Source organism: Pedococcus badiiscoriae, assembly GCF_013408925.1.
GTDB lineage: Bacteria > Actinomycetota > Actinomycetes > Actinomycetales > Dermatophilaceae > Pedococcus > Pedococcus badiiscoriae.
This window is the reverse complement of sequence record NZ_JACCAB010000001.1, coordinates 340660-456002: the sequence shown is the minus strand read 5'-3', so window position 1 is coordinate 456002 and position 115343 is coordinate 340660. Positions and strand designations below refer to the sequence as shown.

Annotated in this window: 113 protein-coding genes (2 of these 113 only partly in view); 94 read left to right on the top strand and 19 right to left on the bottom strand. The window is 71.3% G+C overall.

The window, feature by feature from the left end; genetic code table 11:
- Positions 1-106, bottom strand: partial view of a Fe-S cluster assembly protein HesB gene (locus tag BJ986_RS02160; RefSeq protein ID WP_179420508.1) — the start only. 188 nt of this gene lie to the left of the window's left edge; 106 of the gene's 294 nt are visible here — the first part of the coding sequence; it begins with the start codon at positions 104-106; its stop codon lies beyond the left edge, outside the window.
- A 161-nt stretch (positions 107-267) separates the two neighbouring features.
- On the opposite strand from BJ986_RS02160, the gene BJ986_RS02155 reads away from it, so the two are divergent.
- From BJ986_RS02155 to trmD, 33 genes are all read left to right on the top strand, one after another.
- Positions 268-855 (top strand): hemerythrin domain-containing protein, encoded by a 588-nt coding sequence (locus tag BJ986_RS02155; RefSeq protein WP_179420507.1) that lies wholly within the window; start codon positions 268-270, stop codon positions 853-855.
- 43 nt (positions 856-898) lie between these two features.
- On the top strand, positions 899-1390 hold the full coding sequence (coaD, locus tag BJ986_RS02150; RefSeq protein WP_179423394.1) for a pantetheine-phosphate adenylyltransferase: 492 nt from the start codon (positions 899-901) through the stop codon (positions 1388-1390).
- Positions 1391-1442: 52 nt separating this feature from the next.
- Positions 1443-3506, top strand: coding sequence for an SGNH hydrolase domain-containing protein (locus BJ986_RS02145; protein ID WP_179420506.1), 2064 nt, complete (start codon positions 1443-1445; stop codon positions 3504-3506).
- 159 nt (positions 3507-3665) lie between these two features.
- On the top strand, positions 3666-4283 hold the full coding sequence (locus BJ986_RS02140) for a YceD family protein (protein ID WP_179420505.1): 618 nt from the start codon (positions 3666-3668) through the stop codon (positions 4281-4283).
- Position 4284: 1 nt separating this feature from the next.
- Positions 4285-4479, top strand: a complete 195-nt coding sequence (gene rpmF, locus BJ986_RS02135; RefSeq protein ID WP_056922518.1) for a 50S ribosomal protein L32 — start codon at positions 4285-4287, stop codon at positions 4477-4479.
- 17 nt (positions 4480-4496) lie between these two features.
- On the top strand, positions 4497-5348 hold the full coding sequence (gene rnc / locus BJ986_RS02130; RefSeq protein WP_337794666.1) for a ribonuclease III: 852 nt from the start codon (positions 4497-4499) through the stop codon (positions 5346-5348).
- A 69-nt stretch (positions 5349-5417) separates the two neighbouring features.
- Positions 5418-6311 carry a bifunctional DNA-formamidopyrimidine glycosylase/DNA-(apurinic or apyrimidinic site) lyase gene (gene mutM, locus BJ986_RS02125; protein ID WP_179420504.1) on the top strand — a complete coding sequence of 298 codons (894 nt, stop codon included), beginning with the start codon at positions 5418-5420 and terminating at the stop codon, positions 6309-6311.
- Positions 6312-6357: 46 nt separating this feature from the next.
- Positions 6358-6654, top strand: a complete 297-nt coding sequence (locus BJ986_RS02120) for an acylphosphatase (RefSeq protein WP_179420503.1) — start codon at positions 6358-6360, stop codon at positions 6652-6654.
- Between the two features lie 156 nt (positions 6655-6810).
- A complete protein-coding gene (locus BJ986_RS02115; protein ID WP_179420502.1) occupies positions 6811-7002 on the top strand; it encodes a hypothetical protein in 192 nt (63 codons plus the stop codon).
- Between the two features lie 83 nt (positions 7003-7085).
- Positions 7086-7349, top strand: coding sequence for a chorismate mutase (locus BJ986_RS02110; protein WP_337795446.1), 264 nt, complete (start codon positions 7086-7088; stop codon positions 7347-7349).
- 347 nt (positions 7350-7696) lie between these two features.
- The gene (gene smc / locus BJ986_RS02105) at positions 7697-11269 is read left to right on the top strand and encodes a chromosome segregation protein SMC (RefSeq protein ID WP_179420500.1); all 3573 of its coding nucleotides are present in this window, start codon (positions 7697-7699) and stop codon (positions 11267-11269) included.
- A gap of 138 nt (positions 11270-11407) precedes the next feature.
- Complete coding sequence (locus BJ986_RS02100) at positions 11408-11701, top strand: hypothetical protein (protein WP_179420499.1); 294 nt, start codon at positions 11408-11410, stop codon at positions 11699-11701.
- Between the two features lie 197 nt (positions 11702-11898).
- A complete protein-coding gene (gene ftsY / locus BJ986_RS02095) occupies positions 11899-13119 on the top strand; it encodes a signal recognition particle-docking protein FtsY (RefSeq protein WP_179420498.1) in 1221 nt (406 codons plus the stop codon).
- A 12-nt stretch (positions 13120-13131) separates the two neighbouring features.
- Positions 13132-13935: a phosphotransferase gene (locus BJ986_RS02090; RefSeq protein WP_179420497.1), complete on the top strand. Its 804-nt coding sequence runs from the start codon at positions 13132-13134 to the stop codon at positions 13933-13935.
- 36 nt (positions 13936-13971) lie between these two features.
- The gene (locus tag BJ986_RS02085; protein WP_179420496.1) at positions 13972-14433 is read left to right on the top strand and encodes a hypothetical protein; all 462 of its coding nucleotides are present in this window, start codon (positions 13972-13974) and stop codon (positions 14431-14433) included.
- Complete coding sequence (locus BJ986_RS02080; RefSeq protein WP_179420495.1) at positions 14430-15413, top strand: MFS transporter permease; 984 nt, start codon at positions 14430-14432, stop codon at positions 15411-15413. The genes BJ986_RS02085 and BJ986_RS02080 overlap by 4 nt, the downstream gene beginning before the upstream one ends.
- Positions 15414-15445: 32 nt before the next feature.
- Positions 15446-16090 carry a maleylpyruvate isomerase N-terminal domain-containing protein gene (locus tag BJ986_RS02075; protein WP_337794665.1) on the top strand — a complete coding sequence of 215 codons (645 nt, stop codon included), beginning with the start codon at positions 15446-15448 and terminating at the stop codon, positions 16088-16090.
- 148 nt (positions 16091-16238) lie between these two features.
- Entirely contained in the window at positions 16239-17678 is a 1440-nt protein-coding gene (locus BJ986_RS02070) for an ammonium transporter (RefSeq protein WP_179420494.1), read from the top strand.
- Positions 17675-18013 carry a P-II family nitrogen regulator gene (locus tag BJ986_RS02065; RefSeq protein ID WP_179420493.1) on the top strand — a complete coding sequence of 113 codons (339 nt, stop codon included), beginning with the start codon at positions 17675-17677 and terminating at the stop codon, positions 18011-18013. Before BJ986_RS02070 ends, BJ986_RS02065 begins: the two co-directional genes overlap by 4 nt.
- 208 nt (positions 18014-18221) lie before the next feature.
- Positions 18222-20597, top strand: coding sequence for a [protein-PII] uridylyltransferase (locus BJ986_RS02060; protein WP_337794662.1), 2376 nt, complete (start codon positions 18222-18224; stop codon positions 20595-20597).
- 116 nt (positions 20598-20713) lie between these two features.
- Entirely contained in the window at positions 20714-22333 is a 1620-nt protein-coding gene (gene ffh / locus BJ986_RS02055) for a signal recognition particle protein (protein WP_179420492.1), read from the top strand.
- Positions 22330-23145 (top strand): alpha/beta fold hydrolase, encoded by an 816-nt coding sequence (locus BJ986_RS02050; protein ID WP_179420491.1) that lies wholly within the window; start codon positions 22330-22332, stop codon positions 23143-23145. Before ffh ends, BJ986_RS02050 begins: the two co-directional genes overlap by 4 nt.
- Before the next feature lie 9 nt (positions 23146-23154).
- Positions 23155-24246, top strand: coding sequence for an amidohydrolase family protein (locus BJ986_RS02045; protein ID WP_179420490.1), 1092 nt, complete (start codon positions 23155-23157; stop codon positions 24244-24246).
- 184 nt (positions 24247-24430) lie between these two features.
- Positions 24431-25480, top strand: a complete 1050-nt coding sequence (locus BJ986_RS02040; RefSeq protein ID WP_179420489.1) for a sulfate ABC transporter substrate-binding protein — start codon at positions 24431-24433, stop codon at positions 25478-25480.
- 3 nt (positions 25481-25483) lie between these two features.
- Positions 25484-26368: a sulfate ABC transporter permease subunit CysT gene (gene cysT / locus BJ986_RS02035; RefSeq protein ID WP_179420488.1), complete on the top strand. Its 885-nt coding sequence runs from the start codon at positions 25484-25486 to the stop codon at positions 26366-26368.
- Positions 26365-27171 carry a sulfate ABC transporter permease subunit CysW gene (cysW, locus tag BJ986_RS02030; protein WP_179420487.1) on the top strand — a complete coding sequence of 269 codons (807 nt, stop codon included), beginning with the start codon at positions 26365-26367 and terminating at the stop codon, positions 27169-27171. Before cysT ends, cysW begins: the two co-directional genes overlap by 4 nt.
- On the top strand, positions 27168-28178 hold the full coding sequence (locus tag BJ986_RS02025; RefSeq protein WP_179420486.1) for a sulfate/molybdate ABC transporter ATP-binding protein: 1011 nt from the start codon (positions 27168-27170) through the stop codon (positions 28176-28178). The genes cysW and BJ986_RS02025 overlap by 4 nt, the downstream gene beginning before the upstream one ends.
- Before the next feature lie 102 nt (positions 28179-28280).
- Complete coding sequence (locus BJ986_RS02020) at positions 28281-28745, top strand: Rrf2 family transcriptional regulator (RefSeq protein WP_179420485.1); 465 nt, start codon at positions 28281-28283, stop codon at positions 28743-28745.
- Positions 28745-30286: an SDR family NAD(P)-dependent oxidoreductase gene (locus BJ986_RS02015; RefSeq protein ID WP_179420484.1), complete on the top strand. Its 1542-nt coding sequence runs from the start codon at positions 28745-28747 to the stop codon at positions 30284-30286. Before BJ986_RS02020 ends, BJ986_RS02015 begins: the two co-directional genes overlap by 1 nt.
- 234 nt (positions 30287-30520) lie before the next feature.
- The gene (rpsP, locus tag BJ986_RS02010) at positions 30521-31087 is read left to right on the top strand and encodes a 30S ribosomal protein S16 (protein ID WP_179420483.1); all 567 of its coding nucleotides are present in this window, start codon (positions 30521-30523) and stop codon (positions 31085-31087) included.
- Between the two features lie 2 nt (positions 31088-31089).
- Positions 31090-31332, top strand: a complete 243-nt coding sequence (locus BJ986_RS02005; protein ID WP_140741550.1) for an RNA-binding protein — start codon at positions 31090-31092, stop codon at positions 31330-31332.
- A gap of 107 nt (positions 31333-31439) precedes the next feature.
- The gene (rimM, locus tag BJ986_RS02000) at positions 31440-31982 is read left to right on the top strand and encodes a ribosome maturation factor RimM (RefSeq protein ID WP_179420482.1); all 543 of its coding nucleotides are present in this window, start codon (positions 31440-31442) and stop codon (positions 31980-31982) included.
- Positions 31983-31997: 15 nt separating this feature from the next.
- On the top strand, positions 31998-33245 hold the full coding sequence (trmD, locus tag BJ986_RS01995) for a tRNA (guanosine(37)-N1)-methyltransferase TrmD (protein ID WP_179420481.1): 1248 nt from the start codon (positions 31998-32000) through the stop codon (positions 33243-33245).
- A gap of 27 nt (positions 33246-33272) precedes the next feature.
- Here trmD and BJ986_RS01990 read toward each other — a convergent pair whose 3' ends face one another.
- Entirely contained in the window at positions 33273-34031 is a 759-nt protein-coding gene (locus tag BJ986_RS01990) for an ABC transporter permease (RefSeq protein ID WP_179420480.1), read from the bottom strand.
- A gap of 281 nt (positions 34032-34312) precedes the next feature.
- On the opposite strand from BJ986_RS01990, the gene rplS reads away from it, so the two are divergent.
- The 9 genes from rplS to BJ986_RS01945 all read left to right on the top strand — a co-directional run bounded on the left by rplS (position 34313) and on the right by BJ986_RS01945 (position 41833).
- Positions 34313-34672: a 50S ribosomal protein L19 gene (gene rplS, locus BJ986_RS01985; protein ID WP_179420479.1), complete on the top strand. Its 360-nt coding sequence runs from the start codon at positions 34313-34315 to the stop codon at positions 34670-34672.
- Positions 34673-34743: 71 nt separating this feature from the next.
- Entirely contained in the window at positions 34744-35487 is a 744-nt protein-coding gene (lepB, locus tag BJ986_RS01980; RefSeq protein WP_179420478.1) for a signal peptidase I, read from the top strand.
- The gene (lepB, locus tag BJ986_RS01975) at positions 35484-36614 is read left to right on the top strand and encodes a signal peptidase I (protein ID WP_337794660.1); all 1131 of its coding nucleotides are present in this window, start codon (positions 35484-35486) and stop codon (positions 36612-36614) included. The genes lepB (BJ986_RS01980) and lepB (BJ986_RS01975) overlap by 4 nt, the downstream gene beginning before the upstream one ends.
- Before the next feature lie 5 nt (positions 36615-36619).
- Positions 36620-37393 carry a ribonuclease HII gene (locus BJ986_RS01970; RefSeq protein ID WP_179420477.1) on the top strand — a complete coding sequence of 258 codons (774 nt, stop codon included), beginning with the start codon at positions 36620-36622 and terminating at the stop codon, positions 37391-37393.
- Positions 37390-37707 carry a DUF2469 domain-containing protein gene (locus tag BJ986_RS01965; RefSeq protein WP_140741572.1) on the top strand — a complete coding sequence of 106 codons (318 nt, stop codon included), beginning with the start codon at positions 37390-37392 and terminating at the stop codon, positions 37705-37707. Before BJ986_RS01970 ends, BJ986_RS01965 begins: the two co-directional genes overlap by 4 nt.
- Before the next feature lie 153 nt (positions 37708-37860).
- Positions 37861-38232: a YraN family protein gene (locus BJ986_RS01960; RefSeq protein WP_179420476.1), complete on the top strand. Its 372-nt coding sequence runs from the start codon at positions 37861-37863 to the stop codon at positions 38230-38232.
- On the top strand, positions 38229-39767 hold the full coding sequence (locus tag BJ986_RS01955; protein ID WP_179420475.1) for a YifB family Mg chelatase-like AAA ATPase: 1539 nt from the start codon (positions 38229-38231) through the stop codon (positions 39765-39767). Before BJ986_RS01960 ends, BJ986_RS01955 begins: the two co-directional genes overlap by 4 nt.
- On the top strand, positions 39764-40867 hold the full coding sequence (gene dprA / locus BJ986_RS01950) for a DNA-processing protein DprA (RefSeq protein WP_179420474.1): 1104 nt from the start codon (positions 39764-39766) through the stop codon (positions 40865-40867). The genes BJ986_RS01955 and dprA overlap by 4 nt, the downstream gene beginning before the upstream one ends.
- A 51-nt stretch (positions 40868-40918) precedes the next feature.
- Positions 40919-41833 carry a tyrosine recombinase XerC gene (locus tag BJ986_RS01945; protein ID WP_337794659.1) on the top strand — a complete coding sequence of 305 codons (915 nt, stop codon included), beginning with the start codon at positions 40919-40921 and terminating at the stop codon, positions 41831-41833.
- A gap of 58 nt (positions 41834-41891) precedes the next feature.
- On the opposite strand, the gene BJ986_RS01940 is transcribed toward BJ986_RS01945, so the two are convergent.
- Both BJ986_RS01940 and BJ986_RS01935 read right to left on the bottom strand, forming a co-directional pair.
- Entirely contained in the window at positions 41892-42236 is a 345-nt protein-coding gene (locus BJ986_RS01940; protein WP_337794658.1) for a M23 family metallopeptidase, read from the bottom strand.
- Positions 42237-42620: 384 nt separating this feature from the next.
- Positions 42621-43775 carry a pyridoxal phosphate-dependent aminotransferase gene (locus tag BJ986_RS01935; protein WP_179420472.1) on the bottom strand — a complete coding sequence of 385 codons (1155 nt, stop codon included), beginning with the start codon at positions 43773-43775 and terminating at the stop codon, positions 42621-42623.
- Between the two features lie 274 nt (positions 43776-44049).
- On the opposite strand from BJ986_RS01935, the gene rpsB reads away from it, so the two are divergent.
- The 3 genes from rpsB (at position 44050) to BJ986_RS01920 (ending at position 46234) form a co-directional block, all read left to right on the top strand.
- On the top strand, positions 44050-45021 hold the full coding sequence (gene rpsB / locus BJ986_RS01930) for a 30S ribosomal protein S2 (RefSeq protein ID WP_179420471.1): 972 nt from the start codon (positions 44050-44052) through the stop codon (positions 45019-45021).
- Between the two features lie 63 nt (positions 45022-45084).
- Positions 45085-45912, top strand: a complete 828-nt coding sequence (gene tsf / locus BJ986_RS01925; RefSeq protein ID WP_179420470.1) for a translation elongation factor Ts — start codon at positions 45085-45087, stop codon at positions 45910-45912.
- Between the two features lie 136 nt (positions 45913-46048).
- Complete coding sequence (locus BJ986_RS01920; RefSeq protein ID WP_179420469.1) at positions 46049-46234, top strand: hypothetical protein; 186 nt, start codon at positions 46049-46051, stop codon at positions 46232-46234.
- A 52-nt stretch (positions 46235-46286) separates the two neighbouring features.
- Here BJ986_RS01920 and BJ986_RS01915 read toward each other — a convergent pair whose 3' ends face one another.
- The gene (locus tag BJ986_RS01915; RefSeq protein WP_179420468.1) at positions 46287-48248 is read right to left on the bottom strand and encodes a M13 family metallopeptidase; all 1962 of its coding nucleotides are present in this window, start codon (positions 48246-48248) and stop codon (positions 46287-46289) included.
- 166 nt (positions 48249-48414) lie between these two features.
- Here BJ986_RS01915 and pyrH point away from each other — a divergent pair, with 166 nt between their 5' ends.
- The 6 genes from pyrH to purU all read left to right on the top strand — a co-directional run bounded on the left by pyrH (position 48415) and on the right by purU (position 54328).
- Positions 48415-49182: a UMP kinase gene (pyrH, locus tag BJ986_RS01910; protein ID WP_179420467.1), complete on the top strand. Its 768-nt coding sequence runs from the start codon at positions 48415-48417 to the stop codon at positions 49180-49182.
- 87 nt (positions 49183-49269) lie between these two features.
- Positions 49270-49827, top strand: a complete 558-nt coding sequence (frr, locus tag BJ986_RS01905) for a ribosome recycling factor (protein ID WP_179420466.1) — start codon at positions 49270-49272, stop codon at positions 49825-49827.
- Between the two features lie 37 nt (positions 49828-49864).
- A complete protein-coding gene (locus tag BJ986_RS01900; RefSeq protein ID WP_179420465.1) occupies positions 49865-50839 on the top strand; it encodes a phosphatidate cytidylyltransferase in 975 nt (324 codons plus the stop codon).
- A 40-nt stretch (positions 50840-50879) separates the two neighbouring features.
- A complete protein-coding gene (rlmN, locus tag BJ986_RS01895; RefSeq protein WP_179420464.1) occupies positions 50880-52142 on the top strand; it encodes a 23S rRNA (adenine(2503)-C(2))-methyltransferase RlmN in 1263 nt (420 codons plus the stop codon).
- A gap of 87 nt (positions 52143-52229) precedes the next feature.
- Positions 52230-53414 carry a monooxygenase gene (locus tag BJ986_RS01890; protein ID WP_337794657.1) on the top strand — a complete coding sequence of 395 codons (1185 nt, stop codon included), beginning with the start codon at positions 52230-52232 and terminating at the stop codon, positions 53412-53414.
- 29 nt (positions 53415-53443) lie between these two features.
- The gene (purU, locus tag BJ986_RS01885; protein ID WP_179420463.1) at positions 53444-54328 is read left to right on the top strand and encodes a formyltetrahydrofolate deformylase; all 885 of its coding nucleotides are present in this window, start codon (positions 53444-53446) and stop codon (positions 54326-54328) included.
- A 765-nt stretch (positions 54329-55093) separates the two neighbouring features.
- On the opposite strand, the gene BJ986_RS01880 is transcribed toward purU, so the two are convergent.
- The 8 genes from BJ986_RS01880 to BJ986_RS01845 all read right to left on the bottom strand — a co-directional run bounded on the left by BJ986_RS01880 (position 55094) and on the right by BJ986_RS01845 (position 61805).
- Positions 55094-55900, bottom strand: coding sequence for a helix-turn-helix domain-containing protein (locus BJ986_RS01880; RefSeq protein ID WP_179420462.1), 807 nt, complete (start codon positions 55898-55900; stop codon positions 55094-55096).
- Between the two features lie 104 nt (positions 55901-56004).
- Complete coding sequence (locus BJ986_RS01875) at positions 56005-56394, bottom strand: VOC family protein (protein ID WP_179420461.1); 390 nt, start codon at positions 56392-56394, stop codon at positions 56005-56007.
- Positions 56395-56913, bottom strand: coding sequence for a DUF1990 family protein (locus BJ986_RS01870; protein WP_179420460.1), 519 nt, complete (start codon positions 56911-56913; stop codon positions 56395-56397).
- Positions 56910-58052 (bottom strand): SLOG cluster 4 domain-containing protein, encoded by a 1143-nt coding sequence (locus BJ986_RS01865; RefSeq protein ID WP_179420459.1) that lies wholly within the window; start codon positions 58050-58052, stop codon positions 56910-56912. The genes BJ986_RS01870 and BJ986_RS01865 overlap by 4 nt, the downstream gene beginning before the upstream one ends.
- A 58-nt stretch (positions 58053-58110) precedes the next feature.
- Complete coding sequence (locus BJ986_RS01860) at positions 58111-58500, bottom strand: TIGR03618 family F420-dependent PPOX class oxidoreductase (protein WP_179420458.1); 390 nt, start codon at positions 58498-58500, stop codon at positions 58111-58113.
- Positions 58501-58514: 14 nt separating this feature from the next.
- Positions 58515-59879: an FAD-dependent oxidoreductase gene (locus BJ986_RS01855; RefSeq protein WP_179420457.1), complete on the bottom strand. Its 1365-nt coding sequence runs from the start codon at positions 59877-59879 to the stop codon at positions 58515-58517.
- Positions 59880-59895: 16 nt separating this feature from the next.
- Positions 59896-61332, bottom strand: coding sequence for an aspartate aminotransferase family protein (locus tag BJ986_RS01850; RefSeq protein WP_202881160.1), 1437 nt, complete (start codon positions 61330-61332; stop codon positions 59896-59898).
- The gene (locus BJ986_RS01845; protein WP_179420456.1) at positions 61329-61805 is read right to left on the bottom strand and encodes an Lrp/AsnC ligand binding domain-containing protein; all 477 of its coding nucleotides are present in this window, start codon (positions 61803-61805) and stop codon (positions 61329-61331) included. The genes BJ986_RS01850 and BJ986_RS01845 overlap by 4 nt, the downstream gene beginning before the upstream one ends.
- A 188-nt stretch (positions 61806-61993) precedes the next feature.
- Between BJ986_RS01845 and BJ986_RS01840 the strand changes: the two genes are divergently transcribed.
- The 14 genes from BJ986_RS01840 to ispG all read left to right on the top strand — a co-directional run bounded on the left by BJ986_RS01840 (position 61994) and on the right by ispG (position 77034).
- Positions 61994-63442: an aminobutyraldehyde dehydrogenase gene (locus BJ986_RS01840; protein ID WP_179420455.1), complete on the top strand. Its 1449-nt coding sequence runs from the start codon at positions 61994-61996 to the stop codon at positions 63440-63442.
- Between the two features lie 94 nt (positions 63443-63536).
- Entirely contained in the window at positions 63537-64757 is a 1221-nt protein-coding gene (locus BJ986_RS01835; protein WP_179420454.1) for a polyamine ABC transporter substrate-binding protein, read from the top strand.
- A 1-nt stretch (position 64758) separates the two neighbouring features.
- Complete coding sequence (locus BJ986_RS01830) at positions 64759-65871, top strand: polyamine ABC transporter ATP-binding protein (RefSeq protein WP_179420453.1); 1113 nt, start codon at positions 64759-64761, stop codon at positions 65869-65871.
- Entirely contained in the window at positions 65864-66787 is a 924-nt protein-coding gene (locus tag BJ986_RS01825) for an ABC transporter permease (RefSeq protein WP_179420452.1), read from the top strand. The genes BJ986_RS01830 and BJ986_RS01825 overlap by 8 nt, the downstream gene beginning before the upstream one ends.
- Positions 66788-67588, top strand: a complete 801-nt coding sequence (locus BJ986_RS01820) for an ABC transporter permease subunit (RefSeq protein WP_179420451.1) — start codon at positions 66788-66790, stop codon at positions 67586-67588.
- Positions 67589-67594: 6 nt separating this feature from the next.
- Positions 67595-68872: a saccharopine dehydrogenase family protein gene (locus BJ986_RS01815; protein ID WP_179420450.1), complete on the top strand. Its 1278-nt coding sequence runs from the start codon at positions 67595-67597 to the stop codon at positions 68870-68872.
- A 34-nt stretch (positions 68873-68906) separates the two neighbouring features.
- Positions 68907-70001 (top strand): agmatinase, encoded by a 1095-nt coding sequence (gene speB / locus BJ986_RS01810; protein WP_179420449.1) that lies wholly within the window; start codon positions 68907-68909, stop codon positions 69999-70001.
- Positions 70001-71461 carry an NAD-dependent succinate-semialdehyde dehydrogenase gene (locus tag BJ986_RS01805; RefSeq protein WP_179420448.1) on the top strand — a complete coding sequence of 487 codons (1461 nt, stop codon included), beginning with the start codon at positions 70001-70003 and terminating at the stop codon, positions 71459-71461. The genes speB and BJ986_RS01805 overlap by 1 nt, the downstream gene beginning before the upstream one ends.
- 82 nt (positions 71462-71543) lie before the next feature.
- Positions 71544-72608 carry a DnaB-like helicase C-terminal domain-containing protein gene (locus BJ986_RS01800; RefSeq protein ID WP_179420447.1) on the top strand — a complete coding sequence of 355 codons (1065 nt, stop codon included), beginning with the start codon at positions 71544-71546 and terminating at the stop codon, positions 72606-72608.
- A gap of 61 nt (positions 72609-72669) precedes the next feature.
- Positions 72670-72792: a hypothetical protein gene (locus tag BJ986_RS16535; RefSeq protein ID WP_272955358.1), complete on the top strand. Its 123-nt coding sequence runs from the start codon at positions 72670-72672 to the stop codon at positions 72790-72792.
- Complete coding sequence (locus BJ986_RS01795) at positions 72789-73145, top strand: barstar family protein (RefSeq protein WP_179420446.1); 357 nt, start codon at positions 72789-72791, stop codon at positions 73143-73145. The genes BJ986_RS16535 and BJ986_RS01795 overlap by 4 nt, the downstream gene beginning before the upstream one ends.
- The gene (gene dxr / locus BJ986_RS01790) at positions 73145-74425 is read left to right on the top strand and encodes a 1-deoxy-D-xylulose-5-phosphate reductoisomerase (protein ID WP_179423378.1); all 1281 of its coding nucleotides are present in this window, start codon (positions 73145-73147) and stop codon (positions 74423-74425) included. The genes BJ986_RS01795 and dxr overlap by 1 nt, the downstream gene beginning before the upstream one ends.
- Positions 74425-75786 (top strand): M50 family metallopeptidase, encoded by a 1362-nt coding sequence (locus tag BJ986_RS01785; RefSeq protein ID WP_179420445.1) that lies wholly within the window; start codon positions 74425-74427, stop codon positions 75784-75786. The genes dxr and BJ986_RS01785 overlap by 1 nt, the downstream gene beginning before the upstream one ends.
- 87 nt (positions 75787-75873) lie before the next feature.
- A complete protein-coding gene (ispG, locus tag BJ986_RS01780; RefSeq protein WP_179420444.1) occupies positions 75874-77034 on the top strand; it encodes a flavodoxin-dependent (E)-4-hydroxy-3-methylbut-2-enyl-diphosphate synthase in 1161 nt (386 codons plus the stop codon).
- A 252-nt stretch (positions 77035-77286) separates the two neighbouring features.
- Here ispG and BJ986_RS01775 read toward each other — a convergent pair whose 3' ends face one another.
- Together BJ986_RS01775 and BJ986_RS01770 are read right to left on the bottom strand one after the other, a co-directional pair.
- Entirely contained in the window at positions 77287-78435 is a 1149-nt protein-coding gene (locus BJ986_RS01775; protein ID WP_179420443.1) for an alpha/beta hydrolase, read from the bottom strand.
- Between the two features lie 661 nt (positions 78436-79096).
- Positions 79097-80422: a DUF222 domain-containing protein gene (locus BJ986_RS01770; protein ID WP_179420442.1), complete on the bottom strand. Its 1326-nt coding sequence runs from the start codon at positions 80420-80422 to the stop codon at positions 79097-79099.
- Between the two features lie 308 nt (positions 80423-80730).
- Here BJ986_RS01770 and BJ986_RS01765 point away from each other — a divergent pair, with 308 nt between their 5' ends.
- The 11 genes from BJ986_RS01765 to BJ986_RS01715 all read left to right on the top strand — a co-directional run bounded on the left by BJ986_RS01765 (position 80731) and on the right by BJ986_RS01715 (position 90050).
- Entirely contained in the window at positions 80731-81576 is an 846-nt protein-coding gene (locus BJ986_RS01765) for a GNAT family N-acetyltransferase (protein ID WP_179420441.1), read from the top strand.
- 11 nt (positions 81577-81587) lie between these two features.
- On the top strand, positions 81588-81827 hold the full coding sequence (locus tag BJ986_RS01760; RefSeq protein WP_179420440.1) for a hypothetical protein: 240 nt from the start codon (positions 81588-81590) through the stop codon (positions 81825-81827).
- Positions 81828-81840: 13 nt separating this feature from the next.
- Positions 81841-82239 (top strand): DoxX family protein, encoded by a 399-nt coding sequence (locus BJ986_RS01755; protein WP_179420439.1) that lies wholly within the window; start codon positions 81841-81843, stop codon positions 82237-82239.
- 121 nt (positions 82240-82360) lie between these two features.
- On the top strand, positions 82361-84160 hold the full coding sequence (locus BJ986_RS01750) for a proline--tRNA ligase (RefSeq protein WP_179420438.1): 1800 nt from the start codon (positions 82361-82363) through the stop codon (positions 84158-84160).
- Positions 84160-84927, top strand: a complete 768-nt coding sequence (locus BJ986_RS01745; protein WP_179420437.1) for an HAD family hydrolase — start codon at positions 84160-84162, stop codon at positions 84925-84927. The genes BJ986_RS01750 and BJ986_RS01745 overlap by 1 nt, the downstream gene beginning before the upstream one ends.
- A gap of 33 nt (positions 84928-84960) precedes the next feature.
- Positions 84961-85710, top strand: coding sequence for a TSUP family transporter (locus BJ986_RS01740; protein WP_179423376.1), 750 nt, complete (start codon positions 84961-84963; stop codon positions 85708-85710).
- A 90-nt stretch (positions 85711-85800) separates the two neighbouring features.
- Positions 85801-86472, top strand: coding sequence for a nucleoside/nucleotide kinase family protein (locus tag BJ986_RS01735; RefSeq protein ID WP_337794656.1), 672 nt, complete (start codon positions 85801-85803; stop codon positions 86470-86472).
- A gap of 84 nt (positions 86473-86556) precedes the next feature.
- Positions 86557-88026, top strand: coding sequence for a ferredoxin reductase family protein (locus BJ986_RS01730; protein WP_337794655.1), 1470 nt, complete (start codon positions 86557-86559; stop codon positions 88024-88026).
- 8 nt (positions 88027-88034) lie between these two features.
- The gene (locus tag BJ986_RS01725) at positions 88035-88577 is read left to right on the top strand and encodes an FMN-binding protein (RefSeq protein WP_179420434.1); all 543 of its coding nucleotides are present in this window, start codon (positions 88035-88037) and stop codon (positions 88575-88577) included.
- Positions 88578-88579: 2 nt separating this feature from the next.
- Positions 88580-89329: an FAD:protein FMN transferase gene (locus tag BJ986_RS01720; protein ID WP_337794654.1), complete on the top strand. Its 750-nt coding sequence runs from the start codon at positions 88580-88582 to the stop codon at positions 89327-89329.
- A gap of 100 nt (positions 89330-89429) precedes the next feature.
- Positions 89430-90050, top strand: coding sequence for a histone deacetylase (locus BJ986_RS01715; protein WP_179420433.1), 621 nt, complete (start codon positions 89430-89432; stop codon positions 90048-90050).
- On the opposite strand, the gene BJ986_RS01710 is transcribed toward BJ986_RS01715, so the two are convergent.
- Positions 90028-92004, bottom strand: a complete 1977-nt coding sequence (locus BJ986_RS01710; RefSeq protein ID WP_179420432.1) for a thioredoxin domain-containing protein — start codon at positions 92002-92004, stop codon at positions 90028-90030. The two genes, BJ986_RS01715 and BJ986_RS01710, sit on opposite strands and share 23 nt — an antisense overlap.
- Positions 92005-92310: 306 nt before the next feature.
- Between BJ986_RS01710 and BJ986_RS16855 the strand changes: the two genes are divergently transcribed.
- From BJ986_RS16855 to BJ986_RS01675, 7 genes are all read left to right on the top strand, one after another.
- Positions 92311-92622: a TadE family protein gene (locus BJ986_RS16855; protein ID WP_420372033.1), complete on the top strand. Its 312-nt coding sequence runs from the start codon at positions 92311-92313 to the stop codon at positions 92620-92622.
- A gap of 137 nt (positions 92623-92759) precedes the next feature.
- Entirely contained in the window at positions 92760-94034 is a 1275-nt protein-coding gene (locus BJ986_RS01700; RefSeq protein ID WP_179420430.1) for a pilus assembly protein TadG-related protein, read from the top strand.
- Positions 93949-94488, top strand: coding sequence for a hypothetical protein (locus BJ986_RS01695; RefSeq protein WP_179420429.1), 540 nt, complete (start codon positions 93949-93951; stop codon positions 94486-94488). The genes BJ986_RS01700 and BJ986_RS01695 overlap by 86 nt, the downstream gene beginning before the upstream one ends.
- A 163-nt stretch (positions 94489-94651) precedes the next feature.
- Positions 94652-95602 (top strand): alpha/beta fold hydrolase, encoded by a 951-nt coding sequence (locus tag BJ986_RS01690; RefSeq protein WP_179420428.1) that lies wholly within the window; start codon positions 94652-94654, stop codon positions 95600-95602.
- The gene (locus BJ986_RS01685) at positions 95599-97764 is read left to right on the top strand and encodes a molybdopterin-dependent oxidoreductase (RefSeq protein WP_179420427.1); all 2166 of its coding nucleotides are present in this window, start codon (positions 95599-95601) and stop codon (positions 97762-97764) included. The genes BJ986_RS01690 and BJ986_RS01685 overlap by 4 nt, the downstream gene beginning before the upstream one ends.
- Before the next feature lie 18 nt (positions 97765-97782).
- A complete protein-coding gene (locus tag BJ986_RS01680) occupies positions 97783-99198 on the top strand; it encodes a WS/DGAT/MGAT family O-acyltransferase (protein ID WP_238338153.1) in 1416 nt (471 codons plus the stop codon).
- Positions 99195-100070, top strand: coding sequence for an esterase/lipase family protein (locus BJ986_RS01675; RefSeq protein ID WP_179420425.1), 876 nt, complete (start codon positions 99195-99197; stop codon positions 100068-100070). Before BJ986_RS01680 ends, BJ986_RS01675 begins: the two co-directional genes overlap by 4 nt.
- A 35-nt stretch (positions 100071-100105) precedes the next feature.
- On the opposite strand, the gene BJ986_RS01670 is transcribed toward BJ986_RS01675, so the two are convergent.
- The gene (locus BJ986_RS01670) at positions 100106-101512 is read right to left on the bottom strand and encodes a cation:dicarboxylate symporter family transporter (protein WP_179420424.1); all 1407 of its coding nucleotides are present in this window, start codon (positions 101510-101512) and stop codon (positions 100106-100108) included.
- 109 nt (positions 101513-101621) lie between these two features.
- Here BJ986_RS01670 and BJ986_RS01665 point away from each other — a divergent pair, with 109 nt between their 5' ends.
- Complete coding sequence (locus BJ986_RS01665) at positions 101622-103238, top strand: sensor histidine kinase (RefSeq protein WP_179420423.1); 1617 nt, start codon at positions 101622-101624, stop codon at positions 103236-103238.
- The gene (locus BJ986_RS01660) at positions 103231-103989 is read left to right on the top strand and encodes a response regulator (RefSeq protein WP_179420422.1); all 759 of its coding nucleotides are present in this window, start codon (positions 103231-103233) and stop codon (positions 103987-103989) included. The genes BJ986_RS01665 and BJ986_RS01660 overlap by 8 nt, the downstream gene beginning before the upstream one ends.
- A 47-nt stretch (positions 103990-104036) precedes the next feature.
- On the opposite strand, the gene BJ986_RS01655 is transcribed toward BJ986_RS01660, so the two are convergent.
- Both BJ986_RS01655 and BJ986_RS01650 read right to left on the bottom strand, forming a co-directional pair.
- The gene (locus BJ986_RS01655; RefSeq protein ID WP_337794653.1) at positions 104037-104981 is read right to left on the bottom strand and encodes an aminoglycoside phosphotransferase family protein; all 945 of its coding nucleotides are present in this window, start codon (positions 104979-104981) and stop codon (positions 104037-104039) included.
- Positions 104978-106003: a DUF4439 domain-containing protein gene (locus tag BJ986_RS01650; RefSeq protein WP_179420421.1), complete on the bottom strand. Its 1026-nt coding sequence runs from the start codon at positions 106001-106003 to the stop codon at positions 104978-104980. The genes BJ986_RS01655 and BJ986_RS01650 overlap by 4 nt, the downstream gene beginning before the upstream one ends.
- Positions 106004-106104: 101 nt before the next feature.
- On the opposite strand from BJ986_RS01650, the gene rimP reads away from it, so the two are divergent.
- From rimP to BJ986_RS01605, 9 genes are all read left to right on the top strand, one after another.
- Positions 106105-106638 (top strand): ribosome maturation factor RimP, encoded by a 534-nt coding sequence (gene rimP / locus BJ986_RS01645; protein ID WP_202881158.1) that lies wholly within the window; start codon positions 106105-106107, stop codon positions 106636-106638.
- Between the two features lies 1 nt (position 106639).
- Positions 106640-107731, top strand: coding sequence for a transcription termination factor NusA (gene nusA, locus BJ986_RS01640; protein ID WP_179420419.1), 1092 nt, complete (start codon positions 106640-106642; stop codon positions 107729-107731).
- Positions 107732-107742: 11 nt separating this feature from the next.
- Entirely contained in the window at positions 107743-108087 is a 345-nt protein-coding gene (locus BJ986_RS16530) for a YlxR family protein (protein ID WP_337794652.1), read from the top strand.
- 188 nt (positions 108088-108275) lie between these two features.
- On the top strand, positions 108276-111203 hold the full coding sequence (gene infB / locus BJ986_RS01630) for a translation initiation factor IF-2 (RefSeq protein WP_179420417.1): 2928 nt from the start codon (positions 108276-108278) through the stop codon (positions 111201-111203).
- 89 nt (positions 111204-111292) lie between these two features.
- Positions 111293-111787 (top strand): 30S ribosome-binding factor RbfA, encoded by a 495-nt coding sequence (gene rbfA, locus BJ986_RS01625; RefSeq protein WP_179420416.1) that lies wholly within the window; start codon positions 111293-111295, stop codon positions 111785-111787.
- Entirely contained in the window at positions 111774-112688 is a 915-nt protein-coding gene (gene truB / locus BJ986_RS01620) for a tRNA pseudouridine(55) synthase TruB (RefSeq protein WP_179420415.1), read from the top strand. Before rbfA ends, truB begins: the two co-directional genes overlap by 14 nt.
- A gap of 10 nt (positions 112689-112698) precedes the next feature.
- Positions 112699-113658: a bifunctional riboflavin kinase/FAD synthetase gene (locus tag BJ986_RS01615; protein ID WP_179420414.1), complete on the top strand. Its 960-nt coding sequence runs from the start codon at positions 112699-112701 to the stop codon at positions 113656-113658.
- Positions 113658-114806 carry a rod shape-determining protein RodA gene (gene rodA, locus BJ986_RS01610; protein ID WP_179420413.1) on the top strand — a complete coding sequence of 383 codons (1149 nt, stop codon included), beginning with the start codon at positions 113658-113660 and terminating at the stop codon, positions 114804-114806. The genes BJ986_RS01615 and rodA overlap by 1 nt, the downstream gene beginning before the upstream one ends.
- A gap of 151 nt (positions 114807-114957) precedes the next feature.
- A protein-coding gene (locus tag BJ986_RS01605) for an AMP-dependent synthetase/ligase (protein ID WP_179420412.1) crosses the window boundary here: on the top strand, positions 114958-115343 show its 5' end (the start). It continues 1483 nt past the right edge of the window; the window shows 386 of its 1869 coding nt (coding positions 1-386); it begins with the start codon at positions 114958-114960; its stop codon lies beyond the right edge, outside the window.

The following is a 115343-nucleotide window of genomic DNA, read 5'->3' as shown; positions in this document are numbered from 1 at the left end:
AGTCGGCGCCCTCCTGGCTGAAGCGCAGACCCGCGTCCTCGGTGCTGAGGTTCTGGTCGACGATGGTCTTGACGATCGTGCTGGCGTTCTCGGTCAGGGTGAGCATGGGGCTCTCCGTTCTTCCGATTGGATCAGGCGATGGAGGTCAGGACCCCTCCACCGTGTCGCACCCGTGGGCGGACTTCAAACCGGGCGTCCGCTGGGTGGGACGAGGTCTCGGCACACCCCCGAGATGTGGCATCGCCGCAGGTGAGAGAGGGTGTGGGCATGACGGACTACGAGATTCCTCGGCCCACCGACGGCGACGTCGTCGACCTGATCCTCGACGACCACCGACTCTTTGAGGCACTCCTGCGCGACCTGCGTGACGCCACGGCGGACCGCGAGGCGGCCCGCGCGGCCCTGTCGGCCGTGCTCATCGCCCACGGCGAGGCGGAGGAGTCGAAGGTCTACTCGACCTTGCGGCGCAAGGACGCCATCACGCCCCACGAGGCCGAGCACGGCGAGGAGGAGCACGCGGAGGGGAACGAGGCCCTGCTCGCGCTCCTGGAGTGCAAGGGGACCGACACGCAGAAGTTCGACGACGCCGTCGAGGACCTCGCCACCGCCCTGAACCACCACATCGGCGAGGAGGAGCAGACCATCCTCAACCCGGCCCGCACGGAGGTGTCCGAGGAGGTGCGCCAGGACCTCGGGGCGCAGTGGGCGACCGAGCGCAACCGCCTGCTCGACGCGGGGGTCGGCAGCCTGACCTCGGTGCGCAAGGTCGTCGCCCGCGCACATCGGGAAGGGCTCCTGCCTGCCGACGACGAGGAAGGCGACAAGGAGGACGGCGACAAGGAGGACAAGGGGTAGCCCGCGGCGCTGCTAGCGTGCCCGTGTGACCAGTGCTGAGACGATGCGGGGGACCCGACGGTGTGTCTGCCCCGGCTCCTACGACCCCGTCACCCTCGGCCACGCCGACGTCATCCGGCGGGCCGCCTCGCTCTATGACGAGGTCGTCGTGGCGGTGCTGCACAACCCGGCCAAGCGGGGGACCTTCAGCCCGCAGGAGCGGCGTGACCTGATCCTCGAGGGGTGCGCCGACCTCGACAACGTCCGGGTGGAGCTGTTCGCCGACCGGCTGCTCGTCGACGTGTGTCGTGAGGTGGACGCGACGGCGATCGTCAAGGGACTGCGGGGCGGCACCGACTTCGCCTACGAGCTGCCCATGGCCCTGATGAACCGGCACCTCGCCGGCATCGAGACCGTCTTCCTGCCGGGCGACCCGAGCCTCGAACACATCTCGAGCTCGCTGGTCAAGGAGGTCGCGCGGTACGGCGGCGACGTCTCCGGACTGGTCAGCGACCGCGTCCGCGACGCCTTGCTGGCCCACCTGCGGGAGCAGTGACCTGACCTCGGGATCCCCACGGCCGGAACGCTTCCGGCCCGACATCGAGGGGTTGCGCGCCGTCGCCGTCCTGCTGGTGATGGCCTACCACGCGGGCCTTCCCCTGCCGAACGGCTTCCTCGGTGTCGACGTCTTCTTCGTCATCTCGGGCTTCCTCATCACGGGCCTGCTGGTCCGCGAGCTCGTCACGACCGGCACGGTCGACTGGGCGCGGTTCGTGGGTCGGCGGATCCGGCGCCTGCTGCCGGCGGCGATCCTCGTCCTGGTCGTCACGGCCCTCGTGGCGTGGGTCGTCGTCCCCGGCCTGCGTCGCCGCGAGATCGGCACCGACATCGCAGGCGCCGCGCTGTACGTCGTCAACTGGGTGTTCGCGCACCGCGCCGTCGACTACCTCGCCTCCGACAGCATCCCCTCGCCCGTCCAGCACTTCTGGTCGCTCGCGGTCGAGGAGCAGTTCTACGTCATCTGGCCGCTTGCCCTGATCGCGCTCGCACTCGTCCTGAGGCGGCTCGGACGCATGCCCACCACCGGCGCCGTGGGCGCCCTCCTGGCCGCCATCGCCCTGCCCTCCCTCGGGTATGCCGTGTGGCTGGGGGCCGTCGACCCCGCGCGGGCCTACTTCGTCACCACCACCCGGGCCTGGGAGCTGGGCGTCGGTGCGGCGCTCGCCGTCTGGTGCGCGGGCAGGCAGGCGCCGACCCGGCATACCGGGCTGGGGTCGGTCGCCGCGGGTGCGCCGGCTGGTGGGGGACGGGTCGCGGCGGTGGTGGGATGGGTCGGGCTGGCTGCGGTCCTGGCCGCCGCGTGCTGGCTGCCCGCCGGCGCGGTCACCCCCGGTCCCTGGACGCTCGCGCCGACGCTGGGTGCCGCCGCCGTGCTCTACGCCGGCTGGGCGGGCGCTCCCTCCGGTCCGGTCCGGCTCCTGGGAACCGCGCCGATGGTCTGGGTCGGCGGGCTGTCCTACTCGCTGTACCTCTGGCACTGGCCGGCGCTGGTGTTGGGCCGGTGGGCGTTCGGCGGGCTCGGCCCGGTGCAGCGGACCGGGGTCGTCGCCCTGGCCGTGGTGCTCGCCTGGCTGAGCCACCGGTTCCTGGAGAGCCCGATCCACCACAGCCGGGCGCTGGCGGCACGCACGCGCCCGGTGCTGGCCCTGGGCCTGGCCCTGTCGCTGGTCGGTGCCCTGGCGGCGGTCCCGCTCACCCAGGCATCGTCCCCGTTCCGGACCACGCCGCTGGCGGGTCCCCGGCCGGCCATCGACACCCTCGGGGCGGCCACCCTGACGTCGCCGCCGAGCACGGACCCGAGGACCTACGCGGTCGACGACTGGGGGTGGCTCACCCCGGACCCGCAGCTCGCCGGGCAGGACCGTCCCAAGGCCGACGTCGACCGCTGCCAGGTGGACAGGCTCGCCGAGGAGCCGGTGGCCTGCGAGTTCGGGGTGCCGGGCGGGACAACGACGGTGGCCCTGGTCGGGGACTCCAAGGCGATGCAGTGGTTGCCGGCACTGGAACGGCTCGCCCCGCAGCGCGGCTGGCGGATCGTGACGTACGGCAAGTCGGCGTGCGCCTTCGCCTCGGGCAACGCCCAGAGCGCCGGCCGGCCCTATCCAGCGTGCGACGAGTGGAACCGCCGGGTCCTGGCACGACTGCGCGCGGCACCGCCCGACCTGCTGCTGACCTCCGGGTACGCCTCGACGGCCTGGGACGGCTCCCGCGCCACCAGTGCAGCGCTGGTGGCCGGCCTCTCAGACCGGTGGTCGCAGCTGCGTGGGTCCGGCGTCCCCGTCGTCGTGCTCGGGGACAGCCCGGTGTCGCCCAACGACCTGGACGTCTGCGCGGCCCGCCACCCGCACCAGCTGAGCCGGTGCGCGTTCGGCCGCGACGCCGCCGTCGCCGGAAGTGGGCTGCCGGCCCAGCAGCGGGCCGCCACCGCCTCCGGGACCCCGCTCATCGACCTCACCCCGTGGATCTGCCCGGTGGAGCGCTGCCCCGTCGCCATCGGGAACGTCGCCATCCACCGGGCGGGAGACCACCTGACGGCGACCTACGTCCGCACCCTGGCCCCGGTCCTGGGAGCCGCACTGGACCGGGTGGCCCGCAGCGGACCGGCCTCCTGAGGGTGCCGGTCCGGACGCCGGTCCGGGTCCAAGCGGCCAGCCGGCATACCCGCGGCACACCCGTGCATTTGGGGGACTGGGCCGTGCTCCGGTAATCTCGTGCGTCGGTCTTGTCCTCGCCCGAGGCGAAGTCCGAGTCACTCGACGTCTGCTGGAGCCATGGAACACCTGAATCCCCGATCGCCGCTGGTCTTCGACACCACGGACCTCGGTCGGCGACCCGGTTCGATGGAACGCCTCCAGCGCACCATCGAGGCACCTGCCGACTTCGGCACGGACATCATCGCGGTCCCGCAGGGGGCACCGATCGAGCTGGAACTGCGGCTCGAGTCCGTCGTCGAGGGCGTGCTGGTCACCGGCTCGGCCCGCGCCACGGCGACCGGCGCCTGCGTGCGGTGCCTGGACCCCGTCAGCCACGAGGTTGAGGGGCACTTCCAGGAGCTGTTCGCCTACGCCGATCGCGCAGCCCACCACCGTGAGGTGGGAGCCAGCGACGACGAGACCGAGGAGCACACCCTCGAGGGCGACCTGTTCGACCTCGAACCCGTGCTCCTGGACACGGTGGTGCCCGCACTGCCGTTCCAGCCCGTGTGCCGCGACGACTGTCCGGGACTGTGCTCCGAGTGTGGAGCGCGCCTGGCGGACGACCCGGATCACCACCACGATGTGTTCGACCCCCGGTGGGCCGCGCTGAGCGCGCTGTCCGCCGAGAGCACCGACCTCCTGGGCAGCGCCCAGGGCGAAACCCGCAGCAACACCGAAGAGAAGAGGAACTGACGTGGCTGTCCCGAAGCGGAAGACGTCGCGCTCCAACACCCGTTCGCGTCGTGCGAACTGGAAGGCGACGGCGACCACGCTCACCACGTGCCCGCAGTGCAAGGCTGCGATGCAGCCGCACATCGCCTGCCCGTCCTGTGGCACCTACAAGGGCCGTCACTACACGCCGGCCGAGCGCACCGAGCACCAGGGCTGAGTCGCCCTGACCTGCGCGTGAGTCCCACTCCGTCCCCCACTCCGTCAGGCACGGGGGACAGCGCGACGCAGCGGCCCGTCGACGGCTTCGTCCAGCACCTCAGCGAGGTGGTGGGCAGCCCGGTCGACGAGTCGCTGCTCCTGCGTGCCCTCACGCACCGCTCGTACGCGTACGAGAACGGTGGCCTGCCCAACAACGAGCGCCTCGAGTTCCTCGGCGACTCGGTCCTCGGGCTCGTCGTCACCGACACGCTGTATGCCACGCACCCGGACCTGCCCGAGGGTCAGCTCGCCAAGCTGCGCGCCGCCGTCGTCAACATGCGGGCGCTGGCGGACGTCGCCCGCACGCTCGGCCTCGGCGACCACGTGATGCTCGGTCGCGGCGAGGAGAGCACCGGGGGACGCGACAAGGCCTCGATCCTCGCCGACACGATGGAGGCCGTCATCGGGACGGTCTATCTCTCCTGCGGCATGGTCGCCGCGGCGAACCTCGTGCACCACCTGCTCGACCCCCTGATGGCCGCCAGTGCCACCCTCGGCGCCGGCCTGGACTGGAAGACCAGCCTCCAGGAGCTGTCCGCGTCCACCACCCAGGGCGTCCCGGAGTACCGCGTCGAGGAGGAGGGCCCCGACCACGAGAAGACCTTCCACGCCGAGGCCGTCGTGGGCAACGAGGTCCTCGGCACCGGCACCGGACGGTCCAAGAAGGAAGCCGAGCAGCGTGCCGCCGAGCTCGCCTGGCGGGCCCTGAGCGCCCGGGCCGGCGAGGCCGTCATCGACGGAGACGCGGGTGCTGTGGCCCCAGATGTCACGGACGTCTCCGGCGTCGCGCAGGCCGACGAGGACGCGGTGGCGGGCTCGCCCTCCTAGGCGAGCACGCGGCATACCCATGCCTGAGCTGCCCGAGCTGTCGCATGCCTGAGCCGCGCGAGGCTTCGCATGCCTGAGCTGCCCGAGGTCGAAGTCGTGCGCCGCGGGTTGGCCGACCACGTCAGCGGTCGCACCATCGAACGCGCCGAGTTCCGCGGCCAGCGCGTCGCGCGACGCCACCTGCCCGGCCCGCTCGACCTCGCCGCCCGGCTCGAGGGGAACCACGTCGAAGAGGTCCGGCGGCGCGGCAAGTACCTGTGGCTGGTGCTCCGCTCGCCCGACGGCCACCAGCAGGGGCTCATCGCGCACCTGGGGATGAGCGGTCAGCTCCTCGTCGAACCCGCGGCGGCCGCCGAGGAGAAGCACCTGCACGCCCGCTTCACGTTCAGCGACGGCGACCCCGAGCTGCGGTTCGTCGACCAGCGGACGTTCGGCGGGATGGCCCTGGCCGAGCTGACGCCGGATGGCGTGCCCGAGCCGGTCGCCCACATCGCGCCCGACCCGCTCGAGGCGGCCTACGACCAGGTCGCGGTGGTGCGCCGGATGCGGACCCGCGACTCAGCCGTCAAGCGGGCGCTGCTCGACCAGTCCCTCGTCTCAGGGGTCGGGAACATCTATGCCGACGAGGCCCTGTGGCGGGCCCAGGTCCACGGTGAACGACTGTGCTCGTCGCTGACCAAGCCGGCGCTGTCGCGCATCCTGGACCACGCGCGGGAGGTGATGCTTGCGGCGCTGGGGGAGGGCGGGACGAGCTTCGACGCGCTCTACGTCAACGTCAACGGGGCGTCCGGCTACTTCGACAGATCACTGCACGCCTACGGCCAGGAGGGTCGGCCGTGCGACCGGTGCGGCACCCTCATCAGGCGCGAGGCGTTCATGAACCGTTCGTCGTTCTCCTGTCCCCGGTGCCAGCCCCGACCGCGACCCCGACCACGACCCAGCCCCCGGCCGCGTCGCGGCTGACAGGACGGGCCCCGCGGTTGTACAACTGAACCGAGAGGTGGTGCAGATGGATCACAGTGGTCCCGCTCGGGCGGTCATCTGGGTGCACGGTCGGGTGCAGGGCGTGGGGTTCCGCTGGTGGACCCGGGCGCGGGCGCTCGAGCTCGGCCTGGTCGGCCATGCCCGCAATGCAGGCGACGGCCGGGTCGAGGTGGTGGCCCAGGGCGACGAGGAGCGCATCCGTCAGCTGGTGGCCATGCTCGAGGAGCGACCCTCGCAGCACCTGCGGCCGGGGGAGGTCCACACCTGCGTGACGACCTGGGGTTCCCCGCGCGAAGGGCTCGCGGGCTTCGTCGAGAAGTGACCCCGGTGGCGGGTCTGCCGCAGGTGAGCGCACGACGACGCACGTGAGTCCACCGAAGCGGCATTGACCCTGCGGATTCCGGATGCCACCCTGAGAGATGCCCGGTTCGGGCGCCCGCAGCACGCGACCCCCGTCGTCTGCGGAGAAGGAGTCGACATGGCCAAGGCCCTGGTGGGCTATCGCGTGGCGTCCGACCCGCGACTGATGCTCGAGACCGTCGAGCTGCGCCGCCGCGTGCGCGACCTCGAGTTCCTCGTCGAACGGCTGCAACGTGACAACGACCAGCTGCGTGAGGATCTGAGACAGCCCGACGTCGTGGCGGCGGGCATGCCTACGATTGCCGGGTGAGCTCGCCCGCACAGACACCCGGTTCCGCGTCAGGACCCTGGTCCGGCGCGCCCGGTTCGCCCCGTTCGACCCCCGGTGATCTCGTGCGCCTCCGCGCGAGCATCGACAACATCGACGCTGCGCTGATCCACCTGCTGGCCGAGCGCTTCAAGTGCACCCAGCAGGTGGGCGAGCTCAAGGCCCGCGAGGGTATGCCGCCCGCTGACCCCGCGCGCGAAGAGGCCCAGATCGCGCGCCTGCGCGACCTCGCCGACCAGGCCGGGCTCGACCCGACGTTCGCCGAGAAGTTCCTCAACTTCGTGATCGCCGAGGTCATCCACCACCACGAGGCCATCGCCGGCTCCTGACGTCGGCTCCTCCCACACTTGTTGCGTCCTGGTGGTTAAGGACGGCCTCTGGGCAGGTCTCGTGACGACCCGCACGCAACAAGTCGCGACCTCCCTGGACTTGTTGCGTCCTGGTGGTCACGGAGGGTCCCTGTGCGGGTCTGGTGACGACCCGCCCGCAACAAGTCGGGGGAGGCACGGCCGGGAGGTCGAGTGTGGAGGACGTGCGGCATACCTCTGGCGTCACTCCTGTCCCACGATGCACAGGCAACGCAGGACCGCGGAAGGTGCCGGGAGCCCGCCGCTCCCGCGGGTAAGGTGGCCCCGATCCAGACGCCGCCCGCCATGAACCAGGAGCCGACCCGCTCGTGTACGTCAAGAGCCTGACCCTGAAGGGCTTCAAGTCCTTCGCCTCGGCGACCACGATGCGCCTCGAGCCCGGCATCACCTGCATCGTCGGGCCGAACGGCTCGGGCAAGTCGAACGTCGTCGACGCCCTCGCCTGGGTCATGGGCGAGCAGGGCGCCAAGAGCCTGCGCGGCGGCAAGATGGAGGACGTCATCTTCGCCGGGACGGCGGGACGTGCCCCCTTGGGTCGCGCCGAGGTGGCGCTCACGATCGACAACACCGACGGCGCGCTGCCGATCGACTACACCGAGGTCACGATCGCCCGGACGATGTTCCGCAACGGTGGCTCGGAGTACGCCATCAACGGCACGTCCTGTCGCCTGCTCGACGTCCAGGAGCTGCTGTCCGACTCCGGCATCGGTCGCGAGATGCACGTCATCGTCGGGCAGGGCCAGCTCGATGCCGTCCTGCGGGCGACCCCTGAGGAGCGGCGCGGCTTCATCGAGGAGGCCGCCGGGGTCCTCAAGCACCGCAAGCGCAAGGAGAAGGCGCTCCGCAAGCTCGAGTCCATGGAGGCCAACCTCACCCGGGTCAACGACCTGACCGGTGAGATCCGGCGTCAGCTCGGCCCCCTCGGCCGCCAGGCGGAGGCCGCCCGCAAGGCCGCCGTCATCCAGGCCGACGCCCGCGACGCGCGACTGCGGCTGCTCGCCGACGACCTCGTGCAGCTCACCTCCACGCTGGAGCAGGAGGTGGCCGACGAGACCGCCCTCATCGCCAAGCGCACCGAGGTCGAGGAGGGTCTGACCACCCTCCGGAGCCGGCTGGCCACCCTCGAGCAGCAGGCGCAGGACGCGGCGCCCGAGCTGGCCCGGGCGCAGGAGCGCTGGTTCGCACTCCAGCAGCTGCGCGACAAGCTCACCTCCACCGAGTCGCTCGCCGCCGAGCGCGTCCGGCTGCTCTCCCAGGACACCCAGGACGAGCAGACGTCGGGTCGCGATCCCGAGGAGCTGCGCGCGCAGGCCGTCGAGGCACGCAAGCAGGAGGAAGCCCTCCTCGCCGAGGTCCGTCAGGCCAGGACCGAGCTCGAGGACGCCGTCGCGGCGCGTGAGGCCGCAGAGCAGGCGTATGCCGCGGAGCAGCAGCGCCTCCAGCGCCTCGCCCGGGCCGCCGCCGACCGCCGCGAAGGGCTGGCCAAGCTGGCTGGTCAGGTGGGTGCGCGTCGCAGCAGGCTCGAGGCCGGGGAGGCCGAGATCGGCCGACTGCGGGGGGTCATCGAGCAGTCGCTGCAACGAGCTGCCGCCGCCGAGCAGGAGTTCCGCACCCTCGAGGCCTCCGTCGCGGTCGACGAGGAGGGCGAGGAGGGGCTCGACTCGGCCTACGAGCAGGCTGCCGCCGTCCTCGAGCAGGTCGAGGCCGAGGTCGAGCAGCATCGCGAGGCCGAGCGCCTCGCCGAGCGCGACCGCACCAGCGGCACGGCCCGCCTCGAGGCGCTCGAGCTGAGCCTGTCCCGCAAGGACGGCGCGGCCACCCTGCTGGCCGCCGCCGATGCCAGCCACGGAATCGTCGGCTCGGTCGCCTCGCTCCTCCAGGTCAAGGGCGGCCACGAGGCCGCCATCGCTGCAGCCCTGGGATGGGCGGGTGACGCGCTGGCCGTCGAGTCCGTCGACCACGCGGCGCGCGCCCTCAGCACCCTGCGCGCCGACGACGCGGGACGCGCGGCATTCCTCGTCGGCCAGACCGCCACCTCCAGCGACCCCTCGACCTGGCCCTCGCTGGACGGCACGGCGGTCTGGGCACGCGAGGTCGTGCAGGCTCCGGCCACCGTCCGCCCGGCCGTCGAGCAGCTCCTCGACCGGGTCGCCCTCGTGTCCGACCCCGTCCTGGCCGCCGCGCTGGTCGCCCGGGGCGAGGGCATCACCGCGGTGACCACCGACGGCGACGTGTTCGCGCCCGGGTTCGTCCGCGGTGGCAGCAGCCATGCGCCCAGCCTCATCGAGATCCAGTCCGCCGTCGACGAGACCCGCGACCGGGTGGCCGAGGCCACCCGCCGCGGGGAGCAGGCCCGGTTCGCGCTGACCGCGGCGCAGGAGCGGCACCGTGCGGCGAACGAGGAGGTCGAGGCCGCCCTCGAGCGGCTGCACGACTCCGACGCCAAGATGGCCGCCGTGGCCGAGCGCCTGGGGCAGCTCGGCGCCACGGTGCGCTCCGCGAAGGCCGAGGCCGAACGCACCGAACGCTCCATCGCCGACGCGACCGCCAGTCTCGAGAACGACCGCCGCGAGCTCGCCGAGCTGACCGAACGGCTCGACGAGGCCAGTGCCGAGCCGGCCGAGTCACAGGACCCGAGTACTGAGGAGCGTGACCGCCTCGAGCTCGAGGCCAGCCGTGCCCGCACCGGCGAGACCGAGCTCCGGCTGACCCTGCGTACCAGGGAAGAGCGAGCCCGGGCCCTCAAGGGCCGCGCCGACTCCCTCGAGGGGGCCGCGCGCAACGAGCTGGCCGCGCGTCAGCGGCTGGCGGCCCGACAGGAGCGCCGCAAGCGGGAGGTCACGGTGGCCGAAGCGGTCCGCCGCGGCGCGGCATACGCCTCCACGCTGATCGCGGAGGCGCTCGACACGGCGTCGCGCCAGCGGGCCACCGCCGAGCAGGAGCGCACCGAGCGCGACCAGGCGCTCAGCCAGGTGCGGCGGGAGGTCTCCGCCCTCCAGGACGACCTGCGCGAGCTCACCGACACCGTCCACCGCGACGAGGTCGCCCGCACGCAGCAGCGGCTGCGGATCGAGGCCATGCAGGCGAAGGCTGTCGAGGAGCTGGGGATCGACCCCGACGCCCTGATGGAGGAGTTCGGTCCCCACCAGCTCGTCCCCTTCGTGGCCGGACCCGACGACGACCCCGACACCATCCCGGAGCCGGCGCCCTACGTGCGCGAGGTCCAGGAGAAGCGGCTGCGCAAGGCCGACCGCGCGCTGGGCGCGCTCGGTCGGGTCAACCCGCTGGCGCTCGAGGAGTTCGCGGCGCTGGAGGAGCGCCACAAGTTCCTCACCGAGCAGCTCGAGGACCTCAAGAAGTCCAAGCGCGACCTGCTCGACATCGTCCGCGAGGTCGACGAGCGGGTCGAGCGCGTGCTCACCGAGGCGTTCCACGACACCGCGGCCCAGTTCGAGGGCGTCTTCAGCCGGCTGTTCCCCGGCGGCGAGGGCCGACTGACCCTCACCGACCCCGCCAACATGCTCACCACCGGGATCGAGGTCGAGGCGAGGCCCCCGGGCAAGAAGATCAAGCGGCTCTCGCTGCTGTCCGGCGGTGAGCGCTCGCTCGTGGCGGTCGCGCTGCTGGTGTCGATCTTCAAGGCGCGGCCCAGCCCGTTCTACATCATGGACGAGGTCGAGGCGGCGCTCGACGACGCCAACCTGGGTCGCCTGATCACCCTGTTCGAGGAGCTGCGCGACTCCAGCCAGCTCATCGTCATCACGCACCAGAAGCGCACCATGGAGGTCGCGGACGCGCTCTACGGTGTGTCGATGCGTGGTGACGGTGTGACCACTGTGGTGTCGCAGCGGATCCGCGACGTGGCGGCCCAGAGCGCCTGACCGCACCGTTGCTCGGAGCCCGGGCGCCACGAACGCGCAGGTCAGCGGGTATGCCGCCGTGCCCCACGTCACAGCGCCGGCTGCCCGCGGGCGGCGGGTCGATTTGAGCATTCCCGCTGCGAGGGGCACCCTTGAGGCATGACCGCCCTCATCATCGGAATGCTCATCTGCGTCGGACTGGCGGTCGCCGTGGTCGCCGTGGTCGCCATTCCCGCGCGTCGCGAGGGCCGGGAGCTCCTGACCCCCCAGGGGGAGGAGCTCATCGCCGTGGTCAAGGAGAAGACCGAGTCCACGCTGGAGAAGACCGGCGAGGCGATCACCTCCGCCAAGGACAAGGTCAGCGAGACCGTGACCAGCACGGTGAGCAGCCCGATGGGCAGCTCCGCCTCGAGCGAGGGCGTCGACGACGTCGGTCGCCACCGCGCCGTCTGACACCCCCACGCCCCGCGGCGTACCGCCGCGCACGCGGCATACCCCGTGGTCGTGGACTGCCCGCCGCGCCTGGCCCTTGGTCTGCCACCCATGCCCCGGTATCTGGAGCATCGCGGCCCGCAGTGACGCACTGAAGAGATGGACCGGACGGCCCCGACCGCGAGCAGCGGTCGGGGCCGTCCCGTTGCAATGAGAGGATGGCGCGCGTGATCGATCAGCTGTGGGAATGGGTTGTCATCGCCGTCGGGCTCGTCCTGGTCCTGGGCGGTGTGCTGCTGGGACTCGTCCGTGGGCGTGGGGGCCGCGGCAGGTCCGCGCCCGACCCGGCCCGCGCAAGCACGGGTTCCACGGACGTCCTGCCGGGAGTCGGTGACGACGCAGCGCCACCGCGGGACGCCCCGAAGCGCTCCATCGAGGACGCCGGCACGGTCGACACCCTGCCGGCCCCGCAGGAGGCCCTCCCATCGACGGAGGCCCCCGCCCTCGACCGTCCCGACGCGCCGGCCGGCCGTCTCCAGCGGCTCCGCGCCCGGCTGGCTCGCTCCAACACCGCCCTCGGGCACGGGCTCCTCACGCTGCTGTCCCGGGGCAGGCTCGACGAGGCCGCCTGGGAGGAGGTCGAGGACACCCTCATCGCCTCCGACCTCGGGGTCGAGGCCAGCACCGAGCTCGTCGAGACACTGCGCTCACGCGTCAAGATCGAGGGCACGACCGACGAGGCCACCGTCCGTGGCTGGCTCCGCGAGGACCTGCTCCGGCTGGTCGACCCGACCATGGACCGCACCGTCGTCAGCTCGCGGGTGGACGGTCGCCCCGCCGTGGTCCTGGTCGTCGGCGTCAACGGCACCGGCAAGACCACGACCGTCGGCAAGCTGGCCCGGGTGCTGGTCGCGGAGGACAAGGACGTCGTCCTCGGCGCCGCCGACACCTTCCGGGCCGCGGCCGCCGACCAGCTGGAGACGTGGGGCGCCCGGGTCGGGGTGCCGACCGTGCGCTCCGACCGGGACGGCGCCGACCCGGCCGCGGTGGCGTTCGACGCGGTGAAGGCGGGCGCTGAGCTGGAGGCGGACGTCGTGCTCATCGACACCGCCGGACGGCTGCACAACAAGGTCGGCCTGATGGACGAGCTCGGCAAGGTCAAGCGGGTGATCGAGAAGCAGAGTCCGATCGACGAGGTGCTGCTGGTCCTCGACGCCACCACCGGCCAGAACGGCCTGCGGCAGGCCGAGGTCTTCGCGCAGGTCGTGGATGTGACCGGCATCGTGCTCACCAAGCTCGACGGCACCGCCAAGGGCGGCATCGTGGTCTCGGTGCAGCGCAAGCTCGGCGTCCCGGTCAAACTCGTGGGTCTGGGGGAGGGCCCGGACGACCTCGCGCCCTTCGACCCGCAGGCCTTCGTCGACGCCCTCCTTGCGTGAGGAACCCCCTCCTTGCGTGAGGAACCGCTGAGCGGCGGCAACACGGGCCTGGTCGTCCGGGTGGGCGACACGGTCCGCCGGCAGGCCGGACACTGGACGCCTGCCGTGCACGCCCTCCTGGACCACCTCGCGGGCGCGGGGTTCGACGCGGCCCCGCGCGCCCGGGGGACCGACGCGCTGGGACGCGAGGTCGCGTCATACATCGAGGGTGTCGCAGGGACGCTGGGACCCGAGCCGCTGGCCCCCGAGTTCCAGACCGTCGCGGCGTGCCGTGCCATCGGGGCCTGGCTGCGGGCCTTCCACGACGCCCAGGCCGGCTTCGAACCCGACCCCTCGCTGCCGTGGCGGGTGGTGCCGGGCCGGACGCTGCGCTCGGGTGAGGTGGTGGTGCACCGCGACGTGGGCACCTACAACACGGTGCTGCGCGCTGACGGGTCGTTCGCCGTCATCGACTTCGACTTCGCGTCGCCGGGGAGCCCGGTCGAGGACATCGCCTACGTGCTGTGGTCGTGGACGCCCTTGTGGCACGACCCGGCGGCCGTGCGCCGAGAGCTGGGCGAGGTGACGATGGCGGACCGGCTGCACAAGTTCGCGGCGGTCCTCGACGGGTATGCCGCCGGTGCCGAGCTGCGGGCGCAGGTCCCGGACGCGGTGCTGGGGCGCATGGTCGAGCAGGCCAGGACCCTCGAAGAGCTTGCGGCGCAGGGGGATCCGGCGTTCGTGCGCATGGTGGCCGATGGCCACGCCGAGCGCCCGCTGCGCGACGCGGAGTGGTTCGCGTCGCGGCGGGGGCTCTTCGCCGCCGCCATCGCGTGACCAGTCCCGCCCACCCTGATGGCCTAGCCTGAGCGCGTGGAAACGGCGGTGCAGCGACTCGGTCGAGCGGGCAGGACGTGGCGAGTGGCCGCCGTCCTCGCGTTCGCCGTGCTGTTCTGCGCGGGATCGCTGGTGGGCGACGACGACTGGTGGCCGTTCGGCCCGTGGCGGATGTTCTCCACCTCCCAGGCCGCCACGGGATCCGTGTGGTCGACCGAGATCGAGGTCCAGACCGCGGACGCTCGAGGGCAGTGGGTGCCCGCGCCGCTCACCCCCGAGAACGTCGGCCTGAACCGTGCCGAGATCGAGGGCCGCATCCCCCAGATCGAGGCCGACCCCTCCCGGCTGGGCACCCTGGCGCGCAGCCACGCCGCGCTGCGCCCGCGGTCGGCGCAGTGGACCGCGCTGCGGGTCGTGCGGCGCCTCATCGTCGTGGTCGACCGCAAGCCGACCGGCGAGGTGCGCACCGAGGTGCTCGCCCACTGGGAGGCGCCGTGAGCAGCCGGCCGGGTGCCGGGACGGGCATCGCGCCAGGCCCGGTGGCGCGGTTGTCGCGGTGGCTGTTCGCCCCCATGCCGCTGGCGCGGGTGGCGGCGCTGAGGGTCCTCGTCTTCGCGTTCGTCATCGTCGACGTGGTCCTGCTGCACACCTCCGGCTGGTACCACGGCTTCGCGGACCCCGTCTGGTACGAGCCCCTCGTCATGGGCAAGGTCCTGCACCTGCCCGCCGCCTCGATCCCGCTGGTCGAGGCCCTCAAGTGGGGCTGCGTCGTCGCGTCCCTGGCCGCCATCACCGGCCGAGCGCCGCGGCTGCTCGGCTGGACGGTCGCGGTCGGGTGGGTCTGGTACCAGTACGTCGCCTTCTCCTACGGCAAGGTCGACCACGACCGGGCCGACTTCGTGGTGGCCCTCGCGCTGCTGCCCACGGTCGGGCTGGCGCACCTGTCCGACCAGCGGCGCAGCGAGGCCGCGGGCTTCGCGCTGCGCGCCGTCCAGCTGGCTGCCGTCGCCACCTACTTCCTGTCGTCCTGGGCCAAGATCCGGTTCGGCGGCTGGGAGTGGGTCAACTCGGCCACGATGGTGCGGGCGGTCGTGCGCCGTGGCACCCCGATGGCGCACTGGCTGCTCGAGATGCCGTGGACGCTGCACTGGTTCCAGTGGGTGCTGATGGGCGCCGAGCTCACCTCACCGGTGATCTTCCTGCTGTCCGAGCGGTGGCGTCGCCGGGTGGTGGGTGGCTGGTTCATCTTCCACACCATGACCTATGCCGCCATCACCATCGCCTTCTGGCCGCACCTGGTGATGATGCTCGCCTTCCTCCCGCTCGAGCGGTATGCAGCGTGGCTGCGTTCTCGTCGGTGGGTGCGGGTCGTGGAGAGGGTCGTGGAACAGAGGCGTTCGCGGGTTCCCGGGGAGTCGCCGGACCTGCCGGAGCGGGACTCGCCCGAGCGGGATCCTGTGCCGGCCTCGAGTCCCTGAAGCATCCGCGGACTGCGGATAGGGTCGCTGGGGTGAGCAGAGACGAGCACGTGTCCGCGTTCCTGTCGGCCGTCGACCTGTCGCTGGCGCTGGCGTCGAGACCCCAGGTACGCGAGGCCTGGGAGCGGGAGAGCGCCTGTGCCGGGATGACCGTGGGAGGCCTGACGCACCACCTGCTCAGCCAGGTCGGCAACACCGTCCGAGGCCTGCGTGCCGCGCCGGACGGGCCACCCCCGATCGCGCTGCTCGAGCACTACGACCGGGCTGCCTGGGTCGAGGCCGGCCCGGACGACGAGGTCAACAAGTCCATCCGGGACAGGGACAACGACAGCGCCCAGGTGGGTCCCGACGTCGTCCTCGAGCTGGCCGGGGAGTGGGCGGACGACGTGGCCGTGCTGGTCGAGGCCCCCCGCGACCCCGACACCATCTTCATCCCGTGGCAGGGCTGGTCGCTCACGACCGAGGACTTCCTGACGACCCGGATGATGGAGATGGTCGTGCACGGCGACGACCTGGCCGCGAGTGTCGGGCTCGAGACGCCGACCTACCCCGCGGGGGTCCTCACGCCCGTCCTCGGGCTGCTCACCGGTGTCGCAGTCCGTCGCCACGGCCAGACCGCGGTGGTCCGGGGCCTGAGTCGCCCGCAGCGCGCACCTGCCTCCATCTCGGCCTTCTGAGCCCGCCAGCCACGACGCAGTCGGCCGGTCCCACCATGCGAGACGCTGACCAGCCGGTTACCTGATGCTTACCGATGTGAGGATCCGCTAACACGCCCGTAACACACCGCGGCGCTGCGCGAAATGCTGCACCGGCACAGTCTTCGCCATGAACGCACTCACACTTGCGGCGGCCGACACGCCGTTCATCGACAGCGGGAACACCGCCTGGGTCCTCGCTGCGGCGGCCCTGGTGTTGTTCATGACCCCCGGGCTCGCCCTCTTCTACGGCGGCATGGTCCGGACCAAGAGCGTGCTCAACATGATGATGATGAGCTTCATCAGCATGGGCACGGTCGGAACCGTGTGGATCCTCTGGGGCTACAGCGAGGCCTTCGGGCCCGACGTGGGCGGCGGCCTGATCGGCAACCCCTTCACCCACTTCGGGCTCAAGGGTGTCCTCGACGCCATCTACGGCTTCGTCCCGGCCACCAAGACCGCCGCGGCAGCTGGCGGCATACCGGGGCCGGCGTTCGTCGCGTTCCAGGTGGTGTTCGCCATCATCGCGGTCGCCCTGGTCTCCGGCGCGATCGCCGACCGGGCCAAGTTCACCGCCTGGACCGTCTTCACCGTCGTGTGGGCCACCCTGGTCTACTTCCCGGCGGCGCACTGGGTGTTCGCCTTCAGCGGCTACGCGGCCCAGACCGGCGGCTGGATCGCCAACAAGGCCGGCGGGATGTTCCTCGGCGGGGCCGGGGCCTACGACTTCGCCGGTGGCACCGCGATCCACATCAACGCCGGCGCGGCGGGCCTGGCGCTCGCGCTCGTGCTCGGCAAGCGCATCGGGTTCGCCAAGGAGCCCATGCGTCCGCACAACCTCACGCTGGTCATGATCGGTGCGGGCATCCTGTGGTTCGGCTGGTTCGGCTTCAACGCGGGCTCCGCGCTCGGCGCCGGAGCGCAGGCTGCGGGGGTCTGGGTCAACACCCTGGCCGCCACCTGCACGGCGATGCTGGGCTGGTTGCTCGTGGAGAAGCTGCGCGACGGCCACTTCACCTCCCTCGGCGCTGCCTCGGGCATCGTCGCCGGACTGGTGGCGATCACCCCGGCCTGCGCGACCGTGTCGCCGATCGGTGCGCTCATCGTCGGCCTCGCGGCCGGAGCCGGCTGTGCGCTCGCGGTGGGGCTGAAGTTCCGCTTCGGCTTCGACGACAGCCTCGACGTGGTGGGTGTCCACCTCGTCGGTGGTCTCATCGGCACCCTGCTCATCGGCCTGCTGGCCACCAAGGGCAGCCCCACGGGTGCCGCCGGCCTGACCGTCAACGAGGGTCTGTTCTACGGCGGTGGCCTGTCCCAGCTGGGAGCGCAGGCGCTGGGTGCCTTCAGCGTCCTCATCTTCTCGTTCGTGGTCACCTACCTGATCGGCCTGGCGATCCACAAGACCATGGGCTTCCGGGTCGACGAGGCCGACGAGGCCCAGGGCGTCGACCTCTCCGAGCACGCTGAGACGGCCTACGATCTCAGTGGCCTCAGCGGCGGACGCTTCGGCTCCGGTTCGGCAGTGACCACGACGGCCTCGGCCAAGACCAAGGAGGGAGCACCCGCATGAAGCTCGTGACCGCGATCATCAAGCCCCACCAGCTCGACGAGGTGAAGGAGGCCCTGGAGGCCTACGGCATCTCGGGCATGACCGTCAGCGAGGTGTCCGGCTACGGCCGCCAGCGCGGCCACAGCGAGGTCTACCGCGGAGCGGAGTACACCGTGGACTTCGTCCCCAAGGTCCGCGTCGAGGTACTCGTGGACGACATCGACGCCACCTCGGTGGCCGACGTCATCCTCAAGGCGGCACAGACCGGCCGCATCGGCGACGGCAAGATCTGGACCGTCCCGGTCGACGACGTCGTCCGGGTCCGCACCGGAGAGCGCGGCGTCGACGCCCTCTAGGGCAACAGCAACCACTGGGTATGGCGCCCGGTCCCGTTCACGGGGCCGGGCGCCATCGGCTGCGCGCGGCATACCGGCCACCCGCCGCGCCCCGGCCGAGCCAGGTCTGGCGACGGCTGAGCCGGACTTCACACGTCCCCACCACGTCTAACACGGGCGTAACACGACGGCCCCCGTCCCGAAACCTCGGAAGGGCACGCTGGGGCACGTGACGATCGAGCAGAGCGACCTGGCAGCCCGCCGCCTCGACCTGGCAGGGGCCAGGGGCTTCGACGCCCCTGGAGCCGGCCAGGTCCGCCGTGATGCCATCGCGAGCCTGACCCGCGGCTGGCTCGGTGACGTCTGGCAGGTCGCCCTGGACGGCCGGTCCACGGAAGGGATCGCGCTGGCCGCGGTGGGCAGCCTCGCCCGCGGCGACGCCGGCCCGCTCAGCGACGTCGACCTGGTCCTGCTGCACTACGGGCGGTCCCTCAGCGGAGACGACCTGCGCGGCCTGGCCGACCGGGTCTGGTACCCCGTCTGGGATGCGGGGGTGAAGCTCGACCACGCCGTGCGCACCGTCAACCAGTGCCGCACCGTCGCCTCCGGCGACCTCGCCGCCGCCGTCGGGCTGCTCGACCTCCAGTGCGTGGCCGGCGATCCCGAGGTCGTCGCGGCCGCGCGGTCGACCGTCGCGCACGACTGGCGCGCGAACGCCCGCCGGCGGCTGCCGCAGCTCGTCGAGAGCCTCAAGGCCCGCCACGCCCGCCACGGCGAGCTGGCCCAGAGCCTCGAGCCAGACCTCAAGGAGGCGCACGGCGGCCTGCGCGACATGACGGTGCTCGGCGCCCTCGTCGCGGCCTGGCTGACCGACCGCCCGCACGTCGGGGTGGACGAGGCGCACCAGACCCTGCTCGACGCGCGCGACGCCGTCCACGTCGTGACGGGCAGGGGTCGCGACCGGCTGACCCGGGAGGACCACGACGCGGTGTCCGCCCTGCTGGGCCACGCCGACTCCGACGAGATGATGACCGTGGTGGCGGACGCCGGCCGGACCATCGCCTACGCCCTCGACGGCACGGTGCGCCGGGCCGGCCAGTCCCAGCGGGCCCGCACGCTGCGGGTCGGTCCGCGGCGGCCACAGCTCAACCCGCTCGGGTTCGGCATGTTCGAGCACGACGGTGAGGTCGTGCTCGGGCCGCGCAGCACGCTGTCGACCGACCCGCTGCTGCCCCTGCGCGCGGCCGTCGTCGCGGCCCGCAGCACGCTGCCGATCGCCCCGACGACGCTGGCCAACCTCGCCGGCCAGGCCCCCAGGCTGCCCGAGCCCTGGCCGCAGATCGCCCGCGACCTGTTCGCCGACCTGTTGGCCACCGGGCCCGGCCTCGTCGCCGTCTGGGAGGGCCTCGACCAGGCCGGCATCATCGACCGCTGGCTGCCCGAGTGGGCGGCGGTGCGCTCGCGTCCGCAGCGCAGCGCGGTCCACCGCCACACCGTCGACCGGCACCTCATCGAGACCGTCGTCATCGCCGGGGGACTGGTGCGCGGGGTCACCCGGGCCGACCTGCTGCTGCTCGCCGCGCTGCTGCACGACATCGGCAAGATCCGCGGAGCCCACGACCACTCGGCCACCGGAGCCCCCCTGGCGCGGGCCATCGTGACCCGGCTGGGATACCCCGCTGCGGACGTCGACGTCGTCACCACCCTGGTCCGCGAGCACCTGACCCTCATCGACCTCGCCACCCGGCGGGACCACCAGGACGCCGGCACGGTCACGGCCGCCCGGGCCGCGGTGGGCGGGTCCCGTGAGGTGTTCGACCTGCTCGTGGCGCTGACCGAGGCCGACGCGAGTGCCGCCGGCCCGCAGGCGTGGACCGACTGGCGCGCGACCCTGCTGGCCCAGCTCGCGGAGGGAGCCCGCAAGGGCTGGGAGGAAGGCAGCGTGCCCCCCGCGGCGGAGACCACCACCGTCGACGAGGCCGACCTCCAGTCCGTGGCGGCAGGTGACCCGAGGGTCATCATCCGTCCGCAGGGCGGGTCCTACCGGATCGACGTCTTCGACCGGGACCGGCTGGGACTGTTCGCCGACACGGCCGGGCTGTTCGCGGCATACGGGCTGGTCGTCCGCACCGCGATCCTGCGCACCATCGACGGCGTCGCCGCCAACGAGTGGCACGTGGAGAGCCCCAGCGGTGAGGCGCCGCAGGAGGAGCGGATCGTCCGGGGGTTGGAGCGGCTCGCCCACGGCGACCGCGGTCCACTGGGGCTGCTGGAACGCCGACGCCAGTTCGCGGGACGTCCCAGCGCCGAGTCCGGGACGGGGTCGCCCGGGCAGGCGCGAGCCCTCGTCGTGCCGCACGCCTCGCAGGAGGCGACCGTGATCGAGGTGCGCGCCCAGGACCGTCCGGGGCTGCTGCACGAGCTGGGGATCGGCTTCGCCAAGGCGGGGCTCTCGGTGCGCTCCGCGCACATCGCGACCTATGCCGGGCAGACCCTGGACACCTTCTACCTCACCGAGTTCGGTGGACGGCTCCTGTCGCCGGCCAAGGTGGCGCAGACGGTGTCCATGGTGATCGACACCTGCGACGGTGCCGTGGCGTCCTGAGCCGGACCACAGAGTCGGACCACAGAGTCGGACCACAGGGGGAGCTGGCGCCGCGGCGCGGGCTGGTGGCAGCGCCGCGTCAGGGGGACGCCGCGCGGTCGATTAACCTTGGGGCCGTGTTCACCTCACTCTCCGACCGCCTGACAGCCACCTTCAAGAACCTGCGGGGCAAGGGGCGGCTGTCCGAGTCCGACGTCAACGCGACGGTCCGCGACATCCGGCTCGCGCTGCTCGACGCCGACGTGTCCCTGCCCGTCGTCAAGGCGTTCACCCACGCCGTGCGCGAGCGGGCCCTCGGTGCGGAGGTGTCGGGGGCGCTCAACCCCGGCCAGCAGGTCGTCAAGATCGTCAACGAGGAGCTCGTCGGCATCCTCGGCGGCCAGACCCGCACCATCGAGTTCGCGAAGAACCCGCCGACCGTGATCATGCTCGCCGGTCTGCAGGGCGCGGGCAAGACCACCCTGGCGGGCAAGCTCGCCCGGTGGCTCAAGGAGCAGGGCCACACCCCGATCCTCGTCGCTGCCGACCTGCAGCGTCCGAACGCCGTGACCCAGCTCGAGGTCGTCGGTGAGCGCGCCGGGGTGCCCGTCTTCGCTCCGGAGCGCGGGAACATCGGCGGCCACGACGCCGTCGGCCCGACGGGGGAGGGCACGCGGTCCTTCGGCGACCCGGTCTCGGTCAGCCGGGCCGGCATCGAGCAGGCCCGCCGTGCCCAGCACGACGTCGTGATCGTCGACACCGCAGGACGCCTCGCCGTCGACGCCAACCTCATGCAACAGGCCGCCGACATCCGCGCTGCGATCGAGCCCGACGAGGTCCTGTTCGTCATCGACGCCATGATCGGCCAGGCCGCCGTCGAGACCGCGCTCGCGTTCCAGGCGGGCGTCGACTTCACCGGTGTCGTCCTGTCCAAGCTCGACGGTGACGCCCGTGGCGGTGCCGCGCTGTCCGTCGCCTCGGTCACGGGTCGGCCCATCATGTTCGCGAGCACCGGCGAGGGTGTGAAGGACTTCGAGGTCTTCCACCCCGACCGGATGGCCTCGCGCATCCTCGACATGGGTGACGTGCTCACCCTCATCGAGCAGGCCGAGAAGGCGTTCGACCGCAGCCAGGCCGAGGAGATGCAGCGCAAGTTCCTCGCCGAGGAGGACTTCACCTTCGACGACTTCCTGCAGCAGATGTCGGCGCTGAAGAAGATGGGCGGCATGAAGGCGATGCTCGGCATGATGCCGGGCATGGGCCAGATGAAGGCCCAGCTCGACAACCTCGACCCGCGCGAGTTCGACCGCATCGAGGCGATGGTCCGGTCGATGACGCCCTTCGAGCGCACGCACTCCAAGCAGATCAACGGGTCCCGCCGGCTGCGCATCGCCAAGGGCTCGGGGGTGCAGGTCTCCGAGGTCAACGGCTTGCTCGAGCGGTTCACCGAGGCCCAGAAGATGATGAAGCAGCTCGCCCGGGGCGGGAACATCCCCGGGATGCCGGGCATGCCGGGCATGGGTGGTGGCAAGAAGGGCCGCCAGCAGCAGCCGCAGCGCAAGAAGTCCAAGTCCGGCAACCCGGCCAAGCGGGCGGCTGAGGAGCGGGCGGCGCTCGAGAAGGCGTCCGCGACCCGGAGCGCTGGTGGCGGGGCTGCGTTCGGCGGGGGAGCAGGCGGCGCCGGGGACGGCGGCCTCCCTGCTGACCTCGACCCCAACCAGCTGCCCGCAGGCTTCGAGAAGTTCCTCGGCAGGTGAGCCCGGCGCCGCCGCTGCACACCATCTCGGTCGGCACCGCGGGACCGCGAGTCGCCTTTCTCCACGGGCTCTTCGGCCAGGGTCGCAACTGGTCGCAGATCGCCAAGGCCCTGGCCGGACCGGATGGCACCGGTGCCCGCAGCACCCTGGTCGACCTCCCGGACCACGGGCGCTCCCCGTGGTCGCAGGAGTTCTCCTTCGAACGGTATGCCGCGTCGGTCGCCGATACCCTGCAAGCGATCGACGCCGATGCGCAGTGGGTCGTCGTGGGGCACTCCCTGGGTGGCAAGACCGCGATGGTGCTGGCCCTCGAGCACCCCGAGCTGGTGTCCCGGCTCGTCGTCGTCGACATCGCGCCCAAGAGCTATGGCAGCCTCGAGCGGTTCAGCGGCTACATCGAGGAGATGCAGCGCCTGCCGTTGAGCGAGCTGACCACCCGCGCCGACGCCGAGGCCCGCTTCGAGGAGCCTGACCCGGGCGTGAAGGCGTTCCTGCTGCAGAACCTGCGTCGCGACGGCGACTCGTGGCGCTGGCAGGCCAACGTCGGGCTCTTCGCCGCGGATGCCGCGACGGGGGACGGTTCGAGGATCGCCGCATGGCCCGCGTCGACGGCTGAGCTCAAGCCCTTTCCCGGCCCCGTCCTGTGGATCGCGGGGTCGGAGTCGAGCTACATCACCGACGACGACCTGCCCGCCATGCGGGCGTTGTTCCCCAAGGTGCGGCAGCTCACGGTCAAGGGTGCGACGCACTGGGTGCACACGGATGCCCCGCAGGTCGTGGTCGAGGCGATCCGGCGGTTCGTCGCTCGCTAGGGTCGGCCCATGGCAACGGTGCTGCACCTTCAGGGTGAGGTCCTCGTCGGGCCGCAGGACGTGCGTCCGGAGGCGTGGGTGGTCGGCGGTCGGCTGACCTTCGAGCGGCCGACCGGGAGCGGCTCGGACGTCGAGACGCTGCGCGGCTACGTCCTGCCCGGCCTCGTCGACGCCCACTGCCACGTCGGGCTCGACGCCCACGGGGCCGTGGACGATGCGACGGCGCAGGCCCAGGCGCTGGCCGACCGCGACGCGGGGACGCTGCTGATCCGCGACGCGGGGTCGCCCGCCGACACGCGGTGGATCGACGAGCGGGACGACCTGCCCAAGGTCATCCGAGCCGGTCGCCACATCGCACGCACCCGTCGCTACATCCGCAACTTCGCCCACGAGATCGAGCCGGACCAGCTCGTCGAGCGCGTCCGGCTCGAGGCCCGCGCGGGGGACGGGTGGGTCAAGCTCGTCGGTGACTGGATCGACCGGGACGCGGGCGACCTGACGCCCTGCTGGCCCGTTGACGTGCTGACCGATGCCATCGCCGCCGCCCACGAGGAGGGCGCACGGGTGACCGCTCACTGTTTCGGCGAGGCATCCCTCTACGACTTCGCGGCGGCGGGCACCGACTGCATCGAGCACGCGACCGGCCTCGAGGCCGAGACCATCGCCCAGTTCGCGGAGCAGCAGATCGCGATCGTCCCGACCCTGGTCAACATCGCCACCTTCCCCTCGCTGGCCGAGCCCGCGCGGGAGCGGTTCCCCGCCTACCACCGCCGGATGCTCGCGCTGCACGAGCGTCGTTACGCGACCATCGGCGCGGCCCGGGATGCCGGCATACCCATCTATCTCGGCACCGACGCCGGGGGCTCGCTGCGCCACGGACTGGTGGCCGACGAGGCCTACGAGCTCACCAGGGCTGGGCTCTCGACCGACGAGGCCCTGGAGGCCGCGACCTGGGGGGCGCGGGCCTGGCTCGGGCGGCCGGGGCTCGAGGAGGGCGCCGACGCGGACCTCGTGGTCTACCCGGCTGACCCGCGACGTGAGATCCGTGCGCTGGCCGCTCCCGAGCACATCATCCTGCGCGGCCGCGACTGGCGCGGCTGAGGGGGCCACGCGGGTCGGGAGCCGGGCAGCGGGCGGGGACCCGCGGTCTACCGGGTCGTTTCCACGATGCGAGACATAAGGTCACGTTATTTGACCGATAACTAATTGCTATCCAAACTCCTAGTTGTCACATAGGAGATGCGCCGTTGCGCATCGACGTCACCCGGCACCAAGGAGCCCCCCGATGAAGTCGTCCGCCCGTCACCCACGTCTCGTCCTGGCCGCCGTTGCGACCGTCGGCGCGATGGTGATGACGGCCTGTGCCGGCGGCGGGTCGAGCGACGCCGTGGCGACCGGCGCCCAGGCCCAGAACGCCGCGGCGACGAGCAGCATCCTCAACCTCTTCGCCTACTCCACGCCGAAGCCGGGGTTCGACAAGGTCATCCCGGCCTTCACCCAGACTGCGGCCGGCAAGGGCGTGCAGGTCCAGCAATCCTACGGTGCCTCGGGTGACCAGTCGCGCAAGGTCGCGGCGGGTGCCTCCGCCGACGTCGTCACCTTCTCCGTCGAGCCGGACGTCACCAGGCTCGTCAAGGCCGGCCTCGTCGACCCGAGCTGGAATGCCGGGCCCCACAAGGGAATTGCTTTCGGCTCCGTCGTCACCATCATCGTGCGCAAGGGCAACCCCAAGGGCATCCACAGCTGGGACGACCTGCTGAAGCCGGGCATCCAGGTGGTCACGCCCAACCCGTTCAGCTCGGGCAGCGCCAAGTGGAACCTGCTGGCGCCGTATGCCGCGAAGAGCGACGGCGGGAAGGACCCGAAGGCGGGCCTCGCGTTCATCGACAAGCTGGTCACCCAGCACGTCAAGGTGCAGCCCAAGTCGGGCCGTGAGGCGACGGAGACGTTCCTGCAGGGCACCGGCGACGCGCTGCTCAGCTATGAGAACGAGGCACTGTTCGCGGAGCGCAAGGGCGACCCGGTCGAGCACGTCACACCTTCGACGACGTTCAAGATCGAGAACCCCACCGCCGTGCTCAAGGGCAGTCCCAACCTGGCCAAGGCCAAGGCCTTCGAGGCCTACCTCTACACCCCGCAGGCCCAGACGCTCTGGGCGCAGGCCGGCTTCCGCCCTGTCGACCCGGCCGTGGCGAAGGAGTTCGCCGCCACCCTTCCCGCGCCGGCCAAGCTGTGGACCATCGCCGACCTGGGCGGCTGGAAGACCGTCGACAGCACGCTGTTCGCCAAGGGCACCGGCGCCATCGCGGTCATCTACGACAAGGCGACCTCCTAGCCGATGACCGCCACGACCCGGAGCGCGAGCAGGGACGACACCTCGACCGTCGAGGTGGCGTCCCTGCCCGCGCGCCCGGACCCTGCGCGTCGCCGTCCCCAGGTCGCCAGGCCGCTCGGCATCGGTCTGGTGGGCCTGTGGCTCAGCGTGCTCGTCCTGCTCCCGCTCGCCGCGCTCACCGTCGCCTCGCTGGGCGACGGGGTGGGCGGCTTCTGGTCGGCGGTGACAGCCCCCGTCGCGCTCGCCTCGCTGCGCGTCACCGTGCTCGTCGCGGCGGTCGTCGCGGTCGTCAACGCCGTGATGGGCACGCTCATCGCCTGGGTGCTGGTGCGCGACGACTTCCCCGGCAAGCGGGTCGTCGACGCCCTCATCGACCTCCCGTTCGCCCTGCCCACGATCGTGGCGAGCATCGTGCTGCTGTCGCTCTACGGGCCGAACAGCCCGATCCACGTCCACCTGAACGCGACCCAGCCGGGCCTGGTGGTCGCCCTGGCCTTCGTGACGCTGCCGTTCGTCGTCCGGTCGGTGCAGCCCGTCCTCATCGAGGCCGACCGCGAGGTCGAGGAGGCCGCCGCGTCGCTGGGGGCGTCCAACTGGACGACCTTCCGCCGGGTCGTCCTGCCGACCCTGGCCCCGGCCCTGACCAGCGGCACGGGCCTGGCCTTCGCGCGGGCGATCGGGGAGTACGGCTCCGTGGTGCTCATCGGCGGGAACATCCCGCGCCGGACCCAGGTGGCCTCGCAGTACATCCAGCAGCAGATCGAGATCGACAGGCCCCTCAACGCCGCCGCGGTGTCCGTGGCGCTGCTCGTGATCGCCTTCGCCACCCTGTTCGTGCTGCGGATGGTCGCCGGACGCAGCCAGCGCCGCGAGGAGGAGGCCACGTGAGGACCTCGACCACCACCCGGATCGGACTGCGCACGATCGCCCTCTCGTATGTCGCGCTCCTGCTCGCCGTGCCCATCGTGCTGATCCTCGTGCGCACGTTCGGGGCGGGCGTGGGCGCGTTCCTCGAGTCGGTCAGGACTCCCGCGGCGATCTCCGCGCTCAACCTGTCGCTGCTCATCGTGGCGATCGTCGTGCCCCTCAACGTGGTGTTCGGGGTCGGGACGGCGCTGGCCCTGGTCCGGGGACGGTTCCGGGGACGTGGCCTCGTCCAGGCCGTGGTCGACCTGCCCTTCGCGGTGTCGCCGATCGTGGTCGGGGTGTCGCTCATCCTGCTCTGGGGAGCCGGAGGCTGGTTCGGGGGCGTCGAACGGCTCGGCTTCAAGGTCATCTTCGGGCTGCCGGGCATGGTCATCGCCACGCTGTTCGTCACCCTGCCGTTCGTCGTGCGCGAGGTGGAGCCGGTGCTCCACGAGATCGGCACCGAGCAGGAACAGGCCGCGTCCACCCTCGGCGCCAGCACCTGGCAGACGTTCTGGCGGATCACCCTGCCGGCGATCCGCTGGGGGCTGACCTACGGGGTCGTGCTCACGATCGCCCGGGCGCTGGGGGAGTTCGGCGCGGTGATCATGGTGAGCTCCGGCTTCCCCGGCGTCTCCCAGACGCTCACCCTGCTCGTCCACTCCCGCTACATCGACGACCACAACACCTACGGCGCCTACGCCGCCGCCACCCTGCTCATGGGTCTGGCCGTGCTGACGCTGCTCGGCATGACCGCGCTCGACCGCAAGAGGAGAAACACATGATCACGGTCATCGAGGCTCGCAAGAACTACGGGGACTTCGCCGCGCTGAACGACGTGACCCTGGACATCCCCGCGGGATCCCTCACCGCCCTTCTCGGGCCGAGCGGTTCAGGCAAGTCGACGCTGCTGCGCTCGATCGCGGGGCTGGAGCAGCTCGACGGCGGACGGATCGTCATCGGTGGCCGTGACGTGACCGGGGTGTCGCCCCAGAAGCGCGGCATCGGGTTCGTGTTCCAGCACTACGCCGCCTTCAAGCACATGACGGTCCGCGACAACGTCGCGTTCGGGCTCACGATCCGCAAGCGGCCCAAGGCCGAGATCGCGCGCAAGGTCGACGACCTGCTCGAGATCGTCGGGCTCGGTGGTTTCCAGCACCGCTACCCCGCGCAGCTGTCCGGCGGCCAGCGGCAGCGGATGGCCCTTGCCCGGGCCCTGGCGGTCGACCCCGAGGTGCTCCTGCTCGACGAGCCGTTCGGCGCCCTCGACGCCAAGGTGCGCGCCGACCTGCGCCAGTGGCTGCGCAGGCTGCACGACGAGGTGCACGTCACGACGGTCCTGGTGACCCACGACCAGGAGGAGGCGCTCGACGTCGCCGACCGGATCGCGGTGCTCAACAAGGGCAGGATCGAGCAGGTGGGCGACCCGGTGACGCTCTATGACCGGCCCGCCAACGACTTCGTCATGTCCTTCCTCGGGTCGGTGGCCCGGCTCGGGGGCCAGCTGGTCCGTCCGCACGACATCGCCCTCGACCGCAGCCGCGAGCGGGCCCAGGCCCAGGACGCCCGGGTGGGCGGCTCGCCCGGCGTCGTCGAGGCGGTCGTCGAACGCGTCGTGCGTCTGGGCTTCGAGGTGCGGATCGACCTGCGCACCGATGCGGGTGTGCGGTTCGCGGCACAGGTCACCCGCGCCGAGGCCGACGCCCTCGGCCTGGTCGAGGGTGAGACGGTCTTCGCCCGGGCCACGACTGCGCCCGACGCGGCAGAGATCGAGCCGGCCCTCGCCATCTGAGCGCAGTCGGCCCGACCCGCGGCTCAGCGCGGCTCACTGCGCGGGTATGCCGCGCGCAGGGTCCCGTCCGTGCCCCGGGCCCGGGTGCGACACAATGCGCGGGTGGACATCTCGGCACGCACGGAGTACGCGGTCCGAGCCATGCTCATCCTCGCCGAGGCCGCCACGCGGTCGGACGGCCCGGTGAGCGTCGAGACGCTGTCCTACCGGCAGACCCTGCCGCGCAAGTTCCTCGAGGCCATCGTGGCCGACCTCAGGACCGCTGACCTGGTCACCAGCACGAGGGGCGCTCGCGGCGGCTACTCCCTGGCCCGCGAGCCCCGGGACATCTCGCTCGGCGACGTGTTCCGTGCCGTGGACGGGCCGCTCGCGGAGGTGAGGGGCCTGCGGCCGCACGAGACGGCATACGAGGGGGTCGCCGAGCACCTGCCCACCGTGTGGGTGGCCGTGCGGGCCAGCCTGCGCTCGGTGCTCGACGAGACGAGCCTGGCAGCGGTGCTCTCCGGCGACCTCCCCGAGCGGGTGGCGACCCTCGCCGCCGACCCCGACGCCTGGCGCAGCCGCTGATGGCCCGCGACCACTCAGCGACTGAGCCGCGGGTGCGGGCCGATGTCGGGCCGGGGATCGACCCGGACGACCTCGCCACCGCCCTGCGGGTGCTCGAGGAGCTGGCCGAGCTCGACGGCGACCACCCCGACATCCAGACCGTCAAGCGGGCCACCGGCCGGATGTACAAGCGCGTGCGCAAGGCCCGGCGTCGTGAGGCGAAGCAGCCCCAGATCGACCACGACGAGGCGATCCTCGCGCAGACCGCCACCGGGTCACCGATGCGGATCGACGACGAGACCAAGGGCATCCCCCTCGTGTCGACGACCAGGGGCGCGCACGCGGGCGAGCTCCTCAAGCCGCGCAACTGCTACATCTGCAAGGCGGAGTACACCCTGGTCGACGCCTTCTACCACTGGCTCTGCCCGGACTGCGCCGCCCTCAGCCACACCAAGCGCGAGCAGCGCACCGACCTGACGGGCAGGCGCGCCCTGCTCACCGGCGGCCGCGCGAAGATCGGGATGTACATCGCGCTGCTGCTGCTGCGCGACGGCGCCCACCTCACGATCACGACCCGGTTCCCGCACGACGCGGCGAGACGCTTTGCGGCACAAGAGGACTCGCACCTGTGGATCGACCGGCTCAAGGTCGTCGGCATCGACCTGCGCGACCCGACCCAGGTGGTCGCCCTCGCCGACGAGGTCGCCGCCGCCGGGCCCCTCGACATCCTCATCAACAACGCGGCCCAGACGGTGCGCCGCACGCCCGGCGCCTACTCCCACCTCGTCGACGGGGAGTCGGTGCCCTTGGAGGCCGGTGTGGCCTATCCCGAGCTGGTCACCTTCGACCGGATCAGTGAGGCGCACCCCGCCAACCTGCTGGGCACCCTGCGAGAGCACAAGGTCGCCCACCACGAGGGGGAGTCCGAGCGGGAGGCGGCGCAGGCCCTGGCCCAGCGCTCGGCCGCCTCGATGACGTCGATGGCCCTGTCCGCCGGCCACGCCAGCCTCGAGGCGCACCTCGCCGGGACCGCGGTCGACGCGGGCGGGCTGCTGCCCGACACCCAGGTCAACAACTCCTGGACCCAGAAGGTCGAGGAGGTCGACCCGCTCGAGCTGCTCGAGGTGCAGCTCTGCAACGCGACCGCGCCGTTCATCCTGGTCTCGCGGCTGCGGCCGTCGATGCGCGCCGCGGTGGCCGCCGGCGCGCGCCGGGCGTACGTGGTCAACGTCTCCGCGATGGAGGGCCAGTTCTCGCGCCGGTACAAGGGTGCCGGCCACCCGCACACCAACATGGCCAAGGCCGCGCTCAACATGCTCACCCGCACCAGTGCGGGCGAGATGTTCGAGACCGACCGGATCCTCATGACCGCCGTCGACACCGGCTGGATCACCGACGAGCGCCCGCACCACGAGAAGCTGCGGATCGCGGCGGAGGGCTGGCACGCCCCGCTCGACCTGGTCGACGGCGCGGCCAGGGTCTACGACCCCATCGTGCGTGGTGAGGCCGGCGAGGACGTCTACGGCTGCTTCGTGAAGGACTTCGAACCCAGCCCCTGGTGAGGACCTGCCCGCCCGAGGTGTGCCGGGTGCGCGCCTCAGGGAGCGGGTGGTCGCTCGCCGTGGTCGGGACCACGGCGAGGTTCTGGCAGAATGGTGGGCTGTACCCGTCCAGGCACGGGCCCGGTCTCGCACCGGAGCCTCCTGGCTGGAACGCCTACACCGAGTTCCGGTACCCCGCGTGGATCCATCGCGGTCTCGCCGTGCTCACAACCAGAAACAGGAGACACCACCACCGTGGCCGTCAAGATTCGTCTGAAGCGCATGGGCAAGATCCATGCACCGTTCTACCGCGTCGTCGTCATGGACTCGCGCGCCAAGCGCGATGGCCGGGCCATCGAGGAGATCGGCAAGTACCACCCCACCGAGGAGCCCTCGGTCATCGACATCAACTCGGACCGTGCGCAGTACTGGCTGGGCCAGGGCGCACAGCCCACCGAGGCCGTCGCCGCGCTGCTCAAGGTGACCGGCGACTGGCAGAAGTACAAGGGTGAGCCCGGCGCCGAGGGCACGCTCAAGGTCAAGGCTGCCAAGCCGTCCAAGAAGGAGCTGTACGACGCGGCCATCGCCGCGGCGGGCAAGTCCGAGGCCGGCGCCGACGGGGCCACCACTCCCAAGAAGAAGGCCGCCAAGAAGGCCGACGAGCCCAAGGCCGACGAGCCCAAGGCCGAGGAGCCGAAGACTGAGGCCCCCGAGGCCGCTCTCGAGGAGCCCAAGGCTGACGAGGCGAAGGCTGACGAGGCGAAGGCTGAGACCGAGGAGGCCCCCGTGGCCGCCGAGGCCGACGCCGCGGACAAGGCCTGACCGTGCTGGAAGAGGCGCTCGAGCACCTCGTCAAGGGCATCGTCGACCACAAGGACGAGGTGGCCGTGCGACGCAAGGAGCTCCGCCGTGGTGAGGTGCTCGAGGTCCGGGTCCACCCCGAGGACCTCGGGCGCGTGATCGGTCGCTCCGGTCGCACCGCGAGCGCCCTGCGCACCGTCATGGGTGCGCTGGCCGGCGGCCAGAACGTCCGGGTCGACATCGTCGACACCGACCGGGTGCGCTGACCGTCCGTCGCCAGCCGACGCCGTCACGAAGGGCCACCGGGCTTCCCGGTGGCCCTTCGTCGTGCGCTTCGTCGTCCCCGGCACCCCACCCCTGAGAGGATCACCCCATGCCTGCCGACTCCAGACTCCTCGTCGCCCGCATCGGCAAGCCGCACGGCCTGCGCGGTGAGGTGACGGTCCAGACCCACACCGACGACCCCGAGGCGAGGTATGTGCCCGGTGCGACGTACGAGACCGAGGCGGCGCCCGGCTCGGGGGTGCCGCGCGCGCTGACCCTGCGTTCGGCCCGCCTGCACCAGAAGGTCTGGCTGCTCGGGTTCGAGGAGATCCCTGACCGCACCGGTGCGGAGTCGCTGCGCGGCACCCGGTTGTTCCTGGACAGCGAGGTCGCCGCGGCCGTGGAGGAGGACGATGCCTGGTACGAGGACGAGCTCGTGGGCCTGGCCGCCGTCGACCCCCACGGCACTGTCCTGGGCGAGGTCGCCGGGCTGCGCACCGGCGCCGCTCAGGACCAGCTCGTGCTGCGGCTCGAGGGTGGCGCCGAGGCGCTGATCCCGTTCGTCGAGGCGATCGTGCCCGAGGTGGACATCGCCGGTGGCCGGGTCGTCATCGACGCGCCTCCCGGTCTGCTCGAGCTGAACGCCGACTGACGGCCGCGTGATCCGGTGATCATCGACGTCGTCTCCATCTTCCCGGAGTACCTGGCCCCGCTCGACCTGTCGCTCATCGGCAAGGCGCGTCGCGACGGCCTAATCGACCTGAGGGTGCACGACCTGCGCGAGTTCGCGCACGACCGGCACCGCAGCGTCGACGACACGCCCTACGGCGGTGGCGCAGGCATGGTGATGAAGCCGCAACCGTGGGCCGAGGCACTGGACCACCTGGTCGCCTCCGCCCCGGATGAGCGCCGCCCGCGCCTGGTCGTCCCCGGTCCGGGAGGTGTGCCGTTCACTCAGGCGCTGGCCCGCGAGCTCGCCCAGGAGCCGTGGCTGGCGTTCGCCTGTGGTCGGTACGAGGGCATCGACGAACGCGTCTACGAGCATGCCGAGCACGACCTGGGCCTCGAGGTGTCGGTGATCTCGCTCGGCGACTACGTCCTGAACGGGGGAGAGGTCGCCGTGCTGGCCATGGTCGAGGCGGTGGCTCGGCTGGTGCCTGGCGTCATCGGGAACGCCGAGTCGCTGGTCGAGGAGTCCCACGAGGACGGGCTGCTCGAGTACCCGGTGTACACCAAACCCGCCTCCTGGGAGTCCGCTCCCGGTGTCACCCGCGAGGTCCCGCCGGTGCTGCTGTCCGGTGACCACGGCGCGATCGCCGCGTGGCGACACCAGCAGCGACTGGAGCGGACCGCGGCCCGGCGCCCGGACCTGCTGCACGCGTCCCAAGCGGTGCGCGGGACCGCCGGAGCCGCCGGCACGGCCGGGACGGGCGGCACGGACGGGCTGGCCGGGCTGGACGTCGCCCTCGCGACCTCGGCCGACGCCCCAGAGCTCATGACCCTCGGTCGCGCCTGCTGGCTGAGCGAGGCACGGGCCAACGACTCGCTCACCATCCCGCCGCTCGTCGAGACCCTGGCCCAGGTGGTGGACGGCATCACGCAGTGGGACACCTGGACCATCCGTGCGGCCGGACGCCTCATCGGGTCGGTGCGGGCTCGACGCGCCCCGGACGACCCCACCCAGTGGCAGGTCGGCCGGCTGATGGTCGCTCCCGACCTGCAGGGGCGCGGACTCGGTCGGGCCCTGCTGGCCTTCGCGGAGGCGCAGGCGCCGACGGACGCGACGGCATACTGGCTCAACACGGGGGTCCGCAGCGACCGCAACCTGCGCATCTACCGCAAGGCCGGCTACCGCGTGCAGCCCGGCGAGGGTGCCTTTCCCGGCACCGTCGACCTGGTCAAGCCGCGTCGCTGACCGGGTAGCCCACGTACGAGCGGTCGATCAGTCCACGAGGGAAGTGGCGAGGTCCTTCGGGACCAGCAGCCGGCTGGCGACGAGTCGCTCCGCGACCAGGACGGTCACCGTCTGCGCAGCCATGATCCCGAACAGCACGAGCACCTGCGCGGTGGCGGCCTGCACCGGTGTGCCGCCGCCGAGCATCACGCCGATGAACGCCCCGGGCAGCGTCACGACGCCGGTCGTCTTCACCTGGTCCAGTCCCGGCAGCAGGGCCTCGGGCGCACGGCGGTGGACGATCTCGAGGATGGCCTGGCGGGGGAGCAGGCCGAGCGACAGGCATGCTTCGTACTGGCTGTGCTCCTCGCGCAGGGCTGCGAAGGCGCGGCGCCCGACGAGGGTGTGCGCGGTCATCGCGTTGCCGACGATGATGCCGACGACCGGGATCAGCGCGATCCCCCGAGGCGGGATGGTTCGCGTGGCGAGGACGATGGCGACCACCGGCAGGACTCCGGCGGCCATGGCCAGCGCCGCCCACCGCCAGGCGCGCGGCGCCTCGACCCGCCGGGTCGTGGTCAGGACGCCCATGGCGAACATGACCAGGATCAGCGCGACCGACAGCGGGAGGCTGCCCACGACCGCGGCGATGAGCAGGGCCGCGACGCCGAGCTGGGCGACCGCCCGCACGGCAGCGACGAGGACAGGGCGTTCGAGGCCGTAACCCGCCACGCGGTGGGCGGCCAGGGTGAGGACCAGCAGGAGCGCCAGGGCGATACCGACGGGCCAGCCGGGGGCGATGCTCACAGGCGCCACCGTATGCCGCGCGCTCGCCGCGGTGCGGGACGGCACGCCTGCGCTCCGGCGCCGGTGCGGGCGGTGTCGAGACGATTTCGGCCGAGGCGCCTGCCCGTGGCAGAATGGCTCCTTGCGCCCGCGTGACCAGCGGCCCCTGCCACAGGGGGAGTGACCGGGCAGTGTTCCGGCCACGCGGCCAGTGACGCACACGGCGCACCGCACGTCCCATTCACGCAGCACCATCCAACACCCTGGGCGACCTGTGGCGCCGAGAAGAAAGCGATTCCGCCATGCAGCGTTTCGATGCGATCGACAAGGCATCCCTCCGCGACGACATCCCGGCCTTCCGCGCCGGCGACACGATCAACGTGCACGTCAAGGTCGTCGAGGGCACCCGCTCCCGCGTCCAGGTCTTCAAGGGCGTCGTGATCCGTCGCCACGGTGGGGGCATCGGCGAGACGTTCACCGTCCGCAAGGTCTCCTTCGGCGTCGGCGTGGAGCGCACCTTCCCGCTGCACACCCCGATCATCGACCACATCGAGCTCGTCACCCGTGGTGACGTCCGCCGCGCCAAGCTCTACTACCTGCGTGACCTGCGCGGCAAGGCTGCCAAGATCAAGGAGAAGCGCGAGACGGTCCCCGCCAAGTAGGGCGGCCCCATCTCTGCCTCGGGTGTCCCGGCACGCGGGGGCCAGGCCCTGAGGGTTAGGCTCCGCATGCGATGAACCCCGGACCGGAATCACCCCAGCAGGACCCGCCCGCCGCCCCAGCCGAGGCTGATGCAGCGGACGGGTCGGAACGCCCCCGCGGCGGCCCTTCGTGGCTGCTGCTGGCGGGCGTTTCCCTGCTGGTCATGGTGCTGGTCCGGGGTTTCCTCGTGCAGTCGTTCTACGTCCCGTCGGGATCGATGGAGCCGACGATCCAGCCGGGCGACCGGATCCTGGTCAACAAGCTGGTCTCGGGCAGCGACCTGCGCCGGGGGGACATCGTCGTCTTCGACGGCACCACGAGCTTTGCGGCGGCCGACCGGTCGCCACACCAGGACAACGGCCTGATCGGCCGCACGCTGTCCGGCGCTGCCTCCTTCGTGGGGATCAACCTGGGGGAGCAGGACTTCGTCAAGCGCGTCATCGGCCTGCCCGGCGACCACGTCGTCTGCTGTGACGCCCACGGCCGGCTCACCGTCAACGGCACCCCGCTGAGCGAGCCGTACCTCCTGTCGGGGGACAAGCCGAGCGAGCTCACCTTCGACGTCACCGTCCCTGCCGGCCGGTTGTGGGTGATGGGTGACCACCGCAGCGACAGCGCGGACTCTCGTTCGCACCTCGGCGACCCCGGCGGCGGCACGGTGCGGCTGACCGACGTGATCGGTCGCGCGAGCGTGAGGTACTGGCCGCTGACGCGGATGGGTGGCTTCACCACCCCCCGGGCGTTGGCCGGCATACCGCGGGCGAGCACGCCGTGAGCCGGGACGGACGCGACGGCGACACGGGGTGGGTGGGCTACGACAAGCCGTCCGAGCCCCCCGCGGTCGCCCAGGCCCCGCACACCCCCGACACCGCAGGGACCCCCATGGCCCCCGACCTCGACCCGAACCCCCAGGAGCAGCGCGTGGCGACCACAGACCCGGCCTGGCTGCGCGACGACACGGCGCAAGGCGCTGCAGCGTCGGGCGAGACCGCTTCCGACACCGCTTCCCACACCGCGTCCGAGCGCACTTCCGAGACGGCGGCTGCGCCGGCCGGGGCAACGGGGAGCGCGTCACCGAAGAACCGGCATGCCGACGAGGAGCCCGTGGGCGGTCTGGCGGTGCTCGGTGCTGCGCTGAAGGAGTTCGTCATCGTCGTCGGGATGGCGCTGGTGCTGTCCTTCGTGGTCAAGACATGGCTGCTGCAGGCGTTCTACATCCCGTCAGGGTCCATGGAGAACACCCTCGTCCTCAACGACCGTGTCATCGTCAGCAAGCTGACCCCGCGGCCGATCGACCTCAAACGCGGCGACATCATCGTCTTCGCGGACCCCGGTCACTGGCTCGACGCGACCACGCCGGTCAAGCGTGGGCCGCTGGGGACGGTCGTCAGCGACGCCCTCACCTTCGTCGGCCTGCTGCCCGACAACTCCGAGAACCACCTCATCAAGCGGGTCATCGGTCTGCCCGGCGACCACGTGGTGTGCTGCGACGAGGGTGGCCGGATCACCATCAACGGCACCGCGATCAAGGAGCCCTACCTCAAGCCGGGCGACGCGGCGAGTGAGCAGAACTTCGACATCACCGTGCCGAGCGGAAAGGTGTGGGTGATGGGCGACCACCGCTCCAACTCGGCCGACTCGCGCGCCCACGACGCTCCCGCCAACGACGGCAGCCAGGGCTCGGTCGACGAGAGCCTCATCGTGGGCCGTGCCGTGGCACTGGTCTGGCCGCTGGACCACCTGACCTGGCTGTCCAACCCCACGAGCACGTTCGCCACGGTGCCGGCGCCCGCGGCCGCAGGGAGCACGCGCACGCCGGCCAAGCCCTCGGGCGGCCCGACGACGGGCGGTTCGGGTGGCGGCGAGATCGGCGGCACCGACGCCCCCACCGGAGGGGGCTGACCCCGATGGCCCAGGCGCCCCTGCGACGCAGCCGCAAACCCAACCTGCGCATGGAACGCCAGCTCCAGCGTGACGGGCACCGCATCCTGGCGGGGATGGACGAGGTGGGCCGTGGCGCCCTCGCCGGTCCGGTGAGCGTCGGCGTCGTCCTCATCGACGAGACCTGCCGCAGCGCGCCGGCCGGGGTGAAGGACTCCAAGCTGCTCACGCCCGCGGCGCGGGTCGCCATGGTGCCGCGGATCAGGCGGTGGGCCCTCACGTACGCCGTGGGCCACGCGTCCCCGCAGGAGATCGACGAGATCGGGATCATCGCCGCGCTCCGGCTCGCGGGGTGCCGTGCGCTCGCTGCGGTGGAGGTGGTGCCCGACCTGGTCATCCTCGACGGCAACCACGACTGGCTCACCTCGCCCGACGAGGTGGGGCTGCTCGCCTTCGCCTCGGACTCCGCACCAGTGACCCCGCCGGTCACCACGATGATCAAGGCCGACCTGAAGTGTTCGTCAGTGGCCGCCGCATCGGTCTTGGCGAAGGTGGAGCGCGACGCCCTGATGGTGGCGGCCGCGCCCGACCACCCCGCCTACGGGTGGGACGAGAACAAGGGGTATGCCGCGCCGGAGCACATGGCGGCGCTGGAGGCTTTCGGTGCGACCGACCTGCACCGCAGGTCGTGGCGGCTCCCCGGGGTGTCGGGAGATGATGGGACGGGCCTCGGCGATCGGGCAGGGCAGGGTGCGCAGGGAGCACCGGACGTGACGCAGGTGGAGATGAGTGCGCGATGAGTTCAGAGGATCTTGAGAAGTACGAGAGCGAGATGGAGCTCCAGCTCTATCGGGAGTACCGCGACGTGGTGGGGCTCTTCTCCCACGTGGTGGAGACCGAACGTCGCTTCTACCTGTGCAACTCCGTGGACGTGAAGGTGCGTTCCGACGGGGGCGAGGTCTACTTCGACGTCACCATGGCCGACGCCTGGGTGTGGGACATCTACCGGCCGGCGCGGTTCGCCAAGCAGGTCCGCGTCGTGACGTTCAAGGACGTCAACGTGGAGGAGCTGGCCAAGTCCGACCTTGAGCTGCCCAAGGGGCAGGGCTTCTAGGTCCAGCGCGGCCTGGTTTGGGTCGGCGGCGCGGAGGCGCATCGGCGCCGTATCTGCGCATGGTGCGCACAGCGCACCTCGTCGCGTCCATCCGGTCCACACCTCGGCGACCAGCGGCTGCCCGGTTGACGGGTATGGCACTTGGCTGAGGTGATGGCAGACCAGACAGATCCCCGGCGTGCGCTGGGGGAGTACGGCGAGCGACTGGCCGAGCGCTATCTGGGCGAGCGGGGGCTCGCGGTCATCGACCGCAACTGGCGCTGCGCCCGCGGCGAGATCGACCTCGTGGCCAGGGACGGCGACTGCCTCGTCTTCTGTGAGGTCAAGACCCGCCGCACCGAGCGGTTCGGCGCTCCGGTCGAGGCCGTGGACCGGCGCAAGGTCGTGCGACTGCGGCGGCTCGCGACCGCGTGGCTGCAGGCCCACGACGAGCACCCCGGACGGATCCGGATCGACGTCATCGGCATCGTGCGGCCGGTCGCGGGCCCGGCCAGGGTCCGGCACCTGGTCGGGGTCGGCGCATGACGTTCGGTCGGACCCGGTCTGTGACGCTGGAGGGGCTGGACGGGGCTGTGGTGGAGGTCGAGGCGCACCTGTCGGGAGGCCTGCCCGCCTTCATGCTGGGCGGGTTGCCCGACACCGCCTGTGCGCAGGCGCCCAACCGGGTGAAGGCCGCTGCGGCGAGCATCGGCAGGCCGCTGGCCCAGGAGCGCCTCACGGTCAACCTGTCGCCGGCCTCGATCCCCAAGAACGGCAGTGGGTTCGACCTGCCTATCGCCGTCGCCGTGGTGGCCGCGCTGGGGATGGTGCCGCCGCTGCGGGTGCGCGACGTCGTGCACCTCGGTGAGCTGGGGCTCGACGCCTCGGTCCGTCCGGTTCGTGGCGTGCTGCCGGCGGTGCTGTCCGCAGCGCGAGCGGGATGTCAGGACGTGGTGGTCCCGCTCGCGAACGCGGCCGAGGCACGCCTGGTCCCCGGCATCCGCGGGCATGCCGTCAGCCACCTGGCCGACCTCATCGCGGCGTACTCCGGGAGCTCGCAGACGCTGGGTCTGGGCGTCCCCGACTCGGCGACCACGCCAGCCGGAGACCGGCCCGATCCACCCGATCTCGCCGATGTCGTCGGCCAGGCCGAGGCCAGGACCGCGCTGGAGCTGGCCGCGGCCGGGGGCCACCACCTGTTCCTGCTCGGGCCGCCGGGCTCGGGCAAGACCATGCTCGCTGAACGCCTGGTCTCCATCCTGCCGCGGCTCACCCGGGAGCAGTCGATCGACGTGCTCGCGGTTCGTTCGCTCCTCGGGGTGACTGCCGCCGAGCTCGACGTCGAGGGAGTGCCACCGTTCGTCGCCCCGCACCACAGCGCCACCCAGGCAGCCATCATCGGGGGCGGCAGCCGTGCCGTGCGCCCCGGTGCGATCTCGCAGGCGCACCACGGGGTCCTGTTCCTCGACGAGGCGCCCGAGTTCAAGACCCAGGCGCTCCAGTCCCTGCGCCAGCCGCTCGAGTCGGGCCACGTCGTCGTCTCGAGGGCCAGGGCCACGGTGCGGTTCCCGGCGCGCTTCCAGCTGGTCATGGCCGCGAATCCCTGCCCCTGTGGGCTCGGCTTCGGCAAGGGAGTCGGCTGTGCCTGCACGCCCCTCGCCAAACGGGGGTACATCGGCCGGCTGTCCGGACCCCTGCTCGACCGGGTCGACCTGCAGGTGCAGGTGCCCGCTGTGACGCGGTCATCCCTGGCGGGCGTGGCGGGAGAGAGCAGCGCCGTCGTGGCTGCGCGCGTCCGACAGGCTCGCGACGCGCAGGGCCGGCGCTGGCGCTCGACGCCGTGGCGGGTCAACAGCGAGATCCCCGGGGCCCAGCTGCGCCGGGGTCGGTGGCGTCTGCCCCCGTCGGCGACCATCGACATCGACCGCGCGCTCGACCGCGGCCAGCTGACCCTGCGCGGCTACGACCGGGTGCTGCGGGTCGGGTGGACGCTGGCCGACCTGGGTGGGCGCGACTCGCCCGTGCGTGACGACCTCGGCACCGCGCTGTCCCTGCGCAACCAGGGTCCGGTGCCGGCATGACGGCCCCCTCGACCCGGCGCGGCGAGCGTGCCGCGCGAGTGGCCTGGGCGCGCCTGGTCGAGCCGGGCGACCCCGACGTGGCGGCCAGGATCGCGGCCGTCGGCGCGGAGGAGGCGCTGCGCGCCGCGGGGTCCGACCCGGTCGTCGGCGCGAGGATGGCCGGGCGTCTGCCCTGGCTCGACGTCGACCGGGACTTCGAGATCGCCCAGAGGTTGGGGGCGCGCATCGTCGTCCCGGGCGATGACGAGTGGCCGAAGGGCTTCGACGACCTCGCGGCGCCGCCGCTCTGCCTCTGGCTGCGGGGACCTGCCGACCTGGCTGCGTCGTCAGTGCGCAGCGTCTCGATCGTCGGCGCTCGCGCGGCCACCGGCTATGGCGTCCACGTGGCCAAAGAGCTTGCCGCCGGCGTGTCCGAGCGCGAGTTCGCCGTCGTGTCCGGTGCTGCCTATGGGATCGATGGTGCCGCACATGAGGGAGCCCTCGCCGTCGACGGAGTGACCATCGCTGTCGTGGCCGGTGGGATCGACCGGCCCTACCCCAGCGGTCATGCCGGCCTCCTCGACCGCATCCGGGCGACCGGTCTGGTCGTCAGCGAGGTGCCGCCGGGATCGGCTCCCACGAAGTGGCGGTTCCTCAGCCGCAACCGGCTCATCGCCACCCTCACCCAGGGGACGGTCGTGGTCGAGGCCGGGCTGCGCAGTGGGTCGCGGAACACGGCACGGCTGGCGGGGGACCACCTCAGGATGGTCTGTGCTGTTCCAGGCCCTGTCACCTCGGCCGTCTCCGCGGGCTGTCACGAGCTGATCCGCGACGGCGCCACCCTGGTGACCGACGCTGCCGAGGTCGCCGAGGCAGTCGGCCCGATGGGCGAGCTGGCTCCTCGCAAGCAGGGGCCCTCCCGTCGTGAGGACGCCCTTGCGCCCAGCCACCAGACCGTCCTGGCCGCGCTCCCGACACGCAAGGCCGTCACCCTGGAGGAGCTGGCCCGCCGGTGCGGCCTCGCGCCCCAGGAGATCAGCAGCGCCCTGGGGATCCTCGACGTCGCCGGTCTCGCGCTGCGCGAGGAAGGTCGCTGGCGCAAACCAGCAGTGACGCGCTGAGCTGCGGGGTGGCGGCTTGTGCGGCGTCGCCGGGTTTGCGACGGTGACGGCGTGAGTCAGTCCACGGCGCAGACGCTGGCCGCGTTCGAGCGCCATCTGCGCAGCGAGCGGGGCAGGTCGGAGCACACCACCCGGGCGTACCTCGGCGACCTGCGGGGCTTGGTGGAGTACCTGGCCCTCGAGTGCGGGATCACCGAGCTGACCGAGGTGGGGCTTCGTGACCTGCGGGGCTGGCTGGCCGCCCAGGCGGAGTCGGGCGCAGCTCGCTCCACCATCGCCCGGCGGTCTGCCGCCGCGCGAACCTTCCTCGGCTGGGCTGCCCGCACCGGGCGGATCGAGCAGGACCCCTCGCTGCGACTTGCCGCGCCCAAGCGCGCCGGTCACCTCCCCGAGGTGCTGCGGCAGTCCGATGCGACAGCGCTCATGGACATCGCGGCGGTGGCCAGCGACGACCAGGACCCGATGCACCTGCGGGACCGGGCAGCGCTGGAGCTGTTGTACGCGAGCGGGATCCGGGTCGGGGAGCTGACGGCCCTCGACATCGACGACGTCGATCTCGACAGGGCAGTCGTGCGCGTCATGGGCAAGGGCGGCAAGGAGCGCACCGTGCCCTTCGGGGGTCCCGCGCGCGAGGCCCTTCAGGCCTGGCTCGCGCTGGGGCGCCCCCAGGTCGCGGTGGAGGGCAGCGGACCGGCCCTGCTCCTCGGACGTCGGGGTCGACGCGCCGACCCGCGTCAGATCAGGTCCGCCGTGCACGCCCTCCTCGAGCATGTCCCCACGGCACCGGACCTCGGCCCGCACGGCCTGCGCCACAGTGCGGCCACCCACCTGCTCGAAGGAGGAGCGGACCTGCGGCTCGTCCAGGAGCTGCTCGGCCACGCGTCGCTGGCCACCACCCAGATCTATACCCACGTCTCCGTCGACCGGCTCAAGCAGTCGTACCGTCAGGCGCATCCGCGGGCCTGACCGCCAGGACTCCTGACCCAGGACGCCCAGCCCCTTGCCCAGGAGCCGGCGGCAGCAGCTACTCAGGAGCCAGCGGCAGCAGCCGCACCCGCTGGCCGCCGCGCAGGAAGGTCATCGGGTCGAGGTAGGCGTCGCCCCGGACCGCCCCCAGGTGCAGGCACGCCGCCGGAGCGCAGTGCGACCCGGTGCCCTGAAGTCGGCCCAGGACGGCGCCGCGCGTGACCACGGAGCCCTTGGCCACGATCGACACCACGGGCTCGTAGGTGGAACGGATCCCGGACGGGTGCAGGACGCTGACGGTGCCGCGCCCTGCGATGGTGCCCACGTGGGTCACGGTGCCGTCCTCGACCGCGCGGACCTCCTGCCCCGCCACCCCCGCCAGATCCACGCCCCGGTGTCCCACGCCGTACCTGCTGGCGGGTCGCACGAACGGCCGCAGCACGGCGGAAGGGGGCCGCAGAGGCCATCCCCACCGGCCGGCCGGGACTGGACGCTGGCCGTCCCCGCCGACCGCTGGTGCAGGCGTGCCCACGGGTGGGGCGACCGCGACCATGGGCGGGACGGACGGGGGCCGGGTCGCGACGGGGGACGAGGCAGGAACCGTTGACAGCGTGGTGCCTGCGAGGACCAACACCGCGCCGGGGAGCACCAAGAGGGCAACGGCGTTCATCCGTCCACCTTCCGCGTCCAAGGTTCGCGCGGCCACGGGCGCCGGGCAGCCTGGGGATGGCGCCCACCTCGGCGCGGGGTCGTGGATGTGGGGTGCCGATACCGCGCAGTGGTCGAGCTAAAACCTGCTCAGTCGCTCCACGGCGTCATGCAGGACCTCGTCCCGCTTGCAGAACGCGAAGCGCACCAGGGTCCGGGCGGCCTCGACATCGTCGTGGAAGACCGACACCGGCACGCCCACCACCCCTGCTCGCGCGGGCAGCTCACGACAGAACGCGAGGGCGTCGACGGCTCCCAGCGGAGCGGCGTCGGCGACGACGAAGTAGGTCCCGCCGGGCACCGACACCTCCAACCCCGCGGACCGGAGCCCCGCGACGAGCAGGTCTCGCTTGGCCTCCAGGGAGCTGGCCAGCCCTGCGTAGACGCCGTCGTCCAGGCCGAGCGCCACGGCCACGGCGGGCTGGAACGGGCCGGAGCCCACGAAGGTCAGGAACTGCTTGACCGCGCGTACTGCGGCCACCGCCGCCGCAGGTCCGGACACCCAGCCGACCTTCCACCCGGTCGCGGAGAAGGTCTTCCCCGCGGACGAGATCGTCAGGGTCCGCTCCCACATCTGCGGCAGGGTGGCCACCGGGACATGGACCGCCCCGCCGAAGACGAGGTGCTCGTAGACCTCGTCGGTGACCACCCAGGCGTCGAACTCCCTGGCGAGGGAACAGATCAGCTCGACCTCGGCCCGGCTGAAGACCTTGCCGGTCGGGTTGTGCGGGGTGTTGAGCAGCACCAGCCGGGTTCGCGACGAGAAGGCTGCCCGCAGTGACTCCTCGTCCACCGCGAAGTCGGGGAACCGCAGCACCGACGTGCGTCGCACCGCACCCGCCAGGGCTATCGACGCGGCATACGAGTCGTAGTAGGGCTCGAAGGTGACGACCTCGTCACCCGGTTCGCACAGGGCGAGGATGGTCGCGGCGATGGCCTCGGTCGCCCCGACGGTCACCAGCACCTCCGTCCGGGGGTCGACGGTGAGGCCGTAGAACCGGGACTGGTGCGCGGCGATGGCGTCGAGCAGCTCCGGGACGCCGGGGCCGGGCGGGTACTGGTTGCGGCCGCCGTCGATCGCGGCCTTGGCGGCGTCGAGCATCTCCCGCGGCCCGTCGGTGTCGGGGAACCCCTGGCCGAGGTTCACCGCCCCGTGCTGGGTGGCCAGCGCCGTCATCTCCGCGAAGATGGTCGAGCCGTGGCCCGACATCCGGTGCACGAGGGGGTAAACCATGCGGCGCAGGCTACCTGCGGCGTCCGAGGCTGTCGCGTCCTCTCGATTTCCCGATCCCCACCGCCAGCACGTACGATGGTCGGCGGTCCACGTGTGCTCGCACGCGCAGACCAAATTCGCGCGTCTTCCGCCCGCTGACTCGGCTCGCCGACGAACGGGGGCGCACCACAGCAGTCCGGTGAGTATGCCGGTGGGGTGCGTTGCAGACGCCAGGCAGGTGGCCGCACCCATGCGGCACACCGACGCAACTGACAACGACACAAGGAGACACGGCATGGCCGTCGTTACCATGCGCCAGCTCCTCGAGAGCGGCGTCCACTTCGGGCACCAGACCCGTCGCTGGAACCCCAAGATGAAGCGCTTCATCATGACCGAGCGCAACGGCATCTACATCATCGACCTGCAGCAGTCGCTGACCTACATCAACAACGCCTTCGAGTTCGTCAAGGAGACGGTCGCCCACGGCGGTTCCATCCTCTTCGTCGGCACGAAGAAGCAGGCGCAGGAGCCCATCGCCGAGCAGGCGACCCGGGTCGGGATGCCGTACGTCAACCACCGCTGGCTCGGTGGCATGCTCACCAACTTCAACACGATCTCCAAGCGGCTGACGCGCCTCAAGGAGCTCGAGGAGCTCGACTACGACAACGTCGCAGGCTCGGGCTACACCAAGAAGGAACTCCTGATCTTCAAGCGGGAGAAGGACAAGCTCGAGAAGACCCTCGGCGGCATCCGCAACATGGCCAAGGTCCCCTCGGCCGTGTGGATCGTGGACACCAAGAAGGAGCACCTCGCGGTGTTCGAGGCCCGCAAGCTCGGCCTGCCGGTCATCGCCATCCTCGACACCAACTGTGACCCCGACGAGGTCGACTACAAGATCCCCGGCAACGACGACGCGATCCGCTCCGTCACGCTGCTGACCCGCGTCATCGCCGACGCCGTGGCCGAGGGCCTCATGGCCCGCAGCTCCGGCAAGTCCGGCGAGCAGGCCGAGGGTGTCGTCGCAGGCGACGAGCCGATGGCCGAGTGGGAGCGCGAGCTGCTCGGTGGCGACGCTGCGCAGGCCGCTGAGGCTGCTGCCCCGGAGGCCGGCGAGACCGCCGCTGCCGACGCGACCGAGGCCGCCCCGGCCGAGGCTGCCGCCCCCGAGGCGCCCGCCGCTGACGCTGTCGCCCCCGAGGCGCCCGCCGCTGAGGCTGCCCCCGAGGCTGCTGCCGAGGCTCCGGCCGAGGCCGACGCCAAGGCCTGAGCTGCCACCTCCAAACCCTCTCTGAACGCCACCACTCTGAACGGAAGAGCTGAGACAACACCTATGGCGAACTACACCGCCGCTGACATCAAGGCCCTGCGCGGGTCGACCGGAGCAGGCATGCTCGACGTCAAGAAGGCGCTCGACGAGGCCGACGGTGACCGCGAGAAGGCCACCGAGATCCTTCGCGTGAAGGGCCTCAAGGGCGTCACCAAGCGTGAGGGTCGCACCACGTCCAACGGACTGGTCGCTGCCCAGGCCGGTGACGGCGTGGGCACCCTCGTCGAGGTCCTGTGCGAGACCGACTTCGTGGCCAAGGGCGAGAAGTTCATCGCCCTGGCCGCCCAGGTTCTCGCCCAGGCGGTCGCCTCCGGCGCGGCCGACGCCGACGCACTGCTCAAGAGCACGCTCGAGGACGGCTCGACCGTCCAGGAGCTGCTCGACAACGCCAACGCGACCATCGGCGAGAAGATCGAGGTCAAGCGCGTGTCCCGCGTCGAGGCCCCGGTCGTCGTGTCCTACCTGCACAAGACCAGCCCCGACCTGCCCGCGCAGATCGGTGTGCTCGTCGGTGCCGAGGGTGACGAGCAGCTCGCTCGTGACGTGGCCATGCACATCGCGGCGTTCAGCCCGACCGTGCTGACCCGTGACGAGGTCGACCCGGCCACCGTCGAGCAGGAGCGCCGCGTTGCCGAGGCGACGGCCAAGGAGGAGGGCAAGCCCGAGGCTGCCCTGCCCAAGATCGTCGAGGGCCGCGTGAACGGCTTCTTCAAGGAGAACGTCCTGGTCGAGCAGGCGTTCGCCAAGGACGCCAAGAAGACCGTCGAGAAGGTCCTCACCGAGGGCGGCACGAAGGTCACCTCCTTCGTGCGCTACCGCGTCGGCGGCTGATCGACGGCACCACCGCTCCACCCGCAAGGCATGAGGTATGCCGCCCGCTCACCAGAGCGGGCGGCATACCTGTTTCTGCGCTGGCTCCCGATTCTGCGCTGACGCTCCGGCTGACCGGCGAGGCATACTGGCGAGCATGGGGAAGCGACGCAAGCCCACACCCCGCAGGTCGCCGAAGCACGAGCTGCCGGACTTCACCCACCTGCCTGAACGAGTCGCTCCGCAGGACATGAGGACCACCCTGGACCTCGACCCGGGTCCCGACCCGCGCGGGGGTCGGGACACCGACACCGAGTTCATGTTGCGCAACGCGGGCTTCTGAGGCGCGGGAACCACCCGCGGGAACCCAGGGGCGCGGGAAGCAGCCGGATCGCTCAGAAGATGTGGACCCGCTCGTCCGGAGCCAGCCACATGCCGTCACCCTCGCTGACCCCGAACGCCTCATGGAACTCGTCGCAGTTGCGCGCGGCGTTGGCCCGGACCTCGGTGGGGGAGTGCGGGTCGATCGCGAGCAGCCGCTTGGCCTCCTCGGTGCGGGCCTTGCCCGACCAGACCTGTGCCCACCCGAGGAAGAACCGCTGCGGTCCGGTGTAGCCGTCGAGCTCCGGCACGTCCTGGCCCTGCGTGGCGATCCGGTAGGCGGAGTAGCCGATCGCCAGGCCGCCGAGGTCGCCGATGTTCTCTCCCACCGTCAGCGCGCCGTTGACGTGCTCCTCGGGGGCCGCGAGCGGGGACAGGGTGCTGAACTGGGCGATCAGGGCCTGGGTCCGCTCGTCGAAGCGCGCCCGGTCCTCCTCCGTCCACCAGTCGCGCAGCGCCCCGGTGGCGTCGTAGCGCGACCCCTGGTCGTCGAAACCGTGCCCGATCTCGTGGCCGATGACCGCACCGATCCCGCCGTAGTTGACGGCGTCGTCGGCGTCGAGGTCGAAGAAGGGCGGCTGGAGGATGCCGGCCGGGAAGACGATCTCGTTCATCAGCGGGTGGTAGTAGGCGTTCACCGTCTGCGGCAGCATCAGCCACTCGTCGCGGTCGATGGGCCCGCCCAGCTTGGCCAGCTGGCGTCGGAGCTCGAACTCGTTGGCCCGGCGGACGTTGCCCACGAGGTCGTCGTCGATGGTCAGGGCGGAGTAGTCCCGCCAGCGGTCGGGGTAGCCGACCTTGGGGGTGAACGACGCGAGCTTGGCCAGGGCCTGTTCACGAGTCTGCGGGCCCATCCAGTCCAGGCCCTCGAAGGACTGCCGGAACGCCTCGACGAGGTTGCCGACGAGCTCGAGCATGCGCTTCTTGGCCTCGGGCGGGAAGAACTCCGCGGCGTAGAGCTGACCGACGGCCTCGCCGATCGAACCCTCGACCAGGGAGACGCCGCGCTTCCAGCGCTCGCGGTTCTCGGGCAGCCCGGAGATGACGCGTCCGGTGAAGTCGAACTCGGCCTCGACCAGCTCGGCAGTCAGCAGCGGGGCCGCCGAGGCGACGACGTGGAAGGTGAGCCAGTGCTTGAGGTCCTCCAGCGGGGTGTCCGCGAGCAGCGCCGAGAGCCCCTCGAGGTATGACGGCTGCCCCACGACCACCTGCGCGAAGGCGTCGCGCGCGTCGAGGGAGTCCACGAAGGCGTCCCAGGCGACCGCCGGCGAGAGGTCCACCAGCGCGGCATACCTCAGGGGGTTGTAGCTCTTGACCGCATCGCGGGTGGCGACGTTGTCCCAGTGGTGGGCGGCCAGCCTCGTCTCGAGCGCCACCACGCGGGCGGCCGGCGAGTCCTCGTCGGTGGCGCCGTCGCCGACCCCCGCGAAGCCGAGCATCCTGGCCACGTGCGGCAGGTAGGCCGCGAGGATGGCCGCGTGGCGCTCCTCGCGGTAGTAGGACTCGTCGGGCAGGCCCAGGCCGCCCTGCCCGAGGTAGAGGACGTACTCCTCGGGGTTCTTGGCGTCGGGGGCGACCCCGAAGTCGAAGAGACCCGGTCCCCCCTGGCGCTGGAGGCGGCCGAGGGTGACGAAGAGGTCGTCGACCCCGCCGATCGCGGCGACGTCGGCAAGGTCCTGCTCGATGGGGGTCAGCCCCAGCGCCTCGATCCGCGCCTCGTCCATGAACGACCGGTAGAGGTCGCCGACCTTGCGGGTGGGCGAGCCGGGCGCGGCGCTGTCGTCGGCCGCTGCGCGCTCGATGATCGTGCGCACCCGCTCGTCGGACTGCTCGCGCAGGATGTCGAAGGTGCCGTAGCGACCGCGGTCGCCCGGGATCTCGGTGGTGCGGACCCAGCTGCCGTTGGCGTGGCCGAACAGGTCGTCCTGTGGGCGGACCGACTCGTCGCGATGCCCCGGGAGGATGCCTGACTTCATGCGTGTGTCTCCTTTGGTGCCTCGGTGGACCATTGCCGTCGGTACGCCTGGTGGATGGTGACACCCTGCCACGCGGCGCTGACGGTCACGCAACCGACACCATTCCGTTCCCGGGAGTGTGGAAGTATTCGGTGACCGCCCGCACCACCGTCCAGGAGGATCTGTCGTGACTGCTGCCCCGGAGCAGACCGCCCCAGCCGGATCGTCCACCCCTGGGGCGCAGGCTCCGCGCCGACGGGTCCTGCTCAAGCTCTCGGGTGAGGTCTTCGGTGGTGGTCGCGTCGGACTGGCGCCCGAGGTCGTGCGCGGGATCGCCCGCCAGATCGCCCAGTCCATCACCGAGGGGATCCAGGTCGCCGTCGTCATCGGTGGGGGCAACTTCTTCCGAGGCTCCGAGCTCCAGCAGCAGGGCATGGACCGGACCCGTGCCGACTACATGGGCATGCTCGGCACCGTGATGAACTGCCTCGCCCTGCAGGACTTCCTCGAGAAGGAAGGCATCGAGACCCGCGTTCAGACCGCGATCGCGATGGGCCAGGTCGCCGAGCCCTACATCCCGCGCCGCGCCATCCGTCACCTCGAGAAGGGCCGCGTGGTCATCTTCGGCGCCGGCGCCGGTATGCCGTTCTTCTCCACCGACACGGTGTCCGCCCAGCGGGCGCTCGAGATCAAGTGCGACGCCGTGCTGATGAGCAAGAACGGCGTCGACGGCGTCTACGACTCCGACCCCCGCACCAACCCGAACGCTCGCAAGCTCGACGAGATCAGCTACCAGCAGGCCCTCCAGCAGGGCCTGCGGGTCGTCGACGCGGCGGCGTTCAGCCTGTGCATGGAGAACAAGCTGCCCATGGTCGTGTTCGGCATGGAAGGCGAGGGCAACGTGGTGCGGGCGTTGCGCGGTGAGAAGATCGGCACGCTGGTCACCCCGGGCTGAGGCTGCATCTCGCCGGCCCACCCACCAGACTGACCACACCACGACCGGCGTCGCCCCTCCTGGGGAGCGCCCGAGAAGGAGCAGGACATGATTGAAGAGACTCTCCTCGAGGCCGAAGAGAAGATGGAAAAGGCCGTCGAGGTCGCCAAGGAGGACTTCGCGGGCATCCGCACCGGCCGGGCGACCCCGGGCATGTTCAACAAGCTCACCGTCGACTACTACGGCTCGCCGACCCCGCTCCAGCAGCTCGCGTCGTTCCAGACCCCCGAGGCGCGCACCATCCTGATCACGCCGTTCGACAAGTCGGCCATGGCGGAGATCGAGAAGACGCTGCGCGAGTCCGACCTGGGCGTGAACCCGAGCAACGACGGCACCGTGCTCCGCTGCGTCCTGCCCCAGCTCACCGAGGAGCGCCGCAAGGACTACGTCAAGCTGGCTCGGCACAAGGGCGAGGACGCCAAGGTCTCGATCCGCAACGTCCGCCGCAAGGCGAAGGACGAGCTGGACAAGCTGGTCAAGGACGGCGAGGTCGGCGAGGACGACGGGAACCGCGCCGAGAAGGAGCTGGACGCCAGCACCAAGAAGTACGTCGATCTCATCGACGAGCTCCTGAAGGGCAAGGAGACCGAGCTGCGCGAGGTCTGAGCGCCCGCCGACCGCTCTGACGCACAGCACCCTCCTCATGGACACGCCCCAGTCCCGACGCGATCGACGCGAGGCACGCGCCTCCGCGCAGTCGGCCGCGCCCCGGTCGTCGCGGGCAGCCGCGCCCCGGTCGTCGCGGGCGGCCGCGCCCCGCTCGCGGGCGGCGGCAGCCGCCCCGGGGTCGACGGCGGCCCGGTCCTCGAGGGCCGGTCGCAACCTGCCGGCCGCGATCGGGGTGGGGGTCGGTCTGGGCATCCTCATCATCGGCTCCCTGCTGCTGCGCAAGGAGCTGATGCTCGGGATCGTCATCGTGGCCGCCGGGGTCGGCGTCTGGGAGCTGCGCCGGGCGCTGGCGCAGGTCTCGATCCACGTGCCCCTGGTCCCCAGCCTCGTCGGCAGCGTGAGCATGCTCGTCTCCGCATACGTCGGCGGTGGCGAGGCGCTCGTGGTGACCGTCGGCCTGACCTGCGTGGGCATCCTGCTCTGGCGGGTGGCGGACGGGGTGCTCGACGCTGTCCGGGACATCGCGGGCGGCTTCTTCGTCGCGGTCTACCCGTCCTTCCTCGCCGGCTTCGCCGCCCTGATGCTGGCCGCGCGAGACGACGGCGCGCGGCGGATCATCGTGTTCATCCTCGTCACGGTCCTGTCCGACGTGGGCGGCTATGCGTTCGGCGTGCTGCTGGGCAGGCACCCGATGGCACCGTCGGTCAGCCCCAAGAAGTCCTGGGAGGGCTTCGCAGGGTCGGTCCTCACCTGTGTGGTCGGAGGCGCCGCCGCGGTGGTCCTGCTGCTGCACGGCCCGTGGTGGGGCGGGGCCGTGCTCGGCGCCTGCGCCGCCGTCGCCGCGACGGTGGGAGACCTGACCGAGTCGACCATCAAGCGCGACCTCGGGATCAAGGACATGAGCACGATCCTGCCCGGGCACGGCGGGGTCATGGACCGCCTCGACTCCCTCGTGGTGGTCGCCCCGGTGGCGTGGGCGGTGCTGGCCTGGGTGGTCCCGCCGGGCTGACCCCGCGGTCCGCCCCGGCACCTGAGAGACTGGGGGCACCATGACCACGGACCTCCCCGAGCCCACCACCGGGCGCCCGCAACCCGGCCAGCTCACCTTCTCCGCCCCACGCCGGGGCAAGCCGCCGCGGCACCTGGCCGACCTGTCTCCCGCGGAGCGCAAGGAGGCCGTCGAGGCGTTGGGGCACAAGGGCTTCCGGGCGAAGCAGCTGTCGACGCACTACTTCGAGCGGTTGGTCGCCTCACCCGAGGAGATGACCGACCTCCCGAAGGCGATCCGAGACGACCTCGTGGCCGACCTGCTCCCGACCCTGCTCACCCCCCTGGTGCAGCGCACCGCCGACGACGGCATGACGATCAAGAACGCATGGAAGCTGCACGACGGCGCCATCGTCGAGTCCGTGCTGATGCGCTACCCCAAGCGCGTCACCATCTGCATCTCGAGCCAGGCCGGCTGTGGCATGAACTGCCCCTTCTGTGCGACCGGACAGGCTGGGCTGACCCGCAACATGAGCGCGGCAGAGATCGTCGAGCAGGTCGTCCATGGCGCGCGCCTGCTGCGCAGCGGTGAGCTCGCCAAGGGCCTTGCCGGCGACGCCGGGCGCGCCCAGCACGCCGCCCAGCCCGGCGAGCACGTCGCCGAGCTCGGGGACGAGGACGGGACCGAGGACGGCGAGGACCGCCCGGCCGAGGCCACCGGGCCCACCCGCATCTCCAACGTCGTCTTCATGGGCATGGGGGAGGCGCTGGCCAACTACAAGGCCGCGATCGGCGCGATCCGGCGGCTCACCGACCCCGCACCGGATGGCCTGGGGATGTCCGCGCGCGGCATCACGATGTCGACGGTGGGGCTCGTCCCGGCGATCGACAAGCTCGCGGCCGAAGGGATCCCGGTCACGCTGGCCCTCTCGCTGCACGCCCCGGACGACGAGCTGCGCAACGAGCTGGTGCCGATCAACACCCGGTGGAGCGTCGACGAGGCCCTCGATGCCGCCCACCGCTACTACGCGGTGACCGGGCGGCGCGTGAGCATCGAGTACGCGCTCATCAAGGACATCAACGACCACGCCTGGCGGGCGGACCTGCTCGGGACCAAGCTCAACGCCCGGGGCCGCGGGTGGGTGCACGTCAACCCGATCCCGCTCAACCCCACGCCTGGCTCCAAGTGGACCGCCTCACGCCCCGGCGTGGAGCAGCAGTTCGTCGAGCGGCTGCGTGCCCACGGCATCCCGACGACGATCCGCGACACCCGCGGCCAGGACATCGACGGCGCCTGCGGCCAGCTCGCCGCCTCCACCGCCTGACCGAGTCCGTGCCGCGGGCGACCAGCCTGCGCAGCCCGTGACCCGTTTTCCGCCGCGCCCGACCCGCGATCTGCCTATGCTCGAGCGGTGATCCTGCGTGCGCCCGTCCTGACGGCAGGGGCTGTCCTCCTGCTGCTGACGGGGTGCGCCGCCACGAACCCCACGCCGGCCGGGGCGCCGGTGAGCTCGTCAGCTCCGGCCGCGCCGTCGACGTCGTCGGCTCACCAGCACGCGACCCAGGCCGCGCCGCCCGAAGCCCCGCTGCGCAAGGGCGAGCGCTTCATCACGCTCCGGATGCCGGCGGCATACACCCCCAAGGCGCCGGCCGCCCCGGGGACGGACGACTACCGCTGCTTCCTGCTCGACCCCGGGCTCACCGCCGACTCCGTCGTGACCGGCATCAACGTGCTGCCGGGCAACCCCCGCATCGTCCACCACGTCATCCTCTTCCGGGTCCCGCCGGACGAGGTCGCCACGGCGCAGGAGCTGGACCGTCGCCAGAGCGGTCAGGGCTGGACCTGCTTCGGCGGCACCGGGGTGCAGAGCCAGGGCGCGGGCCTCAACAGCGCGCCGTGGCTGGGCGCGTGGGCGCCCGGCGGTGGCGAGCGGGTCCTTGCCCCCGACCTGGGTATGCCGCTCGCCGCCGGATCGCGCATCGTCATGCAGGTCCACTACAACCTGCTCGCCGGACGGGCGCCCGACCAGAGCGCAGCAAAGCTGCGGGTGGCCGCTGACGACGGCTCCCGTCAGGTCCTGCAGACCGTGCTGCTCCCGGCGCCCGTCGAGCTGCCGTGCCGACCGGGCAAGACCGGTCCACTGTGCAACCGAGCGGCAGCGATGGCCGACGTGCAGCAGCGCTTCGGGATCGCGGGCGGCACCGGCGACGCGCTGCACCTGCTGTGCCCGGGCAACCCCGCCGGTCCGACCCAGTCGTGCACCCGGACGGTGACCCAGGGATCGACGTTCCGGGCCGTGGCCGGGCACATGCACCTGCTCGGCACCAAGATCTCGATCGTCGTCAACAAGGGCAGGCCCACCGAGCGCACCGTCCTCGACATCCCGGTCTGGGACTTCGACAACCAGGGCAGCCGCCCCGTCGACCCGCCCGTGCGGGTGAAGATCGGCGACACCCTCACCGTGTCGTGCACCCACGACCAGAGCCTGCGCGACAAGCTGCCGTTCTTCGCGGGCCGGCCGGAGCGCTATGTCGTGTGGGGCGAGGGCACCACCGACGAGATGTGCCTGGGCATCGTGATGGTCACCCGACCGTAGCGCCGGTGCCCCACCCCTAGGCTGAGGTCGTGAGCGACGATTCTGCTGCGCCCCGCGAACCCGGCCGGGAGTTCGTGCTGACCGTCTCGTGCGCCGACCGGCGCGGCATCGTGCACGCCGTCTCCGGAGTGATGCTCGACCTGTCGATGACGATCCTCGACAGCCAGCAGTTCGCCGATGTCACGTCAGGGGAGTTCCACCTGCGGATGCACGTCGTGCGCGAAGGTCCCGCGGTGCCCGTGGCCGCCGTGGATGCCGCGATGGCTGGCGTGGCAACGGAGTTCGCCATGGCGTATGCCGCGCACGACCTCTCCCAGCGGCGTCGGGTGCTGGTCATGGTGAGCCAGCAGGGCCACTGCCTGAACGACCTGCTGTTCCGGGTCGAGAGTGGGTCACTGGCGGTCGAGGTGCCGGCCATCGTCTCCAACCACGAGGACTTCCGGGCGCTCGCGCAGTGGCACGGCATCCCTTTCCACCACGTCCCGGTCACCCCTGACACCAAGCCGGAGGCGGAGGCGGAGCTGCGGCGGCTCGTGGAGCACTACCGCGCCGACACCGTGGCGCTGGCGCGCTACATGCAGATCCTGTCGGGGGAGCTGTGCGCCGACTTCCCGGGTCGGATCATCAACATCCACCACTCGCTGCTGCCCAGCTTCCGCGGCGCCCGGCCCTACACCCAGGCGCACGACCGCGGGGTCAAGGTGATCGGCGCGACGGCGCACTACGTCACGGCCGACCTCGACGAGGGCCCGATCATCGAGCAGGACTTCCGGCGGGTCGACCACCGGATGAGCCCGGCCGAGCTCGCCTCGGTCGGCCAGGAGCTCGAGGCCATGGCCTTCGCCCGGGCGCTGCGCTGGCACGCCGAGCACCGGGTCGTGCTGCGCGGGCGGCGGACCATCGTCTTCGACTGACCAGGCCTGGCGGGCCACCCGGATGAAGGGCTGGGGTCCTGTTGTCGGCAGTCCTACGCCTTGAGGAAGCGTTCCAAGCGGTCAAGCTGGGTGGCAGCGCCGCGGGCAGCGTCAACAGCACCTGGCGTCTGTCGGTCTTCTCGACCATCTTGAGCAACCTTTGGCGATCCTTCTTGTTGAGTTCTGCAGCACGAAGATCGGCGGCGCCAAGCATCGCTGTGAGGACGGCGAAGTCATAGCAATGCCTGTCGCGGGCAGGGCCGGATGTTTCGAGGCGCGCCGCCGCCTTCATCACCATTGACCCGATGAGGCTAGGACGCCTGATTCGGCCCGTGCGGGTGCCGATCTGGACGGCGACGACTTCGGAGCGATGGAGGGCTTGCGTCCCGCCAGGGGCCGCTACGGTCGGGAACCCGCTCGCTGAGTGCTTGTTCGCCGTTCGGTCGCCGGTGCCTTCAGGGATGAGAACGTCAATGACCGCAGCCCCGCGCCGCCAGCGATGTTGCACTCCGTCGGCACTCGGTTCGGGCTCCATGCCCATTTCGGTCAGGGCCGCGGTGACAGCACCTAGAACCTCTGGGACGCGTGCATCCACCACTGCGTCGCCGTCGTCGGTCGGGCGCTGAGGGTCATATCCGCGTTCAGCGCACTGGAGGTGTACCAACTGTCCGCCAACCAGTGTCCAGCCATCCGGGTGTCGTTCATGCAGTTCTAGGAGCGCATGCCACGCCGCTTCTTGGGCCTCGGCCATTGCAGGCATGACGCTCATGTCAGCGCTTCTGCGAGGAGCTCGTGAGCGCGCCGAATCTCCCGAGGCCCCCCGTCCTCCGCTAGGTCGGCGGCAAGCATCAATGGCGAAACGTCACTGGGTCGCCCCGGAGCTACATGCAGCACCACGTTGGGCTTCTGGTCCACGCCAACGGGGTCCAGCCAGTGGTCTTGGAGGAGCCCTTCAAGATCGCCGGCCGCGACATAACCCTCGACGATCCTTGGGTCCTGCAACCCTGACTTTGGGTGTGAGACGCCGGATGGGATGAGTCGCGGATCCTCGCTCAATGGCTGAAAATCTGGCTCCGACACGCGGTAGATGTGGCGTTCGGCTCGGTGCGACATGAATTCCAGTAAGGCGTCGAAGCAGTCTTCAGCGCTCGATGGTGCTTGTGCTGCCTCAGCTGCGTCCAAGAGTCGTTGAAGGGCGCGTTTGCGGGAGGAGCGGCTGGATTTGATTTCGAGATGGGCGCCATTGGGAAGGATCAGATCTGGCCCGTGACGTTCCTGGCCACTGAAGCCCTCGGGGCCTGAGGAAAACGCCTGGCTCAGAGCTTGGGGGAAGAATTGCTCCAACGGGCCTCCTTCCCAGAGCGCCACATCGGCTAGGCGGATCGCGTCCCACACCACACTGCTCTTGGCCGGACGGCCCCTGCGCGGCTTGCTCTGCACCACGGATAGGTCCACGAGCCAGCGGCCGCCCACCTTCTCGGCCACCAGAGACCCATCGGCGATCCGCTGCCGGACTCGCGCAGGCGAGACTCCCAGCCGTGAAGCAGCTTCGGGTACGGACAACTTTGACATGCTCATAATTCTATCGCTATCGCAAGATTTATGAAACCAGCCTACGGCTTCATGCAAGACCCGCGTCACGACCGGCAGCTCGCTCGGCTCCTTGACACGACCCCTCAGCGGGGCTGGATGAGGTCCCAGGCGTTGCCGTAGAGGTCCTCGAAAACGACGACGTCGCCGTATGTCTCGTGACGCGGCTCCGCGCGGAAGCGGACTCCCGCCTCGACCATCCGCGCGTGGTCGGCGGCGAAGTCGTCGGTGGCGAGGAAGTGCATCACCCGGCCGCCGCCGGGGTCGCCGACGCGGGCCTCCTGCTCGGGCGTGCTGGCACGGGCCAGCAGGATGTTCGTGCCGTCGGAGCCGCCGGGACGGACCACGACCCATCGGGTGCCGTCGCCGCGGTCGGTGTCCTCCACGAGCTCGAACCCGGCCAGGTCGAGGAACCACGCGATCGCCTCGTCGTAGTCGCGGACGAGCAGGGTGACGAGGCTGAGGCGCTGCGGCATTCAGCCATCCTCCCGCGCTGCGCGTTTGAGGGCGTTCAGGTACCCGAGCGCCGCGATGTGCTGCAGCCACCGGCCCACCGGGCCGACGAGCCGCATCAGCCGGCCCCCGGGTCGCGAGTAGGCGCGCACCACGGCATACACCTGGGTGCCACGGCGCTCCACGAGGAAGCCCTCCTCGCCGCTCTCGACGTGACCTTCGAGCGTGCCGTAGCCGAACCCGGTGCGCTCCGTGCCCTCGACGGTCCAGACGACCCTGCACGGCACACCCAGGAGCACGAGGCGGCTCAGGATCTCCACGCCCACGGCGGCCCGCGGTGCCGTGGTCTGGGGGCGCAGACCGACTCCGCGTTGGGCCCCGAAGGTCATCACCGCCTCACAGGCCCGCCGGTATGCCGCGTCGCCGGCTCCCAGCCGCCGCTCGACCTCGAGGTGCTGGTAGCCAGCGGGAAGGGGGCCGTCGAGGGTGAGGCCGCGCGGCGCGTATGTGAGCTCGAGGCTGGCCAGGTCCGCGAGCTTCATCGGGGCTGCCTGGCCCTCTCGGATGCCAGGCCGAGCACGATCTCGGCGGCCTCCTGCGCGGTCTCGACCAGGTGCGTCACCGCACCCATCCCGCGCTCCTGGCCCAGGGCGCGCACGGCGGCCCAGACCGGCACCGTCTCCGACCAGTACTCCTGCCCGACGAGGACCAGTGGCGGGCACGGGGTGTCGGGCTGGGCGTAGAAGAGGGGAGTGACCGCCTGGAAGATCTCCTGCACGGTGCCGGCGACGCCTTCGAGCACCACCAGCCCCGCCGTGGCGCGGGCCAGCAGCCCGTCCTCGCGGATGGCGTTGGAGAAGTACTTGCCGATGCCGTCACAGAAGACGTTCGGCGGCTCGTGACCGTAGAACCAGGTGGGGATCCCGAGGCTGCCGGAGGTGCTCGCGCGCGGAAGCTGCGCGCGCACCGTCAGGGCCGAGCCCACCCAGGCGTCGATCGAGGGCCGGAACGACGGCACCCCCGCGAGCTCCTCGAGGGCGACGGCGACGGAGGACTCGTCGCGGGCCAGGGCTCCGAGGTTGGCGGCCTCCATCGCGCCGGGGCCTCCACCGGTCGCGACGACCAGACCTCCTGCGGCCAGGGACCGTCCCAGGCCCGCCGCCGCGGCATACGCCGTGGTGCCCCGGGCCAGGTCGTGGCCTCCCATCACCCCGACGACGGGGCGGTGGGCCACGAACTCGTCGAGGGCGTCGGTGATGGAGTCGTCGTGGATCGCCCTCAGCAGCGTGGCGAAGGTGTCACGGTGGGCCACCCCGGACTTCATCCACTGGTACGCAAGGAAATCCGGTGTCGCCTCGTAACCGTCCCGGTCGAGCCCGGCGTAGAGCTCGTCGGCGGTGTAGAGCGTGGCGCGGTAGGGGTCGACGGGCGCGTGGGGGTCGGTGGGGAAGACCAGCGCGTGGTGCGCGCCCAGGTGGGCACCGAGGGCGGGAGAGAGGCGCCCGCCGAGGACGACGAGGCCCTCGACGTCGGTGCGGGCGAGCAGGCGGTCCTCGTAGGCCGTGAGGTCGAGGTCCTGCAGGCGCAGGCCCCTGAGGGGACGGCCCGAGGAGAGCACGGCGTCGAGATCCGCGAGGTTCTCGACGTCGGGGCGGGGGGTGCTCCTGCGGGCGCCGTCCATGGGCTGACTCTAGACGCGGGCACGGATCACCGGCGGGCCACGGCTGGGTGGTCGGGTACTAGACGTTGCCGAGCACGCGGTCGACCGCGATCTCGACCACGACGCGCTCCGGGTTCTCGCGGGGCACGCGGTACCGCGCGGCATACCGGCCGACCGCGTCGGCCACCGCCGCCGGGTCGGTGAGGACTCGGGCGCTGCCTTCGAAGGAGAGCCAGTGGCGGCCGTCCACCTGGCACACGACCGCCCGGCCGCCCAGGGCGGCGTTGCGCGCCTTGCGGCTGCTGCCACTGGTGATGACGCGGACCACCAGCGCGCCGGCGTCCCAGGTGAACCCGACCGGCACGACGTGCGGAGAACCGTCGGCGCGCAGCGTCGTCAGCGTGGCCAGGTGTCGGGCCGTGACGAACTCGAGGGCGGCAGGGGACAGGTCTGCGGGGGCGGTCGACACGCGTGGAGTCTTCCCTAGTGACCCGTGAGGGCGGTGAGCACGCGGCCGAGGCGCGCCGGACGGCCGGTGCGGGCCTCCTCGAGGTCCGCCGCATGGGCCAGCCTGAGGCCGGCGTTGATGCCCGTCCAGCGCAAGGGCTCGGGCTCCCAGCGACGGCTGCGGTGCCCGACCCAGGGCAGCTCGGTCAAGGGGGTGTGCCGGCCGGTGACGAGGTCTGCCAGCGTGCGGCCCGCAAGGTTCGCGGCGGCCACGCCGTCACCGACGTAGCCGCCCGCCCAGCCCAGACCGGTGGATGGGTCATGTCCGACGGAGGGGTGCCAGTCGCGCGCGATCCCCAGTGGGCCGCCCCACGCGTGGGTGAACCGGACGCCCTCGATCTGCGGGAGCAGGTCCGTGAGCGTGGCGCGCAGGTCGGCGAAAACCGTTGGCTCGTGGTCGAACTCGGGCTTGATCCGCGACCGGTAGTGGTAGGGCGCCCCGCGTCCGCCGAAGGCGAGTCGGCCGTCGGCCGTGCGTTGGCCGTAGATGATGACATGGCGGTGGTCGCTGAAGACCTCGCCCTCGGCGAGCCCAACGGACTCCCACTGGGAAGCCGTGAGCGGCTCGGTGGCGACCACCAGCGAGTAGACCGGCGCGATGAGGCGGCGTGTCCCGGGCAGGGTCGGGGTCCAGGCCTCGGTGGCCCGGATGACGTGGCTGGCCTGGACCTGACCGCCGCCCGCCAGCGTGACGCGTCCCGGCTCGATGGCGCTGACCCGCACCCCTTCCAGCACCTGCGCGCCCTGCGACCGGACCGTCGCGGCCAGCCCGTCGACCAGCCGTCGGGGATGCACGCGGGCGCAGTGCGGGGTGAACGTCGCGCCCAGGACGCGGCTGGCAGCCATCCGCTGCGTCGCCTCCGCCGCGTCGAGCCACCGGGTGGCGGTGCCCCACTGCTCGGCATCGGCGACCTCGGCCCGAGCCCTGGCCACCTGGGCCCGGGACCGTGCCAGGACGAGCGAGCCGCCCTTGCGGAATCCGCAGTCGATGGCCGCGGATTCCGTGGCCCGGCCGACCTCGTCGACGGTGTGCCGCAGCTCCGCGAGCATGGCGTGGGCCGCAGCGCGACCCCCACGGCGCTCCAGGGTCTGCGGACCCACCGGCCACAGCGCGGACACCCAGCCGCCGTTGCGTCCGCTCGCCCCGAAGCCGATGTGCTCGGCCTCGAGGACGACGACGTCGAGCGAGGGGTCCGCCAGGAGCAGGTAGTGGGCCGTCCACAGTCCCGTGAAGCCGCCGCCCACGACGACGACGTCGGCCTTGCGGGGCACGTCAGGTGAGGAGGGCCCGGCTGCCGGCGACGCGGCAGACGCGCCCTCCCACCACAGGGGTTGGGTCACGAGGCGACGGGCGCGGTCAGAGGTGCTTCTCGGCGCCGGTGAGCACCGAGCGCAGGCGTGACTCGATGTCGTCGAACTCGGTCTGCCCGATGATCAGCGGCGGCGCGAGCTGGATGACCGGGTCTCCGCGGTCGTCCGCGCGGCAGTAGAGGCCGGCGTCGAAGAGCGCCTTGGACAGGTAGCCGCGAAGGAGTCGCTCGGACTCCTCGTCGTTGAACGTCTCGCGGGTCTCCTTGTCCTTGACCAGCTCGATGCCGTAGAAGTAGCCGGCGCCGCGGACGTCGCCGACGATCGGCAGGTCGAGCAGCTTCTCCAGGGTGGCCCTGAACTTGGGGGCGTTGTCCTTCACGTGCTGGTTGAGCCCCTCGCGCTCGAAGATGTCGAGGTTGGCCATCGCCACCGCCGCGCTGACCGGGTGGCCACCGAAGGTGTAGCCGTGCGGGAAGTAGGTCGTCCCCTTCTTGAAGGGCTCGAACAGGCGATCGCTGGCGATCATCGCGCCGATGGGGGAGTAGCCCGAGGTCATGCCCTTGGCGCAGGTGATGATGTCCGGGACGTAACCGAAGTCGTCGCACGCGAACATCGAGCCGATGCGGCCGAACGAGCAGATCACCTCGTCCGAGACGAGCAGGACGTCGTACTCGTCGCAGATCTCGCGGACCCGCTCGAAGTAGCCGGCCGGCGGCGGGAAGCAGCCACCGGAGTTCTGGACCGGCTCGAGGAACACGGCCGCCACGGTGTCGGGGCCCTCGAACTCGATGGCCTCGGCGATCCGGTCGGCGGCCCAGCGTCCGAAGGCCTTCTCGTCGTCGCGCAGGTGCTCCGGCGCGCGGTAGGAGTTCGTGTTGGGGACCTTGAAGGCGCCGGGCACGAGCGGCTCGAACATCTCCTTGGCCGCGGGTATGCCGGTGATCGACAGGGCTCCCTGGGGGGTGCCGTGGTAGGCGACCGCGCGGCTGATCACCTTGTGCTTGGTGGGCTTCCCGGTCAGCTTGAAGTACTGCTTGGCGAGCTTCCAGGCCGTCTCGACGGCCTCGCCGCCGCCCGTGGTGAAGAACACCCGGTTGAGGTCACCGGGGGCACCGGCGGCCAGGCGCTCGGCGAGCTCGATGGCGCGGGGGTGGGCGTAGGACCAGAGCGGGAAGAAGGCCAGCTCCTTCGCCTGCTTGGCGGCCGCCTCGGCGAGCTCCTCGCGGCCATGACCGACCTGGACGACGAACAGCCCGGCCAGCCCGTCGATGTACTCGTTGCCGCGGTCGTCCCAGATCTTGTGGCCTTGGCCGCGGGTGATGATGGGGACGCTGTGGCCGAGTCCGCCGTCGCTGCGGTCCTCGAAGACCGAGTGGCGCGTGAAGTGCATCCACAGGTGGTCGCGGGCGGCCTCGCTGTGCAGCTTGCCCAGCGGGGTGTGCGTGTCGCTGGACGGTTCGGAGATGGACAGGTCAGTGGTCATCGAGTACCCCAGTTGTAGTGCTGCTTGTTGAGTTTCAGGTAGACGAACGTCTCGGTGGTCTGCACCCCCGGGAGGGTACGGATCCGCCGGGTGAGCAGGTCGAGCAGCTCGGCGTCGTCCTCGCAGACGACCTCGGCCAGCAGGTCGAAGCTGCCCGCCGTGGTGACGACGTAGTCGACCTCGCTCATGCCGGTGAGTGCGTCACCGACGGAGGTCAGGTCGCCGTCGACGCGGATGCCGATCATGGCCTGGCGGCGGAAGCCGACCTGGAGGGGATCGGTGACGGCGACGATCTGCATCACGCCGGAGTCGAGGAGTCGCTGCACCCGCTGGCGCACGGCCGCCTCGGACAGGCCGACTCGCTTGGCGATGGTGGCGTAGGACTGCCGCCCGTCCTCCTGGAGCTGCTCGATGATCGCCTTCGACAGGTCGTCGAGGCGCACATCGGCGGTGCTGTGGGAAGCGCGGGTCACGCCGCCATGGTGGCCTCTGGTGGCGTTCCGCGCAAGTCCCTGCACCACGGATTCCGTGCCAGTTTTGTTAAATCGCTGTTGATTTCCGCAATATCGGGTCTGGAACCTATTGAAATCCGCCGTGTTGGGGATACAGTTCCTCACACCTGAATCCGTACCGGTACCGCACAGAAATCCCTGGAGCTCTTGTGACCTCGACCCCGCGCCAGCTGCGCAACTTCATCAACGGCGAGTACGTGGAGGCGCAGACCGACACGACGTCAGACATCGTCAGCCCGGTGACCGCCCAGGTCGTGGCGAAGGCGCCGATCTCATCGGCGGCCGACGTCGACGCGGCATACGCCTCGGCCAGCAAGGCCTTCGAGGAGTGGGGGCAGACCACGCCGAGCGAGCGCCAGCAGGCGCTGCTGAAGTTCGCCGACGCGATCGAGAAGCGCTCCGACGAGTTCGTCCGGCTCGAGTCGGAGAACACCGGCAAGCCGCACGCCCTGACGGCGAGCGAGGAGCTGCCGCCGATGGTCGACCAGCTGCGCTTCTTCGCCGGCGCCGCGCGGGTGCTCGAGGGCCGGGCCGCGGGGGAGTACATGAAGGGGCACACCAGCTGGGTGCGGCGCGAGCCGATCGGCGTCGTGGGCCAGGTGACCCCGTGGAACTACCCGATGATGATGGCGGTCTGGAAGATCGGTCCCGCCCTCGCGGCGGGCAACACGATCGTCCTCAAGCCCTCGGACACCACGCCCGAGACGACGCTCCTCATGGCCGAGATCGCCTCGGAGTTCATGCCCCCCGGCACCTTCAACGTCGTGATGGGTGACCGCGAGACCGGCCGCGCCGTGGTGGAGCACAAGACGCCCGCCCTCGTCGCCATCACCGGCTCCGTCCGAGCCGGCATGCAGGTGGCCGAGAGTGCCAGCCACCAGCTCAAGCGTGTGCACCTCGAGCTCGGCGGCAAGGCGCCGGTGATCGTGTTCGACGACGCCGACATCGAGGCCGCGGTCGAGGGCATCGCGGTTGCCGGATACTTCAACGCGGGCCAGGACTGCACCGCGGCGACCCGGGTGCTGGCCGCGCCGCACATCCACGACGACTTCGTCGCAGCGCTGGGTGAGTACACCAAGAACTCGGCCAAGGTGGGCCTGCCCGACGACGAGGACGCGCTCCTCGGCCCGGTCAACAACCGCAACCAGCTCGAGCGGGTCCAGGGCTTCCTGTCCCGGCTGCCCGACCACGCCTCCGTCGCCGCCGGTGGTCACCGCCTCGACGCCCTGGGCGACGGCTTCTTCCTCGAGCCGACCGTGCTGTCCGGGCTGCGTCAGGACGACGAGGTCATCCAGGACGAGATCTTCGGCCCGGTCATCACCGTCCAGCGCTTCACCGACGAGGCCGAGGCGCTGCGCTGGGCCAACGGGGTCGACTACGGCCTGGCCTCCAGCGTCTGGACCAAGGACTTCGGTCGCGCCATGCGGGTGTCCAAGTCGCTCGACTTCGGCTGCGTCTGGATCAACACGCACATCCCGATCGTCGCCGAGATGCCCCACGGTGGGTTCAAGAAGTCCGGCTACGGCAAGGACCTGTCCATGTACGGCTTCGAGGACTACACCCGCATCAAGCACGTGATGGCCAACATCGACAGCTGAAGCCAGCGCCAGCGCCCCGCGCCAGCGCGGGCGCCCCCCGGCACCCACCCCATCCGCCCCCGCCCTCTCCCCAACGCCACCAGCAGGAGCCACCATGAACGAACCGCTTCCCCCGATCCTCACCGCGGCGCTCGCCCGCGGCCTCGTCTCGCGCCGGACCCTGATGGTCGGCGCTGCGGGCGCCGGGATCACGGCCCTTGCGGCGTGTGGCTCGAAGGGCCGCAACCCCGTCGCCAAGAGCGGCTCGAGCACCGCGACCGCGAAGGCCGCCCAGGACATGTCGGACTCGGAGAAGCTCGTCAACTGGTCGAACTGGCCCGAGTACATCGACGTCGACGACAAGACCAAGGCCCGACCCTCGCTGGTGGCCTTCACCAAGAAGACCGGGATCACGGTCAACTACACCGAGGACTACAACGACAACGACGAGTTCTACGCCAAGGTGCGTCCCCTGCTGGCGGGGGGCACCGACACCGGCCGTGACGTGTGGTGCAGCACCGACTGGATGGTGGCCCGGCTGATCCGTCAGGGCTTCGTCCAGAAGCTCGACCTCGCCAACATCCCCAACCACGCCAATGTCGAGGGCTCGCTGCTCAACGTCGAGTTCGACCCGGGCCGGCTGTACTCGCTGCCCTGGCAGAGCGGGTTCGCCGGCATCGCCTACAACCCCAAGGCCACCGGCGGCAAGAAGATCGAGTCCGTCGACCAGCTGCTCACCGACCCGGTGCTCAAGGGGAAGGTGACGCTGCTGACCGAGATGCGCGACACGGTGGGACTCGTCCTGATGGCCATGGGCAAGAAGGTCGAGAGCTTCACCGACGCGGACTTCACCGCCGCCATGGACGAGCTCACGAAGGCCAAGGAAGCCGGCCAGATCAAGGGCTTCACGGGCAACGACTACACCAAGCCGCTCGCGGCCGGCGACACCGCCGCCTGCTTCGCGTGGACCGGCGACGTCGTCCAGCTGCGGGCCGACAACCCCAACCTCGGGTACGTCCTGCCCTCGACCGGCTGCACCCTCTGGTCGGACAACTTCGTGATCCCGGCGCTGGCCAAGCACAAGAAGAACGCCGAGGCCCTCATCAACTACTACTACGACCCCCAGGTCATGGCCAAGGTCGTCGACTACGTCAACTACATCTCCCCCGTGAAGGGCACCAAGGAGGTCCTGACCAAGCTCGACCCGGCCATCGCCAAGAACACCCTGATCGAGCCGGATGCCGCGACCCTGCAGCGCGCGCACGTCTTCCGTGGGCTCACCGCCGCGGAGGAGACCAAGTACAACGCCGCCTTCGCCCAGCTGACGGCCGGGTGACGTGGCGGCGCAAGCATCCGGCGACCTGAGTCTCGTCGGGATCAGCAAGGAGTTCGAGACGTTCACGGCGGTCCATCCGCTCGACCTGGAGGTCCCGGCGGGGTCGTTCTTCGCCCTCCTCGGGCCGAGTGGCTGCGGCAAGACGACCACCCTGAGGATGGTTGCCGGGCTGGAGGAGCCGACGACGGGCAAGATCCTCATCGGCGACCAGGACATCACCGACACCAAGGCCTTCCGCCGCAACGTCAACACCGTGTTCCAGTCCTACGCCCTCTTCCCGCACATGACGGTGCTGGAGAACGTCGCGTTCGGGCTCAAGCGCCGTGGCGACAAGGACGCCGTCGCCAAGGCGAAGGAGTCCCTCGAGCTCGTGCAGCTCGGCGCGGTCGCCAAGAAGAAGCCGGCGCAGCTCTCTGGAGGCATGCAGCAGCGGGTCGCCCTGGCGCGAGCCATCGTCAACCGTCCCGACGTCCTGCTCCTCGACGAACCGCTGGGTGCCCTCGACCTCAAGCTGCGTCGGCAGATGCAGATCGAGCTCAAGCGGATCCAGTCCGAGGTGGGCCTGACCTTCATCCACGTCACCCACGACCAGGAGGAGGCCATGACGATGGCCGACTCGATCGCGGTGATGAACGCCGGGCGGATCGAGCAGCAGGGCGATCCCGCCAGCCTCTACGAGCACCCGAAGTCGGTCTTCGTCGCCAACTTCCTCGGCCAGTCCAACCTGCTGCGTGCCTCGATCGAGGGCCCCGGAGCCGAGGGCACCGTGATGGTCAGCTCGCACGGCCAGCGGCTCGAGGCCGACGCCTCGCACATCCCCGAGGGTGCCCGCGAGATCTGGCTGGGGGTGCGCCCCGAGAAGCTCAGGCTGGGCGAGGGCGGCGGCCCCAACCGGCTGCACGGCGTGGTCGCCGACGCGTCCTTCACCGGGGTCGCCACGCAGTACCTCGTGCGGCTGCCGTGGGACCAGGAGATCACGGTCGTCCAGCAGAACGACGGCAGCGCCCGTGCGCTCGAGGGGGAGAACGTCACCGTCTCGTGGGCCAGCCACCACGGTTTCGTCCTCGACGCCGCCGAGCCGGCCGACGCGGGACTGGGGCACGAAGATGGCTGAGATCGCCGCGGCGGTCCCGGGCACGGGGCACCCGCTTCCGCAGCCGCGGGACAGCCGGCGCAACTGGGTGCCGTACGTCCTGCTGCTGCCCGGGCTGGTCTGGCTGTTCGTCTTCTTCGTCGTGCCGATGATCACCCTCGGGTCGCAGTCGCTCCAGGAGGGCGACGTCGACAACGGCTACACGTTCACCGGCAACGTCGCCATCTACGGCGACGCGCTGCAGAGCTACTGGCAGCAGCTCATGCGCTCCATCGGGTATGCCGCGTCGGCGACCGTCCTCACGCTGCTCCTGGGCTATCCGCTCGCCTACTTCATCGCCAGCCGCAAGGGCCGCTCGAAGTACGTCCTGCTCGTGCTGGTGATCGCGCCGTTCTTCACCAGCTTCCTGATCCGCACCCTGGCGTGGCAGACGATCCTGGCCGACAAGTATCCGGTGGCCGGGTTCGCCCGGTGGACGCACTTCACCGACCTGCTCCAGCTCGTCGGCCTCACCAACAACGACTCGTTGCTGTCCAGCAAGTTCGCGGTGATCTGCGGGCTGACCTACAACTTCCTGCCCTTCATGATCCTGCCGCTCTACTCCTCCCTGGACCGGGTGGACGGCAGGCTCCTCGAGGCCGCCCGGGACCTGTACGCCACGCCCTGGGAGACGTTCCGGCGCATCACCTGGCCGCTGTCCCTGCCCGGGGTGGTGGCCGGCACGCTGCTGACGTTCATCCCCGCAGCGGGTGACTACATCAACTCCCGGCTGCTCGGGAACACCCAGACCGTCATGATCGGGCAGGTCATCGACGCCCAGTTCCTGCGAGTGCTCAACTACCCCCTCGCGGCGGCGTTGTCGTTCGTCCTGCTCGTCCTGATCCTGGCCCTCGTCACGGCATACGTCCGCAAGGCCGGCACCGAGGAGCTGGTCTGAGTGGCACTGACCAACTGGATCCGACGCCACCTGCTCGCCTTCGTCGCGATGGCGGTGCTGGCCATCCTGCTGGTGCCCAACGTGGTGGTCGCCCTGTTCTCGTTCAACAAACCCAACGGCCGCTACAACTACGAGTGGGTGCGGGGGTCGGCCGATGCCTGGACCAACCCGTGTGGCACCCCGGGGATCTGTGAGGCCCTGGGGCTGAGCCTGAAGATCGGCATCACAGCCTCCCTGGTGGCGACGGTGATGGGCACGATGATCGCGTTCGCCCTGGGCCGACACCGTTTCCGGGGCCGCTCCGCGACGAACATGCTCATCTTCATGCCCATGGCGACGCCCGAGGTCGTGATGGGATCCAGCCTGCTCACCCTGTTCGTGGCACTGGGGCTGCCGGCGGGCGCGACGGCGATCCTCATCGCCCACATCATGTTCTGCCTGTCGTTCGTGGTCGTGGCCGTGAAGGCGCGGGTGAGCTCGCTGGACCCCAAGCTCGAAGAGGCCGCGGCCGACCTCGGGGCCGGGCCGGTGGCGACGTTCCTGCGGGTGACCCTGCCGTTGGTCGCCCCGGGGATCGCGGCCGGTGCCCTCCTGGCCTTCTCGCTGAGCTTCGACGACTACATCATCACCAACTTCAACGCGAGCCCGAACTCGGTGACCTTCCCGATGTACGTCTGGGGCGCCGCCCAGCGCGGGACCCCCGTCCAGATCAACGTCATCGGGACGGTGATGTTCGTGCTGTCAGTGGGGATCGTCCTCACCGGCCAGTTCGTCTCCGCCCGTCGAGCGAAAGCAGCCTGATTCCCCATGCGCATCCTCATGATCGGCGCCGGCGGCGTCGGTGACGCTGCCGCACGCATCGCGGTCGAACGTGACTTCTTCGAGTCCTTCGTCGTGGCCGACTACGACCTGGCCAGGGCCGTGGCGACGGTGACGGCCGCGGCCGCTCGTCGCGAGGGCGAGGGCCGGTTCGTCGCCGCCCAGGTGGACGCCTCCGACTCCGAGGCCGTCGCGGCATTGGCCGCCCACCACGGCGCCACCCACGTCTTCAACGCCGTCGACCCCCGGTTCGTCATGCCCATCTTCCGCGGTGCCCTCGCGGCGGGTGCGAGCTACCTCGACATGGCGATGAGCCTGTCCCAGCGCCACCCCGACGAGCCCTACGCCAAGGTCCACGTCAAGCTCGGTGACGAGCAGTTCGCCATGAAGGGTGAGTGGGAGGACGCGGGTCAGCTGGCCCTGCTGGGGATCGGGGTGGAGCCGGGGCTGTCGGACGTGCTCGCCCGCTACGCCTCCGACCACCTGTTCTCGTCGATCGACGAGCTCGGCACCCGCGACGGGGCCAACCTCGCCGTCTACGACGAGGACGGCAACGAGACCTTCGCGCCGGGCTTCTCGATGTGGACCATCATCGAGGAGTGCCTCAACCCGCCCGTGGTGTGGGAACGCTCGCGGGCCGAGGCCGCCGGGGGAGACCTCGAGGCCGGGTTCTTCACCCTGCCGGCGTTCAGCGAGCCCGAGGTGTTCGAGTTCCCCGAAGGCATCGGCCCCGTCGAGTGCGTCCACGTCGAGCACGAGGAGGTGCTCCTCATGCCTCGCTGGCTCGACGCGCAACGGGTGACCTTCAAGTACGGCCTCGGCGACGAGCTCATCTCCATCCTGCGCACCCTGCACACGCTCGGCCTCGACCGCACCGACCCGGTGACGGTCAAGGGGGTCGAGGTGTCACCCCGCGACGTCGTGGCGGCGGTGCTGCCCGACCCCGCCACCATCGGCCCGCGGATGAAGGGCAAGACCTGTGCCGGGGTCTGGGTGACGGGCACCGGCAAGGACGGCCAGCCGCGGAGCACGTACCTCTACCACGTCGTGGACAACGAGGAGACGATGCGCGAGTACGGCGCCCAGTGCGTCGTCTGGCAGACCGCCGTCAACCCCGTGGTCGCGTTGGAGCTGCTCGCGAACGGCACCTGGGGCGGATCCGGCGTGCTCGGTCCGGAGGCCTTCGACGCCGTGCCGTTCCTGGACCTGCTGGCCGCACCCAAGCCCGAGGGCTACGGCTCGCCCTGGGGCATGGAAGACCGCTGAGTCGATGACCTCGCAACGGCACTAGGGTCGAATCATGACGCGATACGGGCAGCAGTACGGCCCCGACTTCACCTTCCTCGGCGTGGACCGCTGTGACCTCGAGGACGAGAGCACGTATGCCGATGCGGACGTCGTGATCCTCGGCGCGCCTTTCGACGGGGGCACCTCGCACCGCCCCGGCACGCGGTTCGGACCCCAGGCGATCCGGATGACGGACTACCTGCCGCACGACGGGTCCCGGCCGTCGCTGGCCCTGCGGACCGACGGCCTCGTCGACCTCAGGGTGGTCGACGCGGGTGATGTCGAGATGTACTCCGGTGACATCGAGCGGTCCCTGCCGAAGCTGGAGGCCGCGGTCGAGCGCGTGACGCGGGCAGGCGCCATACCCGTCGTCCTCGGGGGCGACCACTCGATCGCGTTCCCGGACGCCAAGGGCGTCGCCAACGTCATCGGCCACGGCCGCGTCTCGATGATCCACTTCGACGCGCACGCCGACACCGGTGACATCGAGTTCGGTTCGCTGTGGGGCCACGGCCAGCCGATGCGCCGCCTCATCGAGTCGGGTGCGCTGCGCGGCGACCGGTTCCTGCAGGTCGGGCTGAGGGGGTACTGGCCGCCGCCGGAGACGCTCGACTGGATGGCCGGCCAGGAGATGAGGTCGTTCGAGATGACCGAGATCGTGCACCGCGGTCTCGACGAGGTCCTCACCGAGGCGTTCACCATCGCCACGGACGAGTGCGACGGCGTCTTCCTCTCGGTGGACATCGACGTGTGCGACCCGGGCCACGCGCCGGGGACCGGCACCCCGGAGCCCGGCGGCCTCACGGCCCGCCAGCTGCTCGACGCCGTGCGGCGGATCTGCCTGGAGCTGCCGGTCGTCGGCGTCGACGTCGTCGAGGTGAGTCCGCCCTACGACCACGCCGACATCACCGCCGCGCTCGCCAATCGCGTTGTCCTGGAGGCTCTCTCGGCCATCGCGCGCAAACGGCGGGACGAGCGGGACGGGACCCGCTGGGACCCCTCGCAACCTCTGCTCGCGGGGCGCAACGGCGCCATCCCCGAGGGACACCTCCCGCACCACCACCACACCCATGAGACACACGACCACTCACCGGAGGTCCAGGACTGATGGCCACCACTCAGAAGTCCCTCATCGAGTCGGTCCCCAAGGGACTCCTCATCGGCGGCACCTGGCGCGACGCCACCGGCGGCCGCACCCTCGCCGTCGAGGACCCCTCGAGCGGCGCCACGCTCACCCACGTCGCCGACGCGACGGTGGCCGACGGCAAGGCCGCGCTCGACGCAGCCGTGGCGGCTCAGGCGGACTGGGCCGGGACGCCGCCGCGGGACCGTGGCGAGATCCTGCGCGCCGCGTTCGAACGCATCACCGAGCGGGCCGAGGAGTTCGCCACGCTGATGACGCTCGAGATGGGCAAGACGCTGGCCGAGTCGCGGGGCGAGGTGACCTACGGCGCAGAGTTCTTCCGCTGGTTCTCCGAGGAGGCCGTCCGGATCCACGGTCGCTGGTCGACGGCGCCCAACGGCGCGACCCGGCTGCTCACGATGAAGAAACCGGTCGGTCCGACGCTCATGATCACCCCGTGGAACTTCCCGCTGGCCATGGGCACGCGCAAGATCGGGCCGGCGATCGCGGCCGGCTGCACGATGGTCGTCAAGCCGGCCAGCCAGACGCCGCTGACGATGCTCGCCCTGGCGGAGCTGCTGCGCGAGTGCGGCCTGCCGGACGGCGTCCTCAACGTGGTCACCACCACGCACACCGGTGAGGTCATGGAGCCACTCATCCGTGACCCGCGCCTGCGCAAGCTGACCTTCACCGGGTCGACCGCGGTCGGTCGCCGGCTCGTCGAGCAGTCGGCCGAGCAGCTGCTGAGGGTCTCGATGGAGCTCGGTGGCAACGCCCCGTTCATCGTGTTCGAGGACGCCGACCTCGACCGCGCGGTGGATGGCGCGATGCTGGCCAAGATGCGCAACATCGGTGAGGCCTGCACGGCGGCGAACCGCTTCTTCGTGCACGAGAGCGTCGCTGACGAGTTCGCCAAGAAGTTCGCCGGGCGGATGGCCGGACTGACCCTCGGCAAGGGCACCAAGAAGGGTGTCGACGTGGGGCCGCTGATCGACGCCAAGGCGCGCGACGGCGTGAGCGAGCTCGTGCAGGACGCCAAGGCCAAGGGCGGCACCGTCCTGACCGGCGGGGGACAGGTCGCCGGCCGGGGCTACTTCTTCGAGCCGACGGTGATCAGCGGGGTCCCCATGACGGCGCGGGTCATGAGCGAGGAGATCTTCGGACCGGTGGCCCCGATCGCCACGTTCCGCACCGAGGCCGAGGCCATCGACAGGGCCAACAGCACCGAGTTCGGCCTGGCGTCGTACGTCTTCACGAACGACCTGGGTCGGGTGATCAGGGTCAGCGAGGCGCTGGAGTACGGGATGATCGGCATCAACCAGGGGATCATCTCCAACCCGGCCGCGCCCTTCGGCGGGGTCAAGGCGTCCGGGTTCGGCCGCGAGGGCGGGTTCGAGGGCATCGAGGAGTACCTCGAGACGACCTATGTCGGGATTGCCCCCTAAGGACCGAACGCGGGTCAGCCGTTCGGGGCAAAGTTGACCGAACGGGTACCACCGGACGCACATCGACGCTTCAATCTGTGGCATGACCAGTGCGGACCCAGCGGGAGCCAGTGTCGTCTCGATCAACGGCGACGCGCCGGCGTCGCGCAACACAGGCCGCCTCCGGTCGCTGACCGACGTGCTCGTGGAGACCGACGAGAAGCTCCGGCTCGGGCAGATCGCCGGCGCGCGGGTCTGGCCCACCGGCTTCGACGCCCTCGACATCGCGCTGACGGGCGGCTTCCGCTCGGGTGAGCTGGTGCTGCTCGGCGGCCCCCAGGGTCTGGGCAAGACGGCCATGGCCCTGCAGATGCTCCGCAACACGGTCGCTGCCAACCGCAGTGGCGTGCTGTTCTCCTACGAGCACGACGCCCACGGCATCCTCGAGCGGCTCATCGCGATCGAGGCGGGAGCCATCGCGGGTGCCGAGGCCGCCGGGCTCGCCAAGATCCGCGCCGGTTTCGAGGCCAGGCACAGCCGGGCGAAGTCGATGCGGGAGCGCTTCGCCGACACCCAGGGCGGCGCTGAGGCCGTCGATGCCCTCGAGTCCTACGGCGACCGGCTGCACGTGCACACCTCGAGCGGGATGCACACCACGCTCGACGCCATCCGCGCCTCCGTCATGCAGATCATCGAGACCGACGGGCGCGCGCCGCTCGTGCTGGTCGACTACCTGCAGAAAGTGCCCGTCCCCGGGGGCCTGAACGAGGACGAGCGGGTCGCCGTCGTCGTCGAGCGGCTCAAGGACATGGCGCTCGAGCTGGGCGTGCCGGTCGTCGCGATCGTGGCCGCCGACAAGTCCAGCCTGGTCGCCGGTCGGCGCATGCGGGTCAACGACCTGCGTGGCTCGTCCGCCCTCGCCTACGAGGCCGACGTGGTGCTGATCCTCAACGACAAGTACGACATCGTCGCCAAGCACCACCTCGTCTACCACCTCGGCAACGCCGAGCGGTTCCGCCACTGGGTCGTCATGTCGATCGAGAAGAACCGCAACGGCGCCGACCACCTCGAGCTGGAGTTCCAGAAGCGGTTCGACCAGGGCCGGTTCGAGCCCGAGGGCCGGGTCGTCGAGGAGCAGCTCATCGAGGAGCGCGTCTACCGCGAGTAGCCCACTGGGACGCCGTCCGCTCGCCGGGTAGGACGGCGACGGCTGCCCTATCGTCGGGAGCATGCCCGCCGTCCAGAGCAGAGCCGTGCGCCTCGAGCTCGCGGGCCTCGGTCGGGTGCTGGGGCTCGGGTGGACCGATGAGCCCCCTGCATCGTTCCGGGTGATCGAGGGTGGTCCCCGGTGATCCGCATCCTGGGGCCTGAGGTGACCTTCGACGACGTCGTCCGGGGCGCGCGGGACCGCGGCCACGACGTCTGCGTCGTCCCGGCCGGCGCCACCAAGGCCGAGAGCATTGAGCTGTTCGCGCAGGTGCTGGACTTCCCGGACTGGTTCGGTCGCAACCTCGATGCCCTCGCCGACTGCCTCCACGACTTCGCCGAACAGCCGTTGGGCGGCGCCCGCGCCCGGCATCTCGTCTGGGACGGTGCCGCGCAGCTGCGGCGTGGTCACCTCGAGACGTTCGAGGACATCGCGGGGGTCCTGGACGAGGTGAGCCAGGACCACGCGAGCTTCGTGGTGACCATCCTCGACCGGTGATGGGCGACAATGAACCGGTGACTTCCCCGCGCAGCGTCGCCGTCCTCGGCTCGACCGGTTCCATCGGCACCCAGGCCCTGGACGTCATCGCGCGCCACCCCGACCGCTTCCGGGTGGTCGCCCTGTCCGCGGGCTCCAACCTCGACCTCGTGGCGGAGCAGGCCGTCACCTTCGAGGTGGACCTCGTCGCGGTCGCCCGCGGCACCCACGAGCAGGTCGCCGAGGCGATCGGTGCGTATGCCGCCCGGGCCGGCCGCCCGGCATACCGGCCGGAGGTCGTGGTGGGCGAGGACGCCGCCGTCGCGGCGGCGGGGTGCGGCGCCGAGGTCGTCCTCAACGGGATCACGGGCGCCATCGGGCTGCGCCCGACGCTGGCGGCGCTGGCGCAGGGGTCGACCCTTGCCCTGGCCAACAAGGAGTCCCTCATCGTGGGTGGCCCGCTGGTGAAGGCGGCCGCACGACCGGACCAGATCGTGCCCGTGGACTCGGAGCACTCGGCCATCGCCCAGTGCCTTCGTGGCGGGCGCGCCGACGAGGTGCGCCGACTCGTGGTGACGGCCAGCGGCGGCCCCTTCCGCGGGCGCAGCCGCGAGTCGCTGCGCGACGTGACCCCTGCCGAGGCCCTCGCGCACCCGAACTTCTCGATGGGGCGGGTGATCACGACCAACTCGGCCACCCTCGTCAACAAGGGACTCGAGGTGATCGAGGCGCACCTGCTCTTCGACATCCCCTTCGACCGGATCGACGTGGTGGTCCACCCGCAGCAGCTGATCCACTCGATGGTGGAGTTCGTCGACGGGTCCACCATGGCGCAGGCCGGACCCCCGCGGATGCTCGTGCCGATCGCGCTCGGACTCTCGTGGCCCGACCGGCTGGCCGACGTCGACGTCCCGGTCGACTGGACGCGAGCGCAGTCGTGGGAGTTCGAGCCGCTCGACGACGAGGCCTTCCCGGCGGTGCGCCTGGCCCGTCAGGTCGGCGAGGCCGGGGGCACCAGCCCGGCGGTCTACAACGCCGCCAACGAGGTCGCGGTGGACGCCTTCCACGACGGCCACATCGGGTTCGTCGAGATCGTCGACACGGTGGCCAGGGTGGTGGAGATCCACGGGTCGGGCGGCGCGCCGGGGATCGAATCAGGGACACTGTCCGTTGATGACGTGATGCGCGCCGACGGGTGGGCTCGCGACGAGGCGCGGAAGGTGCTGGGTTTGCAGACTGGATCGATGGCGGAGGCGCCGCTCGCAGCGGCGTCGTCGACGACGCAGGGGGCGCTTCGCTGATGACCGTCCTGCTGTACGTGCTCGGCGTCCTCTTCGTGGCCCTGGGGGTGGGCCTGTCGATCGGGCTGCACGAGATCGGTCACCTGCTCCCGGCCAAGAAGTTCGGCGTCAAGGTCACCCAGTACATGGTCGGCTTCGGTCCGACGGTCTGGTCGACGAGGCGGGGTGAGACCGAGTACGGCATCAAGGCCATCCCGCTCGGGGGCTACATCCGGATGATCGGCATGTTCCCGCCCCGTCCGGGTGACAAGCCCGGGACGCTGCGGGTGTCGAGCACGGGCCGGTTCTCCCAGCTCGCCGACGAGGCACGTCAGCTCAGCCTCGAGGAGATCAAGCCGGGGGACGAGGACCGCGTCTTCTACAAGCTGTCGGTGCCCAAGAAGGTCGTCGTGATGATGGGCGGCCCGGTGATGAACCTCGTCATCGCGGTCGTGCTGCTCACGGGCCTGGTGACCCTCTACGGCCAGGAGGTGCAGAAGGACGGGGCCCTCGTGGCGTCCGTCAGCGAGTGCGTCGTGCCCGCGAGCCAGGCGACCGCCAAGACGACCTGCGCCCCCTCCGACCCCAAGACCCCCGCCTATCGCGCGGGCCTGCGCCCCGGTGACCGGATCGTGTCGATCGCAGGTCAGCCGATCAAGCGCACGACCGACGTGGGAAGGCTGATCCGACCTCGGGTCGGCCAGCCGACTGAGATCGTGGTGCTGCGTGGCGGAGCCCGGCAGACGCTCGAGGTCAGCCCGATCCGCAACACGGTCCAGCAGGTCGGGCCGAACGGCGCTCCCTTGGTGGACGCATCCGGACACCCCGTGGTGGTGACCGCCGGGTTCCTCGGCGTCTCCTCCGCCCCGGTCCAGGCGCTGGAGCGCCAGCCGGTCACCGTGGTGCCCGGCATCCTCGGTCAGCAGATCTCGCACATCGCAGGCGTCCTCGTGCACATCCCCCAGCGGATGACCGACGTCGCCGAGGCCGCCTTCGGTTCCAAGGCGCGCGACCCCAACGGACCGATGTCCGTCGTGGGTGTGGGCCGGATGGCCGGCGAGATCTCGTCGGGCTCGATCCAGGGAGTCGACGAGAGCCTCGCCGGCAAGCTGGCGATCCTGGTCAGCCTGATGGCAGGGCTCAACCTCGCGCTCTTCGTGTTCAACCTGATCCCGCTGCTGCCGCTGGACGGTGGCCACGTCGCGGGAGCGTTGTGGGAAGGGTTGAAGCGCAACGCCGCTCGGCTGCTGAACCGCCCCGACCCCGGCCACGTGGACGTCGCCAAGGCGTTGCCCATCGCGTATGCCGTGTCCACGGTGCTCATCGTGATGTCAGCGCTGCTCATCTACGCCGACTTCGTCAAGCCCGTCAAGCTCGGCTGACGCGTTGGCTGTCTCTCGCCTGACCCTGCCCGGCGTCGGCCACCTGCCGGCGTCGGCGTCCACCACGCTCTGGGAGATACTCGACGCATGACAGTTGGACTCGGTATGCCGGCCCTGCCCCCGCCCGTGCTCGCGCCCCGTCGCAAGACGCGCAAGATCAAGGTCGGCAAGGTCGAGGTCGGCGGCGACGCCCCCATCTCGGTGCAGTCGATGTGCACCACCCCCACGACGGACATCAACAGCACCCTGCAGCAGATCGCCGAGCTCACCGCCTCGGGCTGCGACATCGTGCGCGTCGCCTGCCCGAGCCAGGACGACGCCGACGCGCTGCCCGCGATCGCCAGGAAGTCGCAGATCCCGGTGATCGCGGACATCCACTTCCAGCCCAAGTACGTCTTCGCCGCGATCGACGCCGGCTGCGCCGCGGTGCGCGTCAACCCGGGCAACATCCGCAAGTTCGACGACCAGGTCAAGCAGATCGCGGCGGCGGCCAAGGACGCCGGCGTCTCGATCCGGATCGGCGTCAACGCGGGTTCGCTCGACCCGCGCCTCCTGGAGAAGTACGGCAAGGCGACCGCCGAGGCCCTCGTCGAGTCGGCCGTGTGGGAGGCGTCGCTCTTCGAGGAGCACGACTTCCACGACTTCAAGATCTCGGTCAAGCACAATGACCCGGTCGTCATGGTCAGGGCCTACGAGATGCTGTCCGAGCGGGGCGACTGGCCGTTGCACCTCGGGGTCACCGAGGCCGGGCCGGCATTCCAGGGCACCATCAAGTCGGCCACCGCCTTCGGGGCACTGCTGTCCCAGGGCATCGGTGACACGATCCGGGTGTCCCTGTCGGCTCCTCCGGTCGAGGAGGTCAAGGTCGGCAACCAGATCCTCCAGTCCCTCAACCTCAAGCCCCGCAAGCTCGAGATCGTGTCCTGCCCCTCGTGCGGTCGCGCCCAGGTCGACGTCTACAAGCTCGCCGACGAGGTCACCGCCGGGCTGGAGGGGATGACCGTCCCGCTGCGGGTGGCCGTCATGGGCTGCGTCGTCAACGGTCCCGGGGAGGCCCGCGAGGCCGACCTCGGGGTGGCCTCCGGCAACGGCAAGGGCCAGATCTTCGTCAAGGGCGAGGTCGTCAAGACCGTGCCCGAGAGCCAGATCGTGGAGACGCTGATCGAGGAGGCCATGCGCATCGCCGAGGAGATGGGCGAGCCCATCGACGAGGCCAGCGCCGGAGCACCGTCGGTCACCGTCGGCTGACGCGAACCGCCACTCACCCCCGCGCAGGCCGATGACCCCGCCGTCCTGGCGGGGGTGTGGGGCGAGATCACGCTCTAGGTTGCATTCCTCGTTGGTGGACGCGTCTCTCGGATCATGCGCACCAACCTGAGGTGTCCGCGCGCCCTTGACTTGAAGTAGCAACGAAACTCGTAGAGGTCCGATGCGAATCCTGTGACCCCGTATTCGCACACACGATCTGGTTGCGCGCGGTTCCGGCTTGTCGGTGCGATTTCACGCCGTCTGCCGGAACCCGCTCAGGTTGGTGCCGAGCCAGGACAGGCTCTGCGGGAGCAGGCCCTTCCACAGCCCGATCCGGTGTCCGGCATGCTGCAGGACGACGGCGTCCACCGCGATCGGCGCCCGCGCCGCCTTCAGCAGGGCCCGGGTGGACGAGTAGGAGACCGGGTCGGAGTGGGAGGTTTCCACCCAGAGGGCGACGGGCGGGGGGTGGTGCACGGCGAGTGTCACGAGGTTGTACCGGGCCGCAAGGGCGCTTCCCGGCGCGTAGGGCTCGTAGAGGGGGCTGAACTCGGGGCGGAAGTAGCCGCCCATGACGATCGCCGCCCCGTACTGGGCGGGGTGCAGCATCGCCACCATGGCGGCGCACCACCCGCCGGTGGACAGGCCGATCGTCGCCCAGGAGGAGCGGTCGGCGGGCACCCGGAAGCTTCGGGCGACCCAGTCGGGGACGTCCCGGGCCAGCCACGTCTCCAGCTGCGGGGAGCCCTGCCCGCCGTTGACGCACTCGGTGTCCACGCCCGGCGGCACCTCGACCTGCGGCGACACGATCAGTGCCGATCGCATCCGCTTCGCATCCACCTGCTGCGCCATCACGTCGCCCAGGTGCATCGTCTGGATCCACTGACGAGGGGTGCTCGGGTAGCCCTGGAAGGTCTCCAGGACCGGATAGCGAGTGGTGGCGCTGCCCGGGTCGAGGTACCCGGGTGGCAGCTTGACCACGACAGTGCCCACGATCCCGCTCAGCGGGCCCTTGACGGAGTAGGTGATCACGTCGCCGTCCTGCCGCCCGCCGGGAGGCAGGGACCGGACAAGGGGCCCCAGAGGCGCGGCAGCCCCGCTGGCCGACCCCTTGGCCGCCTCGGCCGCACGGGCACCGCCGCTCAGGGCGGTCTTCGTGACGGTCCCGTTGAGGGCGCCCTGCAGGTCGCTCCAGTCGGCGAAGAACAGGAACTGGGCGTTGAGCTGGGTCGCCGCCGTGATCAGGACCAGCCCGGACACGAGGGTGAGCGTTCCGATCCGTGCCGCGATGTTGCCCGCGGATCGTCGACTCATCGCCGGCCACAGCACGACCGCGACGACGAACGCGGCCACCGTCACCGCGACAACCAGCGTGAGGAAGGGCCAGCCGATCAGCGACATGGCCGCTCCTGGTGCCGGCAGGGTCGCGGCAGCGCGGTCGGCCGGCGTGGGGGCCACTTCATGGGGTGTTGGTGGAGCATTCAGTCCTCCGCGAAGAACGGTGCGATCTCGTGGTGTTGACGGCGACGTGGGGACGCCACCGCAGGGTGGCTACCGTTGGGCGGTTACCGCATCGGGCCGCCCATGGGAAGCTCGGCCGCGAGCTGGGTCGTCGGCACATAGGGGTGACGCGACACTCGGGTGCACGCGCCCGGCCCGGGGTGCGGCGAAGGCCCGCAGCAGGTTGAGCGTGATCCGCTGGAGTGCGGCGCTGGTTCGCCGGGGGTTTCCCACGCGCTCATGGCCGACCGCGAGGGCGGCGTTCTAACGTCATGGAAATGCACGAGCACTATTAGGGCACGATCAACCTGAGAAAATGCGCAGCCACTACCGCGCGCCGGTCCCGAACGGTGTTCCCCTTTACCGGTGCTGAGCGCTAGACCGGGCTCGTGACCGAGGACAGGGGTCCGTGATGGGAAACGTAGCCAGCATCGCCGGGTGGAGCGTGCCGATCGGTCGGTCGGTCGGTTGCGCGTGCGGCGGGTGTGTCGGCTGATGCGAGCCGCCACTCACCCCAGCACATGCCGATGACCCCGCCGTCCTGGCGGGGTGTGGGGCGAGATCACGCTCGTTCCTGTGCAGCGCGGAGCGCGAGCAGCTCGTCGTAGGAGCCTCGAGCGAGGTCCCACACGACGCGTTCGCCCTCGGGGCTCAGGACCACCCGGCCGGCGAGGCGTCGCTGGTGGGCGATCGTGTGGTGCCGCTCGCACAGGAGGGCAGCGTTGGTCAGGTCGGAGGAGCCGAAGTCGGCCCAGTGCACCAGGTGGTGCCCGTCGGTCCAGGATGGGGGTGCGTCGCAGCCCGGAAAGGTGCACCCACCGTCGCGCAGCCACAACCGGCGCGTCTGAGCCGGGGTGAACAGGCGGACGTTGCGGCCGAGGTCGAGGACCTCCCCGTGCGAGCCGAGGACGACGGGGATCACCGATGCGTCGCAGGCCAGCCGGCGCACCGTCTCGGCGGCCAGGTGGCTGCCTGAGTCCACGCTGCCCAGCGTCGTCGCGGCGCCCACCGCATCGCGCAGGGATTCCCAGTCCATCGTGAGGAAGAGCGTGGTGCTCGAGTTCTTGCCCACGGTCCCGTCGGCGGCGACCGCCCGCCTCACGAGCTGCACCAGGGCGTCTCCTCGGCGCCGGTCGGAGCTGCGCAGGTCGCGCTCGCCCTCCACCGGCCGGGGTGCCGACAAGGGGCCTAGTGCGGCTTCGAGGACGGCGCGGCCCTCGGCGTCGAGGCTCAGGCGGTACTCGCTGATGCCGCCGGGGGAGTCGTGTGGCTGGGACAGCGAGACGAACGTCTTGCCGGCGTCCTGCTCGTCCTGGAGCACCCCGTCGCGCCCATACCGAGCCAGCAGGGCCGACCGCAGCAGCCGGCAACCCCGCGGACCGTGCTCCGCAGCCATGTCGACCAGTCCCGCGACGACGGGAGCGTCGGCGCCATCGGCGAGCAGCGGCCGCAGCTTGTCCGCCTCGACGACCACGGCAGCCGCCGACCTCACCGGCAGACGACCGGCGTCGACGGCCTCCTTGACCGCCTCGTTGACGGGCTTGGCGAAGGCGTGCGCCAACGCGACCACCTGACCGGCGCCACCCGCGCGGGTGGTCGGAGCGTGTCGGCGAACCCACTGGACCGGCGACAGCGCCAGGGGCCCGGACGACGTCTCGCCCCGGTCCAGGGCCTCGGCGGTGACGGCCACCCGAGCGGCATCGCAGGCGCCGCCCAGTGCGTCGACCTCTCCCAGTAGCCCGGCGAGGCCGCCGCCGCCATCCGCGCGCTGGTCCTCGGAGTGGTCCCCGGCGCACCCACCGGACCCGGCCTGCCACAGGACGGTGCCGAGTGCGCCCAGCGACTCACGCGCGGCGGCGATCCGCTCGCGATGCTGTGCCAGACTCACGCCTTCCCCCATGACCACCATTCTAGGTGCCACCACCGACAGTCCTCCGTCCCCGCGAGCGGGCGGAAGTCATTGCAGCGCAACGGAAACCACGGCCTGCCTCAGCGCACGGAGCCGCCCGACAAGCCGCCCGACAAGCCGTCCACAAACCGCCCGACACATCGCCGACAAACTGCCCGACAAACCGCCGGACGAATCGTCCGACAAACCGCCGGGGACGGGCCCCGGGGCGCCCCAGGCCGGGACCGGACCGGGTGTTCCGTGGCAATGCTGCGCGCCGGGCCCACTGCACGGCCTAGGCTGACAGGGTGCTGCGCACTCGCAACCCGGTCCACGCGCTGTCGCCCTCGGACCGCGACGCCGCGTTGGAGGTGTGCGCGCGGAACCTGCCGGCGAACGTGTTCGTGGCCGCTCGCCTGCTCGAAGGCGTCCTGAGCAGCCAGCCCGGCACCGTCCTGGGACACAAGGTCGGTGGCAGCCTCGAGGCGTTGTGCTGGTCGAGCGCCAACCTCGTCCCGGTCGAGGCCGACGAGCAGGCGCTGGGCTTCTTCGCCGACCGGGTCCGACGGTGGCGCCGACACTGTGCGTCGATCCTCGGACCGGCCGACCAGGTGGCCGAGCTCTGGCGACAGCTCGCGCCGGCGTGGGGACCCGCCCGGGCAGTTCGGGCGAGCCAACCGCTGATGAGCACCATGGACCGGCCCTCCGCCCTGGGCATCGAGCTCGACCCCAGGGTGCGCCCGGCCCGCGAGCACGAGGTCGACCTGGTGATGCCCGCGGCTGCCCACATGTTCGAGGGCGAGATCGGGTACCCGCCCTACTCCGGCTCCGGCGCGGCATACCGGTCCGCGCTGTTGGCCCTCATCGACCGTGGCCACACGTTCGTCGCGATCGAGGACGGCGCGGTGATCTTCAAGGCCGACGTCGGCTCCGTCGCGCTCGGCTGCGCGCAGCTCCAGGGGGTCTGGCTCGCCCCGCACCTGCGCGGGCAGGGCCTCTCCGTGCCGCTGATGGCCTCGGTGGTCGAGCAGGTGATGGAGACCCGCGCACGCTGGGTCACGTTGTACGTCAACGACTTCAACGAGAGCGCCCGGGCCACGTATGCGCGGGTCGGCTTCGAGGACGTCGGCACCTTCTCGACCGTGCTGCTCTGACCCGCCCTGCCATGGATCCTTCGCTGCAGTCCGAACCGCGCCCGGACACCCCCGCCGCAGGGAACGCGCTGCTCTGGCTCACGGGCACGCTGGCCCTGTTCGGCGGGTTCCTCGTCGCCGTGCCGGGCCGGGAGGCCGCGGGACGCACCTGGCTCTGGGTGGGCCTGGTCCTGCTCGTCGTGGGCGGCGTGACGTTCGCGCTCGCCCTCCGGTCGCGGCTGTCGTACCTGCGAGAGCATCCGGGCGACTGACAGGATGGGAGCCATGCCCCGTTCTGTCGCGCCCCTGACCAAGGACATCGTCGGCCTGGCCGGTCTGTTCATCACCTCGGGGACGACCCACCTCGTCAAGCCGGAGGTGTTCGAACCCCTGGTGCCGAACTCGCTGCCCCGCCGGCGCGAGCTGATCTACCTCTCCGGGGTCGCCGAGCTGGCTTGTGCGGCAGGACTGCTCCACCCCCGCACCCGCCGGTATGCCGGCTGGGCCAGTGCCGGGCTGCTCCTGGCGATCCTGCCCGGCAACGTCCAGATGAGCGCCAACTACGGCAAGCGGGCCCAGCGCAGGGCGACCCCGGCCGCCCGGGCCGCCTTCGCCGGCACCGTGGCCCGGCTGCCACTGCAGCTCCCGTTGATCCGCACCGCCCTGCGGGCCGCGGGACGCTGACGCCAAGTTCTCGAGAGGCGCCTGAGCGCACCCCCGCGCACGGCGCCGTGGAAACCGTGGTGAGCCCACGGCATACCCACCGATATCCTCTGGGGGTTGTCCACCAACCGAGGAGTGCCACGTGGCCCTGCGCATGTCGACCCTGTTCCTGCGAACCCTTCGCGAGGACCCGGCCGATGCCGAGGTGCCGAGCCACCGGCTGCTCGTGCGGGCGGGCTACATCCGTCGGGTGAGCCCGGGCATCTACACCTGGCTGCCCCTGGGGCTGCGGGTGCTGCGCAAGGTCGAGACCATCGTGCGCGAGGAGATGGACGAGATCGGCGCCCAGGAGCTGCTGTTCCCGGCGCTGCTGCCCAAGGAGCCCTTCGAGGCGAGCGGGCGCTGGACCGAGTACGGCCCCAACATCTTCCGCCTGCAGGACCGCAAGGGCGCTGACTACCTCCTCGGCCCGACCCACGAGGAGATGTTCACGCTCGCGGTCAAGGACATGTACTCGTCCTACAAGGACCTGCCGCTGGCGATCTACCAGATCCAGACCAAGTACCGCGACGAGGCGCGTCCGCGGGCCGGCGTGCTGCGCGGCCGCGAGTTCGTCATGAAGGACTCCTACTCCTTCGACCTCGACGCCGCCGGCCTCGACAAGGCCTACCAGCTGCACCGCGACGCCTACATCCGCATCTTCGACCGCCTCGGCTTCCACTACGTCATCGTCCAGGCGATGGCCGGCGCCATGGGCGGGAGCAAGAGCGAGGAGTTCCTCGCCACCGCCGAGAACGGCGAGGACACCTACGTCCGCTGCCCGAACTGCGGGTATGCCGCGAACGTCGAGGCCGTCCGGGTCCCGGTCCCGGACCCCGTGCCGTATGCCGACGTGCCCGCAGCGCACGTCGAGGCCACTCCGGACACCCCCACCATCGAGACGCTGGTGGCCCACCTCAACGCGCACTTCCCGCGCGAGGACCGGCCCTGGGCGGCGGGCGACACCCTCAAGAACGTCATCGTCACCCTCGTCCACCCCGACGGCACCCGTGAGCCGCTGGCCATCGGCGTGCCGGGCGACCGCGAGATCGACGAGAAGCGGCTCGGCGCGCAGGTGGACCCGGCCGCGGTGGAAGCCTTCGAGGAGAAGGACTTCGCGGCCAACCCGGCCCTCGTCAAGGGGTACATCGGGCCGGGCGCGCTCGGGTCGGAGTCCGCCTCGAAGATCCGCTACCTGCTCGACCCGCGGGTGGCCGAGGGCACCCGCTGGGTCACCGGCGCCGACGAGTCCGGCAAGCACGTCATCGACCTGGTGGCCGGCCGCGACTTCACTGCCGACGGCACGATCGAGGCCGCGGACGTGCGGCCCGGCGACGCGTGCCCGAGCTGTGGCCACGGTCTGGAGTCCGCGCGCGGCATCGAGATGGGACACATCTTCCAGCTCGGCACCAAGTACGCCGAGGCGCTCGACCTCAAGGTGCTGGACCAGAACGGCAAGCTGCAGACGGTCGTCATGGGCTCCTACGGCGTCGGGGTGTCCCGCGCGGTGGCGTGCGTCGCCGAGGGCAACCACGACGAGCTGGGGCTGCGCTGGCCGCGCGAGATCAGCCCGGTCGACGTGCACGTGGTGGCCACCGGCAAGGACGTCACCCGCGACCCCGAGGTCTTCACCAAGTCCGAGGAGATCACCCGGGCGCTCGAGGCGGCCGGGCTGTCGGTGCTCTACGACGACCGCCAGAAGGTCAGCCCCGGGGTGAAGTTCAAGGACTCCGAGCTGATCGGCGTCCCGACGATCGTCGTGGTCGGCAAGTCCCTGGAGCACGGCGTCGTCGAGATCAAGGACCGCGCCACCGGCGAGCGCCGGGAGGTGCCGGTGCAGGACGTCGTGTCCGAGGTCGTCCGCGAGGTCAGCGGCGCCGGGGTGCCCGGCAGCGCGTCCTGATGGCGGCGTCCCCGACGGCCCCGCTGAGGGCGGTCATCTTCGACTGGGGTGGGACGCTGACCCCCTGGCACGACGTCGACCTCCCGCAGCAGTGGCGGGTGTTCGCCCGCCAGGTCCACGGCCTGCCCGTCGAGGACCCGCAGATGCCGGTCGACGACCTCGCCGAGGCGGACTCGCTGGCGCTGCGGATCCACGCTGCCGAGGAGCGCGCCTGGGCCCGGGGGAGGGACAGCCACGAGAGCGCGTCGATCGAGGCGATCCTCGAGGACGCGGGCGTCGACCCGGACCACGACCGGCACCTGCTCGCGCTCGCGGCATACCGGCGGTTCTGGGAGCCGCACACGCACACCGACCCGCAGGTCCGCCCGCTGTGGGAGGGGCTGCACGACCGAGGGCTCAAGGTCGGGGTGCTCTCCAACACGATCTGGAGCCGTGAGTACCACCGGGAGGTGTTCCAGCGCGACGGCGTCCTCGACCTCGTGGACGGCGACGTGTACTCCTCGGAGATCCACGTGGTGAAGCCGCACCCGGACGCCTTCCGCGCGGCCTGCGCGGCCGTCGGCGTGCAGCCCCAGGAGGCCGTCTACGTCGGCGACCGCTTGTACGAGGACGTCCACGGCCCGCAGCAGATCGGCATGCGCGCGATCTGGGTGCCGCACAGCGACATCCCGGCGTCCCAGGTGGTGCCCGTCGACGTGACCCCTGACGCACAGGCCCACGAGCTGCTCGACGTCCTCGCGATCGTCGACGGCTGGCTGGGCAGGTAGGTGCCCCACCTCGACCCGACCACGGTCCTGCTGATGGTGCTCGCGGGGTTCGGCGCCGGCTGGGTCGACGCAGTCGTGGGCGGGGGAGGGCTGGTGCAGCTGCCCGCCCTGCTGCTCGGCTTCCCCGGGGCGGCTCCCGCGCAGCTGCTCGCCACCAACAAGATCGCCTCGATCTTCGGCACGACGACGAGCGCGGTGACCTACTGGCGCAGGGTGCGTCCCGACCTGCGCACCGCCCTGCCGATGGCCGCCGTGGCCTACCTCGGGGCGGTGGGCGGTGCCCTGCTCGGGCTGCACATCCCCAAGAGTGCGTTCAACCCGATCATCCTCGTGATGCTGCTCGTCGTGGGCGCCTACACCGTCGCCAGGCCCTCCCTCGGCCACGAGACCGCGCTGCGCTTCGACGGCCACCGCCACACCTTCGTGGCGATGCTGACCGGGTTCGCCATCGGGGTCTACGACGGGGCCCTCGGGCCGGGCACCGGATCGTTCCTCGTCTTCGCGCTCGTCGGGCTGATGGGGTACGCCTTCCTCGAGGCGAGCGCCAAGGCCAAGATCGCGAACTTCGCCACCAACCTCGGGGCGCTGACCGTCTTCGTCCCCGGTGGCCATGTGATGTGGAAGATCGGGCTCGTGATGGCCGTGGCCAACATCGCGGGTGGATATGTCGGGGCCCGGACCGCCGTGGCACGGGGCAGCAGGTTCGTCCGCGTGGTCTTCGTCGTCGTGCTCGTCGCCTTCATCGTGAGGATCGGTGGCTCGGTGCTCGGCTGGTGGAGCTGACCTACGGTGGGACGCATGGGCGATCCGGACCTCCCAGCGCCGTCTGCACCTCCAGCGCCGCTGGGACCGGCGCCGCCTGCTGTGCCATCAGTGCCGTCGCTGGTGATCCTCCTGGAGCGGTGCGCGCGCCTCGTGTCGGAGGCCTCCGCCGGCCGCCGTCGGGTCCTCGGCATCGCGGGGCCACCCGGCGCGGGCAAGACGACCCTGGTCGCGACGCTGCTGCGCGCGGCCGCCGCCGACCCCCGGCTGGCCGGCCGCGTCGCGCACGTGCCGATGGACGGCTTCCACCTCCCCGGCGCCGAGCTCCAGCGCCTGGGTCGGCTGGGTCGCAAGGGAGCGCCTGACACCTTCGACGTCGAGGCCTATGCCGCGGTGCTCGCCGCCGTCCGTGCCTCGCCGCGCGCGGTGGTGCGGGCTCCGGCGTTCGACCACGGGGTGGGGGAGCCCGAGGCCGAGGCCATCGAGGTCGGCTCCGGAGCGGACCTGGTCGTGACCGAGGGCAACTACCTGCTGCTCGACGACCCGGCGTGGCGTCCGGTGCGGGGACTGCTCGACGAGGTGTGGTTCTGTGCCTTGCCCGGCGACGAACGCCGCCGTCGCCTCATCGACCGTCACGTGGAGAGCGGACGTCCGCCGCAGGAGGCGACGGCCTGGGTCGACCGGTCCGACGAGGCCAATGCCCGGCTGGTCGTCGGCGGCCACGAGGCGGCGGACCTGGTGCTGGTCGACGGCCGGATCGTGGCGAAACCCGCCACCCGCTGACTTCCGCGCCGTTGGGGGGGACTCACGAAACGGTCATGGCCGATGCACAGCAAACACCCAGACTGGCGAGCCAGAGTTTCCGACGTGACCACCACCGACCTGCCGCCCCACGCGGTGCCGCGCCGCACAGACGCCGCGCACGCGGCATACCGCAGCGAAGCCGGCCGCGCCGATGAGCGTCGTGCCGTCAGGCGCCCCGTCCGCGTCGTGCCCCGCTGGTGGCGCGATGCGTCGCTCAGCGCGTTCTGGCTGGTGCTGCTGTGGGTCACCGCCCTGTGGGTGCAGCACGGCGGCATCCAGGATCTCGGCTCGCTCTCGGGCGCCCTCACCAGCACGGGGCGGCTGACCGGGCTGGTCGCCTCGGCTCTGTTGCTCGTGCAGGTCTTCCTGATGGCCCGGGTGCCGTGGTTCGAACAGGCCTGGGGTCAGGACGAGCTCGCCCGCACCCACCGGCTCGTCGGGTTCACGTCCTTCAACCTCCTGTGGGCCCACATCGTGCTCATCACCCTCGGGTATGCCGCGGCCTCGCCGCTGGGGTTGTGGGGCACCATCGTCGACTTCGTCCTGAACTACCCCGGGATGCTGCTGGCGCTGGCCGGCACGGTCGCCCTGTGCCTGGTCGTCGTCACCTCGGTGCGCAAGGCCCGCCGCCGGCTGCGGTACGAGTCCTGGCACCTCATCCACCTCTACGGCTATCTCGGGGCCGGGCTGGCCCTCCCGCACCAGCTGTGGACCGGGCAGGAGTTCCTCGCCTCGACGGCGTCGACCGTCTTCTGGTGGGGCCTGTATGCCGCCTGCGCCGCGACCGTGCTCGTCTTCCGGGTGGGGCTGCCCCTGGTCCGGTCCCTGCGGGCGCCGCTGCGGGTCGTCGCGGTGCACGAGGAGGCACCCGGCGTGACCACGGTCGTCGTCGGTGGCCCCGGCGTGGCCCGGATGCGCCCCGCAGCCGGTCAGTTCTTCCAGTGGCGCTTCGTCGACGGACCCGGCTGGACCCGGGCCAACCCGTACTCGCTGTCGGCGGCCCCGGACGGACGCCACCTGCGGGTGACTGCGGCGCATGTCGGGGACGGCACGCAGCGCCTTGCCAGTCTGCAGCCGGGGACGCGGGTCCTCGTCGAGGGGCCGTACGGCCGTCTGCACCCCGGAGTCCGCACCCGCCGCAAGGTGCTGCTGATGGGTGCCGGGATCGGGATCACGCCGATCCGGGCCCTTCTCGAGGGCCTCGACCAGGACCCAGGCGACGTGGTGGTGATCCACCGCGCCAGCACCCCCGAGCAGTTCGTGCTCGGCGAGGAGATGTTCCGGCTCGCGACTGCCCGGGGCGCCCGCTACGTGACCGTCGAAGGGCACCGGGTGCCAGGACGCGACACCTGGCTGCCGGCCGCGGCCGCGCACCTGACCGACGCGGCCGGGCTGGCCCAGCTGGTGCCGGACGTCGCCGAGCGCGATGTCTTCCTCTGCGGGGCGCCCGCCTGGATGGAGGCTGCCCGGCAGGCCGCCCTCGACTGTGGGGTCCCGGCCGCCAACGTCCACCTCGAACGGTTCGAGTACTAGGAGCACCCATGCGACGAATCACGTTGTGGGCGTTGTCCACCCTGACCACCCTGGTGCTGCTCTTCAGCTACCACACCTCGACCGCGGGCTCGGGGACGACGCTGGGCGCCGGCACCTCCGTGCGGGCCCCGGCCGCCGGCGGCACGTCGTCCGGCGGGCCGACGAGCACCGGCTCCGGCGCCTCCGGAAGCACCTCCGGAAGCGCCTCGGGCGCGACCTCCGGAAGCACTTCGGGCAGCACCTCGGTGACGAAGAGCTCAGGCAGCACCGCCGCGGCGAAGACGTACACCGGCGACACGGTGCAGACCCGCTGGGGCCCGGTGCAGGTCCAGATCACCGTGAAGAACGGCAAGATCACCGCGTCCCAGGCAGTCGTCTACCCCAGTGGCAACGGCCGGGACGAGGAGATCAACTCCGTGGCCCTGCCGATCCTCAGCCAGGAGGTCGTGCAGCACCAGAGCGCCAACATCGACATGGTCTCCGGCGCGACGGTGACCTCCGATGGGTACCTGTCGTCGTTGCAGTCGGCGATCGACAAGGCCCACCTGTGACCGTGGCGAGCAGTACCCCGCGGCGGGCCTTTGTCGAACAGGTCATGGGTATGCCGGTCTCCATCCACGTGCGGGCGCAGTCGGACGCGGGGCTGGAGGATCCGCAGGTCGCGACGGCGGTGGAGCAGGTGTTCGGCGTGCTGCGCCGGGTCGACTCGGTGTTCAGCACGTGGCGCGAGGACTCCGACCTGATGCGGCTGCGGCGCGGTGACCTCGACCCGGCCGAGGCACATCCTTGGCTCGCCGAGGTGGAGCGGCTGTGCGCCGAGGCGGAACGCCGCACGGACGGCCTGTTCAGCGCCTCGTTCGACAGGGCCGCCACCGGGGCCGCCTACGACCCGACGGGGCTGGTCAAGGGGTGGGCCGTCGAGCAGGCCGCGATGCACCTGCGGCACGTGCCGGGAGTCTCCTGGTGCGTCAACGCCGGAGGAGACCTCCTCGCCGGCGCCGGCCACGCGACCTCACCGAGCACCTGGCTGGTCGGGGTGCAGGACCCCCGCGAGGCGGGGGAGGTCGCCGCGACGATCCCGCTGCGCAGCGGTGGGTTGGCGACCTCCGGCACGGCCGCCCGGGGGGCGCACATCGTGGACCCCCGGACCGGCAGGGTCATCGCCCGCGACGGTTCGGCGACCGTCTGGGGGCCGAGCCTGCTGTGGGCCGACGTCTGGGCGACTGCCCTGTTCGTGGACCCGCTGGCGGGGGAGCGCGCGCTGGAAGCCGCGGAGCCGGCATACCGCTCGTTGCTGCTCTGAGGCGTTGCTGAACTGAGGCGTGGCGGCACACGGCGGGGAGACGGCGCGGGGGACGGTCCGGCGGTGGGGCGACGCGGGGTGGCATGAAACAGTGGTGGGCGTGCAGGTCTGGTACGCGGGCTACGGCAGCAACCTGTCCCGTTCCCGTTTCCTGTGCTACCTGACGGGCGGCCGGCCCGAGGGGGCGAGCCGCACGTACCCGGGCGCCCGAGACCAGAGTCCACCACAGGACGACCGGGCACTCACCCTGCCCGGGGAGATGGTCTTCGCCTGGGACTCGCCCACGTGGGGCGGCGGAGTGGCCTTCTACGACGCGGACACACCGGGCGTGACCCTCGCGCGGGCCTACCTCGTGACCGAGCAGCAGTTCGCTGACGTCGCGGCCCAGGAGATGCATCGCGCGCCCGGGGTCGATCTCGACCTCACCCAGGTCCTGCACGAGGCCCGGCACCGGCTCGGCCCCGGGCGCTATGAGTCGCTCCACCTCGTCGGCGAGCTCGAGGGGGCTCCGGTCCTCACCTTCACGACGCCGAACCTGGCTGCGCTGCAACGCAGCTCACCCACCGCCGCCTACCTGCGGGCGATCGTCGCCGGCCTGCGCGAGGCGCACCACCTCTCGGACGAGGCGCTGGTGACCTACCTGCTCGGGCGACCGGGGATCGCTCCCGCCTGGGACGCGGCCTCGCTGGCGGAGCTCGTCAGCGAGCCAACGCGGCGGTGAGCGCGGCGACGTCCGTCACCGGCGCGTCGCACACGAATCCCCGGCACACGTATGCCGCGGCGTGGCCGTCGACCAGAGGCCGCTGCGCGAGCAGCGGGTGGCCCGCTGCGTCGGGTGCGCCCTGCACCACGACCAGGCCGGGTGAGGCCGAGCGACGCGCGGTCTCGGCCAGGGCGTCGGCGTCTGCCCCGGTCCCGACGACGGCTACCTGCAGGGGGCCGCAGAGCGCCGCCTCGGCCACCGACAGCGTCCAGCCGGCGAAGCGCGGGTCGCGCACGGCGAGCCGTCCCGCCACGGCCAGGGCCGCGTCGGCCCGATCGCGCAGCCCCGGGTCGCCGGTGAGTGCCGAGCAGGTGAGCAGGGCGCCGGCCAGGGCCGACTGCCCGGACGGCTCCGCGTTGTCGGCTGGGCTTCGTGGGCGGGTGAACAGGACCTCGGCGTCGTCGCTCGTGTCGTGGAACCCGCCGTCGTCGGCCGAGAACCGCTCGACCGCGGTGGTGAGCAGGCCGCGGGCCGCCCCAAGCCAGGTGGCATCGCCGGTGGCCTGGTGAAGGGCGAGCAGCCCCTCTGCGAGGTTGCCGTAGTCGTCGGCGACCCCGGCCGCGGTGCCGACCACGCCGCCCCGCGACGTGCGGCGGAGACGCCCGTCCACGACGTGGGTGGCGGTGACGAACTCGGCGCAGCGCACGGCTGCGTCGACGAGGTCGGGGCGCTCGAGCAGGGTGCCGGCGTCGGCCAGCCCGGCGATGGCCAGGCCGTTCCACGACGTGACGACCTTGTCGTCGCAACCGGGCTGCGGACGCAGCTTCCGGGCCTCGAAGAGGCGCTCGCGGGTGACCGCCCACCAGGCGTCGTCCTCGGGGTCGGTGAGCAGTTGGAGCGTCGATGACCCGTGCTCGAAGGTGCCCGCGTCCGTGACCGACAGCAGGGAGGCGGCCCGTCGGCCGTCGTCCTCGCCGAGCACTTCGACGAGCTGGGCCGGGGTCCAGGCGTAGGTGAGGCCCTCGACCCCGTCGGTGTCGGCGTCGAGCGCCGAGGCGAAGCCGCCCTCGTCGGTGCGCAGGTCGCGCAGCAGGAACTCGGCCGTCTCCAGCGCCACCCGTCGAGCGAGGGGGTCGCCGGTGGTCCGGTGCAGGTGCGTGTAGAGCCGCAGCAGCTGGGCGTTGTCGTAGAGCATCTTCTCGAAGTGCGGCACCACCCAGCGTGCGTCGACCGAGTACCGCGCGAAGCCACCCGCAAGCTGGTCGTAGATGCCGCCCCGTGCCATCACCTCGCAGGTGCTGGCAGCCATGGCCAGGGCGTCCTCGGAGCCGGTCCGGGCGTGGTGTCGCAGCAGGAACTCCAGCACCATCGAGGGCGGGAACTTCGGCGCTCCGCCGAAGCCCGCCGCGCCATGGTCGAACTGGCCGCGCAGCTGCAGCACGGCCGCGTCGAGGGCGTCGGCGTCGAGGACCTGTCCACCGCCGGCGTCGGACAGCTCCCGCAACCGCGAGGCGATGTGGGCGCCGCTGTCGAGGACGCGGGCGCGCTGGGTGGTCCAGGCGTCGGTGGCGCCGGCCAGGAGCTGCAGGAACTGTGCCTTCGGGAAGTAGGTGCCGGCGAAGAACGGGTCGCCGTCGGGAGTGAGCAGGCAGGTCATCGGCCAGCCGCCGTGGCCGGTCAGGGCCGTCGTGGCCGCCATGTACACCGCGTCGATGTCCGGTCGCTCCTCGCGATCCACTTTCACCGCAACGAAACCCGCGTTGAGCACTCGCGCCACCTCATCGTCCTCGAAGGACTCGTGGGCCATCACATGACACCAGTGGCACGCGGCATACCCGACGCTCAGCAGGACGGGGACGTCACGCTCGCGCGCCTCGGCGAAGGCCTCCGGACACCAGGGCCACCAGTCGACCGGGTTGTCCTTGTGCTGCAACAGGTACGGCGAGGTCGAGTCGGCCAGACGGTTCGGCATGCGTCCCACTCTCCCTCACAGGTCACGGTGACAGCGAGAGGGGGTATCGCCGACCCTGAGCGCTTTCCCGCCGGCGTATCGGACGGAAGAGATCGCATACAGGTGCCAACACCGAAGGTCTCCCGTACTTGGCCCACAGAAACATGTCCTCGCCGAACCCCAGCGGGTGCTACCGGCGTTGAAACGCAGATTCCGGCTAGCACGTTCGGGGGAGTGGCGGGCGAATTTGCGAAACCGTCTCAGTCGGGCCGTCAACTGAGACTTGTCGCGAGGGGAGGCGAAGGTCGTAGGCGGACTGGCCGAGAGATGTGGGTTTCTCCGATGGGAAGGCGGTTCCGATCGGAAGGGTTGGTACTGCCTGTGAGGACGCCGGACTGTCGGCACGCCAGCGCGCACCGGCATCCCGATCGAGGGGCCGCCGCCGTCGAGGCCGCAATCGTCACGCCACTGATTCTCCTGATCGTGTTCGGCATCATGGAGTTCGGCATGGTGTTCAAGGACACCCTGACTGTTTCGACGTCGGTTCGAGCCGGGGCCCGTACCGCCTCGGCCGAGCCCGGAACGCCTCTTTCGCGCAAGACGCCGCGAATCAGGTCGCGACCAGTTCCACCGCGCTGAACCCTGCTTCGATACAGAAACTGTGGGTCTACAAGGCAGATGCCCAGGGGTTCCCGGTGGGGGGAGGCGGTTCATTCGCGAGTTGCAGCACGTGCGTGACATTCCGCTGGGACGCCGGCACCCAGAGCTTCGTCCAGGTGACCAACACGTGGGCGTACACAACCCAGAATGCCTGCGCCGGTGACCCCCAACATGATGCCATCGGGGTCTACCTCGAGGTGAAGCACCAGGCCATCACAGGGATTCTCTTCCAGACCCTCACCCTGAACGAACACCGTGATGTCCCTGGAGCCGGTGCCTGTGACCAGTGGGTGCCGGTAATGGCCAAGCGTCGCAACCGCCGCCGCCGCGAGGACGGCTATGTCGGCGTGCTTGTCGCAATCCTCAGCTTTGTCCTGCTTGCTTGTTGCGCCTTCACCATCGATGTCGGTCATTGGTACCTCGTCGGGCTGCAGGAGCAGCGGGCCGCCGACGCGGCCGCACTGGCCGGGGTCCCGAATCTGCCATCGAACCAGGCGCTCGCCTACTCGACTGCTCAAACCTTCACGGCCCGGAACGACTTCACCAACGGTCTCAACACGGTGTCGGTCAAGCCCGAACTGGATGGGTCTCCGACCCGGCTCAGGGTCACCATCAGCAAGACCGTCGACAGCTTCTTCGGCCCGATCTTGGGGCTGCCCCAGACGACGATCACCAAGACGGCTGTAGCCGACTACCAGGGCCCTGTGCCGATGGGCAGCCCCTGCAACGAGTTCGGAAACGACCCCGAATCCACGACCGTCCGCAGCAGCAACTGCGCCAATACCGGTCAGTTCTGGGCCAACGTCGGCAGCCTCGCCTCCGCCAAGAGCTACGGCGACGCCTACCAGGACGGCGGTTGCCCCGGCAGTGACGGCTGCAGCGGATCGACGAACACCGACTATGACCCCAACGGGTACTTCTACACCGTGACCCTGTCCCGGCCCGTGGCCAACCTGACGTTCCAGGCGTTTGACCCTGCCCTGATCGCCGTCGGGGACCTGTGTGACAACGGCTCCCTCACCGGAGCCGCCGGGACCAGATACGCACCCGGCGCGAACAGCCCCTACTGCACCGGAGACATCCGGTACGGCGGGACCGGAGATGTCACGACCAAGTTCACCGTCCGCCAACCGGTGTCCACCTCGAATCCGTGGGATCCGAACAGCTACCCGGGCAATCGGCGGATGCACCAACCAGTACGCGGGATACAGCGGAAGCCTCAACCCGGTGCCGGCCAGCATCGCCCCGGTATTTCGTCAATGGGTGACGCTGTGCAGCGTGGGGTACGCCCCGGCCGGGACGTACATGATCCAGGTGAACACCAATGGGCTTGGCACCGACGGGGCCGCCGGGCACAACCGTTTCGGTCTACGCGCCTACTCCAGCAGTGACGTCTCGGCCAAGGACGCGATCTCGATCGCCGGCTTCCAGAAGATGGCCATCTACGCCAACCTGCCCAGTGCGACCACGCTTTTCCACCTCGCCAGAATCCCCAATGGCTCCGGAGGAAGCGTCCTGCTCGTCAAGCTCTTCGACATCGGAGACTCCACCGGCAGCGGCGCCATCACCATCCTGCCGCCGTCGGGTGCGTCTCTGAGCGGATGCACCGGAACCGGCCCGGCCACGGGGGCGCTGAGCAGCTGCTCCATCACCGCCAACTCCAGCTTCAATGGCAAGTGGGAGACGATCGCGGTTCCCATTCCCGCCGGGTACAGCTGCGACGACACCGATCCCACCCAATGTTGGTTCAAGTTGCAGTACGCCTACGGAGCGGGAAACCAACCGAGCGATACGACATCGTGGACCGCCAATCTTGAGGGCGCTCCCGTCAGACTCGTTCGGTAGGGACGGGTCTACCCAAAGCTGACCACCCGCCATTTCCTGGCGTCCTCAACGGTTGGCCTGGTTGGCCATGCCTCACCGTATGCTGCGTGATGACCCAACTCTTTCACCTCGCGCGGCGCCCGCCGAGCTCCGGACGTGAGGCGGTGCGGACGGTGAGGCTCAGGTGACTGCACAGACGACATCCCGGCCGGCGAGCCTGCAGCTGGCCGAGCCGTGGGGCGGGGCGGGCTGGGTCGTCGACCTCGGCGGGCCGGTGCACTGGGTGGACTACGGCGGACCCGACGGGTCCGAGGACGGCGCCGCGGCAGTGCCGATCGTCATGGTCCACGGCCTCGGGGGGTCGCACCTCAACTGGGTCGGGATCGCGCCGGAGCTGTCCCGACGCCACCACGTGTACGCGATCGACCAAGCGGGGTTCGGGCTCACGCCGGGCACCCACAGGTCCACCTCGGTGCACGCGAACGCGGACCTCCTGGCGCGGTTCGTCAGGGAGGTCGTGGGCCGGCCCGCGGTCCTCGTCGGGAACTCCATGGGGGGCATGGTGTCCCTGCTGATGGCGGCCGCCCATCCCGAGCTGGTCGAGGGGCTGGTCCTCATCGACCCGTCGATCCCGGTGCCGCGCCAGCGGCCGGACCTCGCCGTCAGCGCCACCTTCCTCGTCTACGCGACCCCGTTCGTCGGTGAGCGGTACATGGAGCTGATGACCAGGCGGACCAGTGACCGGCAACGGGTCCAGAGCGTCGTCAACCTGTGCTTCGCCGACCCGAGCCTGGCCGACCCGGCCGTCGTCGACGCGGGAGTCGTGCTGGCGACCCACCGCCGCACGGTGCCCGGGCAGGAGGCGGCGTTCCTCGGTGCCGCGCGGTCCCTGATGAAGGTGCTGGCCGTCCCGCGCCGCTACCGGTCGACCATGCGCAGCATCGACAAGCCGGTCCTGCTGGTGCACGGAGAGCTGGACCGGCTGGTACCCGTCGCGGCCGCGCGGGCCGTGGCCGCGGACAACCCGTCCTGGGAGACGATGTTCCTGCCCGGGGTGGGCCACACCCCCCAGCTCGAGGTGCCCGAGCAGGTCAGGGAGCGGATCACCACCTGGCTGGGTGAGCACGCCCTGTGAGCACGGCATACCTGACCTGTCCCTTGTGCGAGGCGACGTGCGGCCTGGCCGTCACCCTCGACGGCGAAACCGTGACGTCGGTGCGTGGCGACGACCAGGATGCGTTCTCGCACGGGTTCATCTGCCCCAAGGGCGCCTCGCTCAAGGCGCTGCACGAGGATCCCGACCGGCTGCGAGGCCCGATGGTCAAGCGTCAGGGGCGATGGGAGGAGGCGAGCTGGGACGAGGCCTTCGAGGAGGTCGACCGACGGCTCGTGCCGATCATCGCCGAGCACGGCGCTGACGCGGTCGCGTTCTACCTGGGCAACCCGTCGTCGCACAACCTCGGGGTGACGCTCTACGGCCGGGCCCTCTACAAGGCCGTGGGGACGCACAACCTCTACACGGCCGGCAGCGTCGACCAGCTGCCGAAGCACTACTCGTCCGGCTACCTGTTCGGCGACCCGCTGAGCATCCCGGTGCCAGACCTCGACCGCACCCAGCACCTGTTGCTCCTGGGGGCGAACCCGTTGGTGTCCAACGGGTCCCTGATGACGGTCCCCGACGCCAGGGGTCGGCTCAAGGCCATCCGCGAGCGGGGCGGCAAGGTCGTCGTGGTCGACCCGCGCCGCACCCGGACGGCAGAGGTGGCCGACGAGCACCACGCCATCAGGCCGGGCACCGACGCGCTCCTGCTCTTCGCGCTGGTCAACGTCATCCTGCGCGAGGGTCTGGCCGACCTAGGCCGCCTCGCCGACCACGTGTCGGGGCTCGACGCCCTGCCGGGACTGGCTGCCCCGTTCACCCCGGTGGCCGTTGCCGACCACACCGGCATCGGCGCCACCGAGATCGAGCGGATGGCTCGCGAGCTCGCGACCGCCCCGAGCGCCGCCGTCTACGGACGCATCGGCACGACCACGCAGGAGTTCGGCACCCTCGCGAGCTGGCTGGTCGACGTCCTCAACGTCATCACCGGCAACCTCGACCGCCCCGGTGGCGCCATGTTCCCGCTGGCTGCCGCGGGTCAGGCGAACAGCACTGTGCGGCAAGGCAGTCCGACGAGCAAGGGTTGGCGGCACGGCAGGTGGCACAGCCGGGTGCGACAGCTCCCGGAGGTGATGGGGGAGCTGCCCGTCGCGACCCTGGCGGAGGAGATCCTCACGCCCGGTCCCGGCCAGGTGCGTGCCCTCGTGGTCGTCGGAGGCAACCCCTGCCTGAGCACCCCGCACGCCGACCGGCTCCGCGAGGCGGTGCAGACCCTCGACTTCATGCTCTCCCTGGACGTCTACCTCAACGAGACGAGCGAGCATGCCGACGTCATCCTCCCGGGACCGACCCCGCTCGAGCGCGACCACTTCGACCTGACGTTCACGCAGCTGTCCGTGCGCAATGTGGCCAACTGGACGCCGGCGCCGCTCGAGACCGACCTGCCGCAGGAGTGGCAGACGTTGCTGCGGCTGGCGGGGATCGCAGCAGGGCAGGGGCCCCGGGCCGACACCGAGGCGCTGGACAACCTCCTGGCTGCGCAGACAGCCACCCGCTACCAGCTCGACCCGTCGGTCAGTGCGCCTCGCCGCGGACCGGCGCGGCTGCTCGACCTCATGCTGCGCGGTGGTCCCTACGACCTCACCCTTGCCGACCTCGAAGCCTCACCCCACGGGCTCGACCTCGGGCCCCTCGCGCCACGCGTCCCCGCCGTGCTGCGCACCGCCAGCGGCACGATCGAGCTGACCCCGCCGGCCATCACGGCCGACGTCCCACGCCTGGTCGCCGTGCTGGCCACCACCCCGGCTGATGGCCTGGTGCTCATCGGGCGGCGTCAGCTCAGCTCCAACAACTCCTGGATGCACAACCTGACGCCCTTGGTGCGGGGCGCCAACACCTGCACCGCCCACGTGCACCCCGACGACGCCGCGCGCATCGGGCTGCGCGACGGCGACTCCGCGGTCGTCCGCTCCCGTACGGGCGTGGTCACCGTGCCGGTGCAGGTCACCGATGCCGTGCGGCCGGGCGTCGTGAGCATCCCGCACGGCTGGGGCCACACCAGCTCGGGAGCGCGGACGACGGTCGCCGCCGAGCATGCCGGGGTCAACAGCAACGTCCTCGCCGACGACCTGTTCGTCGACGCCCTCACGGGAACAGCCGCCCTGAACGGCATCCCGATCACCGTCACGCCAGCCTGAGGAGTCGTCGTGGACCGGATGAGCGCGATGGACGCGATGTTCTACTACATGGAGGGCGAGAACACCCCCATGCACGTCGGTGGGGTGGCGGTCCTGGAGGGTCCCGCGCCCGCCTATGGGGACCTCGTCCGGCTGCTGGCCGCCAAGATGGACCAGGTCCCGCGCTACCGGCAGGTGATCAAGCCGGTGCCGTTCCAGCTCGGCAGACCCATCTGGGTGGACGACCCGCACTTCCAGCTGCTCTACCACGTGAGGCACACCTCCCTGCCCAAACCGGGCGGGCCGAAGCAGCTGCGCAACCTGGCCGGACGGGTCTTCGCGCAGCGCCTCGACATGACCAAGCCGGTCTGGGAGGCATGGCTGGTCGAGGGGCTCGCCGACGACCGGTGGGCGCTGATCTCCAAGGCGCACCACTGCATGATCGACGGCGAGGGCAGCACCGAACTCATGCAGGTGATCTTCGACCTCGAACGCGAACCCGTCCGCCACGAGCCCTCGGACTGGACGCCCTCGGCGGCCCCGTCGACGCTCTCCCTGACGGCCGAGTCCCTCGTGGAGACCGTGCAGGAACCCCTGCGGGCCATCGGCGTCCCGAGCCTCGACGACCTGGCCAAGCTCCCCGCGGCGCTCGCAGGAGTGGCCGTCGCCATCAAGGAGCTCGTGCCGCAGCAGCTCGCCCAGCTGGTGCCCGGGGGTGGGCAGCCGACCCCCAAGAGCCTCAACGGGCCACTCGGCCCCAACCGACGTTGGGTCTGGACCGATGCCACCATGGCCGAGGTCAAGACCATCCGCACCGCTCTCGGTGGCACCGTCAACGACGTGATCCTCGCAGCCGTGACGCGCGGCTACCGGGACCTCGTGGCCGGCAGGGGTGAGCTCGTCCCCGGCATGGTCGTGCGGTCGCTCGTGCCGGTCTCCACCCGTCAGGCCTCTGGTCGGGGCCAGGTCAACAACCAGGTCACCAGCGTCGTGGTCGACCTACCCGTCGCGGAGGACGACCCCGTGCGTCGCCTGCAGCTGATCCGGGAACAGATGGATCGCAACAAGCGGGGGATGGGGGCCGTCGACGCCGCCGCCATCGTGGGGCTGGCCGACTATGCGGCGCCCACGCTGCTCGCCCTGGGCGCCCGCTCGATGTCGCGGATGCCCAACCGGCTCACCCAGACGGGCACCACCAACGTCCCCGGCCCCCGGGTCCCGCTCTACCTGCTGGGTCACCAGCTGGTCGAGTCGCACCCGTACGTCCCCGTGTTCGCGGGCGTGCGGGTCGCGACGGGGATCTTCTCCTACCTCGACACCTTCAGCTTCGGCATCACCGCCGACTTCGACAGCTTCCCCGACGTGGACGTCATCGCCGACGGCATCCGGGCTGGCTTCGACGAGCTCATCGACGCCGCGGCCGTGGGCGAGGGTCAGGTCGCCGACCAGTCGTGACAGCCTTCGACCGCGCCGCCGCTCCTGGCCCGAGGCGCCCCTCGTCGTTGCTCCTGCTGAGCGAGCCCCTGCGCAGCGTGCTCGACCTCGGCGCGCTCACCGTCTCGGCTCCGCAGCTCGCGCGCGCCCCCCGCGGCGACGGACACCGGGTGCTGGTGATCCCGGGACTGCTCGCATCCGACGCCTCCACGCTGGTCCTGCGGCGGTTCCTCGACAGGCTCGGCTACCGCACGGCCGGGTGGGGGCTGGGGGTCAACACGGGGCCGACCAGCCGCGTCGTGCGCAAGCTCCCGTTGCGGTTGCGCGAGCTGGCCGGCCAGCCCACCGCCGGACCCGAGGGGCCCGAGGGAGCCGATGGCCGCGAGGCAGGCTCCACCGTCTCGGTCATCGGCTGGTCTCTCGGTGGCATCTTCGCCAGGGCGCTCGCGGTCCGTTCGCCCGAGCTGGTCCGGCAGGTGATCACCCTCGGCAGCCCTTACGCTTCAACGGTTTCCGGACAGACCCACGCCGACGCGGCCTACCGGATGCTCTCGCGGCGGCACGCGGGCGATGCGGCCGGTCGCGGTCCCGACGTGACGACCCCGCTCACCGTCCCCACGACCTCGGTCTACTCACGGATGGACGGGATCGTCTCGTGGCGCGTCTGCCGCGAAGACGTCGGGGAGCGGCGCGAGAGCATCGCGGTCCCCGCCTCGCACCTGGGGTTCGGACACAGCCCCACCGCCCTGTGGGTGGTGGCCGACCGGCTGGCGCAGGACCCGGGTGACTGGCGACCCTTCGTGCCCCCGCGACACCTGCGCGGCCTCTTCACCGTCGACTCCCACCTGTCGCCGCCCGGCCGAGCAGGGACGGGCCGTGGGGCCCGTCCCTGACGACCGGGAGGCGACCAGGCGGAATGCGGCCGCGGTCAGCGGCGCTGCGTGACCAGGTGCGGGTCAGGGACCGTGGCTGGACCCGGGCCAGCGTCCGGGTCACCGACGAGGTCGGCATCGTGGTCGTCGTCGACGAGGGTCGACTCGTCGAACGGCAGCCTGCCCGCGAGCACCGCGTCGAGCCGTGGCCGGTCCAGCTCGCCCACCCAGTGCCCGATGAGCACCGTGGCGATCGAGTTGCCGGCGAAGTTGGTCAGCGCACGCGCCTCGCTCATCATCCGGTCGATCCCGACGATGAACCCGACGCCGTCGACGAGGTCCGGGCGGTGTGACTGCAGGCCACCGGCCAGTGTGGCCAGGCCAGCACCGGTCACCCCGGCGGCGCCCTTGGAGGCGATGATCATGAACACCAGCAAGGAGAGCTGCTGGCCGATCGAGAACGGCTTGTCCATCGCGTCGGCGATGAACAGGGACGCCATCGTCAGGTAGATCGCGGTGCCGTCCAGGTTGAAGGAGTAGCCCGTCGGCACCGTGATGCCGACGACCGGACGGGACACGCCCGCGTGCTCCATCTTGGCGATGAGGCGCGGCAGGGCCGACTCGGACGACGACGTCGAGAGGATGAGCAGGAACTCGCGGGCGAGGTAGCGCAGCAGGGCGAAGACATTGATGCCCGTCGCCAGCTTGAGCAGCGTCCCGAGGATGACGAAGACGAACAGCGCGCAGGTGACGTAGAACGCGACCATCACCTGGGCGAGGCTCTTGAGCGCGTCCACGCCGGTGGCGCCGACCACCGCGGCCATGGCCCCGAACGCACCGATCGGCGCGGCATACATGATCATCGCCATCAGGCGGAAGACGAGCCGCTCGAAGTGCTTGATGCCGACCAGGATCGGCTCACCCGCGCGACCCATCTTCTGCAGCGCGAAGCCCACGAGCAGCGCCACGAGCAGGGCCTGCAGGACCGAGCCCGAGGTCAGCGACGAGACGACCGTGTCGGGGATGAGCCCGAGGATGAAGTCCGTGGTCGTCGTGTGGGCCTCGCCCACCTGCTTCTGGCCGGTGGCGGCGAGCTCCTTGGTCAGGTGCAGCCCCGAGCCGGGCTTGACGACGTTGCCGACCAGCAGGCCGAGCCCGAGGGCGAAGGTCGACATGGTGACGAAGTAGGCGAGGGCCAGACCGCCGACCTTGCCGACCTGGGTGGCCTTTCGCACCGAGCCGATGCCCAGGACGATCGTGCAGAAGATGACCGGGGTGATCATCATCTTGATGAGGCTGACGAAGCCGGTGCCCAGCCACTTCAGCTTGACCCCGAACTCGGGGAAGGCGAACCCGACGATGATGCCGAGGACCATCGCCACGATGACGGCGAGGTAGAGGTAGTGCGTGCGGTCCCGCTTCGGTGCGGGGCGGTCGACGACGGTGTCGGCGCTGGTGCTCACGGTGGTCTCCAGGGGCTCGGGTCCCGGGCCGAGCCCGGGAGCGGTGAACAAGGACGAGCGTGGGCCCCGCAGTGGCTAGGGTCACGTTTGTGTTCATTGAGTTCCCGGTATGCCGGTGAGCGCACCACGGTGGCTCACCGCGCCGGCGCGCTGGAGCGTGGCGGCGCAGACCTTCGCGCTCCAGGTGCTGGTCGCCCTCCTCGTCGTCGGGGTGGGGACCCTGGCGGCTTATGCGCAGGCGCAGCGGGCCGGCACGCAGGAGGCGACCGCGCGAGCCACCGCCGTCGCCGAGACGGTGGCCAGCACGCCGTCGGTGGTCGCCGGGGTGCGTGGCGGTGCGCCCGGACCGGGCCTGCAGGCGTTCGCCGAGGAGGTCCGCCGCCGGACGCGCACCGACTTCGTCGTCGTGATGAGCCCCGACGGTGTCCGCTACACCCACCCCGACCCCCGCCAGATCGGCGGCCAGTTCATCGGTCACATCGCCGCGGCGCGCGCGGGTGGGACCGTCGTCGAGGACTACACCGGCACGCTCGGCCCGTCCCGCCGCGTCGTCGTGCCGGTCCGGGACGGCGGCGGTTCCGTCGTCGGTCTCGTGGCGGTCGGCATCCGCAAGTCGGCGGTGAGCGAGCGGCTCCGCAGCCAGCTCCCGGCGCTGCTGCTCGCGGGGCTGGCTGCCGCCCTGCTGTCCGGCCTCGGCATGGCGCTGGTCACCCGCCGCATCCGCCGCCAGACACACGGACTGGGAGAGCGACAGCTCCAGGAGATGGTCGAGTACTACGACGCCGTCCTGCACGCCGTGACCGAGGGACTGCTGCTCACCGATCTCGACGGGCGGCTGCGCCTGGCCAACGACGAGGCGGTCAGGCTGCTGGGGCTGCCGCAGGACGCGCGGGGCCGCCCCCTCGCGGAGCTGGGCCTGTCGGCCCCGCTGCTGGCCGCACTGACGGACGGGGAGCCTCGGCAGGACGAGCTGCACGTCACCTCGGCCCGGGTGCTCGTCCTCAACACGGCCAGGGCCCAGTGGCAAGGGCGCGCGCTGGGACTCGTCGCGACGGTGCGCGATCGCACCGACCTCGAGCACCTCACCGGCGAGCTGGACTCGGCCCGGGGGCTCACCGAGGCGCTGCGCTCGCAGGCGCACGAGTCGGCCAACAGGTTGCACGCCATCGTGTCGCTCATCGAGCTCGGGCACCCGGACCGCGCGCTGGCCTTCGCCACCGACGAGCTCCAGGTGTCGCAGCGCCTCACCGACAGCGTGGTCGGCTCGGTCGGCGAACCGGCGCTCACCGCCCTGCTGCTGGGGAAGGCGGCCCAGGCCGGGGAGCGGGGGATCGACTTCCGGATCTCGGATGATGCGGTCTGGCCCCAGGACGTCGCGCCGGTGCGCGACGTGGTGACCATCGTGGGGAACCTCATCGACAACGCCTTCGACGCCGTCACCTCCGCGCCGGGACAACGGCGCGTCGAGGTGTCGTCGCGGATCGAGGACGGCCACGTCGTGCTGAGCGTCGCCGACTCGGGTCCGGGGCTGCCGCCCGACGCCGCCGACGAGGCGTTCCGCCGGGGGTTCTCCACCAAGGAGCAGGGCGGAGCGGGTCGCCGCGGCATCGGGCTCGCCCTCGTGGCCCAGTCCGTGGCGCGCCTCGACGGGTCGTTGGAGGTGGCTGGCCCACCGGGTGCGGAGTTCACGGTGCGGCTGCCGCTGGGGGCGCAGATCCATGCCTGAGGACGACCGTCCGGCCGGACCCGCCCAGCCCGCCGGACCCGCCCAGCCCGCGGGGCCCGCTCAGCCTGCAGTGCTCACCGTGCTCGTCGTCGAGGACGAGCCGGTCGCCCTCGAGGCGCACGCGGCATACGTCGGGCGGGTGCCCGGCTTCGTCGTCGCGGCGACGGCCACCACCAGCCACGAGGCGCTGCGCGCGCTGCAGTCCACCCCGGTCGACGTCGTCCTGCTCGACATGAACCTGCCCGACCGGCACGGCCTCGACGTCATCCGGGCCATGCGCGCCGGAGGGCACCAGGCCGACGTCATCGCGGTGACCTCGGCCCGAGACCTCGACGTCGTCCGCGCCGCGGTGTCACTCGGCGTCGTGCAGTACCTCCTCAAGCCCTTCGTCTTCGCGACCCTGCGCAACCGCCTCGAGGCCTACCGCGCCTACCGCACCCAGCTCGGCGACACCCGGCACCTGTCGACCCAGGCGGAGGTCGACGAGGTCGTCGCCGGGGTGCGCACCAACACCCCGACCGCACTGCCCAAGGGCATGAGCGAGGACCTGTTGGCGCGCGTCACCCGGGCGCTGCGGGACGCCGGCTCCGGCCTGTCCGCGACGGAGCTCGGCGAGGCCAGCGGCGTGAGCCGGGTGACGGCGCGCCGTTATGCCGAACACCTCTGCGACAACCGGCTCGCCATGCGCACCCAGCGGTATGCCGGTGCCGGGCGTCCCGAGGTGGAGTACCGCTGGCTGTCCGGGGTCTGACCGGGATCTGACGGGGATCTGAGCGTCCGGTCGGGATCTGGCGAGGCTCAGCCGTCGAGGGCCTTCAGGAGTGCGACGTTGAAGGAGACCGCGTCACGGTCACCGTCGGCCGCCGCCCACCCGGCCTGGAAGGCCGTGTGCACGAAGGTCCACGCCAGTGCCTCGTCCTCGTCGATGCCCGCGGCCTCGCAGCAGATCTCGAGGCGACGCCGCACGAGGTAGCGGAAGGTGGATCCGGTGCCCAGCTCCTCGACGCGGTTGCGCAGCAACGGCTGGAGCTCGAAACCCGGGTGTCCGGCCATCGCGTGCGGGTCGATCGCCAGCCAGTCGGGCCGACCAGACCCGGGCAGGCTCGCCAGCACGTTCCCGTAGTGCAGGTCGGTGTGGATCAGTGTGGCGTCACAGAGTGGGTCGCAGGAGAGCTCGCGCACCAGCCCGGTGGTGCGCTCGAGCATCCGGCGGGGGAGCGCCCCGTCCGAGCCCTGCAGCCGCGCGAGCTGGTCCCGGGCGAACGACGACAGCGTCGCGAGCCCGTGCGGCGCAGGGACATTCAGCTCCCGGAGCAGCTCGCCGACGACCTGGCAGGCCGTGTCGACCTCGATGTGACCCAGGTCGCGGTCGGCGTCGAGGGCTTCGAGCAGCAGGGCGCCCCGACCGGGGTCGGCGGCGACCAGGCGGACCGCACCGCGCCCCTCCCAGTGACGCAGCACGAGCGGCTCGTCACGGGCCTCGAGGTGCGGCCAGACCAGCTTGAGGGCCAGCCGCTCGCCGTCGCGATCGACCGGGACGACGAGGGAGGTGTGCCCCGTGGCGCCCACCCCCAGTGGCTCCAGCCGCCAGTCGTCGAGGACCTCGGCCAGCAGTCGTGGAAGTCGCGCGGCCCAGTCGGACCCGGACGGCCCCCCGACCGTCCCGTCCTGTGCCGAGAAGCGCTGCAGTGCGGCAGTGAACTGCTCGGGGACCAGTGGTGCGACGTCGCCGGGACGGGTCACGTGAGGCCGGGGAAGGCCGACAGCGGGACGCCCCACCGGGACGCCAGGACCTCCGTGTCGGCCAGCCACTGGACGAGCGCGCCCAGGGGACCGGTGTCGCCGCCGGTGGAGCCCAGGTCCCGGGCGACGGACGCGCGCAGCTCGGTGAGCACCTGGACGGCGAGCTTGCGGGCGGCCGCGGGGGTCGTCACCGGGAACGGCAGGGGATAACCGAGGGCGGGTGGTCCGGCAGAGGCGCCGGCCAGTGACTCCTGGTCCTGCGCGCGCGCCTCCAGCGTGGCGAGGGTGGCCAGCGCCTGCGCGTGCTGGGCACCACTGGGCGACTGTGCGGCGACGACCTGGAACGCGTAGACCGCGGCCCGGGTGCTCTCGAGGTAGGACGCCGCCAGGGAGGTGGCCGACCAGTTGGACCCCGGCCACGGGGCGGGAGCGCCCAGCAGGGCGGCCGCCGCTGACCGCTGGGCCAGGACGCTGCCGACGAGGGGGATGGCGGCCGTGGGCACCTTCGCGAGCGAGGAGATGGCCGTCGGCCCCAGGTCGCTGGCCTCCTCGGCACCCAGGCCCTTCGGCCCGTGGAGCGCGGAGGCCGTGCCGGCCGCCCCAGTCGCCTTCGATCCTGTCGACGCCGCGGTCGACGTCCCCGTCGGTCGGGTGGACGAGCGGGCGGCGGCGTCCAGCGCGGTGGCAGGGACGCCCAGCCTCAACAGCTCGGTCTCCAGCACGACCACCTGCCGGCGGTGCAGGGCGGCCAGCCGGGCCGGCACGCTGGTCGCCGGGCCGCGCAGGGACGCCGCGCGGATGGCCAGGTCCTCACTGTGCCGCCACAGGGCGAGCAGGAACGACTCACTCGGCACCGGTGGGCGCTTCGGGATGAGTGGAAGCTGCGGGGCGTTGTCCTCGAGCCGGATCCCACAGGCGGCGAGCGAGCCCGCCGTCACCGCGCCCAGTCCCAGACCCAGGCCCAGGGTGAGCACGCGGCGCCGGGAGGGGCACGCCGGCATACGGGTGTCGTCCTGGGGCATGGGCCGATCATGGCATGCCCGCGGGTGCGGGCATGCGTGCCACTGACGCCGCCGATAGAGTGACTGGTGCACGGCCACCAAACTTCAGAGAGGACGAGTCAGTGAGCGTCAAGGAACAGATTCGTCCCGCCGTCGAGGGCCCGTTGCGTGACCTCGGCCTGCTGGTCGAAGACGTCGCCGTGACCCCTGCCGGCAAGCGCCGCCTCGTCCGTCTGTGGATCGACCGCATCCTCGACACGACCGGGGACACGACGTCCACCACGCCCCCGCTGACCCTCGACGAGGTCGCCGACGCCACCCGAGCCGTCAGCGATGCCCTCGACGAGACGGGGGCGATGGGCGAGCAGCCGTACACCCTCGAGGTCGGGTCGCCGGGCATCGACCGCCCGCTCACCGAGCCTCGCCACTTCCGGCGCAACGTCTCCCGGCTGGTCACCATCACCCCGCTCGACGGTCCTGCTGTCACCGGCCGCATCACTGCGGCAGGTGAGACCGGTGTGACCCTGGAGGTGCCCGGGGTCAAGCAGGCGCCCGCCCAGTCCGTGGACCTGGCGTATGCCGACGTGTCCAGGGCTGTGGTGCAGGTCGAGTTCTCCAGGGCAGCCGGCGACGACGACAACTCTGAGGAGAACTGACATGGACATCGACCTGGCTGCACTGAGGGCGCTGGAGCGCGAGCGCGACATCTCCCTCGACATCCTCATCCCCGCGATCGAGCAGGCCCTCCTCGTGGCCTACCACCGCACCGACGGGGCCTACCGCTCGGCGCGGGTGGAGCTCGACCGCAAGACCGGGCACGTCGTCGTCTGGGCCAGGGAGGAGCTCGAGCAGCCCCAGCCCGAGCGCGGCGCGGAGGCCGACGAGGACGCCGACACCGGCGCCCCGTCCGTTCCCGCCGAGCGCGCACCCCGCGAGTACGGGCCGGAGTTCGACGACACCCCCACCGGCTTCGGCCGGATCGCCGCCTCCACCGCGCGCCAGGTCATCGTGCAGCGGCTGCGCGACCTCGAGGACGACGCGATCATGGGCGACTTCAAGGGCCGCGAGGGAGACGTCGTGGCCGGCATCATCCAGCAGAGCCCGGACCCGCGTGTCGTGACCGTCGACTTCGGCACCGTCGAGGGCATCCTGCCGCTGGCCGAGCAGGTGCCGGGGGAGAAGTACGTCCACGGCGAGCGGTTGCGCTGCTTCGTGGTCTCGGTGCGGCGTGGACCCAAGGGGCCCCAGATCGGCCTGTCCCGCACCCACCCCAACCTGGTGCGCAAGCTGTTCGCCCTCGAGGTGCCCGAGATCGCCGACGGTTCGGTCGAGATCGCCGCGCTCGCGCGGGAGGCCGGCCACCGCACCAAGATCGCGGTCCACTCCAAGGTGGCCGGTCTCAACGCCAAGGGCGCCTGCATCGGGCCGATGGGGGCGCGCGTCCGCGCCGTCATGACCGAGCTGCACGGGGAGAAGATCGACATCGTCGACTACTCCGAGGACCCTCGCACCTTCGTGGCGGCGGCCCTGTCGCCGTCACGCGTCCAGTCGGTGGAGATCGTCGACCCGACCCTGCGCTCCGCGCGGGTGATCGTGCCCGACTACCAGCTGTCGCTGGCCATCGGCAAGGAGGGCCAGAACGCCCGACTGGCCGCGAAGCTGACCGGCTGGCGCATCGACATCCGCCCCGACACTGCCCCCGTCGGGGCGTCGACCGCTGATGCGGATGACGCGTCCGATCGGCAGTAGGGGCTAGACTGGTGGTGACCGACCGGACTGGACTCCGGCCAGCGGCATCGAGCACGACCCTCCACACCCCGCACGGGCAACCGACCCGGACGTGTGTGGGATGCCGCCGGACGGATAGCTGGTCGGCACTCCTGCGAGTGGTCGCGGAGACGGACGAGACCGGAGCGATCCGGCTGACTCCTGACCTGCGGCGTTGCCTGCCGGGGCGCGGCGCTTGGCTGCACCCCACGGGCGACTGTCTTGAGCAGGCCCTGCGCCGCCGGGCGTTCGGTCGCGCGCTGCGTGTCAGCGCCGCGCCTGATCCGGCGGCGGTCACGGCATACGTCGAGGGCCTGGGCACGACCACGAGCACCTAAGCCCCTCACCTGAGGGGACCGTCCACCTCCAGGGGACCAACTGGCCCCGTGGAACCGGCTATGTCCATCGAACCGAGATTGGGTTTGACGCTGATGAGCATTCGATGAGAACTCAGCAATGAGCTGCCCCCAGCTTTAACGACGGTCCGCGCCTGTCACCTGACACACGGACCAGGAACAGGAGAAACGTGGCCAAGGTCCGTGTAAGCGCGCTCGCCAAAGAGCTCGGCACCGACAGCAAGACGCTGATCGCCCACCTCAACAGCATTGGCGAGTACGTCAAGACCGCCAGCTCGACCATTGAGGCACCCGTCGTCCGCAAGGCGACCGAGACATTCCCCGAGGACCTCAAGAAGGCTCCCGCCAAGAAGGCTGCAGCGAAGCCGGCCGGTCCGGCTGCTCCCGCTGCTCCCGCCGCCGCGGCCCCCGCTGCTGCGGCTCCGGCTGCTGCGGCTCCGGCTGCTGCCCCCTCGAGCCCGGCTCCGGCCGCGCCCGCCGCAGCTGCGCCCTCGGCTGCCGAGACCGTGGCGGCTCCGGCCGCCGCTGCCCAGGCGAGCCCGGCCCCGCAGGCTCCCGCAGCCCCGCAGGCTCCGGCCGCGCGAGCCGACGTCCAGGCCGCCCGTGACGGCGACCAGGCCGGTCCGGCGACACCCGCGTCCCCGCGTCCCGGCAGCGCCCCGCGCCCGGCCGGTGCAGCTCCGGGCGCCCCGCGTCCCGGCGCGCCGCGCCCGGGCAACAACCCGTTCGCGCCCAGCCAGGGCATGCGCACCGGCCGTGAGGGTGGGCCCCGCGAGGGCGCACCGCGCGAGGGTGCGCCTCGGGAGGGTGCGGGCCGCGACGCTGCCCGTCCGGGCAACAACCCCTTCGCGCCCAGCCAGGGTATGCCGCGTCCCCAGAGCCGTCCCGGTGCTGCCGGTCCGCGGCCCGGTGGCACGGCGGGCCCCGGTGGCCCGCGTCCCGGCGGACCCCGCCCCAGCCCCGGCATGATGCCCGACCGCAGCGCGGTCGGCCGTCCCGGTGACCGTCCCGCCCGCGGCGGCGCCCGTGGACCCGGTGGCCCCGGTGGTGCCGGTGGTCGTGGCCCGGGTGGGCCCGGTGGCCCCGGTGGCCCCGCCGGTGGCGGCGGATTCGCCGGTCGTCCCGGTGGTGGTGGCTTCCGTGGTGGCGCCGGTCGCGGCTCGACCGCAGGTGCCTTCGGGCGCGGCGGTGGCCGTCCCGTGCGTGGTCGCAAGTCCAAGCGCGCGAAGCGCCAGGAGTTCGAGCAGATGCAGGCCCCGTCGCTGGGTGGCGTCAGTGTGCCCCGCGGCAACGGCGACACCCTCATCCGGGTGCGTCGCGGCTCGTCCCTGAGCGACTTCGCCGACAAGATCAACGCCAACCCCGGCGCCCTCGTGACGGTGCTGTTCCACCTCGGCGAGATGGCCACGGCCACCCAGTCGCTAGACGAGGACACCTTCAAGCTGCTCGGTGCCGAGCTCGGCTACAACATCGAGGTCGTCTCCCCCGAAGAGGAGGAGAAGGAGCTCTTCGACGCCTTCAACATCGACCTGGAGACGGGTATCGAGGGTGAGGACGACGAGGACCTGCAGCCGCGGCCGCCGGTCGTGACAGTCATGGGCCACGTCGACCACGGAAAGACCCGCCTGCTCGACGCGATCCGCAACGAGGACGTCGCCGGTGGCGAGTCCGGTGGGATCACCCAGCACATCGGTGCCTACCAGGTGCACAAGATGCACGAGGGCGTCGACCGTCCGATCACCTTCATCGACACCCCGGGTCACGAGGCCTTCACGGCCATGCGTGCCCGCGGTGCCAAGGTGACCGACATCGCGATCCTCGTGGTCGCGGCCGACGACGGCGTCATGCCGCAGACCATCGAGGCGCTCAACCACGCCCAGGCTGCGGACGTGCCGATCGTCGTGGCGGTCAACAAGATCGACGTCGAGGGTGCGAACCCGTCCAAGGTGCGCCAGCAGCTCACCGAGTACAACCTCGTCGCCGAGGAGTACGGCGGCGAGACGATGTTCGTCGACGTGTCGGCCAAGGCCGGCCAGAACATCGACGCCCTCCTCGAGGCCGTCCTGCTCACCGCCGACGCCGCGCTCGACCTGCGCGCCAACGCCGACCGCGACGCCCGCGGTGTCGCGATCGAGGCCAACCTCGACCGTGGCCGTGGCGCCACGGCCACGGTGCTGGTCCAGGCCGGCACCCTGCACGTCGGGGACGCGATCGTCACGGGTTCGGCCTACGGCCGCGTCCGCGCGATGCTGGACGAGCACGGCAACAACCTCACCGAGGCGGGTCCGTCCCGTCCCGTGCAGGTGCTCGGCCTGTCCTCCGTGCCGCGTGCCGGTGACACCTTCGTGGTGGCCCCGGACGACCGCACGGCCCGTCAGATCGCCGAGCGTCGCGAAGCCGCGGACCGTCAGGCCTCGCTGGCCAAGGCCCGCAAGCGCATCTCGCTCGAGGACCTCACCGAGGCCCTCGCAGCAGGCAAGGTCGAGACCCTCAACCTCATCCTCAAGGGTGACGTGTCCGGTTCCGTCGAAGCCCTCGAGGACGCGCTGCTGCAGATCGACGTGGGCGACGAGGTCGACCTGCGGATCATCGACCGCGGCGTCGGTGCGATCACGATGAACAACATCAACCTCGCGATGGCCTCGAACGCCGTGATCATCGGGTTCAACGTGCGCGCGGAGGGTCAGAACGCCGACTACGCCGAGCGCGAGGGTGTCGAGATCCGCTACTACTCGGTGATCTACCAGGCCATCGAGGAGATCGAGGCGGCCCTCAAGGGCATGCTCAAGCCGGAGTTCGAGGAGGTGGAGCTCGGTACCGCCGAGATCCGCGAGATCTTCCGCTCCAGCAAGTTCGGCAACATCGCCGGTTCCATCGTGCGCAGCGGCGAGATCAAGCGCGGCACCCGGGCACGGATCACCCGCAACGGGGTGGTCATCTCCGAGAACGTCGAGATCGCCGGACTGCGCCGGTTCAAGGATGACGTTACCGAGGTCCGCGAGGGCTTCGAGTGCGGCATCAACCTGGGGTCCTACAACGACCTCCAGATCGGCGACCTCATCGCCACCTACGAAATGCGCGAGAAGCCCCGCGCCTGACGTATGCCGTGTGGGTCGGGGGCGGCCGCTGGTCGCCCCCGACTTCGCCTGAGAGCCTCATCCTCACCGAACCCACCAAGGAGTCCCGCATGGCTGACGCCGGACGCGCCCGCAAGATCGCCGACCGCATCAAGACCCTCATCGCCGCGAACGTCGTGTCGATCGTCAAGGACCCGGACCTCGGTTTCATCACCATCACCGACGTCCGCGTGACGGGCGACCTCCAGCACGCGTCGGTCTTCTACACGGTCTTCGGTGACGAGACCCAGCGTGAGAAGACGGCCGCCCTGCTGGAGAAGAACAAGGGCCGTCTGAGGTCGTTCGTGGGCCAGCAGATCCAGATCCGGCTCACCCCGAGCCTCGACTTCTTCGCCGACGCGATCCCCGAGACCGCGGCGCACATGGAAGACCTCCTGCGCGAGGCCAAGGAGCGCGACGAGGCCGTGGCGGCTGCGGCCGCCGGTGCGACCTACGCCGGCGACGCCGACCCCTACCGCAAGCCCGAGCCCGACGAGGACGCCGAGTCCGACGAGGACGTCGAGCCCGCCGGCATCGAGGACACCGGCGCGGATGCCCGCGCCTGACGGCCTCCTGGTCGTCGACAAGCCGGCCGGCTGGACCAGCCACGACGTCGTCGGCCGGGCCCGTCGGCTCTGTGCCACCCGCAAGGTGGGCCACGCCGGGACCCTCGACCCGATGGCCACCGGGGTGCTCGTCCTCGGCATCGGCAGGGCCACCCGGCTGCTGACCTTCCTGGTCGGCTGCGACAAGGACTACACCGCGACCATCAGGCTGGGCCAGGCCACCCTCACGGACGACGCCGAAGGGGAGGTGACCTCGTCCGCGGCCGCCGACGCCGTCACCCCGGGACAGCTCGAGGCGGCCGTCCGACGGCTGACCGGTGACCTCCAGCAGGTGCCGAGCTCGGTGTCGGCCATCAAGGTCAAGGGCGAGCGCTCCTACCACCGGGTGCGCTCGGGCCAGGACGTCGACCTGCCCGCACGGCCGGTGACGGTGAGCCGCTTCGACATCCTGGCGACCCGCCCCGGTGAGGTGGCCGGCATACCCGTGCTCGACGTGGACGTCGAGGTGACGGTGAGCTCCGGCACCTACGTCCGGGCGCTCGCCCGCGACCTGGGGGCCTACCTCGGCGTCGGGGGCCACCTGACCGCGCTGCGCCGCACCCGGGTCGGGGCGTTCACGCTCGACCGGGCCCACGGCCTCCACGCCCTGGGCAGGATCGAGGACCCCGAGCAGATCCCGGTCACCCTGCTGGCCGATGCCGCCCGAGCCCAGTTCGCCGTGCGCGAGCTCACCGATCGCGAGACCACCGCGGTGGGCTACGGGCAGCGGGTCGACTCCGCCGAGCCGGGCCGCACCGAGCCCGTCGCGGCCTTCGCCCCGGACGGCCGCCTGGTCGCGGTGCTCGACGAGTCCGGCCGACAGGCCAGGGCGCACGTCGTGTTTGCCCCGGCTGGTTCGTAGAGTGTCCTCCGTGCACCGTTGGACCGATCCCGCCCAGACCCCCGAGGGGCTCCGGCCCTCCGTCGCCACCTTCGGCAACTTCGACGGGGTCCACCTCGGCCACCGGGCGGTGTTGGCGCGGCTGGTCGAGGAGGCCAGCGCGCGTGGCCTGCCGAGTGTGGCCGTCACCTTCGACCCGCACCCGGCGACGATCTTCCACCCCGAGACCCTCGAGCTCATCGCGCCCGGCCGGCTGCGGGACGACCTGCTCGCGACGACCGGCATCGACGGCCTGCTCGTGCTCGAGTTCACCCAGGACTTCGCGCAGCAGACGGCGCAGGAGTTCATCGTCCGCACCTTCGTCGAGACGCTCGGGGTGAGCGCGATCGTGGTCGGTGAGGACGCGCGCGGGTTCGGCCGGGGCTACACCGGTGACGTCTCCACGCTCGCTGCGCTCGGGGAGGAGCACGGCTTCGACGTGATCGTCCTGGACGACCTCGGCAACGGCGAGCGGTGGTCGTCCTCGGCGGTCCGCCGCCACCTTGCCGCCGGCGACGTGGCAGCCGCCGCGGCGATCCTCGGGCGCCCGCACCGGATGACCGGCACGGTCGTCCACGGCGCCCACCGGGGTCGCGAGCTGGGCTACCCCACCGCCAACCTCGCCGCCGACTCGCTCGGACTCGTCCCAGCCGACGGCGTGTATGCCGGGTGGCTCACCCGGGTGGCCAAGCCCGCCGAGGACCCCGAGCGCACCCTGCCGGCGGCGATCTCGGTGGGCACCAACCCCACCTTCGACGGGACGGTGCGGACCGTGGAGGCCTACGTGCTCGACCGCACCGACCTCGACCTCTACGACGAGGAGGTCACGCTCGAGTTCGTCGAGCACATCCGTCCCACGCTGCGGTTCGACTCCATCGACGAGCTGCTCTCGGCCATGGCCGGGGACATCGAGAAGTGCCGGCAGGTCCTCGCCTCGATCGTCCCGTCCTGATGACCAGGTCCCGCCCCGGCGGGACCTGGTCCAGGGCGAGCGGCGGCGCGGCGCTGTGGGGCCGCAGCGACTGGGGGCTCGTCGTGGCGGCCCTGGGGCTCTCCCTGGTCGGGGCACTGCTCGTCTGGTCGGCGACCCGGCACCAGGCGGGGTCGGCCTACCTGGTCCGGCACCTCTTCAACACGGTCCTGGGGGTCGCGCTCGCCGCGGCTGTGACCAGGACGGGCTACCAGCTGCTGCGAGCGCTGGCGCCGCTGCTCTACCTCGTGTCGGTCGCGGGGCTGGTGCTGGTGCTCACGCCGGTCGGCTCGACCGTGAACGGGTCGCACTCCTGGATCCTGCTGCCCGGGGGTTTCTCGGTGCAGCCGTCGGAGTTCGCCAAGGTCGCCCTGTGCCTGGGCCTTGCGATCATCCTGGGGGAGCGGATCGACCGACAGGCCGAGCCCGACGTCCGTGACCTGCTGCTGGCGGTCGTCGTCGCCGCCGTTCCCATCGGGCTCGTGATGCTCCAACCCGATCTGGGGTCCGCCACCGTGCTCGGCGCGCTGGCCTTCGGCGTGATCGCGGTCGCGGGCACCCCCAAGCGCTACCTGGCCGCGGCCACCGCCTTCGTGGTGGCCGGGGTCGTCGTCGCGCTCACCACGCCCGTCCTGAGCGCCTACCAGCGTGACCGGCTGACAGCCTTCGCCAACCCGCAGGCGGACCCTCAGGGCATCGGATACCAGACCCGTCAGGTGCGCATCGCGATCGGCTCCGGGGGCTGGCAGGGGCAGGGACTGTTCGAGGGGAGACAGACCCAGGGCGGGTTCATCCCCTACCAGCAGACCGACTTCGTGTTCTCGGTGGCGGGGGAGGAGCTCGGGTTCCTCGGTGCCGCGGGCCTGCTGGTGCTGCTGGGGTTCGTCGTGCTTCGCGCCGTGCTCGTCGCGGCCCGGGCCCAGGACGCCTTCGGCCGCTTGATGGCCTCGGGTGTCGCCGTCTGGTTCCTGTTCCAGGTCTTCGAGAACGTCGGCATGAACCTGGGGATCACCCCCGTCACGGGACTGCCGCTGCCGTTCCTGTCCTACGGCGGCTCCTCGATGTTCGCGTGTTGGCTGGCGGTCGGCCTGGTCAACAACGCCCACGTGGCGGCGGCGGGTCGGCGCTGACCCCCCGGGCAGCACACCTGCAAACTCTTTGGCCACAATCGCGGAGGATCCCTCCCGTGGGCCGCCGGTGCATGGCACTATCCCGGCAAGCCCCTGTCGCACGCACACCGCTGTCAGCACCGCACTGCTGTCACCGAGCCGAGGACGGTCCATGTCGACTCACGCACCCCAGGCCATCGCCACCAGAGCCGCCGCCTCGAACGAGCGGGTCAACACCGCCGTCCTGGAGCAGCGCGCCGCCACCGTCGCCCACCTGTTCCGTGACCGGGTCGCCACGACGCCGCAGGCGGAGGCGTTCCGCTTCGCCGAGGACGGGGCCTGGTCGTCGGTGACCTGGACGCAGGTGCGCGAGCGCGCCTACCGCCTCGCGGCCGGCCTGATCGCCCTGGGCGTGCGGCCCGAGGACCGGGTGGCCATCGCGTCGTCGACGCGGTACGAGTGGGCCCTGAGCGACCTGGCCGTGATGTGTGCCGGGGGCGCGACCACGACCATCTACCCGACGACGATCGCCCCGGACGTGGCGTACATCCTGGCCAA

What these genes read in the sequence shown, in the direction of transcription:
- rlmN (WP_179420464.1), top strand. Translation starts at nt 50,880, where the DNA reads ATGACCACGGACCTCCCCGAGCCCACCACCGGGCGCCCGCAACCCGGC.
- dprA (WP_179420474.1), top strand. Translation starts at nt 39,764, where the DNA reads ATGACGGCCCCCTCGACCCGGCGCGGCGAGCGTGCCGCGCGAGTGGCC.
- rodA (WP_179420413.1), top strand. Translation starts at nt 113,658, where the DNA reads ATGACCAGGTCCCGCCCCGGCGGGACCTGGTCCAGGGCGAGCGGCGGC.
- ispG (WP_179420444.1), top strand. Translation starts at nt 75,874, where the DNA reads ATGACAGTTGGACTCGGTATGCCGGCCCTGCCCCCGCCCGTGCTCGCG.
- BJ986_RS02015 (WP_179420484.1), top strand. Translation starts at nt 28,745, where the DNA reads ATGGCCCGCGACCACTCAGCGACTGAGCCGCGGGTGCGGGCCGATGTC.
- BJ986_RS02155 (WP_179420507.1), top strand. Translation starts at nt 268, where the DNA reads ATGACGGACTACGAGATTCCTCGGCCCACCGACGGCGACGTCGTCGAC.
- BJ986_RS01835 (WP_179420454.1), top strand. Translation starts at nt 63,537, where the DNA reads ATGAACGAACCGCTTCCCCCGATCCTCACCGCGGCGCTCGCCCGCGGC.
- coaD (WP_179423394.1), top strand. Translation starts at nt 899, where the DNA reads ATGCGGGGGACCCGACGGTGTGTCTGCCCCGGCTCCTACGACCCCGTC.
- nusA (WP_179420419.1), top strand. Translation starts at nt 106,640, where the DNA reads ATGGACATCGACCTGGCTGCACTGAGGGCGCTGGAGCGCGAGCGCGAC.
- BJ986_RS01725 (WP_179420434.1), top strand. Translation starts at nt 88,035, where the DNA reads ATGCGACGAATCACGTTGTGGGCGTTGTCCACCCTGACCACCCTGGTG.
- BJ986_RS01665 (WP_179420423.1), top strand. Translation starts at nt 101,622, where the DNA reads ATGCCGGTGAGCGCACCACGGTGGCTCACCGCGCCGGCGCGCTGGAGC.
- BJ986_RS01740 (WP_179423376.1), top strand. Translation starts at nt 84,961, where the DNA reads ATGGTGCTCGCGGGGTTCGGCGCCGGCTGGGTCGACGCAGTCGTGGGC.
- BJ986_RS01970 (WP_179420477.1), top strand. Translation starts at nt 36,620, where the DNA reads ATGGCCCAGGCGCCCCTGCGACGCAGCCGCAAACCCAACCTGCGCATG.
- lepB (WP_179420478.1), top strand. Translation starts at nt 34,744, where the DNA reads ATGAACCCCGGACCGGAATCACCCCAGCAGGACCCGCCCGCCGCCCCA.
- BJ986_RS01805 (WP_179420448.1), top strand. Translation starts at nt 70,001, where the DNA reads ATGGCCACCACTCAGAAGTCCCTCATCGAGTCGGTCCCCAAGGGACTC.
- mutM (WP_179420504.1), top strand. Translation starts at nt 5,418, where the DNA reads ATGCCTGAGCTGCCCGAGGTCGAAGTCGTGCGCCGCGGGTTGGCCGAC.
- BJ986_RS01775 (WP_179420443.1), bottom strand. Translation starts at nt 78,435, where the DNA reads ATGTCGCTGATCGGCTGGCCCTTCCTCACGCTGGTTGTCGCGGTGACG.
- BJ986_RS02065 (WP_179420493.1), top strand. Translation starts at nt 17,675, where the DNA reads ATGAAGCTCGTGACCGCGATCATCAAGCCCCACCAGCTCGACGAGGTG.
- BJ986_RS01800 (WP_179420447.1), top strand. Translation starts at nt 71,544, where the DNA reads ATGACCAGTGCGGACCCAGCGGGAGCCAGTGTCGTCTCGATCAACGGC.
- dxr (WP_179423378.1), top strand. Translation starts at nt 73,145, where the DNA reads ATGGGCGACAATGAACCGGTGACTTCCCCGCGCAGCGTCGCCGTCCTC.
- BJ986_RS01710 (WP_179420432.1), bottom strand. Translation starts at nt 92,004, where the DNA reads ATGCCGAACCGTCTGGCCGACTCGACCTCGCCGTACCTGTTGCAGCAC.
- frr (WP_179420466.1), top strand. Translation starts at nt 49,270, where the DNA reads ATGATTGAAGAGACTCTCCTCGAGGCCGAAGAGAAGATGGAAAAGGCC.
- BJ986_RS01900 (WP_179420465.1), top strand. Translation starts at nt 49,865, where the DNA reads ATGGACACGCCCCAGTCCCGACGCGATCGACGCGAGGCACGCGCCTCC.
- BJ986_RS02120 (WP_179420503.1), top strand. Translation starts at nt 6,358, where the DNA reads ATGGATCACAGTGGTCCCGCTCGGGCGGTCATCTGGGTGCACGGTCGG.
- BJ986_RS01760 (WP_179420440.1), top strand. Translation starts at nt 81,588, where the DNA reads ATGGATCCTTCGCTGCAGTCCGAACCGCGCCCGGACACCCCCGCCGCA.
- BJ986_RS01825 (WP_179420452.1), top strand. Translation starts at nt 65,864, where the DNA reads ATGGCTGAGATCGCCGCGGCGGTCCCGGGCACGGGGCACCCGCTTCCG.
- rpsB (WP_179420471.1), top strand. Translation starts at nt 44,050, where the DNA reads ATGGCCGTCGTTACCATGCGCCAGCTCCTCGAGAGCGGCGTCCACTTC.
- BJ986_RS02140 (WP_179420505.1), top strand. Translation starts at nt 3,666, where the DNA reads ATGGAACACCTGAATCCCCGATCGCCGCTGGTCTTCGACACCACGGAC.
- BJ986_RS01965 (WP_140741572.1), top strand. Translation starts at nt 37,390, where the DNA reads ATGAGTTCAGAGGATCTTGAGAAGTACGAGAGCGAGATGGAGCTCCAG.
- BJ986_RS16855 (WP_420372033.1), top strand. Translation starts at nt 92,311, where the DNA reads ATGTGGGTTTCTCCGATGGGAAGGCGGTTCCGATCGGAAGGGTTGGTA.
- BJ986_RS01865 (WP_179420459.1), bottom strand. Translation starts at nt 58,052, where the DNA reads ATGGACGGCGCCCGCAGGAGCACCCCCCGCCCCGACGTCGAGAACCTC.
- BJ986_RS01955 (WP_179420475.1), top strand. Translation starts at nt 38,229, where the DNA reads ATGACGTTCGGTCGGACCCGGTCTGTGACGCTGGAGGGGCTGGACGGG.
- BJ986_RS01870 (WP_179420460.1), bottom strand. Translation starts at nt 56,913, where the DNA reads ATGAAGCTCGCGGACCTGGCCAGCCTCGAGCTCACATACGCGCCGCGC.
- tsf (WP_179420470.1), top strand. Translation starts at nt 45,085, where the DNA reads ATGGCGAACTACACCGCCGCTGACATCAAGGCCCTGCGCGGGTCGACC.
- BJ986_RS01815 (WP_179420450.1), top strand. Translation starts at nt 67,595, where the DNA reads ATGCGCATCCTCATGATCGGCGCCGGCGGCGTCGGTGACGCTGCCGCA.
- BJ986_RS01745 (WP_179420437.1), top strand. Translation starts at nt 84,160, where the DNA reads ATGGCGGCGTCCCCGACGGCCCCGCTGAGGGCGGTCATCTTCGACTGG.
- BJ986_RS01695 (WP_179420429.1), top strand. Translation starts at nt 93,949, where the DNA reads ATGATCCAGGTGAACACCAATGGGCTTGGCACCGACGGGGCCGCCGGG.
- BJ986_RS02100 (WP_179420499.1), top strand. Translation starts at nt 11,408, where the DNA reads ATGACCGCCCTCATCATCGGAATGCTCATCTGCGTCGGACTGGCGGTC.
- BJ986_RS02115 (WP_179420502.1), top strand. Translation starts at nt 6,811, where the DNA reads ATGGCCAAGGCCCTGGTGGGCTATCGCGTGGCGTCCGACCCGCGACTG.
- BJ986_RS01880 (WP_179420462.1), bottom strand. Translation starts at nt 55,900, where the DNA reads ATGTCAAAGTTGTCCGTACCCGAAGCTGCTTCACGGCTGGGAGTCTCG.
- BJ986_RS01660 (WP_179420422.1), top strand. Translation starts at nt 103,231, where the DNA reads ATGCCTGAGGACGACCGTCCGGCCGGACCCGCCCAGCCCGCCGGACCC.
- BJ986_RS01680 (WP_238338153.1), top strand. Translation starts at nt 97,783, where the DNA reads ATGAGCGCGATGGACGCGATGTTCTACTACATGGAGGGCGAGAACACC.
- ftsY (WP_179420498.1), top strand. Translation starts at nt 11,899, where the DNA reads ATGGCGCGCGTGATCGATCAGCTGTGGGAATGGGTTGTCATCGCCGTC.
- BJ986_RS01960 (WP_179420476.1), top strand. Translation starts at nt 37,861, where the DNA reads ATGGCAGACCAGACAGATCCCCGGCGTGCGCTGGGGGAGTACGGCGAG.
- BJ986_RS16535 (WP_272955358.1), top strand. Translation starts at nt 72,670, where the DNA reads ATGCCCGCCGTCCAGAGCAGAGCCGTGCGCCTCGAGCTCGCGGGCCTC.
- BJ986_RS02040 (WP_179420489.1), top strand. Translation starts at nt 24,431, where the DNA reads ATGAAGTCGTCCGCCCGTCACCCACGTCTCGTCCTGGCCGCCGTTGCG.
- speB (WP_179420449.1), top strand. Translation starts at nt 68,907, where the DNA reads ATGACGCGATACGGGCAGCAGTACGGCCCCGACTTCACCTTCCTCGGC.
- BJ986_RS02070 (WP_179420494.1), top strand. Translation starts at nt 16,239, where the DNA reads ATGAACGCACTCACACTTGCGGCGGCCGACACGCCGTTCATCGACAGC.
- truB (WP_179420415.1), top strand. Translation starts at nt 111,774, where the DNA reads ATGCCCGCGCCTGACGGCCTCCTGGTCGTCGACAAGCCGGCCGGCTGG.
- BJ986_RS01650 (WP_179420421.1), bottom strand. Translation starts at nt 106,003, where the DNA reads ATGCCCCAGGACGACACCCGTATGCCGGCGTGCCCCTCCCGGCGCCGC.
- BJ986_RS01850 (WP_202881160.1), bottom strand. Translation starts at nt 61,332, where the DNA reads ATGACCACTGACCTGTCCATCTCCGAACCGTCCAGCGACACGCACACC.
- cysT (WP_179420488.1), top strand. Translation starts at nt 25,484, where the DNA reads ATGACCGCCACGACCCGGAGCGCGAGCAGGGACGACACCTCGACCGTC.
- BJ986_RS01785 (WP_179420445.1), top strand. Translation starts at nt 74,425, where the DNA reads ATGACCGTCCTGCTGTACGTGCTCGGCGTCCTCTTCGTGGCCCTGGGG.
- BJ986_RS01875 (WP_179420461.1), bottom strand. Translation starts at nt 56,394, where the DNA reads ATGCCGCAGCGCCTCAGCCTCGTCACCCTGCTCGTCCGCGACTACGAC.
- rimM (WP_179420482.1), top strand. Translation starts at nt 31,440, where the DNA reads ATGCCTGCCGACTCCAGACTCCTCGTCGCCCGCATCGGCAAGCCGCAC.
- BJ986_RS02045 (WP_179420490.1), top strand. Translation starts at nt 23,155, where the DNA reads ATGGCAACGGTGCTGCACCTTCAGGGTGAGGTCCTCGTCGGGCCGCAG.
- rbfA (WP_179420416.1), top strand. Translation starts at nt 111,293, where the DNA reads ATGGCTGACGCCGGACGCGCCCGCAAGATCGCCGACCGCATCAAGACC.
- BJ986_RS01915 (WP_179420468.1), bottom strand. Translation starts at nt 48,248, where the DNA reads ATGAAGTCAGGCATCCTCCCGGGGCATCGCGACGAGTCGGTCCGCCCA.
- BJ986_RS02025 (WP_179420486.1), top strand. Translation starts at nt 27,168, where the DNA reads ATGATCACGGTCATCGAGGCTCGCAAGAACTACGGGGACTTCGCCGCG.
- BJ986_RS01935 (WP_179420472.1), bottom strand. Translation starts at nt 43,775, where the DNA reads ATGGTTTACCCCCTCGTGCACCGGATGTCGGGCCACGGCTCGACCATC.
- BJ986_RS01920 (WP_179420469.1), top strand. Translation starts at nt 46,049, where the DNA reads ATGGGGAAGCGACGCAAGCCCACACCCCGCAGGTCGCCGAAGCACGAG.
- rplS (WP_179420479.1), top strand. Translation starts at nt 34,313, where the DNA reads ATGCAGCGTTTCGATGCGATCGACAAGGCATCCCTCCGCGACGACATC.
- BJ986_RS01755 (WP_179420439.1), top strand. Translation starts at nt 81,841, where the DNA reads ATGCCCCGTTCTGTCGCGCCCCTGACCAAGGACATCGTCGGCCTGGCC.